The sequence below is a fragment of the Hydrogenophaga palleronii NBRC 102513 genome (assembly GCF_001571225.1).
GTDB classification, from domain to species: domain Bacteria; phylum Pseudomonadota; class Gammaproteobacteria; order Burkholderiales; family Burkholderiaceae_C; genus Hydrogenophaga; species Hydrogenophaga palleronii.
On sequence record NZ_BCTJ01000017.1, the window covers coordinates 1 to 104087 of the forward strand.

105 protein-coding genes, 3 tRNA genes and 1 pseudogene are annotated in these 104087 nt (G+C 68.2%); 70 read left to right on the forward strand and 39 right to left on the reverse strand.

Annotated features, from left to right (window positions below; translation table 11 throughout):
* Window positions 1-81 precede the first annotated feature (81 nt).
* The 5 genes from HPA01S_RS13105 to holA all read left to right on the forward strand — a co-directional run bounded on the left by HPA01S_RS13105 (window position 82) and on the right by holA (window position 5693).
* Window positions 82-765 (forward strand): MotA/TolQ/ExbB proton channel family protein, encoded by a 684-nt coding sequence (locus HPA01S_RS13105; RefSeq protein ID WP_066270667.1) that lies wholly within the window; start codon window positions 82-84, stop codon window positions 763-765.
* A gap of 46 nt (window positions 766-811) precedes the next feature.
* Complete coding sequence (locus tag HPA01S_RS13110) at window positions 812-1258, forward strand: ExbD/TolR family protein (protein ID WP_066270669.1); 447 nt, start codon at window positions 812-814, stop codon at window positions 1256-1258.
* Window positions 1259-1374: 116 nt separating this feature from the next.
* Entirely contained in the window at window positions 1375-4059 is a 2685-nt protein-coding gene (gene leuS / locus HPA01S_RS13115) for a leucine--tRNA ligase (protein WP_066270671.1), read from the forward strand.
* Between the two features lie 10 nt (window positions 4060-4069).
* Complete coding sequence (locus HPA01S_RS13120; protein WP_084360670.1) at window positions 4070-4624, forward strand: LPS-assembly lipoprotein LptE; 555 nt, start codon at window positions 4070-4072, stop codon at window positions 4622-4624.
* A gap of 16 nt (window positions 4625-4640) precedes the next feature.
* Window positions 4641-5693: a DNA polymerase III subunit delta gene (gene holA, locus HPA01S_RS13125; RefSeq protein ID WP_066270672.1), complete on the forward strand. Its 1053-nt coding sequence runs from the start codon at window positions 4641-4643 to the stop codon at window positions 5691-5693.
* 73 nt (window positions 5694-5766) lie between these two features.
* Here holA and HPA01S_RS13130 read toward each other — a convergent pair whose 3' ends face one another.
* Window positions 5767-6753, reverse strand: a complete 987-nt coding sequence (locus HPA01S_RS13130) for an AraC-like ligand-binding domain-containing protein (RefSeq protein WP_066270673.1) — start codon at window positions 6751-6753, stop codon at window positions 5767-5769.
* A 167-nt stretch (window positions 6754-6920) separates the two neighbouring features.
* On the opposite strand from HPA01S_RS13130, the gene HPA01S_RS13135 reads away from it, so the two are divergent.
* The 8 genes from HPA01S_RS13135 (at window position 6921) to HPA01S_RS13170 (ending at window position 15240) form a co-directional block, all read left to right on the forward strand.
* Window positions 6921-8117 (forward strand): amino acid ABC transporter substrate-binding protein, encoded by a 1197-nt coding sequence (locus tag HPA01S_RS13135; protein WP_066270676.1) that lies wholly within the window; start codon window positions 6921-6923, stop codon window positions 8115-8117.
* Between the two features lie 97 nt (window positions 8118-8214).
* On the forward strand, window positions 8215-9117 hold the full coding sequence (locus HPA01S_RS13140) for a branched-chain amino acid ABC transporter permease (RefSeq protein ID WP_066270677.1): 903 nt from the start codon (window positions 8215-8217) through the stop codon (window positions 9115-9117).
* 6 nt (window positions 9118-9123) lie between these two features.
* Window positions 9124-10152, forward strand: a complete 1029-nt coding sequence (locus HPA01S_RS13145) for a branched-chain amino acid ABC transporter permease (protein ID WP_066270678.1) — start codon at window positions 9124-9126, stop codon at window positions 10150-10152.
* Between the two features lie 128 nt (window positions 10153-10280).
* A complete protein-coding gene (locus HPA01S_RS13150) occupies window positions 10281-11099 on the forward strand; it encodes an ABC transporter ATP-binding protein (RefSeq protein ID WP_066270682.1) in 819 nt (272 codons plus the stop codon).
* Window positions 11096-11911: an ABC transporter ATP-binding protein gene (locus HPA01S_RS13155; protein ID WP_066270684.1), complete on the forward strand. Its 816-nt coding sequence runs from the start codon at window positions 11096-11098 to the stop codon at window positions 11909-11911. The genes HPA01S_RS13150 and HPA01S_RS13155 overlap by 4 nt, the downstream gene beginning before the upstream one ends.
* A gap of 107 nt (window positions 11912-12018) precedes the next feature.
* Window positions 12019-13473, forward strand: coding sequence for an aldehyde dehydrogenase (locus tag HPA01S_RS13160; protein WP_066270685.1), 1455 nt, complete (start codon window positions 12019-12021; stop codon window positions 13471-13473).
* Between the two features lie 373 nt (window positions 13474-13846).
* Window positions 13847-14518: a hypothetical protein gene (locus HPA01S_RS13165; RefSeq protein WP_157085008.1), complete on the forward strand. Its 672-nt coding sequence runs from the start codon at window positions 13847-13849 to the stop codon at window positions 14516-14518.
* Entirely contained in the window at window positions 14515-15240 is a 726-nt protein-coding gene (locus tag HPA01S_RS13170) for a hypothetical protein (RefSeq protein ID WP_066270687.1), read from the forward strand. The genes HPA01S_RS13165 and HPA01S_RS13170 overlap by 4 nt, the downstream gene beginning before the upstream one ends.
* Window positions 15241-15391: 151 nt before the next feature.
* On the opposite strand, the gene HPA01S_RS13175 is transcribed toward HPA01S_RS13170, so the two are convergent.
* From HPA01S_RS13175 to aac(6'), 4 genes are all read right to left on the reverse strand, one after another.
* Window positions 15392-15862, reverse strand: coding sequence for a DUF1810 domain-containing protein (locus HPA01S_RS13175; protein ID WP_066270689.1), 471 nt, complete (start codon window positions 15860-15862; stop codon window positions 15392-15394).
* Window positions 15863-16034: 172 nt separating this feature from the next.
* Window positions 16035-17048 carry a TraB/GumN family protein gene (locus HPA01S_RS13180; protein WP_157085009.1) on the reverse strand — a complete coding sequence of 338 codons (1014 nt, stop codon included), beginning with the start codon at window positions 17046-17048 and terminating at the stop codon, window positions 16035-16037.
* Between the two features lie 71 nt (window positions 17049-17119).
* The gene (locus tag HPA01S_RS13185; protein WP_157085010.1) at window positions 17120-17353 is read right to left on the reverse strand and encodes a hypothetical protein; all 234 of its coding nucleotides are present in this window, start codon (window positions 17351-17353) and stop codon (window positions 17120-17122) included.
* Between the two features lie 43 nt (window positions 17354-17396).
* On the reverse strand, window positions 17397-17924 hold the full coding sequence (gene aac(6'), locus HPA01S_RS13190; RefSeq protein WP_157085011.1) for an aminoglycoside 6'-N-acetyltransferase: 528 nt from the start codon (window positions 17922-17924) through the stop codon (window positions 17397-17399).
* 106 nt (window positions 17925-18030) lie between these two features.
* Between aac(6') and HPA01S_RS13195 the strand changes: the two genes are divergently transcribed.
* The 6 genes from HPA01S_RS13195 to HPA01S_RS13220 all read left to right on the forward strand — a co-directional run bounded on the left by HPA01S_RS13195 (window position 18031) and on the right by HPA01S_RS13220 (window position 21474).
* Complete coding sequence (locus HPA01S_RS13195) at window positions 18031-18501, forward strand: CreA family protein (protein ID WP_066270697.1); 471 nt, start codon at window positions 18031-18033, stop codon at window positions 18499-18501.
* Window positions 18502-18554: 53 nt separating this feature from the next.
* Entirely contained in the window at window positions 18555-19040 is a 486-nt protein-coding gene (locus HPA01S_RS13200) for a hypothetical protein (protein WP_066270698.1), read from the forward strand.
* Window positions 19037-19372, forward strand: coding sequence for a single stranded DNA-binding domain-containing protein (locus HPA01S_RS13205; RefSeq protein ID WP_066270699.1), 336 nt, complete (start codon window positions 19037-19039; stop codon window positions 19370-19372). Before HPA01S_RS13200 ends, HPA01S_RS13205 begins: the two co-directional genes overlap by 4 nt.
* A 68-nt stretch (window positions 19373-19440) precedes the next feature.
* On the forward strand, window positions 19441-20721 hold the full coding sequence (locus tag HPA01S_RS13210; protein WP_066270701.1) for a glutamate-5-semialdehyde dehydrogenase: 1281 nt from the start codon (window positions 19441-19443) through the stop codon (window positions 20719-20721).
* A 63-nt stretch (window positions 20722-20784) separates the two neighbouring features.
* Window positions 20785-21147, forward strand: a complete 363-nt coding sequence (locus tag HPA01S_RS13215) for a low molecular weight protein tyrosine phosphatase family protein (RefSeq protein ID WP_066270898.1) — start codon at window positions 20785-20787, stop codon at window positions 21145-21147.
* A 51-nt stretch (window positions 21148-21198) separates the two neighbouring features.
* A complete protein-coding gene (locus HPA01S_RS13220; protein ID WP_066270703.1) occupies window positions 21199-21474 on the forward strand; it encodes a DUF2277 domain-containing protein in 276 nt (91 codons plus the stop codon).
* Window positions 21475-21485: 11 nt separating this feature from the next.
* On the opposite strand, the gene HPA01S_RS13225 is transcribed toward HPA01S_RS13220, so the two are convergent.
* Window positions 21486-21773 carry a hypothetical protein gene (locus HPA01S_RS13225; protein ID WP_066270704.1) on the reverse strand — a complete coding sequence of 96 codons (288 nt, stop codon included), beginning with the start codon at window positions 21771-21773 and terminating at the stop codon, window positions 21486-21488.
* A 128-nt stretch (window positions 21774-21901) separates the two neighbouring features.
* Between HPA01S_RS13225 and gshA the strand changes: the two genes are divergently transcribed.
* On the forward strand, window positions 21902-23194 hold the full coding sequence (gene gshA, locus HPA01S_RS13230; protein ID WP_066270706.1) for a glutamate--cysteine ligase: 1293 nt from the start codon (window positions 21902-21904) through the stop codon (window positions 23192-23194).
* A 134-nt stretch (window positions 23195-23328) separates the two neighbouring features.
* On the forward strand, window positions 23329-25197 hold the full coding sequence (locus tag HPA01S_RS13235; RefSeq protein ID WP_066270708.1) for a potassium transporter Kup: 1869 nt from the start codon (window positions 23329-23331) through the stop codon (window positions 25195-25197).
* Window positions 25198-25225: 28 nt separating this feature from the next.
* Here HPA01S_RS13235 and HPA01S_RS23580 read toward each other — a convergent pair whose 3' ends face one another.
* Together HPA01S_RS23580 and HPA01S_RS23835 are read right to left on the reverse strand one after the other, a co-directional pair.
* Window positions 25226-25564, reverse strand: coding sequence for a hypothetical protein (locus HPA01S_RS23580; protein WP_245638649.1), 339 nt, complete (start codon window positions 25562-25564; stop codon window positions 25226-25228).
* Between the two features lie 138 nt (window positions 25565-25702).
* A pseudogene (locus HPA01S_RS23835) lies at window positions 25703-25852 on the reverse strand (zinc-ribbon domain-containing protein); the annotation flags it as partial.
* 96 nt (window positions 25853-25948) lie between these two features.
* Between HPA01S_RS23835 and HPA01S_RS13245 the strand changes: the two are divergent.
* Genes HPA01S_RS13245 through HPA01S_RS13255 form a run of 3 tightly spaced genes read left to right on the forward strand, consistent with a single transcriptional unit; the run spans window position 25949 to window position 28389 of the window.
* A complete protein-coding gene (locus tag HPA01S_RS13245) occupies window positions 25949-27136 on the forward strand; it encodes a benzoate/H(+) symporter BenE family transporter (protein WP_066270716.1) in 1188 nt (395 codons plus the stop codon).
* Between the two features lie 12 nt (window positions 27137-27148).
* Window positions 27149-28096: a glutathione synthase gene (gene gshB / locus HPA01S_RS13250; RefSeq protein WP_066270718.1), complete on the forward strand. Its 948-nt coding sequence runs from the start codon at window positions 27149-27151 to the stop codon at window positions 28094-28096.
* Window positions 28093-28389, forward strand: coding sequence for a VF530 family protein (locus HPA01S_RS13255; protein WP_066270721.1), 297 nt, complete (start codon window positions 28093-28095; stop codon window positions 28387-28389). Before gshB ends, HPA01S_RS13255 begins: the two co-directional genes overlap by 4 nt.
* Before the next feature lie 13 nt (window positions 28390-28402).
* On the opposite strand, the gene HPA01S_RS13260 is transcribed toward HPA01S_RS13255, so the two are convergent.
* Window positions 28403-29245, reverse strand: a complete 843-nt coding sequence (locus HPA01S_RS13260; protein WP_066270723.1) for a phosphodiesterase — start codon at window positions 29243-29245, stop codon at window positions 28403-28405.
* 165 nt (window positions 29246-29410) lie between these two features.
* Between HPA01S_RS13260 and HPA01S_RS13265 the strand changes: the two genes are divergently transcribed.
* The 6 genes from HPA01S_RS13265 (at window position 29411) to HPA01S_RS13290 (ending at window position 34716) form a co-directional block, all read left to right on the forward strand.
* The gene (locus HPA01S_RS13265) at window positions 29411-30076 is read left to right on the forward strand and encodes a GntR family transcriptional regulator (protein ID WP_169801534.1); all 666 of its coding nucleotides are present in this window, start codon (window positions 29411-29413) and stop codon (window positions 30074-30076) included.
* A 96-nt stretch (window positions 30077-30172) separates the two neighbouring features.
* The gene (locus HPA01S_RS13270) at window positions 30173-31132 is read left to right on the forward strand and encodes a tripartite tricarboxylate transporter substrate binding protein (RefSeq protein ID WP_066270731.1); all 960 of its coding nucleotides are present in this window, start codon (window positions 30173-30175) and stop codon (window positions 31130-31132) included.
* An 8-nt stretch (window positions 31133-31140) separates the two neighbouring features.
* Window positions 31141-32541, forward strand: a complete 1401-nt coding sequence (locus HPA01S_RS13275) for an FAD-dependent oxidoreductase (protein ID WP_066270734.1) — start codon at window positions 31141-31143, stop codon at window positions 32539-32541.
* Window positions 32538-33137, forward strand: coding sequence for a 2-hydroxychromene-2-carboxylate isomerase (locus HPA01S_RS13280; RefSeq protein ID WP_066270740.1), 600 nt, complete (start codon window positions 32538-32540; stop codon window positions 33135-33137). Before HPA01S_RS13275 ends, HPA01S_RS13280 begins: the two co-directional genes overlap by 4 nt.
* 191 nt (window positions 33138-33328) lie before the next feature.
* Window positions 33329-34033, forward strand: coding sequence for an aquaporin Z (gene aqpZ, locus HPA01S_RS13285; RefSeq protein ID WP_066270742.1), 705 nt, complete (start codon window positions 33329-33331; stop codon window positions 34031-34033).
* Window positions 34034-34266: 233 nt separating this feature from the next.
* Window positions 34267-34716 carry a hypothetical protein gene (locus HPA01S_RS13290; RefSeq protein WP_084360673.1) on the forward strand — a complete coding sequence of 150 codons (450 nt, stop codon included), beginning with the start codon at window positions 34267-34269 and terminating at the stop codon, window positions 34714-34716.
* 77 nt (window positions 34717-34793) lie between these two features.
* Here the strand turns inward: HPA01S_RS13290 and HPA01S_RS13295 are convergent, their stop codons facing one another.
* The 5 genes from HPA01S_RS13295 to HPA01S_RS13315 form a co-directional block, all read right to left on the reverse strand.
* Entirely contained in the window at window positions 34794-35621 is an 828-nt protein-coding gene (locus HPA01S_RS13295; protein ID WP_066270750.1) for an ABC transporter permease, read from the reverse strand.
* 3 nt (window positions 35622-35624) lie between these two features.
* Window positions 35625-36437 (reverse strand): ABC transporter ATP-binding protein, encoded by an 813-nt coding sequence (locus tag HPA01S_RS13300; RefSeq protein WP_066270752.1) that lies wholly within the window; start codon window positions 36435-36437, stop codon window positions 35625-35627.
* Between the two features lie 109 nt (window positions 36438-36546).
* The gene (locus HPA01S_RS13305) at window positions 36547-37566 is read right to left on the reverse strand and encodes an ABC transporter substrate-binding protein (protein WP_066270755.1); all 1020 of its coding nucleotides are present in this window, start codon (window positions 37564-37566) and stop codon (window positions 36547-36549) included.
* A 118-nt stretch (window positions 37567-37684) separates the two neighbouring features.
* Complete coding sequence (locus HPA01S_RS13310; RefSeq protein ID WP_066270759.1) at window positions 37685-38449, reverse strand: class II glutamine amidotransferase; 765 nt, start codon at window positions 38447-38449, stop codon at window positions 37685-37687.
* Window positions 38450-38453: 4 nt separating this feature from the next.
* Window positions 38454-39962: an MFS transporter gene (locus HPA01S_RS13315; protein ID WP_066270760.1), complete on the reverse strand. Its 1509-nt coding sequence runs from the start codon at window positions 39960-39962 to the stop codon at window positions 38454-38456.
* A gap of 116 nt (window positions 39963-40078) precedes the next feature.
* Here HPA01S_RS13315 and HPA01S_RS13320 point away from each other — a divergent pair, with 116 nt between their 5' ends.
* Window positions 40079-41212 (forward strand): AI-2E family transporter, encoded by a 1134-nt coding sequence (locus HPA01S_RS13320; RefSeq protein WP_084360674.1) that lies wholly within the window; start codon window positions 40079-40081, stop codon window positions 41210-41212.
* Here the strand turns inward: HPA01S_RS13320 and HPA01S_RS13325 are convergent.
* Window positions 41209-41460 carry a cysteine-rich CWC family protein gene (locus HPA01S_RS13325; RefSeq protein WP_066270763.1) on the reverse strand — a complete coding sequence of 84 codons (252 nt, stop codon included), beginning with the start codon at window positions 41458-41460 and terminating at the stop codon, window positions 41209-41211. The two genes, HPA01S_RS13320 and HPA01S_RS13325, sit on opposite strands and share 4 nt — an antisense overlap.
* A 60-nt stretch (window positions 41461-41520) precedes the next feature.
* On the opposite strand from HPA01S_RS13325, the gene HPA01S_RS13330 reads away from it, so the two are divergent.
* Window positions 41521-42360, forward strand: a complete 840-nt coding sequence (locus HPA01S_RS13330) for a crotonase/enoyl-CoA hydratase family protein (protein ID WP_066270766.1) — start codon at window positions 41521-41523, stop codon at window positions 42358-42360.
* Here the strand turns inward: HPA01S_RS13330 and HPA01S_RS13335 are convergent.
* The 4 genes from HPA01S_RS13335 to HPA01S_RS13350 all read right to left on the reverse strand — a co-directional run bounded on the left by HPA01S_RS13335 (window position 42347) and on the right by HPA01S_RS13350 (window position 47826).
* A complete protein-coding gene (locus HPA01S_RS13335; RefSeq protein ID WP_066270768.1) occupies window positions 42347-43438 on the reverse strand; it encodes an acyltransferase family protein in 1092 nt (363 codons plus the stop codon). The genes HPA01S_RS13330 and HPA01S_RS13335 overlap by 14 nt on opposite strands.
* Window positions 43435-45021 (reverse strand): gamma-glutamyltransferase family protein, encoded by a 1587-nt coding sequence (locus HPA01S_RS13340; protein WP_066270770.1) that lies wholly within the window; start codon window positions 45019-45021, stop codon window positions 43435-43437. Before HPA01S_RS13340 ends, HPA01S_RS13335 begins: the two co-directional genes overlap by 4 nt.
* Before the next feature lie 172 nt (window positions 45022-45193).
* Window positions 45194-45496 carry a hypothetical protein gene (locus HPA01S_RS13345; protein WP_066270772.1) on the reverse strand — a complete coding sequence of 101 codons (303 nt, stop codon included), beginning with the start codon at window positions 45494-45496 and terminating at the stop codon, window positions 45194-45196.
* A gap of 104 nt (window positions 45497-45600) precedes the next feature.
* The gene (locus tag HPA01S_RS13350; RefSeq protein ID WP_066270775.1) at window positions 45601-47826 is read right to left on the reverse strand and encodes a malate synthase G; all 2226 of its coding nucleotides are present in this window, start codon (window positions 47824-47826) and stop codon (window positions 45601-45603) included.
* Between the two features lie 325 nt (window positions 47827-48151).
* On the opposite strand from HPA01S_RS13350, the gene HPA01S_RS13355 reads away from it, so the two are divergent.
* Entirely contained in the window at window positions 48152-48649 is a 498-nt protein-coding gene (locus HPA01S_RS13355; protein ID WP_370670993.1) for a DUF6622 family protein, read from the forward strand.
* Window positions 48650-48679: 30 nt separating this feature from the next.
* Here the strand turns inward: HPA01S_RS13355 and HPA01S_RS13360 are convergent, their stop codons facing one another.
* The 5 genes from HPA01S_RS13360 to HPA01S_RS13380 all read right to left on the reverse strand — a co-directional run bounded on the left by HPA01S_RS13360 (window position 48680) and on the right by HPA01S_RS13380 (window position 53856).
* Complete coding sequence (locus HPA01S_RS13360) at window positions 48680-49471, reverse strand: DeoR/GlpR family DNA-binding transcription regulator (RefSeq protein ID WP_066270780.1); 792 nt, start codon at window positions 49469-49471, stop codon at window positions 48680-48682.
* Between the two features lie 4 nt (window positions 49472-49475).
* Window positions 49476-50546, reverse strand: a complete 1071-nt coding sequence (locus tag HPA01S_RS13365; protein WP_066270784.1) for an ABC transporter ATP-binding protein — start codon at window positions 50544-50546, stop codon at window positions 49476-49478.
* 198 nt (window positions 50547-50744) lie between these two features.
* Entirely contained in the window at window positions 50745-51575 is an 831-nt protein-coding gene (locus HPA01S_RS13370) for a carbohydrate ABC transporter permease (protein WP_066270787.1), read from the reverse strand.
* A gap of 1 nt (window position 51576) precedes the next feature.
* A complete protein-coding gene (locus HPA01S_RS13375; RefSeq protein WP_066270789.1) occupies window positions 51577-52512 on the reverse strand; it encodes a carbohydrate ABC transporter permease in 936 nt (311 codons plus the stop codon).
* 15 nt (window positions 52513-52527) lie between these two features.
* Window positions 52528-53856 carry an ABC transporter substrate-binding protein gene (locus tag HPA01S_RS13380; RefSeq protein WP_066270792.1) on the reverse strand — a complete coding sequence of 443 codons (1329 nt, stop codon included), beginning with the start codon at window positions 53854-53856 and terminating at the stop codon, window positions 52528-52530.
* Window positions 53857-54040: 184 nt separating this feature from the next.
* Here HPA01S_RS13380 and HPA01S_RS13385 point away from each other — a divergent pair, with 184 nt between their 5' ends.
* Together HPA01S_RS13385 and HPA01S_RS13390 are read left to right on the forward strand one after the other, a co-directional pair.
* Window positions 54041-54856 (forward strand): phosphodiesterase, encoded by an 816-nt coding sequence (locus HPA01S_RS13385; protein ID WP_084360676.1) that lies wholly within the window; start codon window positions 54041-54043, stop codon window positions 54854-54856.
* 118 nt (window positions 54857-54974) lie between these two features.
* Window positions 54975-55652 carry an HAD family hydrolase gene (locus tag HPA01S_RS13390; protein WP_066270798.1) on the forward strand — a complete coding sequence of 226 codons (678 nt, stop codon included), beginning with the start codon at window positions 54975-54977 and terminating at the stop codon, window positions 55650-55652.
* An 18-nt stretch (window positions 55653-55670) separates the two neighbouring features.
* On the opposite strand, the gene HPA01S_RS13395 is transcribed toward HPA01S_RS13390, so the two are convergent.
* Window positions 55671-56417 carry an IclR family transcriptional regulator gene (locus HPA01S_RS13395; RefSeq protein WP_066270800.1) on the reverse strand — a complete coding sequence of 249 codons (747 nt, stop codon included), beginning with the start codon at window positions 56415-56417 and terminating at the stop codon, window positions 55671-55673.
* 116 nt (window positions 56418-56533) lie between these two features.
* Between HPA01S_RS13395 and HPA01S_RS13400 the strand changes: the two genes are divergently transcribed.
* The 4 genes from HPA01S_RS13400 (at window position 56534) to HPA01S_RS13415 (ending at window position 60382) form a co-directional block, all read left to right on the forward strand.
* Window positions 56534-57466 carry a hydroxymethylglutaryl-CoA lyase gene (locus tag HPA01S_RS13400; RefSeq protein WP_066270802.1) on the forward strand — a complete coding sequence of 311 codons (933 nt, stop codon included), beginning with the start codon at window positions 56534-56536 and terminating at the stop codon, window positions 57464-57466.
* 17 nt (window positions 57467-57483) lie between these two features.
* Window positions 57484-58716 (forward strand): CaiB/BaiF CoA transferase family protein, encoded by a 1233-nt coding sequence (locus HPA01S_RS13405; RefSeq protein WP_066270806.1) that lies wholly within the window; start codon window positions 57484-57486, stop codon window positions 58714-58716.
* Window positions 58717-58780: 64 nt separating this feature from the next.
* On the forward strand, window positions 58781-59719 hold the full coding sequence (locus HPA01S_RS13410) for a LysR family transcriptional regulator (RefSeq protein ID WP_066270807.1): 939 nt from the start codon (window positions 58781-58783) through the stop codon (window positions 59717-59719).
* Window positions 59720-59818: 99 nt separating this feature from the next.
* A complete protein-coding gene (locus HPA01S_RS13415; RefSeq protein ID WP_066270808.1) occupies window positions 59819-60382 on the forward strand; it encodes an NADPH-dependent FMN reductase in 564 nt (187 codons plus the stop codon).
* Window positions 60383-60389: 7 nt separating this feature from the next.
* Here the strand turns inward: HPA01S_RS13415 and HPA01S_RS13420 are convergent, their stop codons facing one another.
* The 3 genes from HPA01S_RS13420 to HPA01S_RS13430 all read right to left on the reverse strand — a co-directional run bounded on the left by HPA01S_RS13420 (window position 60390) and on the right by HPA01S_RS13430 (window position 63603).
* Window positions 60390-61193 carry a carbon-nitrogen hydrolase family protein gene (locus HPA01S_RS13420; protein WP_066270809.1) on the reverse strand — a complete coding sequence of 268 codons (804 nt, stop codon included), beginning with the start codon at window positions 61191-61193 and terminating at the stop codon, window positions 60390-60392.
* Between the two features lie 8 nt (window positions 61194-61201).
* On the reverse strand, window positions 61202-62893 hold the full coding sequence (locus tag HPA01S_RS13425; protein ID WP_066270900.1) for a flavin monoamine oxidase family protein: 1692 nt from the start codon (window positions 62891-62893) through the stop codon (window positions 61202-61204).
* An 80-nt stretch (window positions 62894-62973) separates the two neighbouring features.
* Entirely contained in the window at window positions 62974-63603 is a 630-nt protein-coding gene (locus HPA01S_RS13430; RefSeq protein ID WP_066270811.1) for a LysE/ArgO family amino acid transporter, read from the reverse strand.
* Between the two features lie 113 nt (window positions 63604-63716).
* Here HPA01S_RS13430 and HPA01S_RS13435 point away from each other — a divergent pair, with 113 nt between their 5' ends.
* From HPA01S_RS13435 to HPA01S_RS13480, 10 genes are all read left to right on the forward strand, one after another.
* A complete protein-coding gene (locus tag HPA01S_RS13435; protein ID WP_066270812.1) occupies window positions 63717-64640 on the forward strand; it encodes an HTH-type transcriptional regulator ArgP in 924 nt (307 codons plus the stop codon).
* 12 nt (window positions 64641-64652) lie between these two features.
* A complete protein-coding gene (argS, locus tag HPA01S_RS13440; protein WP_066270813.1) occupies window positions 64653-66326 on the forward strand; it encodes an arginine--tRNA ligase in 1674 nt (557 codons plus the stop codon).
* A 13-nt stretch (window positions 66327-66339) separates the two neighbouring features.
* Window positions 66340-67038, forward strand: a complete 699-nt coding sequence (locus HPA01S_RS13445; protein WP_066270814.1) for an SPOR domain-containing protein — start codon at window positions 66340-66342, stop codon at window positions 67036-67038.
* 90 nt (window positions 67039-67128) lie between these two features.
* Window positions 67129-67779 carry a thiol:disulfide interchange protein DsbA/DsbL gene (locus HPA01S_RS13450; protein WP_066270816.1) on the forward strand — a complete coding sequence of 217 codons (651 nt, stop codon included), beginning with the start codon at window positions 67129-67131 and terminating at the stop codon, window positions 67777-67779.
* Between the two features lie 179 nt (window positions 67780-67958).
* The gene (lptA, locus tag HPA01S_RS13455; RefSeq protein WP_066270818.1) at window positions 67959-68588 is read left to right on the forward strand and encodes a lipopolysaccharide transport periplasmic protein LptA; all 630 of its coding nucleotides are present in this window, start codon (window positions 67959-67961) and stop codon (window positions 68586-68588) included.
* Window positions 68585-69397 carry an LPS export ABC transporter ATP-binding protein gene (gene lptB / locus HPA01S_RS13460; RefSeq protein ID WP_066270819.1) on the forward strand — a complete coding sequence of 271 codons (813 nt, stop codon included), beginning with the start codon at window positions 68585-68587 and terminating at the stop codon, window positions 69395-69397. The genes lptA and lptB overlap by 4 nt, the downstream gene beginning before the upstream one ends.
* Before the next feature lie 139 nt (window positions 69398-69536).
* Window positions 69537-71180: an RNA polymerase factor sigma-54 gene (gene rpoN / locus HPA01S_RS13465; protein WP_066270820.1), complete on the forward strand. Its 1644-nt coding sequence runs from the start codon at window positions 69537-69539 to the stop codon at window positions 71178-71180.
* A 61-nt stretch (window positions 71181-71241) separates the two neighbouring features.
* On the forward strand, window positions 71242-72579 hold the full coding sequence (locus HPA01S_RS13470) for a THUMP domain-containing class I SAM-dependent RNA methyltransferase (RefSeq protein WP_066270822.1): 1338 nt from the start codon (window positions 71242-71244) through the stop codon (window positions 72577-72579).
* Window positions 72580-72581: 2 nt separating this feature from the next.
* Entirely contained in the window at window positions 72582-73028 is a 447-nt protein-coding gene (locus HPA01S_RS13475) for a putative toxin-antitoxin system toxin component, PIN family (RefSeq protein ID WP_306307124.1), read from the forward strand.
* A 64-nt stretch (window positions 73029-73092) separates the two neighbouring features.
* Window positions 73093-73503: an anthrone oxygenase family protein gene (locus HPA01S_RS13480; protein ID WP_066270826.1), complete on the forward strand. Its 411-nt coding sequence runs from the start codon at window positions 73093-73095 to the stop codon at window positions 73501-73503.
* Window positions 73504-73516: 13 nt separating this feature from the next.
* Here HPA01S_RS13480 and HPA01S_RS13485 read toward each other — a convergent pair whose 3' ends face one another.
* On the reverse strand, window positions 73517-75142 hold the full coding sequence (locus HPA01S_RS13485) for an FMN-binding glutamate synthase family protein (RefSeq protein ID WP_066270830.1): 1626 nt from the start codon (window positions 75140-75142) through the stop codon (window positions 73517-73519).
* A 71-nt stretch (window positions 75143-75213) separates the two neighbouring features.
* Here HPA01S_RS13485 and HPA01S_RS13490 point away from each other — a divergent pair, with 71 nt between their 5' ends.
* From HPA01S_RS13490 to HPA01S_RS13515, 6 genes are all read left to right on the forward strand, one after another.
* Window positions 75214-76038, forward strand: coding sequence for a YecA/YgfB family protein (locus HPA01S_RS13490; protein ID WP_066270832.1), 825 nt, complete (start codon window positions 75214-75216; stop codon window positions 76036-76038).
* A 156-nt stretch (window positions 76039-76194) separates the two neighbouring features.
* Window positions 76195-77034, forward strand: a complete 840-nt coding sequence (locus HPA01S_RS13495; protein WP_066270835.1) for a DUF2971 domain-containing protein — start codon at window positions 76195-76197, stop codon at window positions 77032-77034.
* Between the two features lie 322 nt (window positions 77035-77356).
* Entirely contained in the window at window positions 77357-77929 is a 573-nt protein-coding gene (locus HPA01S_RS13500; protein ID WP_066270839.1) for a TetR/AcrR family transcriptional regulator, read from the forward strand.
* Window positions 77930-78130: 201 nt separating this feature from the next.
* Entirely contained in the window at window positions 78131-78592 is a 462-nt protein-coding gene (locus tag HPA01S_RS13505; protein WP_066270842.1) for a (2Fe-2S)-binding protein, read from the forward strand.
* A gap of 13 nt (window positions 78593-78605) precedes the next feature.
* The gene (locus HPA01S_RS13510) at window positions 78606-80894 is read left to right on the forward strand and encodes a xanthine dehydrogenase family protein molybdopterin-binding subunit (RefSeq protein ID WP_066270845.1); all 2289 of its coding nucleotides are present in this window, start codon (window positions 78606-78608) and stop codon (window positions 80892-80894) included.
* 296 nt (window positions 80895-81190) lie between these two features.
* On the forward strand, window positions 81191-81934 hold the full coding sequence (locus HPA01S_RS13515) for a hypothetical protein (RefSeq protein WP_157085013.1): 744 nt from the start codon (window positions 81191-81193) through the stop codon (window positions 81932-81934).
* A 31-nt stretch (window positions 81935-81965) separates the two neighbouring features.
* Here the strand turns inward: HPA01S_RS13515 and HPA01S_RS13520 are convergent, their stop codons facing one another.
* The gene (locus HPA01S_RS13520) at window positions 81966-82637 is read right to left on the reverse strand and encodes a glutathione S-transferase family protein (protein ID WP_066270854.1); all 672 of its coding nucleotides are present in this window, start codon (window positions 82635-82637) and stop codon (window positions 81966-81968) included.
* Between the two features lie 57 nt (window positions 82638-82694).
* The gene (locus HPA01S_RS13525; RefSeq protein ID WP_066270856.1) at window positions 82695-83585 is read right to left on the reverse strand and encodes a LysR family transcriptional regulator; all 891 of its coding nucleotides are present in this window, start codon (window positions 83583-83585) and stop codon (window positions 82695-82697) included.
* 103 nt (window positions 83586-83688) lie between these two features.
* On the opposite strand from HPA01S_RS13525, the gene HPA01S_RS13530 reads away from it, so the two are divergent.
* Window positions 83689-84759 carry an NAD-dependent epimerase/dehydratase family protein gene (locus HPA01S_RS13530; RefSeq protein WP_066270902.1) on the forward strand — a complete coding sequence of 357 codons (1071 nt, stop codon included), beginning with the start codon at window positions 83689-83691 and terminating at the stop codon, window positions 84757-84759.
* Window positions 84760-84779: 20 nt separating this feature from the next.
* Window positions 84780-85937, forward strand: coding sequence for an Acg family FMN-binding oxidoreductase (locus HPA01S_RS13535; protein ID WP_066270858.1), 1158 nt, complete (start codon window positions 84780-84782; stop codon window positions 85935-85937).
* Here the strand turns inward: HPA01S_RS13535 and HPA01S_RS13540 are convergent.
* The 3 genes from HPA01S_RS13540 to HPA01S_RS13550 all read right to left on the reverse strand — a co-directional run bounded on the left by HPA01S_RS13540 (window position 85924) and on the right by HPA01S_RS13550 (window position 88162).
* Entirely contained in the window at window positions 85924-87078 is a 1155-nt protein-coding gene (locus HPA01S_RS13540; protein WP_066270860.1) for a DNA alkylation repair protein, read from the reverse strand. The two genes, HPA01S_RS13535 and HPA01S_RS13540, sit on opposite strands and share 14 nt — an antisense overlap.
* Before the next feature lie 4 nt (window positions 87079-87082).
* Complete coding sequence (locus tag HPA01S_RS13545) at window positions 87083-87565, reverse strand: CinA family protein (protein ID WP_066270903.1); 483 nt, start codon at window positions 87563-87565, stop codon at window positions 87083-87085.
* 72 nt (window positions 87566-87637) lie between these two features.
* The gene (locus HPA01S_RS13550) at window positions 87638-88162 is read right to left on the reverse strand and encodes a phosphatidylglycerophosphatase A family protein (RefSeq protein ID WP_066270861.1); all 525 of its coding nucleotides are present in this window, start codon (window positions 88160-88162) and stop codon (window positions 87638-87640) included.
* A gap of 99 nt (window positions 88163-88261) precedes the next feature.
* Between HPA01S_RS13550 and HPA01S_RS13555 the strand changes: the two genes are divergently transcribed.
* Window positions 88262-89839, forward strand: coding sequence for a hypothetical protein (locus HPA01S_RS13555; protein WP_157085014.1), 1578 nt, complete (start codon window positions 88262-88264; stop codon window positions 89837-89839).
* On the opposite strand, the gene thiL is transcribed toward HPA01S_RS13555, so the two are convergent.
* From thiL to apaG, 3 genes are read right to left on the reverse strand one after another with little or no spacing between them, the layout of a single operon-like run.
* Window positions 89827-90822 carry a thiamine-phosphate kinase gene (gene thiL, locus HPA01S_RS13560; protein WP_066270866.1) on the reverse strand — a complete coding sequence of 332 codons (996 nt, stop codon included), beginning with the start codon at window positions 90820-90822 and terminating at the stop codon, window positions 89827-89829. The two genes, HPA01S_RS13555 and thiL, sit on opposite strands and share 13 nt — an antisense overlap.
* Complete coding sequence (gene tlpB, locus HPA01S_RS13565) at window positions 90815-92899, reverse strand: transporter-like protein TlpB (protein WP_066270867.1); 2085 nt, start codon at window positions 92897-92899, stop codon at window positions 90815-90817. Before tlpB ends, thiL begins: the two co-directional genes overlap by 8 nt.
* 50 nt (window positions 92900-92949) lie before the next feature.
* A complete protein-coding gene (gene apaG, locus HPA01S_RS13570; RefSeq protein ID WP_066270905.1) occupies window positions 92950-93345 on the reverse strand; it encodes a Co2+/Mg2+ efflux facilitator ApaG/CorD in 396 nt (131 codons plus the stop codon).
* Between the two features lie 103 nt (window positions 93346-93448).
* On the opposite strand from apaG, the gene rpe reads away from it, so the two are divergent.
* Both rpe and gph read left to right on the forward strand, forming a co-directional pair.
* A complete protein-coding gene (gene rpe, locus HPA01S_RS13575; RefSeq protein ID WP_066270870.1) occupies window positions 93449-94138 on the forward strand; it encodes a ribulose-phosphate 3-epimerase in 690 nt (229 codons plus the stop codon).
* Window positions 94138-94794 carry a phosphoglycolate phosphatase gene (gene gph, locus HPA01S_RS13580; protein ID WP_066270872.1) on the forward strand — a complete coding sequence of 219 codons (657 nt, stop codon included), beginning with the start codon at window positions 94138-94140 and terminating at the stop codon, window positions 94792-94794. The genes rpe and gph overlap by 1 nt, the downstream gene beginning before the upstream one ends.
* Before the next feature lie 39 nt (window positions 94795-94833).
* Here the strand turns inward: gph and HPA01S_RS13585 are convergent, their stop codons facing one another.
* Together HPA01S_RS13585 and HPA01S_RS13590 are read right to left on the reverse strand one after the other, a co-directional pair.
* A complete protein-coding gene (locus HPA01S_RS13585; RefSeq protein ID WP_066270873.1) occupies window positions 94834-95970 on the reverse strand; it encodes an ABC transporter substrate-binding protein in 1137 nt (378 codons plus the stop codon).
* An 87-nt stretch (window positions 95971-96057) separates the two neighbouring features.
* Window positions 96058-96669: a chalcone isomerase family protein gene (locus tag HPA01S_RS13590; RefSeq protein ID WP_157085015.1), complete on the reverse strand. Its 612-nt coding sequence runs from the start codon at window positions 96667-96669 to the stop codon at window positions 96058-96060.
* A 416-nt stretch (window positions 96670-97085) separates the two neighbouring features.
* Here HPA01S_RS13590 and trpE point away from each other — a divergent pair, with 416 nt between their 5' ends.
* The 10 genes from trpE (at window position 97086) to HPA01S_RS13640 (ending at window position 104040) form a co-directional block, all read left to right on the forward strand.
* Window positions 97086-98585: an anthranilate synthase component I gene (gene trpE / locus HPA01S_RS13595; RefSeq protein ID WP_066270876.1), complete on the forward strand. Its 1500-nt coding sequence runs from the start codon at window positions 97086-97088 to the stop codon at window positions 98583-98585.
* Window positions 98582-99175: an anthranilate synthase component II gene (locus HPA01S_RS13600; protein WP_066270879.1), complete on the forward strand. Its 594-nt coding sequence runs from the start codon at window positions 98582-98584 to the stop codon at window positions 99173-99175. The genes trpE and HPA01S_RS13600 overlap by 4 nt, the downstream gene beginning before the upstream one ends.
* 51 nt (window positions 99176-99226) lie before the next feature.
* The gene (gene ltaE, locus HPA01S_RS13605; protein WP_066270883.1) at window positions 99227-100291 is read left to right on the forward strand and encodes a low-specificity L-threonine aldolase; all 1065 of its coding nucleotides are present in this window, start codon (window positions 99227-99229) and stop codon (window positions 100289-100291) included.
* 10 nt (window positions 100292-100301) lie between these two features.
* Window positions 100302-100940 carry a LysE family translocator gene (locus HPA01S_RS13610; protein ID WP_066270910.1) on the forward strand — a complete coding sequence of 213 codons (639 nt, stop codon included), beginning with the start codon at window positions 100302-100304 and terminating at the stop codon, window positions 100938-100940.
* Window positions 100941-100961: 21 nt separating this feature from the next.
* Entirely contained in the window at window positions 100962-102011 is a 1050-nt protein-coding gene (gene trpD / locus HPA01S_RS13615; RefSeq protein WP_066270890.1) for an anthranilate phosphoribosyltransferase, read from the forward strand.
* 17 nt (window positions 102012-102028) lie between these two features.
* On the forward strand, window positions 102029-102829 hold the full coding sequence (gene trpC / locus HPA01S_RS13620; protein WP_066270892.1) for an indole-3-glycerol phosphate synthase TrpC: 801 nt from the start codon (window positions 102029-102031) through the stop codon (window positions 102827-102829).
* 10 nt (window positions 102830-102839) lie between these two features.
* Window positions 102840-103571, forward strand: coding sequence for a uracil-DNA glycosylase (locus tag HPA01S_RS13625; protein ID WP_066270895.1), 732 nt, complete (start codon window positions 102840-102842; stop codon window positions 103569-103571).
* 78 nt (window positions 103572-103649) lie between these two features.
* Window positions 103650-103735 (forward strand) — tRNA-Tyr (locus HPA01S_RS13630).
* Window positions 103736-103809: 74 nt separating this feature from the next.
* Window positions 103810-103883, forward strand: a tRNA-Gly gene (locus tag HPA01S_RS13635).
* Window positions 103884-103965: 82 nt separating this feature from the next.
* Window positions 103966-104040 (forward strand) — tRNA-Thr (locus HPA01S_RS13640).
* Window positions 104041-104087: the final 47 nt, after the last annotated feature.

Below are 104087 nucleotides of genomic sequence, written 5' to 3' on the forward strand. Positions count from 1 at the left end.
GGCGCAGCCGGACCCTTGTTGCCTCTGGATGGGGCTGCGGCATGCGGTGCGCCCCGCGCTCCGGCGCCACAGGCCACTGAGATGGACGGCGCGGCGGGCCAGGGCCTTCTGCAAACGCTGGCGCAGGCCGATGGCCTGGGCCGTGCTGTCGCCCTGCTGCTGCTGGCCATGTCGGTATCGAGCTGGGTGGTGATTCTCTGGAAGGGCTGGCTGCTGCGCCGCGCGGCCGCCGATCTGCGATTGAGCACCGCCGCCTTCTGGCAGGCCGGCGGTCTGGACGACGCCCAGGCCCGCCTGCAACGCCTGGACCCGCGCCAGATCGTCTTGCCGCTGCTGCAGGCCGCGCGCAGCCTGGAGGGCGCCGCACCGCACACCCTGGCCGCCGCCGGCGATCGCTCGCAACAACTCACCCGCGTGCTGCGCGACGCCCTGCACGGCGTGCTGCACCGCCTGCAGTTCGGCCAGGTGCTGCTGGCCACCGTGGGCTCCACCGCGCCCTTCGTCGGCCTGCTGGGCACCGTCTGGGGCATCTACCACGCGCTCACCGGCATCGGCCTGGACGGCGCGGCCTTCCGCATCGAACAGGTGTCGGGCCCGGTGGGCGAGGCGCTGGTGATGACCGCCGCGGGCCTGGCGGTGGCGATTCCGGCCGTGCTCGCCTACAACGTGCTGGGCCGCCAGATCGCGCGCATCGAGGCCGATCTGGAAGGGTTTGCGCGCGACCTGCGCGAGCTGCTCGCCCATCCACAGGGCCAGGAGAAATGAGACCCGCCGCCAACCCGCGTGAGCAGTGGGGCGTGAGGGCCATCCCATGAGCTTCGGCCGGCTGGAGCGTCCCACGGGCGACCGGCCCATGAGCGACATCAACGTCACGCCGCTGGTGGACGTGATGCTGGTGCTGCTGGTCATCTTCATCATCGCCGCGCCGGTCATGGCCGGGCGGCTGGCGCTGGAGTTGCCGCGCGCCGAACTGCCCGCGGCCGCACCGGCGGCGAGCGAGGCCTTTGTCTCGATCAACCTCGACGCCGCGGGCCAGCTGCACTGGAACGACGAGCCGCTGGCCGAAGAGACGCTGCGCCAGCGCCTGCAGGACACCGCGCGGCGCAACCCCGCAACCGAACTGCAGTTGCGTGCCGACGCCAGCGTGCCCTACGGTCGCGTGGTGCAGCTGATCGCGCTCGCACAGGGTGCCGGCCTCTCGCGCATCGGCTTCGTCGCCGACGCCGCGCCGCCCCCGACCGCCCCGCTGGCGCGCTGAATGGCCGGCACGGCGGGCGTGGCCCGGGCCAAGGCCTAAAATCCGGCATCTCCCGCGCGCCCAGCCGCGCGTTGTTTCTCCCCTCACCGTCGCCGGCCAGTCCGGATCCCTGGTTCATGCAAGACAAATACGCCCACAAGGAAGTCGAGCGCGCCGCGCACGCCCACTGGAACGCCACCGACGCCTACCGCGTGACCGAGGACGCGGGCAAGACCAAGTTCTACGCCTGCTCCATGCTGCCCTACCCCAGCGGCAAGCTGCACATGGGCCATGTGCGCAACTACACCATCAACGACATGCTGGCGCGCCAGTTGCGCATGAAGGGCATGAACGTGCTCATGCCCATGGGCTGGGACGCCTTCGGCCTGCCGGCCGAAAACGCGGCGCTCAAGAACGGCGTGCCGCCGGCGAAGTGGACCTACGAAAACATCGCCTACATGAAGCAGCAGATGCAGGCCATGGGCCTGGCCATCGACTGGTCGCGCGAAGTCGCCACCTGCGACCCGAGCTACTACAAGTGGAACCAGTGGCTGTTCCTGAAGATGCTGGAAAAGGGCATCGCCTACCGCAAGACCCAGGTGGTGAACTGGGACCCGGTGGACCAGACCGTGCTGGCCAACGAACAGGTGATCGACGGCAAGGGCTGGCGCACCGGCGCGGTGGTCGAGAAGCGCGAGATCCCGGGCTATTACCTCAACATCACCGCCTACGCCGACGAGCTGCTCGACCACGTGCAGGTCGGCAACCCCAAGGCCACGCTCAACGGCTGGCCCGACAAGGTGCGGCTGATGCAGGAGAACTGGATCGGCAAGAGCGAAGGCGTGCGCTTCGCTTTCCCGCACACCATCCAGGACAGCGCCGGTGAGCCCATCGGCGGTGGCCGCATGTACGTGTTCACCACGCGCCCCGACACCATCATGGGCGTGACCTTCTGCGCCGTCGCGCCCGAGCACCCGCTGGCCATGCACGCCGCGGCCGGCAACCCGGCGCTGGCCGCGTTCATCGAAGAATGCAAGACCGGCGGCACCACCGAAGCCGAACTCGCCACGCAGGAAAAGAAGGGCATGCCCACCGGCCTGTCCGTCACGCACCCGCTCACCGGCGAAGAGGTGGACGTGTGGGTCGGCAACTACGTGCTGATGAGCTACGGCGACGGTGCCGTGATGGGCGTGCCCGCGCACGACGAGCGCGACTTCGCGTTCGCCAACAAGTACGGCCTGAAGATCCGGCAGGTGGTCGCGGTCGAGGGCGAAACCTTCAGCACCGAGACCTGGGCCGACTGGTACGGTGACAAACAACGCGGCGTGTGCGTGAACTCCGGCGCGCTCGATGGCCTCACGTACAAGGAAGCGGTGGACAAGGTCGCTGCGCTGCTGTCCGCCAAGGACATGGGCGAGAAGAAGACCACCTTCCGCCTGCGCGACTGGGGCGTGAGCCGTCAGCGTTACTGGGGCACCCCGATCCCCATCATCCATTGCGCCGAACACGGCGCCGTGCCGGTGCCCGAGGCCGACCTGCCGGTGGTGCTGCCGCAAGACTGCATTCCCGACGGCTCGGGCAACCCGCTGCACAAGCACGAAGGCTTCCATGCCGGCGTGGTCTGCCCGGTGTGCGGCCAGCCCGCGCGCCGCGAGACCGACACCATGGACACCTTCGTGGACTCGTCCTGGTATTTCATGCGCTACTGCGATCCGCAGAACAGCGAGCAAATGGTGGCCGGCGGTGCCGACTACTGGATGCCGATGGACCAGTACATCGGCGGCATCGAACACGCCATCCTGCACCTGCTGTACGCGCGTTTCTGGACCAAGGTGATGCGCGACATGGGCCTGGTGAAGGTCGACGAGCCCTTCACCCACCTGCTCACGCAGGGCATGGTGCTCAACCACATCTACAGCCGCCGCACCGCCAAGGGCGGCAAAGACTATTTCTGGCCGCACGACGTGGAGCACGTGCTCGACGACACCGGCAAGGTGGTGGGCGCCAAGCTGAAGAACCCGGCCACCAGCGGCGACGGCATGCTGCCGGTGGGCACGCCGATCGACTACGAGGGCGTGGGCACCATGTCCAAGTCGAAGAACAACGGCGTTGATCCGCAGGACCTGATCGAGAAGTACGGTGCCGACACCGCGCGCCTGTACACCATGTTCACCTCGCCGCCCGAAGCCACGTTGGAGTGGAACGACGCCGCGGTGGAAGGCAGCTACCGGTTCCTGCGCCGCGTCTGGGCCTTCGGCCACAAGCTCTCCAGCATCGGCTCCGGCTGGGGTGCGCTCGCCGCTGGCGTGGGCAAACAGTCGCTGTCCAAGGCCGCCAAGGCCCTGCGGCTCGAAGTGCACACCGTGCTCAAGCAGGTGGACTACGACTACCAGCGCATGCAATACAACACCGTGGTCTCGGGCGCGATGAAGATGCTCAACGCGCTGGAAGACTTCAAGTCCGACGGCTCGGCGGGCGACAACGCCGCGCAGGCCGAGGGCTTCGGCATCCTGCTGCGCTGCATCTACCCGGCCACGCCGCACATCGCCCACACCCAATGGAGCCAGCTGGGCTACGCCGGTGAACTGCTCGACGCGCCCTGGCCGCAGGCCGAAGGGGCCGCCCTGCAGCGCGACGAGCTGGAGCTGATGCTGCAGATCAACGGCAAGCTGCGCGGCAGCGTCACCGTGCCGGCTTCGGCCGACAAGGCCGCCATCGAAGCCGCGGCCCTGGCACACGAGGCCTTCGTCAAGCAGGCCGCCGGTGCGGCACCGAAAAAGGTGGTGGTCGTGCCCGGCCGCCTGGTCAACGTCGTCATCTGAGGCAATCCCCATGCAAGACAGCCGCCGTCGCTCCCTCTCCACCCCGGCCACCACCCGGCGCCGCGCCCTGCTGCAACTGGGCGCGGGCAGCGTGGCCCTGCTGGGCCTGAGCGGCTGCGGCTTCGCGCTGCGCAAGGCGCCCACGTTTGCGTTCAAGTCGATCCGCATTGCGGGCAGCACCGGCACCTACGTGGCGCGTGAGCTGCGTGCGGCCCTGATCGCCAACGGCCTCACGGTCTACACCGCAGATGTGCCGGCCGGCACCGCGCCCGCCGAGGTGGTGCTCACGGTGCTGAACGACCAGCGCGAACGCATCGCGGTGGGCCAGACCGCCGCCGGCCAGGTGCGAGAGCTGCAACTGCGCACGCGCTTCCGCTTCCGTTTGCGCACCGCGAACGAGAAGGACCTGATCGACGACGTGGAGCTGCTGGTCGAGCGCGACCTGAGCTTCAGCGAAACCGCCGTGCTCTCGAAAGACGCGGAAGAGCAGCTGCTGTACCGCGACACGGTGTCGGACGCGGTCGAGCAGGTGATGCGCCGCCTGGCCGCCGTCAAGTCGCTCTGAGGCACGGCACACGCCCATGCAGATTGCCGCCCCGCAACTCGCCGCCCAGCTGCAGCGTGGTCTGAAGAGCCTGTACACCCTGCACGGCGACGAGCCGCTGCTGGTGCAGGAGGCCGCCGACGCCATCCGCGCCGCCGCCCGCGAACAGGGTTTCACCGAGCGCACAGTGCACACCGTGGCCGGCGCGCACTTTGACTGGGGCGAGGTGCTGGCCAGCGGCGGCTCCATGAGCCTGTTCGCCGACAAGCAACTGATCGAGGTGCGCATCCCCTCGGGCAAGCCGGGCAAGGACGGCTCGCTGGCCTTGCAGCAGATTGCCGAAGCCGCGCAGGGCAACGACAGCACGCTCACGCTGGTGATCCTGCCGCGGCTCGACATGGCGACGCAAAAGGGCGCCTGGTTCGGTGCGCTGGAGAGTTTTGGCGCCACCATCAAGCTCGACCCGGTGGACCGCAAGGCCCTGCCGCAGTGGATCGCGTTGCGCCTGCAGCAGCAGGGCCAGCGCGTGGTGGCGGGCGAAGAAGGCCAGCGCACGCTGCAGTTTTTTGCCGACCGCGTGGAAGGCAACCTGCTCGCCGCGCACCAGGAAATCCAGAAGCTCGCGCTGCTGCACCCGGCCGGCGAGCTGTCGTTCGAGCAGGTGGAGGCCGCCGTGCTCAACGTGGCGCGTTACGACGCCTTCAAGCTCGCCGAGGCCGTGCTGGGTGGCCAGGTGCAGCGCGTGCAGCGCATGCTCGACGGCTTGCAGGCCGAAGGCGAGGCGCCGGTGCTGGTGCACTGGGCGCTGGCCGAAGACATCCGCACCCTGCACCGCATCCGCACCGCGATGGACGCCGGCCGCCCGCTGCCCATGGCGCTGCGCGAGAACCGCGTGTGGGGCGTGAAAGAGAAGCTGATGGAGCGCGCGCTGCCGCTGCTCAACATCGCCACGCTCTCGCGCTGGCTCGACGATGCCCACACCGTGGACGGCATCGTCAAGGGCCTGAAGGTGCCGAACTGGCCAGCCGATCCCTGGCAGGCCTTGCAGCAGATGGCGATGAAGGTGTCGCTGGCCTGCGCGCTGCGCTGAGCCTGGGTTGGGTACCGCCGGGCATGTGAAGCCGGCCAGGGCCGACACACGACTGACGACCGACGACGGGAACCTAAACCACCGAACCGGAAGCGCGTTGCGCCGATTCGCGGAAATCGCTCGGCGACTGCCCGGTGTGCTCGCGGAACACGCGGCTGAAATGCGCGCCGTTGTTGAAGCCCCAAGAGAACGCGATCTCGGTGATGGTGCGTGGCGGCTGCGCGCCCCGCGCCGGTTGCGCGAGTTCGCGCATGCAGGCCTGGATGCGCTGGCGCTGGATGTAGTGCGCCAGCGTGTCGTCTTCCGCGCTGAAGGCTTTGTGCAGGTGCCGCTTGCTGCAGTTGAGCGCCTGCGCAATGTGGTCCAGCGTGAGCGAAGGGTCTCGCAGGTGCTGGCCGATGTGCTCGCGGATGCGGTCACGAAACGCCTCCAGCTGCGTGGTGCCGTTCTCGCGCCCCGCGAGCTCCTGCAGCGACAGCCGCACCAGCTCCACGATGAGTTCACCCGCACCACGCGCGGCGCTCTCGCTCATGCCGGGCAGCTCCTGGTAGGTGGTGCGCATGGTTTCCAGCGCCACGCGCGCGATGCCGTTCATGCCGCCCACGTGCCGCGCCATCAGCGGCTCCAGGCGCAGGCCGCGCTCAAGCAGTTGCTCCTTGGGCAGCATCACGATCAGGTGTTCCACCCGGTCGGGGTTGGCAATCTCGTAGCTGCCGGTGGTGTCGTAGATCGCCCAGCCACCGGGCCGCACCCAGGCTTCGCGGTGGTGTTGCTGCACGCCCGCGCTGCCGCGCCAGGGCGCGACGATCTTCAGGTAGGCGCGCTCGCTGCCACGCGCCAGCTGCGTGCTGCGCAGCACGCGGTGGCGGTTCGCTTCCAGTTTGGTCAGCACCACGTCGCCCGCGTTCGAGGCTTGCATGTGGCCGTCGAAGCCGGTGTCGCCGTACAGGTCTGACTCCAGCCCGCCGAAGTGCGTCCACACCCAGTCGCGCCAGATCGCCGCGCGCTCGCCGGGCGCGACGATGTCGGTGCTCATGGTGGAGGAGGTGGTGGCACCCATGGTTGAAATTATGGGGGCCGACCTCGCCGCGTGTGGCGCGCATTGTCCAGGGTTAACCCGAAGCGGTGTGCGCGTTTGGACAAGCAGCGAGTGCACCGACAGCACAGCGCCACGCGCCGGTTCTTCCTAGGATGCGAGCTGACATCACAACTCCAGGAGACATTGCCATGGCCCATCCCAATCGACGACTGGTCATCCGAAGCGCCGCCGCCACGGTGGGCGCCATGTCCTTCGCGCCGCAGTTGCTCGCGCAGCCGGCACCTGTGCGCATCGGTTATTCCATGTCGCGCACCGGCCCCTGGACGGGCGGCGCGCAAGTGAGCCAGGAGCCCAACTACCTGCTGTGGGCCGAGCAGCAGAACGCCGCGGGTGGCCTGGACGTGAAGGGTGTGCGCCGCAAGATCGAACTCATCAGCAGCGACGACCGCAGCGACATGGAAACCGTGGTGCGTACCTACGAGAAGCTGATGGGCAGCGACAAGATGGACCTGGTGCTGCCGCCCTGGGGCAGCAACGCCAACTTCGCCGTGGCCCCGCTGGCGAACCGCATGGGCTACCCCTTCCTCGCGCCCACCGCACTCTCGCGCCGCCTGGCCGAGATGAAGCTGCCCTACTTCTTCCTGTTGCTGCAGCAACCCAAGCCGATGTGCGACGCGCTGGTGGACATGCTCAAGGCCAACGGCGTGAAGACCGTGGCCGTCGTCTATGTGGACGACCTCTTCGGGCTGGAGAACTACTCGGCGCTCAAGGTGGCGCTGCAAGGCACCGGCATCAGCCTGGTGCAGGAAACCAGCTACCCCGGTGGCGTGAAAGACCTGGGCCCCACGCTGCGCAGCATCAAGGACAAGAACCCCGACGCCTTCGTCGGCTTCACCTACCCGCCCGACACCATCCTGGCCAGCCGCCAGGCGAAGGAAATCGGCTTCAACCCCAAGTTCTTCTACGCCTCGGTCGGCACCGCCTTCCCGCTCTACAAGAACGTGATGACGCCCGCCGGCGCCGAAGGCGTGCTGGGCATGGGCTCGTGGAACGGCAAGACCAGCCCGGGCGCCAAGGCCTACTTCGACGCCCACGTGGCGAGCCAGAAGAAGGAACCCGACCGCTGGGCCAGCGGCGCCACCTGGGCCGGGCTGGAGATCCTCACCAACGCGGTGAAGGCGCAGGGCCTGGACCGCAAGGCGATCCGCGACTACGTGGCCAACAACACGCACAAGACCATCATTGGAGACATCCGCTTCAACGGCAGCGAGAACGTGGGCACGCCGGGCACCGTGGGCCAGTGGCAGAACGGCGAGTTCGAGGTGGTGTGGCCGCAGCAGGTGGCCACCGCCAAGCTGAACCCCGCGAAGCCGGCATGGAAGTAGAGCTCCCCCCGCGCCGCGCACCCCTCAAGGGGCAACGTCTGCGGCCCGGCAAAGCCGGTTCCGCGACGTTCTGGATCACGTTTCTTCTCTCCGCCGTATGTCCTTCTCTGCCTGGCTAGAACTCATCGCCTCCGGTCTCATCACCGGGGGCATCTACGCGCTCGTCGCGCTCGGGCTGAACCTGCAGTACGGGCTGATGCGCATCCTCAACATCGCGCATGGTGAGTTCCTGATGGTGGGGGCTTTCCTCACCTGGATGGTGCAGACCTCGTTCGGCCTCTCGCCGCTGTGGATGGTGCCGGTGTCGTTCGGCCTGCTGTTCGCGCTGGGCGTGGCGGTGCACTGGCTGTGTTTCCGCCGCCTCACCGCCACCTCGCCCAACCTCGACGTGTTCGAGGCGCGTGGCCTCATGGTCGCCTTCGGCCTCATGTTCCTGGTGCAGAACTTCATCTCCTACGTGTGGGGCGGTGACCTGCGCGGCTACGACTACCTCACGCAGCCGCTGTCGATTCCGCTGCCGGGTGGCAGTGCGCAGTTCGCCGTCAACAAGCTGGTGGTGTTTGCGCTGGCGCTGCTGTTCTCGGGCGCGCTCATCGTGCTGCTGCGCACCACGTTGCTCGGCAAGGGTGTGCGCGCGCTGATGCAGTCGCCCACCGGCGCGCAGCTCATGGGCATCAACACCAAGCGCCTGCACCCGCTCATGTTCGGCATCGGCCTGGGCCTCTCGGGTGTGGCGGGTTGCCTGCTGTCGATGGCGTACACCATCAGCCCTTCGATGGGCGAGCCCTACACCGTCACCGCGCTCATCGTCATCACGCTCGGCGGCTTCGGCAGCATGGGCGGCGCGCTCGCGGGTGGCCTGCTGCTCGGCGTGATCGAGGCGCTGGGCATGCACTTCACCAACCCCTCGCTCAAGGCCCTGCTGAGCTACGTGGTGTTCATCGGCGTGCTGCTGCTGAGGCCCGAAGGCCTGTTCGCACGCAAGACGCGCAAGGCCTGATCTCCCATGACTTCCCGCCAATTCCTCATCCGCGACCTGCTGGTCCTCTTCGCGCTCACCGGCTGGGCCGTGGCCCTGCCCGGCTTCGCCAGCGAGTTCATCGTGTCGATGGCGCTCACCTGCCTCATGTACATCGCGCTCGCGTCGAGCTGGGCGATGTTCTGCGGCACCACGCGTTACCTCTCGCTCGCCACCTCGGCCTTCTTCGGCATCGGCGCCTACGCCGGCGCGATCCTGCTGGAGAAGGTGAGCTGGGCGCAGGCCATAGGCCTGGGTGCGCTCATTGCTGCGGCGGTGGCCGTCGTCATGGGTGCGGCCGTGCTGCACCTGCGCGGCACCTACTTCGCGGTGCTCACCTTCGGCATGACGGAGCTCATCCGCCACGCCATCAGCTACTTCGAGAAGTCCGTCACCGGTACCGTGGGCCGCGTGCTGATGGTGGTGCCAGAGCGCGACACCATCTACTTCACCGTGCTGCTGCTGGCGGTGGGCACGGTGGCGCTGTCCATCGGCATCCGCCGCACGCGCTTCGGCCTGGCCATGCTCGGCATCGGCGCGGACGAGCAGCGCGCGCAGACCCTGGGCGTGAACACCCGCTGGGTGAAAACCGCCGGCTTCGCGCTCACCGCCGCGGTGGCCGGCGCGGTGGGCGCGGCCATGTCGGTGCGCTGGACCTATATCGACCCGCACACCGTGTTCAACCCCTTCATCGGTTTCCAGACCGTGCTGATCGCGCTCATCGGCGGTGCCGCCACGCTGTGGGGCCCGCTGATTGCCGCCATCGTCTTCAGCGTGCTGGCCGAAACGCTGCGCCTGCAGGTGCCGCAGATCTACATGATGTCGCTCGGCCTGCTGCTCATTCTCTCGGTGCTGTACCTGCCGGGTGGCCTGGCCTCGGTGCGCACCGACACCTTCCGCGGTTGGCGCGATGGCGCGCGGCAGTGGTGGACCGAACTGCGCGAAGACCTGAGCGGAGAAACCAAGCGCCGCAAGCAGCGCGAGAAAGAACTGCGGGAGCGTCGCCATGAATTTTGAGAGACACCCCCGCCGCGCTGCGCGCGACCCCCTCCCGGGGGCGGTGCCTGCGGCCCGGCAAAGCCGGTTCCGCGGCACCTCTGGTCTGGCGATTTCTGGCGTGGCAGTGTGGCTGAAAGGGGCACTGGATGAGCGCTGAACCAAGCCCTTTGCTCGACGCCCGCGAGGTCACCGTGCGCTTCGGCGGCCTCACGGCGGTGGACGCCGTCAACGCCCGCTTCATGCCCGGTGAACTGGTCGGCATCATCGGCCCCAACGGCGCCGGCAAGACGACCTTCTTCAACGCCATCTCCGGCGTCACCAAACCCACCAGCGGCGCGCTCTCGGTGCAGGGCCGCGAGCTGGCGGGCAAGGGGCCGCACCGCTTTGCCGCGCACGGCCTGGCGCGCACCTTCCAGACGCCGCGCACCTTTGGCGACATGCTGGTGCGCGACAACATCGCCTTCGGCCTCAAGTTCGCCGGTCGGCGCCGGCGCGAATACCTGTTCTGGGGCGACGAGGTTGGCGTGCCCTGGGTGCTGCGCACGCCCGAGAGCATCCTGGGCCTCATCGGCCTGAGCGAGCAGGCCGATCTGCCCGCCGCCGCCATCACGCCCTCACAACAGCGCCTGCTCGAAATCGGCATGGCGCTGGCCACGCGCCCGCGCATGTTGCTGCTCGACGAAGTGGCCGCCGGCCTCACCGAGAACGAGGTGGAGGAAATGGCCCGCCTCATCCGCCGCCTGCGCGACGAGCTGGACCTCACCGTGGTCTGGATCGAACACGCCGTCACCACGCTGCTGCGCCACGTGGAGCGCGTGATCGTGCTGCACCAGGGCCGCAAGATTGCCGACGGCACACCCGCCGAAGTGGTGCGCAATGCCGAGGTGATCGAGGCCTACCTGGGCGACGAGATGGGCGAAGCAGAAGCAGACACAGACACCACGCAAGAGGAGGCCGCCGCATGATGTGGTACCGCCCGCAACCCTTTGAACTCGGCGGCGGCGCCAAGGCGCGCCTGAAGATCAGCGGCCTGTCTGCCGGTTATGGCGCCTTCCTCGTGCTGCGTGACCTCAAGCTCGACATCCAGCCCGGCCTCACCGTCGTGCTCGGTCCCAACGGCGCGGGCAAGACCACGCTGCTCAAGGCGCTCAACGGCCTCATTCCGCGCATGGGCACGGTGCTGCTCGACGGCCAGGAACTCGCCGAGAAAACCCACGAGATCGTGCAGGCCGGTGTGGCCCTGGTGCCCGAAGGCCGGCAGCTGTTTCCGCAGATGACCGTGACGGAAAACCTCGAACTCGGCGGCTGGCTCGTGCCGAAAACCGAGCGCGCCAGAAGGCTGGAACAGGCCTTTGCCGATTTTCCCAAACTCAAGGAACGCGCCACGCAACTCGCCGGCACCATGAGCGGCGGTGAACAGCAGATGGTGGCCGTGGCCCGCGCCATGATGTGCGCGCCGCGCCTGCTCATGCTCGACGAACCCTCGCTCGGCCTGGCGCCGCGCATGGTGGACGAACTGCTCACCATCGCCCGCCGCATTGCCGACGCCGGCACCACCGTGCTGATGGTGGAGCAGAACGTGAAGAAGGCGCTGGCCGTGGCCGACCGCGGCTACGTGCTCGAACGCGGCAGCATCGTCGCCAGCGGCCCGGCGAAATTGCTCGCGCGCTCCACCGTCATCCGCGAGGCCTACCTCGGCGCCGACAAAGACCCCGCCACCGGCACCACCAGCGCGGCCGATGCGGTGCAACGCAGAAGGGCGGTAGCAGCAGTCTGAAAAAAGAACACACCGTTCGCCGGAACCCGAACGGTGTTGTCCCGATCATCCTGAACGTGTCGCAAACGCACGCTCAGGTTTTTGAATTTGTACCCCAAGGAGAACCCATGTCCGATCTGTCCATGCTCATCAACGGCCTCAAGGTCACCGCCGAAAAAGGCGCCACCTTCGAGCGCCGCAACCCGCTCGACGGCAGCGTGGCCACCCGCGCGCCCGCCGCCAGCCCGGCCGACGCCGTGATGGCCGTGGAAGCCGCCGCCGAAGCCTTCAAGACCTGGAGCGAAACCGGCCCCAACGAACGCCGCGCCCTGCTGCTCAAGGCCGCCGACGCGCTCGAAGCCAAGCTGCCCCAGTTCATCGAAGCCGTGGCCGGCGAAACCGGCGCCACCGGCATGTGGGCCGGCTTCAACACCATGCTCGCCGCCAGCATGATCCGCGAGGCCGCCTCGCTCACCACGCAGATCGCGGGCGAGGTGATCCCGTCCGACGTGCCCGGCTCGCTCGCCATGGGCGTGCGCCAGCCCGCCGGTGTGGTGCTCGGCATCGCGCCGTGGAACGCGCCCATCATCCTCGGCGTGCGCGCCATCTGCGTGCCGCTGGCCTGCGGCAACACCGTGGTGTTCAAAGGCAGCGAGAACTGCCCGCGCACCCACCAGCTCATCGTGGAAGCCTTCCAGGACGCGGGCTTTCCGCCCGGCGTGGTGAACTACATCACCAACGCCCCGGCCGACGCCGGCGCCGTGGTGGAAGCCATGGTGGCGCACCCGGCGGTGCGGCGCGTGAACTTCACCGGCTCCACCAAGGTGGGCAAGATCATCGCCATGACCTGCGCCAAGTACCTCAAGCCCGTGGTGCTCGAACTCGGCGGCAAGGCCCCCATGGTGATCCTGGACGACGCCAACATCGAAGACGCGGTGAATGGCGCCGCGTTTGGCTGCTTCGCCAACAGCGGCCAGATCTGCATGAGCACCGAGCGCCTCATCGTCGACCAGAAGATTGCCGACGAGTTCGTGAAGAAGTTCAGCGACAAGGCCAAGGCCCTGCCCCTGGGCGACCCGCGCAAGCCCGAGCCCGTGGTGCTCGGCTCCGTCATCGGCCAGGGCACGGTGGACCACTGCAACGCCCTCATTGACGACGCACTCGCCAAGGGCGCCAAGCTGCTCTGCGGCGGCAAGGCCGACAGCACCCTGATGCCCGCCACCGTGCTCGACCACGTGACGCCCGCCATGCGCATCTACCACGAAGAAACCTTCGGCCCGGTGAAATGCGTGGTGCGCGTGAGCAGCGTGGAAGAAGCCATTGCCTGCGCCAACGACAACGAGTACGGCCTGTCCTCCGCCGTGTTCGGCAGCGACGTGGCCCGCGCCTTCAACGTCGCCCGCAAGATCGACAGCGGCATCTGCCACGTGAACGGCCCCACGGTGCACGATGAAGCGCAGATGCCTTTTGGCGGTGTGAAGGGCTCGGGGATCGGGCGCTTTGGTGGCAAGGCGGGGATTGCGGAGTTCACGGAACTGCGCTGGATCACGATGCAGACGACGCCGCGGCATTACCCGTTCTGAGTGGGGTTCTGCGGGAAGAGAGGTTGGCCCTGGGAGCGTGAGGTTCTGGGGTTCTTCTCTTCTATTGGCGGTTGAGGTCGAAGTGAATTTTGAGCGGCTGCATCAGACTGATTGCGGCCGCTCAGCCCGGCCTCAAGGAAGGTCAGCTAGTGCAACTACAGCGGGCGTAGGCGCTTCCGTGCATGGCAAACAGTCCCACTACCACGAAGGGAAGCTTGAGCCAGGATGTGCTGCGCATGTTTGCCCTTTTCGACCTAGTCATCGCGCCGGCATGGTTGTCAATGGCCTAGTGATTCATAAAGACCTAGTCTCATTGACAATCGGGACCTAGTCTTTTAAATTCGCCGCTATGTCAAATTAGAAGGGGCCCATAGTGAGCGGCGTAAAGGCAACTCTGAAGGTAGTTCTTCAGGCAAACGACACAATCGTGGCCGAGAGCGAAGATGCGACGCTCTGGCAACGCGTCCTGATCGCTATCAACTCAGGCGACGCAAAGGCTTTTGACCCACCGACGAAACAAACTGATCGCGCCGGGACCGATCACGGCGGCGGTGACTCGGCCGACAAGCGCCTCGGAGGGGATGGCGAGAGTGGCGACGGAGTAGATGAGGCCGTTGTTAAGTTTGCGAAGCTCGTTGGCGTGAGTCCCGAGCAGGCCATCGGTGCTTGTTATCCATCTAAGACCGCTCCTTTCCTGTCTCTTGACATGCACTGCTGGAACGCTTTGAAGGACCAGACGCCGGCAAGCGGACGGGGCTCGCTCAGCCCCATGGCCGTTGCGGCCACGCTGTTGAGTCTGTGGAAGCAAGCTGCTAAGTTGGGCAACGCGACTCAGGCGGAAGCCCAAAAGGTGCTCGAGACCATCAATTTGACTGACAAGAATCCCACTCGGTCCGTGGCTGGTGCCGAATGGCTCAAGGCCCTGGGTGGTGGAACCGTCGTGATGAATCCAGCTCGCATTAAGCGAGCTGTCGCCATTGCGCGCGCGTTCTGCCAGCAGGACTGGAAGAGCGACATGACGTGGAAAGGCGGCGCCGCTGAATGACGCAATCGGAGTTTCTGGTTGCGCTGCACGAGCAGAGCGTGCCCATTTACGAACAAGCCATCGGACTACTGTGGTGGACGGGTCGAGATGATCCTGCCGCAGGCTTGTCAGCACGCGCCATCTGCGACTTGCTCGAGGCCACTGGCCTGCCAAAACAGAACGCCTCGCGGCTGAATGGAAAGCTGCTGGACGATCGCCGTACGAGCAAATTGGGGTCTGGCGGCGAGCGGCGACTGCATCCACGCGCACGTTCGGAGCTCAACAACACCTTCAAGGAGTTCCTCGCACCCAAGCCAGTTCGAGACACATCGAGCGTACTTCCGACCGCCTTAGTCGCTGCGCGCGGCTATTTGGTGAAGGTCGTAACCCAGCTAAACGCAGCCTACGATGCGCAGCTCTATGACTGCTGCGCTGTTATGTGTCGTCGCACACTGGAAACGTTAGTCATCGAGGTGTACGAACACGTCGGCCGCGCGGACGAGATCAAGGGCACTGACGGACACTTTCTGATGTTCAGTGGGCTTCTAGGCGTTGTCGAGCACGACAAGAAGCTCAGTGTGGGGCGCAACGCGATGCAAGGTCTTCGGGACTTCAAGAAGTTGGGAGACTTGTCGGCTCATAACCGCCGATTCAACGCTAGACAGGACGACATTGACCGTGTGCGCGACGGCCTGCGCGTAGCCGTCGAAGAGCTTGCTCATCTAGCCGGTTTCAAGCCTTAGCCAAAGCCCTTGCGGAAACTAGGGCCGACTGCAAGAAGGGTCCGCGGCTGAGCTGGGAAAGGGCTGCCAATCGCAGCAAAGCTGCCGCTGCGAAACCTCTGCCAAAGACATGCATTCAAGCGTCTAGGCTGCGGCCCTAGCCGCCTCCGTTTTAGTCCGACTCATCCAGCAGCCTCAGCGTCTCCCGATCCGGCGCGTTCCCGAAGAACACCCGCAGCGCCTCCGCAAAACACGCCTCCTGCGGCGCCACCGCCGCAAACAGACTGACGCAGGAGCGCAATTTCATCGCATCCGTTTCGCCCAGCATCTCGACCGCACTGCGCCGCCCTGCGTGTTGCAACAACGCCTCCACGCACTCGACGAGCCGCGGGCCCAGCACCGGGTGCGTGGCGTAGGCCATGGCTTCCTGCCGGTTGGCGATGCCGTATTCGCGCGCCATGGTGCTGCGGCCCAGGCCGCGCAGTTGCGGCAGGACGTACCAGATCCAGTGCGTGCGCTTCTGGCCGGCGCGCAATTCGGCGAGGGCTGTTGCGTAGTCGCGCTCTTGCGCGCGCACGAACCGTTCGAGGTCGTCATTCGGCCGTGCCGAGGTGGCGGCGGGATCGTTGGTGGGGCGGCTCATGGCCGCAGCGTAACGACGGCCTGCGGGATGGTGCAAGCCCGCTCGGCAGCAGGGAGCGCCGGGCATGGTGATGGCGCTCGGCGTTGCCGGCCGACACCGTGGCCGGCGGGTTGCCGTTGCCGCCCGTGTGCCAGCCTCGCGTGCCGGTGCTGCGTGTCTGCGGCCGCGCTGGCTACTGCGGTGGTTGCGGTTGCGCTTGCAGCGCGATGCGCTCCACCTTGAAGCCGCGCTCGGCCAGCAGCTTCGGCAGGGCTTGCGGGCCGGTCATGTGCAGCAGGCCGACGGCGGCAAACAGGCGTTGGCCGTCGCCGTGCAGCGCGGTAATGCGGTTGGCCATGCCCGGGTTGCGTTCGTCGTTGAGGCGCCGCAGCGCGGCCCGGTCGGCTTCGTCGGTCACGCATTCGCACCAGGCTTCGTAGTTGGCCACGGTGTCCAGATCGCCATCGGCCCAGGCCTGGCCCAGGCGCGCCATCACGCGGCGCGAGAGGCCGGATTCGAGTTGGGCGAGGCTGGTTTCCAGCGCGTGTTCGGCCTCTTCGGGCTGTGTCGGCACCAGGGCCTGCAGTTGCATGGCCGCGGTTTCCAGTGCGATCAAGGGCAGCTTGCGCGCTTTGGCAAAACCGCCCAGCACGTGTTCGATGCCATAGGCCGGATCAAGCCCGATCCAGCGCGCGTCCAGGCCGCTCAGGGTCAGCACCTGCAGCAGCGGCGGAAAACCCGCCAGCGCGTCCACCGGCACGCAGGCGGCAACGGCCTGCTTCGCCAGCCGCGCCTGCAGGGCCGCGGGCACGGCGGGCGGGGTGGTCGCTTTCATTTGCGTCGCCAGGCCCGGGTCGCTCACGTCCACCTCCAGCGCCACCGCGTCCACCGCCAGCAGGGCGCGGGTGACTTGCGGGCCGGGCACGGCCCATTCGAGTTTGCCCAGGTGCAGCGTGCCGTACAGCCAGGACACACGGCCGTCGCGCTCAAGGCGCCACAGCGCGCCGCGGTCACGCGCCTGCGCGCGTGCGGCCTGCAGTTGTTGCGGTGTGGGTGTGGTGGCCTGGGGCGGGCAGGCCGCAGCCGGTGCCTCGGCGGGCGCGGCCGGTGCGGGGGATGTGGGTGTCTTGGCCCACAGCGGGTTCAGGGCGGAGAGCAGTGCGAGTGCCGCGAGTGCGCGGCGCAGGGTGATCGGGTGATGGCGCATGCCGGCATTGTGCAGGTGGCCTGCAGGCTCGTAACTGGTTGAGGCGAGCGCGGCGCTGCCGCTTTGGCGGATCAACGTGGATCGCTGGCCGCGCCCCTTCTGTTGCGGTGCCAACGGTCCGCCAGGTACCCACCCAACGCCGCAAATGGAACCCACAACAACAGGAACACGCCGGCCGCGGTGTTGATGTCCGCGTCGCTGCGGGCGAGGTGATCGGAATACCACCCGGTCAACCCGCTCCCGAGCGCAAAGCCGAGCAGCGCGAAAAGCAATGTACCCGCCACGGTGTGCAGTATCCGTTTCATGGAGCCTCCCGGAAGAGAAAGAAGGGTGTTGCGGCGCACGGTGTCATGGCCGCTCGCACAACATGTACAGCGCCGGCCCGTCGGGTGTCTCGACGACGCGTACGGCACGAAAGCCGGCTTTTTCGTAGCAGCGGATCGCGCGGCCGTTGTCGGGTGAGGGGTCGGTCTGGATGCGTGTGACGGCGGGGTCTGCAAACAGCTGCGCCACCAGCGTCCGCACCAGCCGCGTGCCCAGGCCCTGGCCGAGCAGCGCGGGGTCGGCCAATGACTGGTCGATGCCGCGCACGCCGGGGTCGGTTTCGTCTTCCCACCAGCCACCGCCCGAGCCGAGCGCCACGTAGCTCTGCGCATAGCCGATGGGTGTGTTGCCGAGCAGGGCGATGTAGGGCGTCACCCGGTCTTGTGCGAGTGCGGCGGGCGCGTACTCGGCCAGCACCTGCGCCAGGCTGGGCCGCGCGGCCTCGCCGCCCCACCATTGAACGAGGTGTGGCCGGTTCAGCCAGTCGTGCAGCATGGGCAGGTCGGCTTCGCGCAAGGGGCGCAGTGTCAGGGCCTGGTGCAGGTCGGTCACGGGCAACATTCCTGGGACGGAGGTGGCATGGTAGCCGGGCGTGCGCGGCCCGGGCCAACCTGCTACCGTGTGCGCGTTCATCCAGACTCTCACAGGGAAACCCACCATGCGCCGCTTTGCCCTTCCGCTGTTCCTCCCCTTGCTGCTGGCCTGCAGCGCCAACGCCGAAGAAATCGGTTCGGTCGACACGGTGTTCAAGTTCATCGGGCCGGATCACAAGATCGTCGTCGAGGCCTATGACGACCCGGGCGTGAGCGGCGTCACCTGCTACGTTTCGCGCGCCAAGACGGGTGGCCTCAAAGGCGCCTTCGGCCTGGCGGAAGACCGCTCCGAAGCGTCCATTGCCTGCCGCCAGGTGGGGCCGATTGCCATTGCCAAACCGGTGAAGGCGCAGGAGGAAATCTTCAGCGAGCGCACCAGCCTGATCTTCAAGCGCCTGCGCATCGTGCGCATGGTGGATGCCAAGCGCAACTCGCTGGTGTACCTCACCTACTCCGACCGCGTCATCGAAGGCTCGCCGCAGAACTCGGTGGCGGTGGTGTCGGTGGACCGCGCGATGCCGATCCCGGTGAAGTGACTTGGGGTGAGTTGAGGACGGGTGAGATGGGTGAGGGGGGGTATCCTCGGTCCATGACCGAAGAAGACACCCAAGACCAGATTCAAGAACCGCGCCTCTGGAGCGATGGCCAATGGACCGCGCGCGTGATCAAGAACGATGACGACGACGGCTGGGCGGTGGCCATGTACCTGGACAACGGGCCCGAGCCGGCCCTGGTCGGCCCTTGGACCATGGGCCGCGACAAGAAGAACCCCAAGCCGCTGGACACGGCGGCCTTCCACACCCTGGTGAAAACGGCGAAGGAAGTGATCCGCCGCTCCGAGCAGCAGCTGCACGCGCAGCTGAACAAGAACGTGAGCGTGACCACGGAAGACGGGCAGCGCGTGCGCGTGGCCCTGGCCATCGTGCCCGACGAAGAAGGTGCCACCGCCACGCTGCGTGCGCTGGACGAGTTCGACGCCGAGCTGGCCTGCGTGTCCGTGCCGCCAACCTTCAAGCTGAACGTGGACAGCGCGCAGGCCTGGATCGCGTCCGGTTTCGAGAAGCCCGCGCGATGATCGATGGCCTGATCGCCGGCCGCCTGATGGGCGAAGCCTCGCGCCGTGTGGACAAGGCGGGGCGCACCTTCATCGTGGCGCGCGTGCTGGCACGCAACAAGGCGGACGAGGAATTCATCGTCAACGTGATCGCCTTCGACGACGCCCCCTGTGCCGACCTGCTGGCGCTGCGCGACGGCGAATCGCTCACCCTGGTCGGCGCGCTCACGCCCAAGGTCTGGACCGACAAGCAGGGCAACCACCGTCCCAGCCTCGACCTGGTGGCCAGCCAGGTGCTGAGCCTGCGCCATGCGGGTGGCGGGTCTGGCGCGGCTGGCCCGGACGGCGCCTGAAGCCTCCGGCGCCGGGTGCCCTTGCCCCCGCGCGCGCCAAACCGGCGCGCCTCTGAGAAAATGCCCGCATGAACGCGACCAACACCACCGAACTCATGAACACCCTGGGGCTGCAGGCCAAGGCGGCCTCGGCGCTGATGGCCAAGGCCAGCGCGGCCACCAAGCTGTCGGCCCTGCGCGGCCTGGCTGCGCTGCTGCGCGCCAATGTGGACGCCCTGCAGGTGGACAACGCCAAAGACCTGGAGCGCGCCCGCGCCAACGGCCTGAGCGAACCGATGGTGGACCGCCTCAAGCTCACCCCCAAGGTGATCGAGACCTGCGCCCAGGGCTGCGAGCAGCTGGCCGCCATGCCCGACATCATTGGCGACATCAGCGGCATGCGGCAGATGCCCAGCGGCATCCGCGTCGGCCAGATGCGCGTGCCCATCGGCGTGTTCGGCATGGTCTACGAGAGCCGGCCCAACGTCACCATCGAGGCGGCGTCGCTGTCCATCAAGAGCGGCAACGCCGCCATCTTGCGTGGCGGCTCCGAAGCCATCGAATCCAACCGCGCCCTGGCCGCCCTGGTGCAGCGCGCGCTGACGGATGCCGGCCTGCCGGCCGACGCGGTGCAGCTGGTGCCAACGACGGACCGCGCCGCCGTGGGCCAGCTCATCACCATGCCGCAGTACGTGGACGTGATCATCCCGCGCGGTGGCAAGGGCCTGATCGAGCGCATCAGCGCCGAGGCCAAGGTGCCCGTCATCAAGCACCTGGACGGCAACTGCCACACCTACGTGGACGACCCCTGCGACATCGCCCTGGCGGTGAAGGTGACCGACAACGCCAAGACGCAGAAGTACAGCCCCTGCAACGCCACCGAAAGCCTGCTGGTGGCGCGGGGCGTGGCGGCCGAGTTCCTGCCGAAGATCGGTGCCGTGTTCGCCGCCAAGGGCGTGGAGATGCGCGCCTGCGCCGAGAGCCGGGCCCTCCTGGCGGGCGTGCCGGGCGCGAACCTGAAGGACGCCACCGACACCGACTGGTCGGAGGAATACCTGGCCGCGGTCATCAGCGTGAAGCTGGTGGACGGTGTGGACGAGGCCATCGCCCACATCAACCGCTACAGCAGCCACCACACCGACGCCATCATCACCACGAACCACGTGCACGCCCAGCGCTTCCTGCGCGAGGTGGACTCGGCCAGTGTGATGGTGAATGCGAGTACCCGCTTCGCCGATGGTTTCGAGTTCGGCCTGGGGGCTGAAATCGGCATCTCCACCGACAAGTTCCACGCCCGCGGCCCGGTGGGCGTGGAAGGCCTGACCTCGCTCAAGTACGTGGTGCTGGGCGAAGGCGAAGTGCGGGGCTGAGGCGCAGCGGTGGTTGAGCCCAAGGCGTCGGTCGTTTTGCTGGGCGATGCCGGGCGGGTTCTGATGCCGCGGCTTCTTTTCGTCTGCGGCAAGAACCGGTGGCGCAGCCCCACGGCCGAAAACATCTTCTCCCAGGACCGGGGGGTCGAGTGCGCCTCGGCGGGTGTCGGCCGCGATGCGGAGACACCCTTGTCGGCTGAGCTGATCGAGTGGGCGGACCTCATTCTTGTCATGGAGCGTGGGCACAAGACCAAGCTCGCCGCCCGTTTCAGGTCACACCTGGCCGGCAGGCGTGTCGTCTGCCTGAACATTCCGGACCAGTACACCTTCATGGACCCGGCGCTGGTCAGCCTGCTGGAGGCCAAGGTCGCGCGCTACCTGCCGCAGCGGCAGCAACGCGAACAGCCCGCCTCACGCCAGGATTGAGCGAACGAAGGTGGGACGCCACACACTTTTGTGCCACCAGCGAGGTGAACCATGTGCCGCAACATCAAGACCCTGTTCAACTTCGAGCCACCCGCCACCGAGCTGGAGATCCGCGACGCCTCGCTGCAGTTCGTGCGCAAGCTCAGCGGTTTCAACGTGCCGTCGCAGGCCAACACCGAGGCCTTTGATCGAGCGGTGGGGCAGGTGGCCACCAGTGCGCGCGAGCTCATCGCCTCGTTGCGCACCACGGCAGAACCACGCAACCGCGAGGTGGAGGCGGAAAAAGCCAGGACGCGTTCGCTGGCGCGCTTTGGCGCGTCGGGCTGAGCGGGCCCGCTTCAGCGCCGCCCCGGCCAGTCTGTCCCGCCTTCTCCCTCGAACACCGCCCGCAGCAGGTTGCCGGCCTGAGAGGCGAGCGTGAGCAGGCCCCAGATCAGCGGCCAGGGGCTGGCGCGGGTTGGGCGCATGCCGCTGTCCCACCACCAGGCGAAGCCGCCGGCCAGGGTGAACAGGGTGCCGAGCAACAGGAACAGCACCATCAGCAGCACGCGCAGGGCCTTGCTTTCGGGTGGGCGCAGCACGCTGGCCCAGGCGGCGAGTGCGGTGATGAAGGCGAAAAAGCCCATGGTGCATGTCCTCCAGTGGCGCATTGTGGTGCTGCGGCGCGCCGCAACACCTTGAAATGACTGCCATGCGCCCCCATTACACTGGTTGCCTCTTCCCCCCCCCCCGCCGCCTCCTTACCCGTTTCCCTATGGTCCCGCACCTCGTCACCGCCCTCACGGGCCCCATCAACGAGCTTGAGCAGCGCATTCTCGAATCCACCCCGGTGATCGAGCGCTGGTTCCGGCTGGAGTGGATGGAGCACACGCCGCCGTTCTACACCTCGGTGGACGTGCGCAATGCCGGCTTCAAGCTGGCGCCGGTGGACACCAACCTGTACCCGGGCGGCTGGAACCACCTCACGCCCGAGATGCTGCCGCTGGCGGTGCAGGCGGCCATGGCGGCCATCGAGAAGATCTGCCCCGAGGCCAAGAACCTGCTGCTGGTGCCCGAGAGCACCACCGACATCTTCTACCTGAGCAACCTGGCGCAGCTGCAGCGCATCTTCTACATGGCCGGGCTCAATGTGCGCCTGGGCTCTCTGTCCAACGACATCAAGGCGCCGACCACCATCGAGCTGCCCGGCGGTGAGAAGGTGGTGCTGGAGCCCTTGATCCGCAGCAAGCGGCGCCTGGGCCTGAAGAACTTCGACCCCTGCACCATCCTGCTCAACAACGACCTGAGCGCGGGCGTGCCAGGCATCCTGGAAGACTTGCACGAGCAGTACCTGCTGCCGCCGCTGCACGGTGGCTGGGGCACGCGGCGCAAGAGCCACCACTTCAAGGCCTATGAAGAAGTGTCCAAGCGCTTCGGCAAGCTGCTGGGCATGGACCACTGGCTGATCAACCCGATGTTCAACCAGTGCGGCCAGGTGGACTTCGACGCCGACGACGGCCTGGAATGCCTGCGCAGCAACGCCGATGCGCTGCTCGGCAAGATTCGGCGCAAGTACAAGGAATACGGCATCAACGAAAAGCCGTTTGTGGTCATCAAGGCCGACAACGGCACGGGCGGCATGGGCATCCTGACGGTGCGCGATGCCAAGGAGATCGACAAGCTCTCGCCCAAGACCCGCGCGCACATGGCGGTGACCCAGGGCGGCCAGGCAGTGCACGAGGTGATCATCCAGGAAGGCGTGTTGACCAACGAGCGCGTCAACAGCGCCGTGGCCGAGCCGGTGGTCTACATGATGGACCGCTACGTGGTGGGCGGCTTCTACCGCGTGCACGCCACCCGCGGCGTGGACGAGAACCTGAACGCGCCCGGTTCCAGCTACGTGCCGCTGGCGTTCGACCAGAGCGCGCAATTGCCGCAGCCCGGCGTGAAGCCCGGCGCGAGCGTGCCCAACCGCTTCTACATGTACGGCGTGATCGGCCGCCTGGCGATGCTGGCGGCCAGCTACGAGCTGGAAGCCACCGACCCCGACGCCGAAGTCTACGAGTGAGTTGCTGCGGCGCAACATTTTGCGCAAAGCCCCTTTTTTAGAGGGCTGAGCCGACAGACAAGCCCCGGGGCGCAGGCGCACAATCGCGTTCCCTCGACAACTGAACCCCGTGCCAACAAGGCCGGGGTTGTTTTGTGTCAGCTTCCAAATCGTCACTGGCTGCGCTCACCCTGGGCGCCATCGGCGTGGTGTATGGCGATATCGGCACCAGCGTGCTGTACGCCGTCAAGGAGGTCTTTGGGTCCGGCCACGTGCCGTTCACCCATGCCAACGTCTACGGCATCCTGTCCATCCTGTTCTGGACGCTGACCGTCATCGTCTCCCTCAAGTACGTGGTGCTGGTGCTGCGCGCCGACAACAACGGCGAGGGTGGCCTGATCGCCATGCTGGCGCTGGCGTCCACCGCGGTGAAAGACCGGCCCGCGCTGCGCCAGACGCTGCTGGCCATCGGCATCTTCGGCACCTCGCTGTTTTATGGCGACGGCGTCATCACGCCGGCGATCTCGGTGCTGTCGGCGGTGGAAGGGCTGGAAGTGGTGTCGCCGCATTTCCGGCACTACGTGGTGCCGATCACACTGGCCGTTCTGTTTGCGCTGTTCGCAGTGCAGAAGCGCGGCACCAGCGGCATCGGCCGCTTCTTCGGCCCGATCACGCTCACCTGGTTCCTCACCATCGCCGCGCTGGGTGTGTCGCAGATCGTCGGCCACCCCGAGATCCTGGGCGCGCTCAACCCCTGGCATGCGCTGCGTTTCCTGTGGAACCAGCCCGGCACCAGCTTCATCATCCTGGGCGCGGTGGTGCTGTGCGTCACCGGCGCGGAAGCCTTGTACGCCGACCTCGGCCACTTCGGCAAACGGCCGATCCGCCTGGCCTGGTTCCTGGTGGTCATGCCCTGCCTGACGCTGAACTACTTCGGCCAGGGCGCGCTGCTGCTGGCCGACCCGGAGGCGGTGAAGAACCCGTTCTTCAACATGGCGCCCGAGTGGCTGCGCATTCCGCTGGTGGTGCTGGCCACCATGGCCGCGGTGATCGCCTCGCAGGCCCTGATCACCGGCGCCTTCAGCGTCACCAAACAGGCGATCCAGCTGGGTTATCTGCCGCGCCTGAAGGTCCAGCACACCAGCGTGCGCCACACCGGCCAGATCTACATGCCGTTCGTGAACTGGAGCCTGTTCGTGGCCATCGTGCTGGCGGTGGTGATGTTCAAGTCGTCCACCAACCTGGCAGCGGCCTACGGCATCGCGGTCACGCTGGACATGCTGATCACCACCGTGCTCACCTTCTACGTGGTGCGCTACAGCTGGAAGTACCCGCTGTGGGTCTGCGTGCTGTCCACCGGCTTTTTCTTCCTGGTCGATCTGGCCTTCTTCAGCTCCAACCTGCTCAAGCTGTTTGCCGGCGGCTGGTTCCCGCTGCTGATCGGCGGTGCGGTGTTCACGCTGATGATGACCTGGAAACGCGGGCGCATGCTGATGGCGGAGAAGCAGCACGCCGACGCCATTGAGCTGGAGAGTTTTCTGGATGCGCTGTTCATTGGGCCCCCGGCGCGCGTGGAGGGCACGGCGGTGTTCCTCACCGCCGACAGCGGCACCGTGCCCAACGCCTTGCTGCACAACCTCAAGCACAACAAGGTGCTGCACGAGCAGAACCTGTTCGTCACCGCGCGCAGCCACGAGGTGCCCTGGATCGGCATGGACAAGCGGCTGCAGATCGAGGCGCTGGGCCACGACTGCTGGCAGGTGGTGGTGAACTACGGCTTCAAGAACGACCTGGATCTGCCCGAAGCACTGTCGACCTTGCGCCAGCGCGGCTGCGACGTCGGCCCCATGACCACCAGCTACTTCCTCTCGCGCGACGTGGTGGTGCCCACCATCGGCAGCGGCATGGCACCCTGGCGCGAGAAGCTGTTCGCCCAGATGCACCACAACGCCAGCGCGGCGGCCGAGTTCCTGAACCTGCCGAGCAATGCGGTGATCGAGCTAGGCTCGAAGGTTGAGATCTGAGTGGTGCGATAAGGCCTTGCGCGTGCCATTACTCATGCCAGAGTTCCAGTTTGCATTTGGAGCAATCGGCCAGGGTGGTATTGGTCTTGTACGGAGTGTGTCTGTAGATGCCTCGGTTTCCACACGCCAGGCACTGGTGGCCACGTTCTCCGACGGCGCCAGGCAGGTTTTCGTATTCCTGTTCTGATAGCCGCTCGCTCGTGAAAGTGAACAGGCCATAGATGAGCAGGCCGACAGCAGCCAGACAGAGGAGCAGACCGAGGAGCGGGATTTCTTGGCTCAACAGTGCCCAGCCCAGCGCACCGACCACGGCAGCGCCCACGAACATCAGAATGCCTTTGGCGCGCCGACTGACCTTGTGGGCCACGAGCGATCGGTATGCGGCCAGACCTGCAGGATGGCCTTCTTCGCGTGGCCGCGGTTGTGGCGTTCGTTGCCGAGTCTGACGCGTTGAGGTTGCGGTGTTGCCGGAGGCTGGCTTCACTTCGCCTTCTCGACGCTCTCCGCAGCTCGAACAGAATACGGCGTCGGGGCTGAGTTCATGACCGCAACGGTGGCAGAAAGGCATCGCTTCAATTCCTCTGGATTCTTCGGTGTGGTGGGGGCGGTATGGGCTCACGTGGTTTCTGTCGTATCGGCACTCCAGGGGAAACATGAAGGCCTGTATACGGGATGGCCGAGATGCCGGCGCGCGCGCCGGGGCATTGCAGTCCCGCCGGTGCACGGGCCTTGCTCCCGGCACAATCGCCCGATGTCCTTTTTCCGCGATGTCAACCTCTCGGCGGCCACGGCCGGCTTTGTGGCCGTGCTGGTGGGCTTCACCAGCTCGGTGGCCATCGTCTTCCAGGCGGCGCAGGCCTTTGGCGCCACGCCGGCGCAGATCACGTCGTGGATGTGGGCGCTGGGCCTCGGCATGGGCCTGTGCTCGGCCATTCCCTCGCTGGTGCTGCGCCAGCCCGTCATGGTGGCCTGGAGCACGCCGGGGGCGGCGGTGCTGGCCACGGCGGGCCTCGCCGGTGGCTTCACCATGGCCGATGCGGTGGGTGCCTTCCTCATCAGCGCCGCGCTCATCGTGCTGGTGGGCGCCACCGGCTGGTTCGAGCGGGTGATGAACAAGATTCCGATGGCGATTGCTTCGGCCCTGCTGGCCGGTGTGCTGGCGCGTTTCGGCCTGCAGGCCTTTGCCGCCGCGCAGACCGCGCTGCCGCTGGTGGTGCTGATGCTGCTGGCCTACCTGCTCGGGCGGCGCCTGCTGCCGCGTTATGCGGTGCCGCTCACGCTGGCGGTGGCGATTGCCTATGTGGTGGCGCGCGGCCAGTTCAACGGCGGTGCGGTGAGCTTCGAGCTCGCCATGCCGGTGTTCACCATGCCAGCGTTCAGCCTGGCCGGTTTCACCAGCCTGGCGTTGCCGCTGTTCGTCGTCACCATGGCTTCGCAGAACCTGCCCGGTGTGGCGGCCATCCGCGCGGCCGGTTACGACATGCCCATCTCGAAGATCATCACGCTCACCGGCGCGGCCACCCTGGTGCTGGCGCCGTTCGGCGCCTTTGCGCTCAACCTCAGCGCTATCACCGCGGCCATCTGCATGGGCCCCGAGGCGCATGCCGACCCGAAGAAGCGCTACACCGCCGCGGTGGTGTGTGGTGGCATCTACGTGCTGATCGGCCTGTTCGGCGCCGCCATCACCGGCCTGCTGATCGCCTTCCCGCGTGAACTCGTGCTGGCCATCGCCGGCATCGCCTTGCTGGGCAGCATCGGCGGTGGCCTGCACGCCGCGCTCAAGGACGAGACGCACCGCGAGGCCGCGCTCATCACCTTCCTCGTCACGCTCAGCGGCGTGGTCATCGGCGGCATTGGCTCGGCCTTCTGGGGCGTGGTCGCCGGCGCCATTGCGCTGCTTGTGCAACAGTACGGCCTCAGCTCGAAAAAGACATCCTGAACGAACAACGCCATGAAAAAAATCCTCGTCGTCGCCGATCCGCTTGAAGCCTTCAAGATCTCCAAGGACACCACCTTCGCCATGATGCGCGAGCTGCAGCGCCGCGGCCACACGCTGGCGGCCTGCGAGCCCGAGCACCTGCAGTGGCAGAGCGGCCAGCCGGTGACGGCACAGGTGCGGCACGTGCGCTTCACGGGCGATGCAGAAGCCTGGTTTGAGGTCACCCACGAAGCGCGCGAGCCGGTGCACAGCTTTGATGCCGTGCTGATGCGCAAGGACCCGCCGTTCGACAGCGAGTTCTTCTACGCCACCCACCTGCTGGAGCAGGCCGAGCGCGAAGGCGCACGCGTGTTCAACAGCCCGAAAGCGCTGCGCGACCACCCCGAAAAACTCGCGCTGATGGAGTTCGCGCAATTCGCACCGGCCACGCTGGTGACGCGCCGGCCCGAGGCCATCCGTGCCTTTCACGCCGAGCACAAGGACATCATCCTCAAGCCGCTCGACGGCATGGGCGGCATGGGCATCTTCCGCGTCGGGCCCGACGGCATGAACCTGGGCTCCATCATCGAGACGCTGAACCAGGGCGGCGCCACCAGCGTGATGGTGCAGCGTTACCTGCCCGAGATCGTGCTGGGCGACAAGCGCCTGCTGCTCATCGGCGGCAAAGTGGCGCCCTTCGTGCTGGCGCGCATTCCGCAAGGCAGCGAGGTGCGTGGCAACCTGGCCGCCGGAGGCAAGGGCGTGGCGCAGCCGCTGAGCGACGTGGACCGCGCGGTGGCCGAAGCCATCGCGCCCACGCTGGCCGCGCGTGGCCTGCTGCTGGTGGGGCTGGACATGATCGGCGACAAGGTGACCGAGATCAACGTCACCAGCCCGACCTGCTTCCAGGAGATCCAGCAGCAGACCGGTTTCGACGTGCCGGCGATGTTCGTGGATGCGCTGGAGGCGGCGCTCGCATGAGCGACTCCAACTCCGACACCAACCCCGACGGCGACCACGGCGCACCTCCGGCGCCGCCCGCGCAGCCGCGCAACCCGCTGCACGGCCTGACGCTGGAAACCATCGTGACCCGGCTGGCCGATTACTACGGCTGGGAAGGACTGGGCGAACGCATCCCGGTGCGCTGCTTCAACGTCGACCCGAGCGTCGGCTCCAGCCTGCGCTTCCTGCGCAAGACACCCTGGGCGCGCGAGAAGGTGGAGAGCCTCTACCTGTTCATGCTGCGCGAAGAACGGCGCGCGGGCGGGCGCTGATCGGGTAGGCCTCTCACCCGGGGCGAAACGGGTAGGGGCCTTCGAAGCGCGAGTTGAACGTCAGGTGCGTGACCAGGGGCTGGTCGGGCGCCCAGGCATGCACCAGGAACCCGGGTGGCTCCATGCCGAAACCGTTGGCGCCTCCTGGCGAAAAATCCAGCCAGACTTGATGGGCTGTCGACGGTGCGGTTTGCACCACCGTGCCCGCCCAGTGGGTTTGAACGCTGCGGTGCAGGTGGCCGCACACGACGCGGCACACCTGCGGATGTTGCGACACCACTTCTGCCAAGGCGTCGCCGCCCTCCCGCAGCCCGATGCCATCCATGTAGTCCAGGAACGCCCGAAACGGCGGGTGGTGCAGCGCGACGATGGTGGGCGTGTCCGGCGCTTCGGCCAAGCGTTCTGCCAGCCAGCCGATGCGGTTGGCGCACAGACTGCCGTGTGAGGCATGCGGCACCACCGTGTCGAGCGTGAGCAAGCGCAGGCCGGGGAATGCGATGTCGTACTGGATGAAGGCATCCGCATCGGTGGTGCTGTTGGACTGCAGGTAGGCGTGGTCCGGAAAGGCACGGCGCAAGGCGGCCCGGTCATCGTGGTTGCCGGGCATCAGGTAGACCGGACACGGCAAGGGGGCGAGAAGCTCGCGCAGGTGACGGTAGGCCTGGTCGTCGCCGTGGTTGGCCAGGTCGCCCGTCACCAGCACGGCCAGCGGTGCATGGGAGAGCCTGTCGACCGCGGCCACGGCCTGCTTGAGGTGGGCGGCGGTGTCCACGCGGCCGTAGGCGAGCGTGCCGGGTGGGGAGATGTGCGTGTCGCTGAACTGCACCAGCAGGTGGGGAGGAACGGAAGGGAGCATCGGACCTGTTCGGACGGGGAAATCGGGCGTTTCAGTGTGCCTGAGCGAGCAGCCCAGCCGTTCCGGGCTGGGGCAATGACCTCCTCAGGGTTAACCCGGTTGACCGGTTTTTTGTCGGAAAAGCATACTGCGTACGTTGTGTATACACAGAGTACACGGATAAACATGATTCGAGCCCTTCCCCTCTCCACCCGCGCGTATGAGCAGTTGCGCGATGCCATCCTGGGCGGCGAGCTTCGCCCCGGTGAGCCGCTGTTCGAGATCCATCTGGCGAAGTCGCTGGGCATGAGCCGCACCCCCGTGCGCGAGGCTTTGCAAAGCCTGGCGAGCGAGGGCTACCTGGATGAACTGCCCGACCGCGGCTACGTGATCCCCCGGCGCTCGCTGGACGACCTGCGCGAGTTCTTCGAGCTGCGCGAGGTGCTGGAGGCGGCCGCGTCGCGTTACGCCGCCATGAGGGCCCGGCCCGAAGAGATCGCGGAACTGCAGGTGGTGTGCGATCAGTACGAAGGCGAGCAAGACCTGGCGCGCTGGCAACAGCTGGGCGCCCAGTTCCACGCCCTGATCACCCGGGCCTCCCGCAACGACAGGTTGGCCAGCCTGATGGCTTCCCTGACCACGCAGATCGACCTGTCCCGGCGGTCGGTGATCTATGGCGGACCGGCCTGGCGGGAGACCGCCGTGCAGGATCACCGCGCCATTTGCGCCGCCATCACGGCGCGCGACGAGGCTGCAGCCCATGCGGCCGCGGCGGACCATGTTCGCCATTCCTACCAGGCCACGCTGAGGGGTTATCAGCCGGAGGCCTTTGCGTCGCAGAAAACCGCCTGAGCGACACGGCCAGTACCTTCTGCCGGCATTCCGCGCTGGCAGGCGCAACTGCACCCGCTCGCCTGGGCGGGGCTTACTACAAAGGAGACAAACGACATGAAGACAATCTTGCTGGCGATGGCCGCGACATTGGGAGTGGCCACCACCGCCATGGCCGACGACTACCCGAACCGGCCCATCCGGGTGATCGTGCCCTTCCCGGCGGGCCAGGCCTCCGACACCATCGTGCGGCTGGTGGGCGATCAACTGGGCCGCCGTCTGGGGCAGCCGATCGTCGTCGAGAACAAGCCCGGTGCCGGTGGCAACCTCGGCACCGAACAGGGTGCCCGCGCGGCCGCAGATGGCTACACGCTCACCATTGCGACCGCGGCGCTGCCCATCAGCAAGCTGGTGTACCGCAAGCTGGCCTATGACCCGGTGAAGGACTTCGATCCCGTCACGCTGATGACCGTCACCCCGCTGGTCCTCGTGACCCGGCCGGACTTGCCGGTGAACAGCGTGAAGGAGCTGGTCGAACTGGCTCGCAAGACCCCGGGCAAGTTGACGTTCGCCTCCTCCGGCCTGGGCACCTCGCACCAGCTCAGCAGCGAGCTGCTGAAGGCCCTTGCCGATGTGGACATCCTGCATGTGCCCTACAGAGGCAGCGCGCCGGCCCACCTGGACCTGATGTCCGGTCGCGTCGACATGATGTTCGACAACATCGTGCCGGTGACGCCGCACATTCAGAGCGGCAAGCTCAAGGCGCTGGCCGTGACCACCAAAGAGCGCGCGCCGGCCATGCCCGGTGTGGCGACGATGGCCGAGTCGGGGTATGCGAGCTTCGAAGCGGTGGCATGGTTCGGCGTGCTGGCACCCGCCGGCACACCGGCACCCATCGTGGACAAGCTCAGCCGTGAGATCAACGCGGTGCTCAAGATGCCCGAGGTGAACGCCAAGCTGGTGTCCATGGGGGCTAACGTGACAGGCACATCGCCTGCCGAGTTCCGGGGCTTCATGGCCGCGGAGATCAACAAATGGGTGCCCGTCGTACAGCGGGCCAAGATCGTCATCGACTGAAAGACCGAATGTCCTCTACTTACATCACTGAACCCGCCCGCCAAATCCCCCTGCTGCTGGACACCGACGTGATCGTCGTCGGCGGTGGCACCACCGGGCCGCTGGCCGCCATTGCCGCGGCGCGCCAGGGTCGGCGGGTTGTCATGATCGAGCGCTTCGGCTCGCTCGGCGGCAACCTCACGCTCGGCCTGAACACCAAACCGTCGGGTGCGCTGGTCGGTGGCCTGCCGCTCGAGATCTGGAACCTGGCGCGCAGCATGGGCGGCGCGGGCGACGACTACATGGCGGTCGTGAAGACCGGCGGCGTGAAAATCGCCTCGCCGTGCGACCCCGAGATCATGAAGATGCTGCTCACGCGGCTTTGCGCCGAAGCGGGCGTGCAGATCCTGTTTGAAACCGTGGTCTCCGCTCCCCTGATGGACAACGGCGTGGTCACCGGCGTGGTCATCGAGAGCAAGAGCGGGCGCCAGTTCATCTCCGGCAAGGTGGTGATCGACTGCTCGGCCGATGCCGACGTAGCGGCCCGTGCGGGCGCCTCTTCCGTGATGGGCGACGGCGACGTCGAGAAGGTGATGCAGCCGGTGTCGATGTACTTCACCATGGACCGGGTGGACCTCGTTCGCCTGGCCGACTGGGCCCGCATCACCGACGACGTGCCGGCGCGCGCCATTCCCGACACCGTCGAAGGACTGGCCTATGGCCTGTGGCTCACGGGCTTCAACAGTTCGCTGAAGAAGTTCCAGCGCGACACCGGCATCCAGCTGCAGCGGGACAACATCACCCTGAAGACGGCGGGTGGTCGCATGTATGTGAACGCCACGCGCGTGATGGGCGTCGATGTGTTCTCTCCGCTGGAATTCACCAACGCCGTGCTGGAGTGCTACCGGCAAATCGAAGGCGTGGCGCGTTACCTGCGTGAATGCATCCCCGGTTTCGAAAATGCGCGCATCGAGCAGATCGCACCCGTGCTGGGCGTGCGGGAAACCCGCCACGTGGTGGGCGACTACACGCTGACCGGTGACGACGCGCTCAACGGCCACCATTTCGAGGACAGCATTGCAGCCGATGCTTCGGCGCTCGACATCCACGACCCCAAGGGCGCGGACGTCGACTTCCAGGGCCTGCGCCCGTACGAAATCCCTTACCGCTGCCTGCTGCCGCAAGGGGTGGAGCAGTTGCTGGTGGCCGGTCGCTGCATTTCTGCCGACCACGCCGCACATGCCCGCTCACGCAACATGCCCGCCTGCATGGCCACCGGCCAGGCGGCCGGCGTGGCGGCAGCGGTGGCGGTGGAAAGCGGCACCACGGTGCGCCAGGTGTCGGTGGCCGAGGTGCAGAAGCGGCTGCGCGCGCTGGGAATGCCACTGTTCAGTGAAGAGGTGAAAGACGCCGTGCACGAGCCCGCATGACGGTGCGTGTCGAGTACTGGCTCAGCGTAGCCAGTCCCTGGACCTGGCTGGGCAGTGCGCGCTTCATGGACCTGCTGGCACGCACCGGTGCGCAGGTGGAGTTGCTGCCGATGGATCTGTCGGAAGTCTTCGCCGCCACCGGCGGCACGCCGTTTCCCCAGCGTTCACCCGCGCGCCAGAGCTATCGGCAACTGGAGTTGGCGCGCTGGTCCCGCAAGTTGGGGGTGCCCCTCACCCTGACCCCGCGGTACTACCCGGTGGACCGCGTGCCCGCCAGTTGCCTGCTGATCGCGGCGGGCGAAGCCGGCCTGGACACGCTGACGCTGTCGCACGCCGTGCTGCGCGCCATCTGGTGTGAAGACCGCGACATCGCGGATTGGGCCACCCTGGTGCAATTGGTTGAGGGCTTCGGCCACGACGGCGAGGCCTTGGTGAAGCAGGCGCAGCACCCGAACACGGTGCGGCAGCTCGGGGCGAATACGCAGCGGGCCGTGCAGTCGGGTGTTTTCGGCGCGCCGACCTTCATCGTCGATGGTGAGCGGTTCTGGGGGCAGGACCGGCTGGACGTTCTGGAAGAGCGCCTGAGCCGCGCATAGGCGCCAACGCACCTCGGCCCACGCCGGGGTGCTTGTCGTCCCCAGGGCCGGTGCCCGAAACCACGCGAACGCGCCGCAATGGATGCCCGCCGCGCCGCACATTGTCGAATCATTGTTAAACCGCTTGCGCGACCCGCGCCGGTTTGGCTATCGTCCCGCGCTTGTGTTTTCAACCGCGAGGAAGCAACCAAATGGGTCCCAGCAATCTTCAAAAATGGTCTGCCGAACTGCTCGGCACGTTCTGGCTCACTTTTGGGGGGTGCGGCAGTGCAGTGCTGGCGGCGGCCTTCCCGGAGCTGGGCATCGGCTTTGCCGGCGTGTCGCTCGCCTTCGGCCTCACGGTGCTCACCGGCGCCTACGCCTTCGGCCCCATTTCCGGCGGCCACTTCAACCCCGCGGTGTCCGTGGGTCTGGCGCTCGGTGGCCGCTTTCGCGCGGCCGAACTGCCGGGCTACGTGATCGCCCAGGTGCTGGGCGCGGTGGCTGCGGCCGGCGTGCTCTACCTCATCGTCACAGGCAAGCCCGGCGCGGAGGTGGGCGGCTTTGCCACCAACGGCTACGGTGAACATTCGCCGGGCGGCTACGGCCTGTGGGCCGCGCTGCTGATCGAAGTGGTGCTGACCGCGGTGTTCCTGCTCGTCATCCTGGGTGCCACCGCCAAGCGCGCTGCCGCCGGCTTCGGTGGCCTGGCCATCGGCCTGTGCCTGACGCTGATCCACCTGGTCTCCATCCCGGTGACCAACACCTCGGTCAACCCCGCACGCAGCACCGGCCCGGCGCTGTTCGGCCCGTCCATCGCGCTCGACCAGCTCTGGCTGTTCTGGGTGGCGCCCATTGTGGGTGCGGCGATTGGTGCGCTGATCTGGCGCACGCTGCTGGCCGATTACGACGACTGAGTAACCGCCCCGGCCCACCCCGGTGGGGCGGGCGAACGCAGACGACAACAGACGGAGCTTCAGGCTCCGTCTGCGTTTCCGGCGTCCGCAGGTGGCCCGTTGATCGTTCGTTCGGGCCAATGAAGACCAGGAACTGAAATTGTTTTGCTTCACAATCCGCAGCGCGATGAGGTGGGGCATGGGGCCGGCACCGGGATCGCATGGCTTCATCTCCTGCAGATTGGATATCTCTCATGGCTCACCTCCACACGTTCGCCCTGGTTTGCGCAGTGACGCTGCTTGGCGCATGTGCTTCCCAGAACGCACCGTCCTCATCGGCGACGCCTGCACCAGCGGCCAGCAAGGCCAAGAGCGACAGCACGGTCGCCAAGTCCAGGGACGGTTCGTACGAGGGGGAGATCAAGGGCAAGGCACGGCCGGGCAGCAAGCTGGGCAAGCTGCAGATCGGCATGTCCATGGAGGAAGTGCAGACCGCGATGGGCAGCGCGCCCGACCGCCTGCACAGCTACGAGTCCGGCAAGCGCTGGATCCCGTTCTACTTCGGCAACGACGCGCGCCGCATGCAGGTGCTCTACAAGGGCGAGGGCTGCCTGATGTTCACCGGTGGCAACGTCTGGGGCAGCTCGGGCGGTGACCTGATCGGCATCCACCACGACGCCTCGGGCGCCTGCTACCAGCCTTGAACGGGCCGTGACCGCGCCCGCCTTTTGCCGGATCCGGCAACGGGCGCCAGCGCGGTCGGCACCCTGCTGCTGCGGCCCTAGAGCTTCTCCGTTTCCCCCACCTTCGGCTGCCACTTCATCAGCCGCTTCTCGATCCTGCCCACCACCGCGTCCAGCACCAGCGCAAATGCGGTGAGCACCACGATGCCGGCCATCACGGTGTTGATGTCGAAGCTGCCTTCGGCCTGCAGGATGAGATAGCCCACGCCCTGGCTGGAGCCCAGGTACTCGCCCACCACCGCGCCCACGAAGGCCAGGCCGACCGAGGTGTGCAGCGAGCTGAACACCCAGCTGGTGGCGCTGGGCAGGTAGACGTGGCGCAGCAACTGCTTCTGGCTCGCGCCCAGCATGCGCGCGTTGGCCAGGATGACCGGGCTCACTTCCTTCACGCCCTGGTAGACGTTGAAGAACACGATGAAGAACACCAGCGTCACGCCCAGCGCCACCTTGCTGGCGATGCCCAGGCCGAACCACACCGCGAAGATCGGCGCGAGGATGATGCGCGGCATCGAGTTCATGGCCTTGATGTAGGGCTCCAGGATGGCCGAGGCCATGGGCGAGAGCGCCAGCCACAGACCACCCAGCAGGCCGCCGATGGCGCCGATGGCAAAGGCCAGAACGGTTTCGGTGAGCGTCACGCCCAGGTGCTGGTAGATGTCGGCGTCGGTGACGAACCAGCTCCAGATGCGGCCGGCCACGCGCAGCGGCTCGCCAAAAAAGAACGCGGCCTGGCGGTCGTTGTCGAACATGAACGGCGGCACCAGACCGGGCGTGGTCATCAGGTACCAGAAGGCGATGAGCGCGGCCAGCAGCGCGATCTGCCACACGCGCAGCGTGGCCGGTTGCGGTTTGATGTGCTTCCACATGGTTCAGGCGGCCTTCAGTTGTTGCTGGTAGCCCTTGAGCACCTCCTCGCGCATCACGGCCCAGATGGCGGCGTGCAGTTCGATGAAGCGCTGGGTGGTCTTGATCTCGGCCACGTCGCGGGGGCGCGGGATGTCGATGTGGAACTCGCCGATCGGGTGGCTGGCCGGGCCGGCGCTGAGCACCACCACGCGGTCGCTCATGGCGATGGCTTCGTCCAGGTCGTGCGTGATGAACAGGACCGCCTTCTTTTTCGCCGCCCACAGGTCGAGCACTTCGTTCTCCATCAGCTGGCGCGTCTGGATGTCGAGCGCGGAGAAGGGTTCGTCCATCAGGATGATGTCGGGGTCGAGCACCAGCGTTTGCGCCAGACTGGCGCGCTTGCGCATGCCGCCGCTCATCTGGTGCGGGTAACGGTCGCCAAAGCCGCCCAGGCCGACGCGGCGCAACCAGTCTTCGGCCTGTTTCGTCGCCTCGGCGTCGGACACGCCGCGAAACGACAGGCCGGCCATGACATTGCCGAGCGCGGTGCGCCAGGGCATCAGGCTCTCGGTCTGGAACATGTAGCCGGCGCGCGTGTTGATGGCCGTGAGCGGTTCACCAAACACCTTCACCGAGCCGGTGCTGGGCGCCAGCAGGCCGGCCGCCACGTTGAGCAAGGTGCTCTTGCCGCAGCCGGTGGGTCCGACCACGCTCACGAACTCGCTCGCGCCGACGGTCAGGTTCACGTCGCGCACGGCGGTGTAGCGCTGGCCGGGGTCGTCCTTGCTGATGAAGGTGCAGGACACGCCCTGCAGGTCGATGGCGGGTGGGTTCATGGATTCCGAAACCTTGGCGATCAGAAGCGCAATCGAGTGACACCGAGGAGCCGGCTTCGCCGGGCCTCAGGTGTCGCCCCCGGGGGTGACGCCGCAGGCGGCGCCGGGGCTAGCGGAATTTTGCGTTCGCCTTTTGCACGAAGCTGTTGGTGTAGACCGCGCTCAGATCGATCTTGGCCTTGGCCAGTTCGGCGTCCACGCTGGCCAGTGCGCGCAAGGCGGTTTCCGCGCCTTTGGCGGGAATGGTGCCGTCGGGCGACAGCGCGCCCTTGGCGGCCATGAACGCGTCGATGTACACCGCGCGGTCACCCAGCAGGAAGCTCTCGGGCACGGCCTTGATGATGTCGCCGGGGCCGGCGGCCTGGATCCACTTGTCGGCGCGCACGATGGCGTTGGTGAGTGCCTGTGTCGTGTTCGGGTTCTTGTCGATGAAGGGCTGCGGTGCGTACAGGCAGGCCGCCGGCATCGGGCCGCCGAACACCTTTTCGGACTCGGCCACGATGCGCGTGTCGGAGACGATCTTCAGGTCGCCCGAGCGCGCCAGCAGCGTGATCACCGGGTCCAGGTTGCTGATGGCGTCGATCTGGCCCGCACGCATCGCGGCCACCGCGCCATTGCCCGCGCCCACGCCGACGATGCTCACGTCGCTCGGCTTCAGGCCGGCCTTGGCCAGCACGAAGTTGACCATCACGTTGGTCGAGCTGCCCGGTGCGGTGACGCCGATCTTCTTGCCCTTGAGGTCGGCGATGGTCTTGAAGTTCGCCATCGTCTTGGGGTTCACGCCCAGCACGATCTGCGGCGCCAGGCCCTGCAGCACGAAGGCGCGCATCGGCTGGCCCTTGAACTGCATGTTGATGGTGTGCTCGAAGGCGCCGGAGACCACATCGGCACTGCCACCCACCACCGCCGCCAGCGCGCGCGAGCCGCCGGCAAAGTCGACGATGGTCAGGTCCAGCCCCTCGTCCTTGAAGTAGCCGAGCTGTTCGGCCACGGTCAGCGGCAGGTAATACAGCAGGTTCTTGCCACCGACGGCGATGGTGAGCTTGGGCTTTTCCAGGGCCTGGGCCCATCCGAACGTGGGCAGGGCTGCGGCGGCGAGGCCGCCGACCATGAGGTGTCGTCTTTGCATGCGCTTGTCTCCTTCGTTGAAGTCGATGCCCCGGGGCCGCGCGAGGGCGTCCGCCGGAGGCTTGTGGCGCATGGTAGACCGGGGACGTGCCCCCGACCATTCGGGAAAGCCCGCCGGGTCAGGCCACCGGCAGGCCGTCCACGAACACCTTGAGTTCGTTCGGCTCGAACGCGGTCCACTGCTCGTTGCTGGTGAGTGGTGTGGTCACCACCACCGCGGCGCGGTCGCCCGGGTGGTTGAGTTCGGCGAAGTTCACCGTCCAGTCCTGGTCCATCAGCGTGGCCTGGGCGAACGGGTGCTGGCGCACCAGCCAGTGCAGCTTGGTGCTGCAGTGCGCCCACAGCGCTTCGCCGTTGGACAGCAGGAAGTTGAAGGTGCCGAAGCGCCGCACCTGCGGCACCAGCTCGTTGAGCGTGAGGGTGAGTTCGTGCACGTCGGGCAGGCCGGCGTGCGATTTGGCCAGCTCCTGCATCAACCAGCAGAAGGCGCGCTCGCTGTCGGTCGTGCCCACCGGGTGGAAGTGGCTGTGCAGGTGCGGTGCGTAGTCTTTCAGGTCGCCGTTGTGGGCGAACACCCATTGCCGGCCCCAGAGCTCGCGCACGAAGGGGTGCGCGTTCTCCAGCGCCACCGCACCCACCGTGGCCTTGCGCACGTGGGCAATGATGTTGCGGCTCTTGAGCGGGTAGCTCTGCAGGAAGGTCGCCATGGGCGACTGCGCGGCGCTCTGGTGGTCGATGAACAGGCGCAGCCCCTTGCCCTCGAAGAAGGCGATGCCCCAGCCATCGGCGTGGTGGTCGGTGTTGCCCCCACGCTGGCAGAAGCCGGTGAAGCTGAAGTTCGCGTCGGTGGGGGTGGCGCAGTTGAGTCCGAGCAGTTGGCACATGGGCTTATTGTGCGGCCTGCGGCGCGGGTGCGGCCTTGAGTTTCAGCGCCGCCAGCAGGGCGAGCGCGCAGATCGCCGCCAGCATCAGGAAGGTTTCTTCGAACGCGGCCACACGCTGTGGCGTGGCCGGGCCGCCGATGGCGACGTGTGCGCCGTGCGCGGCCAGGCGCCACTCCAGCACGATGCCGCACAGGCTCACGCCGGCGGCACCGCCGAGCATGCGCAGGAAGTTGATCACGCTCGCGCCCTGCGCGATGTTCACGCTGTCCAGCCCGCGCATGGCGCCGATGTTCAGCGAAGGCAGGATGAAGCCCAGGCCGATGCGGCCGAGGATGGCCCAGGTCACCAGCAGCGGAATCACCTGCGCCGGGCGCTCCGGGTCGATGGTGACCATGAGCGCGAAGGACGCGCTCAGCAGCACCAGGCCGATGCTCACCAGCCAGTGGGTGGGCTGGCGGTCGGCGAGCCGGCCGACCAGCGCAATCGCCACCGCCAGCACCAGGCCGGCCGGCAGCAGGATGGCGCCGACGTGCGAGGCCGACAGGCCCAGGCCGCTCTGCATGTAGACCGGCAGCAGGTAGGTGGAGCCGAACAGGGCGATGCCGTAGATGAAGGCGACGATGCTGCCCATGGCGAAGCGCCGGTCCTGGAACAGCGAGAGGTTCATCAGCGGGTCCACGCCGCGCTCGGGGTCGCGTCGCCGCGCCTTCAGGGTGTGGCGCTGCAGCGCCACGAAGGCCAGCAGCATCGCGGCCGCACCGCCCAGCAGCAGCGCCGCGGTGGTCGGCGTGCCGCCGTGCAGTTCCACCAGGCCATTGAGCAGGCACAGCGTGCCCACGGCGGCCAGCACCAGGCCGCGCCAGTCGAGGCCCGCACCCTGCGGGTTGGCAGCACCGCCGCCCGGCGAGGTGGTGGGCACGAAGCGGTAGGCCAGCCACAGGGAAGCGAGGCAGAACGGCACCACCATGAAGAAGATCGAGCGCCAGCCGAAGGCGTCGACCAGCAGGCCGCCGATGCTGGGCCCGAGGGCCGGTGCCAGCACCACGCCCATGCCGAAGATGCCGCTGGCGCGGCCCTGTTCGTGGGGCAGGAAGGCGCGCAGGATGATGATGGCCGCAATCGGCTGCACCACGCCCGCGGCCAGGCCCTCGGCCACGCGCGCGGCCAGCACCAGCGGGTAGTCGTTGGCAAAACCGCCGGCCACGCCACCCAGCATCAGCAGGCACATGCAGCCCACGTAGGTCAGGCGGTAACCGTAGCGTGCCAGCAGCCAGGGCGTGGTCAGCATGGACACCGTCATCGCCGCCATGAAGCCCGAGGTGACCCACTGCGCGCGTTCCTGGCCGAGCGTGAAGTGGTGGCTCATGTCGGGAATCGCCACGTTGATGACGGTCGACGACATGATGGCCGCCATCGTGCCCACCATCACCGAGAGCAACAGCAGCCAGCGGTAACGCTCGCCGTAACGCGCCCGCAGTGCGGGCAGGGAGTGGTCGGCGGGTGGGGTTGTCATGAGGGGCGAGGTTAGCGGATCGCGCGCACGGGATTCGGGCGCGCGCGCAGCAAGACCGCAAAAGTGGTCGGTTATATTGATCCGCACCCTCTGTCCGGCTCGTCCACGCTTTATTCATGCCACCTGTTCCGAACGCATCCCTGATCATTCGCGGTCTGCTGTTGCTGATCGTGGCCGCCGGTGTTTACTTCTTCCGCGGTTTTCTGGTGCCGGTGCTGGCCGCGCTCATCATCGGTTTTGCCAGCTGGCCGCTGTACCGGCGCGGTGTGCGCGCCTGCGGTGGCAACACCGCGCTGGCCGCCAGCCTGGCGCTGCTGATCGTCATCGTGGTGCTGGTGGTGCCGCTCACGCTGGCGCTGCACTACGCGCTGAAGGAAGCGGGCAGCCTGGTGGGCTGGTTGCTGGACGTCAACCGCAATGGCGCACCGCCGCCGGTGTGGATCCAGTCGCTGCCCTGGGTGGGCGAGACGCTGGCCGCGTACTGGCGCACGCACCTGGGTGAGCCGCATGCGCTGGGCGACTGGATCCAGCTGCTCAGCGGCCAGCACATCGGCAACATCTACCGCATGGTGCTCAGCGCCACGGGCGACTTGGTCAACCTGGCGCTGACCGTGCTGTTCATGCTGATCACGCTGTTCTTCATCTACAAGGACGGCACGCACATTGCCGGCCAGCTCGACACCATTGGCGAACGCGTGTTGCCGCTGCAGTGGCTGCGCTTCTCGCGCGTGGTGCCGGCCACCGTCAGCGCCACCGTCACCGGCCTGGGCCTGATCGCCATCGGCGAAGGCGTGGTGCTGGGCCTGGCCTACTGGATCGCGGGCGTGCCCTCGCCGGTGCTGCTGGGTGTGGCCACCGGCTTCATGGCCATGATCCCGGGCGGCGCGCCGCTGTCGTTCACCCTGGTCTCGCTCTACCTGGTGGGCTCGGGCGAACTCTGGACCGGCGCCGCGCTGTTTGCCTGGGGCTCGATTGAGCTCTTCATCGTCGACAAGACGCTGCGCCCGCGCCTGGTGGGTGGCCCGGTCAAGCTGCCGTTCCTGCCGACCTTCTTCGGTCTGGTGGGTGGGGTGAAGACCATGGGCATCGTCGGCCTGTTTGTCGGGCCGGTGCTGATGGCGCTGCTGGTGGCGATCTGGCGCGAGTGGCTGCGCAGCATGAGCGAGACGCCGCCTGTGGTGTCGCTGGTGTTGCCGCCCACACTGGACAACGGCGAAGCACCACCGCCATCGCCGACGGACCGGCCCTAGTCGGTCGCCGCTGCGGCGGCGCGCAGGGCCTCGCGCACGCAGTTGCCGCAGATGCAGGCTTGGCCACGCGCCGCGTCGGGAATGCGCTTGAAGAGGTCGGGGCTGAAGGTCGCGCCCACACACCAGCACGGTGGCTGGGCTTCACCGGTTTCGCGTTGCACCTCCATCGCACAGCGGTTGTCACCGCCGCACAGCGGGCAGCGCGCCGGGTCGGGCGCGGGGGCAGCAACATCGGTGGGGCGGTCCATCGGCGCAGTGTATGACGCCTCAGCGACAAGCGCAGCGCCATGCCTCACTACCATGGACGCATGAGCAGCAGCACCACGCCCACCACCCCCAGCACCCTTGACGCTTCGCCCGGCGAAGGCCGCATCCGCACCGAGGTGCAGGGCCCGTTGCTGCTGATCGGCATCGACCGCGCGGCCAAACGCAACGGCTTCACGCCCGCGATGATGCAGGCGCTGGCTGAGGCCTACACGCGGCTGGATGACGATCCGGATCTGCGCGTGGGCGTGCTGCACGCCATCGGCGAGCACTTCACCGCCGGGCTGGACCTGCCGAGCTTCGCGCCGCTGATGCAGCGTGGCGAACGCGCCATGGCCGACGGCCTGGTCGACCCGCTGAACCTCGGTCGGCCCGGCTACCGCCGCCGCACCAAGCCGATGGTGGTGGCGGTGAAGGGCATCACCTACACGCTGGGCATCGAACTGATGCTGGCGGCCGACATCGTGGTCGCGGCCGACGACTGCCGCTTCTCGCAACTGGAGGTGCAGCGCGGCATCATGGCCACCGGCGGCGCCACGCTGCGCATGGCCGAACGCGCGGGCCTGGGCAACGCGCTGCTGCACCTGCTCACCGCCGACGTGTTCGACAGCGCCGAAGCGCTGCGCCTGCATTTCGTGCAGCGCGTGGTGCCGGCCGGCAGCGAGCTCGACGAGGCCTTGCGCATCGCACAGGCCATTGCGCAGCAGGCGCCGCTGGCGGTGGTGGCAACGCGGCTCAACGCACTCCAGGCGGTGGAGCAAGGCCCGATGGCCGCGGCGGATGAATTCGAGAGCACGCAGCAGCGCCTTGCCAACAGCGCGGACGCGGCCGAGGGCGTGCTGTCGTTCCAGCAGAAACGCGCGGCGCGCTTCAGCGGACGCTGAACGAGCCCAGCGCCGGATCGCGCCGGCGGCCCAGGCGCGTGAGCGGTTGTTCCACCGCGTGGTGGAACAGCGCCCCCGCCACGTTGCAGGCCAGCCAGGCCAGCAGCACACCGCCGGTCTGCAGCTCCGCGTCCGGCCCGCCGTAACGCGTGAACCAGGCGTTGACCACGAGTGCGATGGGGAAGTTGAGCAGGAACACCGCGTAGGAGATGCGGCTCAGGTAGGCCACCACGCTGCTGCGCGGCCAGCGCCACAACCAGCCCTGCCGCACCGAGCTGGCCAGCGCGAGGCAGACCAGCAATGCCAGCGCGATGCGCTCGCGGAAGTCGATCACCAGCGCCACCAGCGTCATCGCCACCAGCGCCGCCAGCAGCCAGCGGCCGTGGCGCCAGGCGGCGTCGTTGTGGGTGGTCCAGTAGGTCAGCGCGCCCAGGCCGTAGGCGCCGAAGAAGTACAGCGCCCAGCTGTCCCAGTCGTCCTCGCGGTTGAAATGGAACAACGAGGCCGCCACCACAAGCGCCACCAGCGCCTGCAGCCAGACGCCGGGCACGCGCTCGCGCCGCGTCAGCCACAGCAGCACCAGCAGCAGGGCGTAGAGCTGGAAGTCGATGGCCACGTACCAGACGCCGGCCGAGAGCGATTCCACCCCCAGCAGCGTGTGCAGCAACAAGGCGTGCGAGACGAACTGCCACAGGCCGGGCGGCGCCGACAGCGAGCTGTGCGCCATCCAGCGGCGCGCGAGTTCGGTGCACAGGATGGCCACCACCAGGGCGGCGATGTAGGGCAGCGCCACCCGCACATAACGCTGGCCCAGCTGGGCCATGAAGGGCGCCTGGCGCGGCTGGCCGCCGGGGGCGAGGCTGCGCGCGGCGAGGAAACCCGCCACCACCAGGAACACCTGCACCGCCATGCGCGCGTCCTGGCTGAACCAGGTGACGAGGTCGGGCACCAGGCGCTGCGTCCAGTCCGACATCGGCCCGTAGAAGGCCAGGTGGTGCAGCACGATCAGCTGCGAGCCCACGGCCTTGAGCAGGTCGATGAACATCAGGCGCTCGCCGGCGCCCGAGCCGGCTTTCATAGCGCCGCCACGCTGCCGTCGCTGCGCGGGTCGGCCGCGCCCTCGATCACGCCGCTGGGGTGGCGCACCAGCGCGCCCGCATGGCCCATGGTGTCGCTGAAGGCCTCGGGCAAGAGCTCGACCACATGGCCGGCGTCTTGCAGGGCCGTCACCAGCGCCGGGTCAAAGCGGCTCTCCAGTTTCAGCGAGGTGCTCACGTCGCCCCAGGTGCGGCCGAGCAGCCAGCGCGGTGCGCTCACTGCCTGCTGCAGGGGCTGGCCGAAGCGCGCGTAACGCGTGAACACCGCAGCCTGGGTTTGTGGCTGGCCTTCGCCGCCCATGGTGCCGTAGGGCATGACGCGGCCGTCGTCGAACAGCGCCAGTGAGGGGTTGAGCGTGTGGAAGGGTTTGCGTCCGGGTGCCAGGGGGTTGAGCGCCTTCGGGTCGAGCGAGAAGCTGGTGCCGCGGTTCTGCCAGCAGATGCCGGTGTCCTGCAGCACGGTGCCCGAGCCGAACTCCCAGTACACGCTCTGGATGAAGCTGACCGCACGGCCCTGCGCGTCAATCGCGCCCATCCAGATGGTGTCGCCGGGCGCGGCCGGGTCGGGCCAGGGCAAGGCGCGCTGCATGTCGATCTGCGCGGCCAGCTCGGCCAGGGCCTCGGGTGCCAGAAAGCCGTGTGGATCGGCGGGCAGGTGGCCGGGGTCGGTCACCACGCGATCGCGCACGCGGAAGGCGCGCTTGGTCGCTTCCACCAGGCCGTGCACGTGCTCGAAGCCTTCGCCGTCGCGCACGCCCAGGCGGTCGAACAGGCCGATGATCATCAGCGCCGCCAGGCCCTGCGTGGGGGGCGGCAGGTTGTAGACCGTGCTGTCTTGCAGGCGCACCGCCAGCGGTTGCACCAACTGCGCGCTGTAGGCCGCGAGGTCGCTTGTGCGCAGCGGGCTGCCCACGCGCTCCAGCTCGGCGCCGATGCGTTGCGCCAGCTCGCCGCGGTAAAAGTCGTCCAGGCCACGGTCGGCCAGCGTGGCCAGGGTGCGGGCCAGCGCCGGCTGCTTGAGCAGGTGGCCGGCCTCGGGCGGCTGGCCGTTGACGAGGTAGGTGTCGGCAAAGCCGGGCGCGTCTTTCAGGCCGGCGAGCTTGTCGCGCGTGAGCGCGGCCTGGCTGGTGGAGACCACCACACCGTCGCGCGCGTGGCGGATGCCGTCGGCCAGCAGGCGCGAGAGCGGCAGGGCCGGGCCCCAGGGCGCGGCCACTTCCAGTGCCTTGGCCCAGCCGCCGATGGTGCCGGCGACCGTGAGCGCCGCGGTGGGGCCGCGTGAGGGAATGCTGTCGTGGCCGGCGTAGAACGCGCGCGTGGCCAGGGCCGCGGCGGGGCCGCAGGCGTCGATGGCGCGCACCGGCTGGCCGGGTTCGTGGATCAACCAGAAGCCGTCGCCGCCGATGGCGTTCATGTGCGGGTACACCACGGCAATGGCGGCGGCCGCCGCCACCATGGCTTCAACCGCGTTGCCCCCGTCGCGCAGCACGTCGCGCCCGGCCTGTGCCGCGAGATGGTGAGGGGCAACCTGCATGCCACCCAGGGCCTTGAGGGTGTGGATCATTGAAAACGTTCTCCTGCGCGTGGGAAATGAATGGGTGTGGAAGGCCGCTGGTGTGGCCCGCGGGTTCGCCCAACCGCGTATTGTCGTGCGGCCGGGTCGGGAGGGAAGAGGCAAGCAACTGGCGTACCAGCGCACAGGCTGGCTTGCGCCGGTGTGCCGGTGTTCGTGCCGATCAGTCCGCGGGGGCGAAGTGCGCCAGCAAGGCCTCGCCCCAGGCCCAGGGGCCGGTGAGCGTGAGCGTCACCGTGGTCCAGTCGCCATCGGCCTGCACCTGTTCGTCGGCGTCCCAGGCACCACCCTCGTCGAGCGGCCCGCGCGGGCCGGGCGCATGGGCCTCGGCCCAGTGCAGCACCGCGCTCACCTCGGCCAGCACGGCGGGCAGCTGTGCTGCGCGCACGCTCGCCATGGCGTCCCAGGTGCCGGTGCCTTCGCCGTCGTCGCTGGTGTCAAACGTCAGGTACTGAAGCGGGGTCATGCTGAGGTCGGTTGAGGGTCGATGGAATGGAAACGGCGCCCGAAGGCGCCGTCTGGCGGTGCGGCGTGGTGCGCGCCCCGGAGGGCGGCACCGGCGGCATCACATCACTTCTGCTGGTCGGCCTTCACCTTCAGGCGCCAGGCGTGCAGCAGCGGCTCGGTGTAGCCGCTAGGCTGTTCCTTGCCCTTGAACACCAGGTCCAGTGCGGCCAGGTAGGCCTTGCTGGTCTTGAAGTTGCCGGCCATCTTCTGGTACAGCTTGTCGCCCGCGTTCTGGCCATCGACCACGGCGGCCATGCGCTCGAAGGTCTTGGTCACTTGCGCTTCGGTCACGATGCCGTGGTGCAGCCAGTTGGCGATGTGCTGGCTGGAGATGCGCAGCGTGGCGCGGTCTTCCATCAGGCCCACGTTGTGGATGTCGGGCACCTTGGAGCAGCCCACGCCCTGGTCGACCCAGCGCACCACGTAACCCAGGATGCCCTGCACGTTGTTGTCCAGCTCCTGCTGCTTCTCGGCCTCGCTCCAGTTCGGGTTGCTGCTCACGGGAATCGTCAGCAGGCCGGTGAGCAGGTTGTCGCGCTCGGTGTTGGCGTCGATCTTCTCCAGCTCCTTCTGCACGTCGGACACCAGCACCTGGTGGTAGTGCAGCGCGTGCAGCGTGGCGCCGGTGGGGCTGGGCACCCAGGCGGTGTTGGCACCTGCCTTGGGGTGGCCGATCTTCTGCTTGAGCATCTCGGCCATCAGGTCGGGCATGGCCCACATGCCCTTGCCGATCTGCGCCTTGCCGCGCAAGCCGCACGAGAGGCCGACGATCACGTTGTTCTTCTCGTAGCTCTGGATCCAGGCGCTGGCCTTCATGTCGCCCTTGCGCACCATCGGGCCGGCCAGCATGGCGCTGTGCATCTCGTCGCCGGTGCGGTCCAGGAAGCCGGTGTTGATGAAGGCCACGCGGCTGGCGGCTGCGGCAATGCAGGCCTTGAGGTTGACGGAGGTGCGGCGCTCCTCGTCCATGATGCCGAGCTTGACGGTGCTGTCCTTCAGGCCCAGCAGCTGCTCCACGCGGCCGAACAGCTCGGCGGCAAACGCCACCTCGCGCGGGCCGTGCATCTTGGGCTTGACGATGTAGACCGAACCCTTGCGCGAGTTGCGGATGCCGTCCTTCTTCGTGCGCTTGAGGTCGTGCAGGGCGATGGTGGTGGTGACCACCGCGTCCATGATGCCCTCGGGAATTTCCTTGCCTTCGGCACCCCAGAGGATGGCCGGGTTGCTCATCAGGTGGCCCACGTTGCGCAGGAACATGAGCGAGCGGCCATGCAGGCGCACCGCGTTGGCCTTGCCGGCGGGCGAGGTGTAGACGCGGTCGGTGTTGAGGCCGCGCGTGAAGGTGGTACCACCCTTGCTGACCGACTCGGTCAGCGTGCCTTGCAGGATGCCGAGCCAGTTGCTGTAGGCCAGCACCTTGTCTTCGGCGTCCACCGCGGCGATGGAGTCTTCCAGGTCGAGGATGGTGGACAGCGCGGCTTCCACCACCAGGTCGCTCACGCCGGCGGGGTCGTTCTTGCCGATGGGCGTGTTGCGGTTGATCTGGATGTCCAGGTGCAGGCCGTTGTGCGTCAGCAGCACGGCGCTGGGTGCCTTGGCCTCGCCCTGGTAACCCACCAGCTGCGACTTGTCGGCCAGCTTGCTGGTGCCGCCTTCGGCCAGGCCCACCACCAGTTCACCGTCCTTGTTGATCTTGTAGCCGGTCGAGCCGACGTGCGAGCCCTTCTTCAGCGGCACGGTGCGGTCCAGCACGTGGCGCGCGTATTCGATGACCTTGGCGCCGCGCTTGGGGTTGTAGCTGCTGCCCCTGGGGCCGGCCTTGCCGCAGCCCTTGTCTTCGGAGATCACGTCGGTGCCGTACAGCGCGTCGTACAGCGAACCCCAGCGCGCGTTGGCCGCGTTGAGCGCATAACGCGCGTTCAGGATCGGCACCACCAGCTGCGGGCCGGCCTGCACGGCGAGCTCGTCGTCCACGTTCTTCGTGGTCGCCTTCACGCTCTTGGGCTGCGGCACCAGGTAGCCGATGGTTTCGAGGAACTTGCGGTAACCCGCCATGTCGCGGATCGGGCCGGGGTTGGCCGAGTGCCAGGTGTCCAGCTCGGCCTGCAGGCGGTCGCGCTCGGCCAGCAGGGCCGCGTTCTTCGGCGCGAGGTCGGCCACGATGCCGTCAAAGCCCTTCCAGAACGCCGCTTCGCTCACACCGGTGCCCGGCAGCACGCGCTGGTTGATGAACTCGAACAGTTCGTTGGCGACCTTCAGGCCGTGAATCTGGGTGCGTGCTGTCGTCATGGGAAGAAGCTCCGTCAAGGCAATGGCAAGTGAGAAAGATGTGCCCGCTGCAGTCGCGCGCGGGCGTGGTGAGAGCCTGAACTGTATTCCATCCCTGAGGCGGCATTAAGTCGGGTTTTTGTGATTTATCTGTGACTTTCATGCGTGGAATCGGCGCAGCACGCGCTGTGCTCGCGCCCGTTTGCAAGGGCATGGCGCGCTCCACCTCACACCGCAACGCCGTCGCTTCGCGCCATGCAACGGCGCCTGGTCGCATCGGCGTGGCAAGGCTTCGATGCCACTGCCACAGTGCGCGGCATCCACCGCTTCACCAAAGGCCTTCACCATGCTCTCCCACATTCCATCCTGGGTTTTCGCCGTCTTGCTGTTGCTTGTGGCGCTCGGTTACCGGCAGTCGCGTGACCGGTTCGTCACGCCGCGCACCCTGGCGCTGATCGCGCTGGCCATGCTGGGTTTTTCGCTCTACGGCGTGCTGGCGGCGTTTGGCGCGGGCCTGTTGCCGCTGCTGGGCTGGGCGCTGGGGTTTGTGCTGGTGCTGGGGCCGGGCCGTTCGCTGGTGGGGCCGCGTGACATGCAGGCCGTGCCCGGCGCGGCCGCGGTGCGGGTGCCGGGCAGCTGGTTGCCGTTCTTTTTGATGATGGGCATCTTCGCCGTCAAGTTCGTGCTCGGCTACGGCCGTGCGATGCACCTGCCGCTGGTCCAGCAGGCGGCTTTCGTGGCGGGCGCCAGCGCGGTGCTCGGGGTCTGCAGCGGTGCGTTTGCGGCGCGGGCGCTCACGGTGTTTCTGTTTGCCCACCGCCGCCCGGGCCTGACGCTGGCCTGAAGGGCGTACGCCACCGTAAGGTGGCCGGAGTCAGCCTGTTGTTTCCTGGCCGTCCTGCGCCAGCACGGTGCGCACACCGGCGGTGGCGCGCCCCAGCTCGGGGGGCAGCGGCTGGTCGGTCACGAGCAGCTGCACGTTGCTCCAGGGCAGGCTGGTGATCAGGCCCGGGGCTTCGAACTTGCTGGCGTCGGCCACCACGATGACCGTGCCCGCATGCGGGTGCACGGCCTGTTTGAACTCGACCTCGAAAGGGTCGAAGTCCAGGCAGCCGCCGCGCGCGCTGAGCGAGGCCACGGAGACGATCAGGTAGTCCGGATGCAGCTGGGTGGCGAAGCGCAAGGCGTTGGCGCCGGCCAGCGTCATGTCGCTGCTGCGCAGGGTGCCGCCCGGCAGCATCACGGTGTGGCGGTCGCCGCTCTGGGCCAGCGCCCGCGCCACTTCCAGCGAGGGAGTGGCCACGGTCAGTCCGCGCCGTTCGGTGAGCGCCTCGGCGATGAAGCAGGCGGTGCTGCTGTTGTCGAGCACGATGCTGGCGCCGTCGGGCAGCAGGGCCGACACCTGCCGCGCCAGCCGGCGCTTGGCGGCCACGTTGCTGCGCAGGCGCAGTTGAAAGGGCGACTCCTGCACATCGCGGTGCAGGCTGACGCCGCCGTGGAATTTCTGCACGATGCCGTCGTCGGCCATGGTCTGCAGGTCGCGCCGCACGGTCTCGCCCGAAACGGCGAGGCGCTGCGCGAGTTCCACGGTGGTGATGGAGGGCGTGGCGCGCAGGATCTCGATGATGCGCTCCTGGCGCGCGCTCAACACTGGGGTCATGCTCATGCGCTCATCTCTGTGTGGCAAGCAGCGCGCCGGACTGGCCGTCAAACACCCGCAGCCGCGAGAGCGCCGGGGTGAGCACGATGGGTTGGTGGGTTTCCAGCGCGGCGTCGGCCTCGGTGCGCACCAGCACATCGGCGTTGCCCACGCGGATCTGCGCATAGGCTTCCGCGCCCAGGCGTTCCACGCGCTGCACCACGCCAGACCAGCTCAGCGCAGACGCACCGGCCATGCCGGACAACGTCAACTCCTCGGGCCGCAGACCCAGCACGGTGCCGGGCTGCAGCGCGGCGTTGCCGTAGTGGTCGTTGAGCCACGCCCGGCCGCTGGCCATGCTGTCGGGCACCGGCAGGAAGTTCATCTCGGGCGAGCCGATGAAGGAGGCGACGAAGCGGTTCGCGGGCTGCCGGTACACCTCCATCGGTGCGCCCACCTGGCGCAGGTGGCCCCTGTCCATCACGGCGATGCGCGTGCCCAGGGTCATGGCCTCCACCTGGTCGTGCGTGACGTAGACGATGGTGATGCCCAGCTCGGCGTGCAGGCGTTCGAGCTCGCCGCGCATGTGGGTGCGCAGCTTGGCGTCGAGGTTGGAGAGCGGTTCGTCGAACAGGAAGACCTTGGGTTTGCGCACCAGGGCGCGGCCAATCGCCACGCGCTGGCGCTGCCCGCCGGAGAGTTCGTTCGGGCGGCGGTGCAGCAGCTCGGTGATCTGCAGCCGCTTCGCAGCCTCCTGCACGCGCTGGTCCACTTCATCGCGCGAGAGCTTGCTGGTGCGCAGCAGCCCGAACGCCATGTTCATGTAGACCGTCATGTGCGGGTACAGCGCGTAGGACTGGAAGACCATGGCAATGTCGCGCTCGTGCGGTTCGGCGTGCGTGACATCGCGGCCACCGATCAGCAGCCGGCCTTCGCTGATGTCTTCCAGCCCGGCGATCATGCGCAGGGTGGTGGACTTGCCGCAGCCGGAGGGACCGACCAGCACCATGAACTCGCCCGCCTGCACGTCGAGGTCGAGCCGGTCCACGGCGACGTGGTCGGGGTAGCGCTTGGTGATGCCTTGGAGGGAGATGGCAGACATGGGTTGGGATGGTAAGGGTGAGAGGGAGGGCGTGATTTCAGTGAGGCACCGCGCCGAAGCGCAATCCGCAACGAGTGCAGCAACGCGATCCAGAGGCGCCGAGGGTCCGGCTCCGCCGGCCCAAGGCGCCGTCCCCCCTCGAAGCGCCGAAGGCGCGCCACAGAGGGGGGAAGCCGCGCAGCGGCGCAGGGGGGTGTCTCACTTCAACCCAGCGTGCATGAAGCTGTCGACGAAGCGGCGCTGGAAGATCAGGAACAGCAGCATCAGCGGGGCGATCACCACCATGGTGGCGGCCATCAGGCGTGGCCAGTCGGCACCGCTGTCGGCCTTGGCCAGCAGGCCCAGGCCGATGGGCAGGGTGCGCACCGTTTCGCTGTTGGTGACGAGCAGCGGCCACATGTAGTCGTTCCAGTGCGTCACCACGGAGATCATGCCGAACGCGATCAGCGTGGGCTTCACCAGCGGCAGGTAGACATGCCACAGCGTGGCCCAGTGGCCGCAGCCATCGAGGCGCGCGGCGTCGGCCAGGTCGTTCGGCACCTGGCGGAAGGCCTGGCGCAGCATGAAGGTGCCGTAGCCGCTGGCAATGAACGGCACCATCAGCGCCCACAGGCTGTTGAGCAGGCCGAGCTCGCGCACGGTGATGAAGTTGGTCAGGAAGGTGGCGTAGATCGGGAACATCACCTGCAGCAGGAACAGGCCGAACAGCACGTCGCGCCCCGGGAAGCGCAGCCGCGCGAAGGCATAGGCCGCCAGGGTGATGGTGGTCAGCTGCGCCAGCAGAATGCCGCCCGTGACGAGCAGCGAGTTGATGAGGTACATGCCGAACGGCGCGACGGACAACGCGGCCGGGTAGTTGCTCCACTGCAGCACCTGCGGCAGCAGGCCGGCCGCGGGGTCGAAGATCTCGGCGCGGGTCTTGAACGAGGTCAGGGCCATCCACGCCAGCGGGCTGAGCCACAGCAGCATGGCCGGCACCAGCAGCCAGTGCATCCAGCGCGAGCGGGCAAAGAGGGTTCGGGTCAGCATGTCATCGGCCCATGTAGTGAACGCGCCGGCCGAGCGTGACGGCCACGATGCCGATCAGGCCCATGACCACCAGCAGCAGGATGTTGGCGATGGCCGAGGCGGTGCCGATGTCCTGGAACTGGAAGGCGTTCTGGTAGATGTAGAACGTGAGCACGTTGGTGGCATCGGCGGGGCCGCCCTGTGTCATCACGAACACGTAGTCGAAGATCTGGTACGAGTGCAGCACGCCGATGATGACCACGAAGTAGAGCGTGGGCGAGATCAGCGGCACGGTGATGTGCACCAGCTGCCGGAAGCCGGACACACCATCGAGCCGGGCCGCTTCGTACAGGTCGCGCGGCACCAGTTGCAGGGCCGCAAGCAGGATCAGCATGAAGTAGCCGGCGTACTTCCAGATGCTCATGAAGATGATGGCCGGCAGCGCCCACTGCCGGTCGTACAGCCACTCCAGCTTGGGCAGGCCCAACAGCTCCATCAGGCCGTTGATGGGGCCGTAGCCCGGCGCGTACAGAAACACCCACACCATGCCGGCGGCCACCGAGGGCACCATCACCGGGTAGAAGAAGATCGAGCGGTACAGCGCGGTGCCGCGCAGCTTGCGGTCCAGCGCCACCGCCAGCAGCAGCGCCAGGCCGATGGAGGTGGGCACCGTGATCACCATGTAGACCACGGTGTTGCGCAGCGACTGCCAGAACAACGCGTCGTGCCACAACCGCTGGTAGTTCTCCCAGCCGACGAAGAAGATCTCGGCCGATCCGAGCTGCACGTCGAAGAAGCCGTACATCAGCGAGCGCACGATCGGCCAGTAGGTGAACGCCGCCAGGAACACCAGCGACGGCGCGAGCATCACCACCGCGGTGATGAGCTCGCGACGCCGCGCGCGGCTCCGGACGACGGGCACGGCTTCCACAGGGTCGGCCAGGGTCAGGGTGGTCATGGCGTCGTCAGTCCATCAGCCGCGGCGGCGGGCCAGGCGCTGGATTTCGAGGTTGGACTTGGCGGTGGCTTCGCGCAGCGCCACGTCGGGCTTCACCTCGCCGGCCAGCGTGCGGTCGATCGCGCTCTGCAGGTGCGCGCGCACCTTGTGGTAACCCGGCACCTGCAGGAAGGCGCCGGCCACCTCGGCGGTGACGAAGGCCGAGCGCGACTCGGGCACCTTGGCCACGTGGGCCTTGAGCGCCGGCGTTTCCCACGAAGACTTGCGCGCCGCCAGGTAGCCCGTGTCGATGCACCACTGGGCCTGGTTGGCGGTGTTGGTCATCCAGCGCGCAAACGTCCAGGCTGCGCGCTTGTGCGCGTCGGGCTGCTTCCTGGCGATCAGGATCGGGCCGCCGCCCATGGTCGAGCCGATCTGTTTGCCCTTGGGCATGGGCGCCACGCCGACCGGGAACGAAGACGACTTGAGGATGTTGGTCATCGAGCCGGTGGAGTGGTACAGCATGGCGGTGCGTCCGGCCATGAAGTCGTTGGCCGAGCTCTCCCAGGTGGAGGCCGCGGGCATCAGCTTCGCCTGCGCCATGCGTTGCCAGAACTCCAGCGCGTGCACGCTTTGTGGCGCGTCGAAGGCCACCTTGTCCTTGCTCCAGAACACCAGGCCGTTCTGGCGCACGAAGCTCTCGAAGATCCAGTCGTGCCAGCCGCCGCCGATGGTCAGGCCCCATTGCGACACGGTGTCGCCCTGGCGCACCGCGAGGGCCTTGGCCATGGTTTCCAGTTCGGTCCAGTCCTTGGGCGCGGCCTTGATGCCGGCTTTTTCAAAGGCGTTCTTGTTGTAGTACAGCACCGGCGTGCTGCACTGGAACGGCAGGCCGTAGAGCTTGTTGTCGGACATGCAGGTGCCGAGAAAGCCTGGCAAGAAATCCTGGAACACGTCGTCGGCCTTGGCCAGCGCGGTCACGTCTTCCAGCGCGTCCATGTCGAGGAAGGTGCGCAGCATGGAGTTGATCGGCAGCCAGCTGGCCGGCGGGTCGCCCACGCCCAGTGCGGTCATCACCTTCTGTTCGGTGTTGTCGTAGCTGCCGGCATAGATCGCCTCAACCTGGATGTCGCTGTGCGCGGCATTGAAGCTGCTGATCATGTTCGACACCAGGCGGTTGATGTCGCCCGACACGCCCACCGGGTACATGAAGGCCAGCTTGACTTGCTGCTGGCCGCTGGCGAACAGGGGCATGCCGCCGAACATGGCGGCGGCCGACACGCCGGCGCCCGCCTTCAGCAACTGGCGGCGTTGGGTGGAAACGCCCGGGGCGGGCTGGGCGGGGGCGGCGGTGAAACGGGACATGGCACGGCTCCTTCAAGGCAAGGTGATGGACAAAGTGGGTCGAACAGACCACGGAAAGACAACTGGAAAAAACAGCCCGTATGCTCCCGTCGCCACGTGACAAACATATGAAATCCACACAAACAAGATCAGTTCCACATCAATTCATGGAATTGTGTTGAAGGCCGTCTTAGACTCCGGCGCCATGCCCTCCCCTTTGTTGATTGCCCAACTCTCCGACCCCCACATCGGCACCGGCCCGGCGTTTCTGGGCGGGCGCATGGACACCGAGGCCGCGCTGCGCCGCGCCGTGGCCCATGTGGCGGCGCTGCAGCCGGCGCCCGATCTCGTGCTGCTCACCGGCGACCTCACCGACCGTGGCACGGCCGCCGAATACGCGGTGGTGGCCGATGCGCTGGCCCCGTTGGGCATGCCGGTGTACGCGGTGCCGGGCAACCACGACGACCCGACGGTGGCGCGCAATGCCCTGCGCCGCTGCATGCCGGTGGCGCCCGATGCGCCGGCCGGTGCCTGCTGCTACACGCTGCGGGTAGGCGGCCTGCACCTGATCGCGCTCGACACCGTCGTGCCACGCCAATCACACGGCGCGCTGCAGCCGGACCAGCTGGCCTGGCTGGCTCGCGCGCTCGATGCCCGCCGGGGCGAGCCGGTGCTGCTCTTCATGCACCACCCGCCCTTGCCCACCGGCATCGAAGCCATGGACGCCTGCAGCCTCATGGAGGGGGCTGATGCACTGGCGGCGCTGGTGCGCGGCCATGGCCAGGTGCAGGGCCTGCTGTGCGGCCACCTGCACCGCGCGGTGCAGATGCAGTTCGGCGGCGCGCCGCTGCACGTGGCGCCCTCGGTGGCGCACCAGATTGCGCTCGACCTGCGGCCCGGTGCGCCGCTGCACGCGCGGCTGGAGCCGCCCAAGATCTCGCTGCACCGCTGGTCCCCCCTGCACGGCCTGTGCACGCACCTGAGTTACGTCGAGCCCTTCGGCCCGATGATCCCGCTGTGATGCCGCCGGCCAGGGCCGGCTTCGAGCGCCACCACCTTGCCGACCTGCGCCGCCGGTGTGGCCCTGAAAGACCACCGCGCCACCGCGCCGATCCCGCCATCAAACCCCCTCGCAACCCATGACCACACTGGCCTTGTTTGACCTGGACCACACCTTGCTCGACGGCGACGGCGATGACCTGTGGTGCCGATTCGTGCTGCGGCATGGCCTCGTCGATGCCGGCTTGCAGGCCCGCAATCGGCAGATGGGGGCCGACTACCGCGCCGGTCTGGTGGGGGCCGAAGCCTTCAGCGATTTCTACGCCAGTTTGCTGGCAGGGCACACGCCCGCGTTCTGGGCGCCGTGGCAAGACCGCTTCCTGGCCGAAGAGATCCGGCCGCGCCTGCCGGACGCGGCACGCGCGTTGCTGGCCTCGCACCGCGCGGCCGGCCACACGCTGGTGCTCACCACCGCCAGCAACAGCGTGATCGCCGCGCGCACAGCGGCCGAGCTCGGCTTCACCTGCTGGCTTGCCACCGAACTCGCGCTGGCCGATGGCGTGTTCACCGGCCGGGTGGACGGTGTGCCCAACATGCGCGAAGGCAAGTTGCAGCGCATGAAAGCCTGGATGGCCGGGCAGGCACTGCCGGCCCATGCACTGGACCAGGCCTGGTTCTACAGCGACTCCATCAACGACCTGCCGCTGCTCAGCAGCGTGGGACACCCCGTGGCGGTGAACCCGGACGCCACGCTGCACAAGCACGCCACCGCGCACGGCTGGCGCGTGATCGACGTGCTCGGCAAGGCCCTGGCCTGAGCCCGCGGCGGCGGGCGTTCAGCCCACCCGCCCGCTCAACTGCCGCGCCGCCGCCAGCACCCGCGCCACGTGGCGCGGGTCGAAGCGGTGTGCCGGCATGGTGAGGGTGAGCGCGGCGGCCACCGTATCGTCGGCCTGGAACACGGGCGCCGAGATGCCGGCCACCTCGGCCAGGCGGTCGCCCACCGCGGTCATGAAGCCGTCGGCGCGGATGCGCGCATACACGCGCTTGTCGGCTGGTGTGGGTTTGCGGCCGTCGTCGCCGGCACCGAAGGCCGAGAGCACACGCCCGCCGGTGCCCCGGTGCAACGGCAGCACCTCGCCGGCGCGGATGTGGTCGCGCACCGGCTGCGGTGAGTCCACGCGGTAGAGGCACAGGCGGGTCTGGTTCGGCGCCTGGCCCTGGCGCACGTGGTAGGCCGCACTTTCGCCGGTGGCCGCTACCAACTGGCGCAGCACCGGCATGACGATGCGGTCGAGCGAGAACGACGCCGCGTACACGCCGTGCAGGCGCGCCACCTCACCGCCCAGCGCGTAGCGCCCGTCGTCCAGCCGCTGCAGCAGGTGCGCGTGTTCCAGCGAGGCGAGCAGGCGCAGCGCGGTGCTCTTGTGCAGTTGCGTGCGCTCGGCCAGTTCGGCCAGCGAGAGCGTGGCATCCCCGGCGCGGAAGGCGCCGAGCAGGGAGAGCGCGCGGTCCACCGCAGCGGTGCCACCGCTGGCAGCGTTGCCATCGGCCAGCGAAGGGGTGGCGGTTTTGCGGGGCATGGTGGGCGCGGGGCAGCTGGTATGTACCGGGTTGACAGTGGCATGGGCATCTGCCATTCTTTTGGCAGTAAGAATACTGTTCTATCTAGCGAAACGCAAGACGACGCGCCGTTTTCATGTCCAGAACGCCCAAGCTGCCCGAAGTGCTCATCAGCGAAGTTGGTCCACGCGACGGCCTGCAGTCGGTGCAGGCCACCATGCCGACGCTGCACAAGCTGCGCTGGATCGACGCGCTGGTGGCTGCCGGCCTGCGCGAGATCGAGGTCGGCTCCTTCGTGCCGGCCCGGCTGCTGCCGCAGATGGCCGACGTGGTGGATGTGGTGCAGCACGCGCTGCGCCACTCCGGCCTGACCGTGATGGCCTTGGTGCCCAACCGTCGCGGCGCCGAGGCCGCGCTCGCCGCAGGCGTGCACAAGATCACCCTGCCGGTGTCGGCCAGCGAGGCGCACTCGCTGGCCAACGTGCGCAAGACGCGTGAGCAGATGCTGGACGAGCTGCGCGCGGTGCACGCGCTGCGCCGCGACAGCGCGCCCGGCGTGGCGATGGAAGTGGGCCTGTCCACCGCCTTCGGTTGCACGCTGCAGGGCGTGGTGGCCGAGGACGACGTGATCCGCCTGGCCGTGGCCTGCGTGGAGGCGGGGGTGGACGAGGTCGGCCTGTCCGACACCACCGGCATGGCCAACCCGGCGCAGGTGCGCCGCCTGTTCACCCGCCTGCGCGCGGAACTGGGCGCACGCGCCGGTGCCGCCCACATGCACAACACGCGCGGCTTGGGCCTGGCCAATTGCCTGGCGGCTTATGACGTGGGCGTGCGCACCTTCGACGCCTCGCTCGGTGGCCTGGGCGGTTGCCCGTATGCGCCCGGTGCGTCGGGCAACGTGGTCACCGAAGACCTGGTCTTCATGTTCGAGGCCATGGGCGTGCGCACCGGCGTGAACCTTCCACAACTGATCGCCGCACGCGCGCCGCTCCAGGCCGGCCTGCCGAGTGAGCCGGTGTACGGCATGACACCCGAAGCCGGCCTGCCCAAGGGCTGGGCCACGGCCTGATCTTCATCCCGCCCCCCATGACCCACACTTCCGCTGACGCCACCACCCACACCACCGCTGCCCGCCCGCTGCCCTTCGAGGGCATCCGCGTCGTTGAATTCACCCACATGGTGATGGGCCCCACCTGCGGCATGGTGCTGGCCGATCTGGGCGCCGAGGTCATCAAGGTCGAGCCGCCCACGGGCGACAACACGCGCCGCCTGCTCGGCTCGGGCGCCGGTTTCTACCCGCTGTTCAACCGTAACAAGAAAAGCCTGGTGCTGGACCTGCAGACGCCCGAAGGCCGCGAGGCGGTGCTGCGCCTGATCGCCACCGCCGACGTGGTGAGCGAGAACTTCAAACCCGGCACCATGCAGAAGCTGGGGCTGGACTACGCCAGCCTGAAGAAGCTCAACCCGCGTCTCATCTACGTCAGCCACAAAGGCTTTCTGCCCGGGCCTTACGACCACCGCACCGCGCTCGACGAGGTGGTGCAGATGATGGGCGGCCTGGCCTACATGACAGGGCGACCGGGCGACCCGCTGCGCGCCGGTTCGTCGGTGAACGACATCATGGGCGGCCTGTTCGGCGCCATCGGCGTGATGGCCGCGCTCAGCGCGCGCGAACGCACCGGCGAAGGTGTGGAGGTGCAAAGCGCGCTGTTCGAGAACAACGTGTTCCTGGTCGCGCAGCACATGATGCAGTTCGCCGTCACCGGCCTGCCCGCCGCGCCCATGCCCGAGCGCATCTCGTCCTGGGGCATCTACGACGTGTTCCAGGTGAAGGGCGGCGAGCAGATCTTTCTCGCGGTGGTGAGCGACACCCAGTGGGCGATCTTCTGCGACGCCTTCGGGTATGCCGACCTGCGGGACGACGCGCGCCTGCAGGGCAACAACAACCGCGTGCGTTGCCGCGACTGGTTGATTCCGCTGCTGCGCGAGCGCCTGGCGCTGCAGAGCGCGAGCGAACTGGCCGCCGTGTTCGAGCGCCACGGCCTGCCCTTTGCGCCCATCACCAAACCGCACGAGCTGTTGGCCGATCCGCACCTGTGCGCCACCGGCGGCCTGGCGCCCATCACCCTGCCCGATGGCGAGCGCGCCGGCGAAACCGCACAGACCGTGCTGCTGCCGCTGGCGCTGGACGGCGAGCGCCTGGGCGTGCGCCGCAGCCCGCCGCGCCTGGGCGAACACAGCGACGCCCTGCTGACCGAGCTGGGTTATGCGCCAGACGACGTGGCGCGGTTGAGCCGAACGGTGGAAAAGCCTGCGTGAATGTCATCAATCAACGCCCGGGTTTCATCCATCCTTCACCTCCAGTGAGGTAATCTTTGGCCCCGTGGCCAAACTCAAGCAACTCGAAACCTTTGCGGCCGTGGCGACCCGCGGCAGCCTGACGGCGGCGGCCAAAGCCGAGGGCGTGGCCCCGGCCATCATCGGGCGCCGGCTCGACGCCCTGGAAACCCGGCTGGGCGTGAAACTGATGGTGCGCACCACGCGGCGCATCACGCTCACCCACGAAGGCAGCGCCTTCCTGGAAGACTGCCAGCGCCTGCTGGTGGACCTGGCCAACGCCGAAGCCAGCGTGAGCGCCGGCGGCGTCAAGGCCAGCGGGCATCTGCGCATCACCGCGCCGGCCGGCTTCGGCCGCCGCCACGTGGCGCCGCTGGTGCCGCGTTTCCACGAACTGCACCCTGAAGTCACCATCTCGCTCAACCTGAGCGACCGCGTGGTGGACGTGGCCGGCGAGGCCTACGACTGCGCGGTGCGCGTGGGCGACCTGCCCGACTCCTCGCTGGTGAGCGTGCGCCTGGCCGACAACCGCCGCCGCTGCGTGGCCGCGCCGCGTTACCTGCAGCAGCACGGCCGCCCGCAGGTGCCGGCCGACCTGGCGCGCTTTGACTGCCTCACGTTGTCCAGCGACGCTTCGCAGACGCGCGGCTGGGCGTTTTCGGTGCCGTCAGTGGGCGACAAGCACGCCGCCAACGCCGAGCGCGAGATCGTGCACCTGCGCCCGGTCGGCCCGCTGGACTGCACCGACGGCCAGGTGTTGCGCGAATGGTGCCTGGCCGGTTACGGCATCGCCTGGCGCAGCACCTGGGAGATCGAGGCCGACATCGCCGCCGGGCGGCTGGAGAGCGTGCTCGACGATTTCGCCGCGCCGCCCAACGGCATCTTCGTGCTGTTCCCGCAGCGCAAGCACATGGCCTTGCGGGTGCGCCTGTGGATCGACTTCCTCAAGCAGGAGTACGCGCGGCCCGATTTCTGGGCTTCCTGAGATCCTGTCTCCCGAATCCGAATCCGAATCCGAATCCGAATCCGAATCCGAATCCTTCTCCCGACTTCTTCAACCCCCACACCCGGAACACACAACACCATGGTTTCCTTGCTCGGCATCTCCGGCAGCCTGCGCGCATCGTCTTTCAACACCGCCTTGCTGCGCGCGGCCCAGCCGCTGGCGGGCGACAGCGCGCGGCTGGACGCCGCCACGCTGCACGGCATTCCGCTCTACGACGGTGACCTGGAGCAGCGTGAAGGCACGCCGGCGGCGGTGCGCACGCTGAAAGAACAGATCCTCGCCAGCGACGGCCTGCTGCTGGTCTCGCCCGAATACAACAACGGCGTGCCCGGTGTGTTCAAGAACGCGGTGGACTGGCTCTCGCGCCCCACGCCCGGCCTGCCCGACGTGTTCCGCGAGCGCCCGGTGGCGGTCATCGGCGCCTCCCCTGGTGGCTTCGGCACCATCCTGTCGCAGGCGCACTGGCTGCCGGTGCTGCGCACCCTGGGCACCCACACCTGGCAGGGTGGCCGGCTGATGGTGTCGCGCGCGTCTTCGGTGTTCGGTGAAGACGGCACGCTGCAGGACGACAAGGTGCGCCAGCAGCTCGGCGAATTCGTGCAGGGCTTCGCGGCCTTCGTGGCGGGCACGAAGCGGGGCTGAGCCGGCTTCAGCGGGCCAGCGGTCCGTACAGATCGGGCCGCCGGTCCTTCAGCTGCGAACCGGCGCGGTCGGCCAGCAAGGCGCTGCGCGACAGCGTGACGATCTCCAGCGCTTCGGTGCGCGCGGCCTGCGCGAGCAACCGGCCCATGGCGTCGCACACCGTGCTCAGGCCACCGTAGGTGGTGCCGCCTTCGCTGCCGCAGGCGTTGGCGTAGGCGACGAACACGCGGTTCTCCAGCGCGCGCGCCGGCAGCAGCAGCTGCGGCACCTCGTCGTACTCGACCATGTTGGCGGTCGGTACCAGGATCGCATCGGCGCCTTGCAGTGCGAGGCCACGCGCGGGTTCGGGGAACTCGATGTCGTAACAGACCAGCAGGCCGAGTTGCCAGCCGCGCCAGGTGAACACGGCAGGGGCTTGCGGGCCGGGGCTGAACTGCGCGCGGTCGGTGTCGCCGAACAGCTGGGTCTTGCGGTAGTTCGCCAGGCGCTGGCCATGTTCGTCCACGAACTGCGCCGCGTTGTACGGCTTGCCGTCAGGCCGCTGTTCGGGGTAGCCGTAGGCGATGGCGATGCCGTGTTGCCTTGCGATGCCGGCCACCGCCTGCGCCAGCGCGCCATCGGCCGGCTCGGCCACGGCGGCCACGGCATCGACGCCGATCTGGTAACCGGTGAGCGACATCTCCGGGCAGACCAGCAGGTCGGCGCCCTGGGCACGCGCCTGTGCCGCGGTGGCGTCGAGCAGCAGCAGGGCTTCGGTGCTGTGCGCGGCGTAGGGGCACTGCCAGATGGCGAGGTGGAGGTCTGGTGCCATGGTGGTGCTCAGTCGGGAAGTGCCATCGGGCCGAGCGTGGCGAACAGGTCGCCCGGTCCGGGGTTGTCGGCGTGCGTGCGCCCGCCCAGGTGTTTGACGATGCCCCACACCGCGTTGAGCGAGGTCTGCACCGCGCCCTCGACCCAGGCCGGGGTGAAGGACACGTCGTCACCGGCCAGGAAGATGCCGCGTTCGGCGGCGGCGAAACCGTCCTGCATGAAGTGGCTGTACATGCGGTGGTTGTAGCGGTAGTGGCCGGGCAGCGCGCCCTTGAAGGCGCCGAGGAAATGCGGGTCGGCCTCCCAAGACACGCTGATCGGGTCGCCGATGATGTGGCTGGCAATGCCCACGTCGGGGTAGATCTTCTGCAGCGCCTGCAGCGCGAGCTGCACGCGCCTGTGGGTGTCGTGCGGCAGCATCTTCAGCGCGTCGCCCATCCAGGCGTAGCTCAGGCAGATCACGCCGGGCTGCTCGGGGCCGTTGTCGAACAGGTAGGTGCCGCGCGTGAGGCGGTCGGTGAGCGTCATGCCCATCTGCGGCCAGCCCTTTTGCGCACCCCGTTCGCGCAGTTCGTTCCAGAACGGGCGGTCCACCATCACGAAGGTTTTGGACGACTGCATGTAGCGCGTGCGGTCCAGCGCCATCCAGTGTTTCTGCGAGAACAGCGTTTCTTCCACCGCGATCTGCGTCGTCAGCAGCCAGCTCTGGCAGGTGGTGAGCACGGCCGGATAACGGTGGGTGTTGCCCCAGGTGTCGGTGACGGCCAGCTCGTTGCTGGCCGCGCGTGCGATGGCCGTGACACCGGGGCGCGGCGCACCGTGGTGCAGGCTGGCCAGCGTGGTGCCGGCGGGCCAGTGGCGCAGCTCGTGCGCGGCCGGCGCGTGTTGCCACAGGCCGAGTGGCACCTGCTGCACACCACCCACGATGAGGTACTGGTTCTCGTCGCAGCCGGTGAGCACCACGCGCAGGATTTCCAGCATCGAGTTGGGAAAGTCCGAGTCCCAGCCGCCGGTGCCGAAGCCGACCTGGCCGAACACCTCGCGGTGCTGGAACGACAACCGCGCAAAGGCCTCGGAGGTGGCGACAAAGTCGTAGAAGGTGCGGTCGTCCCAGAGCGGCACCAGCCGGTCCCACAGCGCCTTGAGTTTCACCGCGTCGCGCTCGCGCAGCGCCTGCTGCAGGCCGCTGAAACCGGCACCGGCTTCCAGCGCCTGGTCCCAGGCCTGCGCCACCTCGGCAAACAGCGGCGGCAGGTCGGCCAGGCTGCGCGCCCAATGCGTCTGGCCTTCCAGATCCACCACGGTGCAGTTGGCCGCCGGCGTGAGCGGGTTGGGGAAAGGGCGGGTCTGCAGGCCGAGCCGGTTGACGTAATGGAAGAACGCGGTGCTCGACGCCGGGAAGCGCATGCCGCCGAGTTCGGCCACCACGCCCTGGCCGCCCTCGAACGCCTGCGAGCGCAGCCGCCCGCCCATGCGCGAGGCTTCGTACAGCACGGGCTTGAGGCCCAGCTTCATCAACTCGTAGGCCGCCACCATGCCGGCCATGCCGGCGCCGACGATGGCCACCTCCTGCCCGAGCCGCTCGGCCGGCAGCTCACCCAGGCCTTGCGGGTGCTGGATCCAGTCGTCGAAGGCGAACGGGAAGTCCGGGCCGAACAGGGTCAGGGGTGCGTTGGCGTCGCGTGGGGCGGGCATGGGCATGGTGCGGTCGGGGAAAGAGGAGCCCACTGTGGCAGCTGCGGCGGCGGCGCGCAATGCCGGCGCTGCCTGGGCGGTCGGGGTCAGAACAGGCTGACAAGCAACCAGAACGCCGTGCCCCACATCATCAGCGCCACCAGGCCGTCCAGCGCACGCCAGACGCGCAGCGAGTTGAGCCGGCGGCCGAGCCAGAACGCGGCCGCGCCCAGGCTGACGAACCACACCAGCGAGCCGGTGGCCGCGCCCAGGCCGAAGGTCGTGCTGCCCTGGCCGTAAGCCAGCGAGGCGGTGCCGATCAGCACCGCGGTGTCGAGCCAGGCATGCGGGTTGAGGAAGGAAAAGGCCAGGGCCGACAGCACCGCCTGGCGGCGCGAGACGGGCGGGGCTGCCACGCCGCCCTGGGCGTCGAGCACGAAGGCACGCGGGCGCAGAAAACGCTGGAATGCCTGCCAGCCGTAGACCGCGAGGAACAACATGCCGGCGCCGATCAGCGCGCCCATCAGCTTGTCGGACAGGCCGCCGAGCTGCGCCAGGCCCAGCACGCCCAGGCCGATCAGCACCACGTCGGCCAGCGCGCAGGTGAGCACCGTGAGCCACAGGTGCTGGCGTTGCAGGCCCATGCGCAGCACATGGGCGTTCTGCGGGCCGATCGCCATGATCAGCGACATGCTCAGCACCATGCCGGCGGTGAAGGTGGGAAAGGCGAGGGTCATGGGGAAGTCCGGGAAGCGAATGCGTGGAATGGCCGCGAGTGTGCGCCCGGTTGGCTCGGTTTTAAATCAAGTTAACTTAAACTCGGATCGCTTGAAAATAACTTGAGTTGCATATGCTCGACGCCCGCCAGCTGGAGGCTCTCAACGCCGTCATCGAACACGGTGGCTTCGGCCCTGCCGCGCAGGCGCTGTCGATCACGCTGGCGGCGGTGTCCCTGCGCATCAAGTCGCTCGAAGACACGCTGGGCCAGCGTTTGCTGGTGCGCGGCAAGCAGGTGCGCGCCACGCCCGCCGGCCAGGCGCTGCTGGCGCATGTGAAACAGGTGCGCATGATGGAAGCCGACCTGCTCGACGGCCTGCAGGGCGGCGCGGCCCGGGGCGGCGCGCGCTGGCAGAGCCTGTCGGTGGCGATCAACGCCGACTCGGTGGCCGGCTGGTTCCTGCCCGGCGTGGCGGCGCTGCTGCAGCGCCACCGGCTGCTGCTGGACATCATGATCGACGACCAGGACCACACACACAGCGCGCTCAAGAGCGGCGACGTGATGGGCTGCGTCACCACGCTGGCCACGGCGATGCGCGGCTGCGTGGCCGAGCCGCTGGGCGTGATGCGTTACCACTGCGTCGCCGCGCCCGCCGTGGCGCAGCGCTGCCGCACACCGCGCGGCGCCGTCTCGCTGCACAAGCTGCTGGCGCAGCCGGCCATCATCTTCAACCGCAAGGACGCGCTGCAGGACGCCTACCTGGAACAGCACTTCGGCCTGCGCCAGCCGCACTACCCGCGCCACTTCGCGCCGGCGGTGGAGGCGTTCGAGACGGCGATCGAACTCGGCCTGGGCTGGGGCATGGTGCCCGAGCAGCACCTGTCGCAGCGGCCGGGGCTGGAGGAGCTGCAGCCCGGCGCCACGGTGGACGTGCAGCTGTACTGGCACCACTGGACGCACGAATCGCCCTCCGCGCAGCGGCTGACCGAGGCGGTGAAGGCGGCGGCGCGCGAGCGGCTGCGGCCGGTGCCGGCCGGGGCCGCGCCCGCCGCCTAAAATCTCCCCCCTATGCTCAAGATCAAACAGGAACTGCTGGCCGGCCTGGCCAGCGCGCTCGACAGCCTGTCGCCCGGCGCGGGTGCCAAGGCGGGGTTCGAATCGCCCAAGGTGGCGGCCCATGGCGATTTCGCCAGCACCGCGGCCATGCAGCTGGCCAAGCCGCTCAAACTCAACCCGCGCCAGCTCGGCGAGAACCTGCGCGGGCTGCTGCTGGCGCAGCCGGTCTACCAGCGCTGGGTGTCCGACATCGACCTGGCCGGTCCGGGTTTCCTCAACATCCGCCTCAAGCCCGAGGCCAAGCAGCAGATCGTGCGCGAGGTGCTGCAGGCCGGTGAGGCGTTCGGCATGCAGCCGTCCAACGGGCAGAAGCTGATGGTGGAGTTCGTCTCCGCCAACCCCACCGGCCCGCTGCACGTGGGTCACGGCCGCCAGGCCGCGCTGGGCGATGCGATCTGCAGCCTGTACAGCACCCAGGGCTGGGCCGTGCACCGCGAGTTCTATTACAACGACGCCGGTGTGCAGATCGGCACCCTGGCCACCTCCACCCACCTGCGCACCCAGGGCGTGAAGCCGGGCGACGCGGGCTGGCCGGAAGCGGCCTACAACGGCGACTACATCCAGGACATCGCCGACGACTTCCTGGCGAAGAAAACCGTGAAGGCCGACGACCGCGAGTTCACCGCCAGCGGCGACGTGAGCGACCTCGAAGGCATCCGCCAGTTCGCCGTCGCCTACCTGCGCCACGAGCAGGACCTGGACCTGCAGGCTTTCGCGGTGAAGTTCGACCACTACTACCTGGAGTCCAGCCTGTACACCAGCGGCCGCGTGGCGGCCACGGTGCAGCGCCTGATCGACGCCGGCAAGACCTACGAACAGGACGGCGCGCTCTGGCTGCGCACCACCGAGTACGGCGACGACAAGGACCGCGTGATGCGCAAGTCCGACGGCTCGTTCACCTACTTCGTGCCCGACGTGGCGTACCACATCGCCAAGTGGGAGCGCGGTTTCAGCAAGGTCATCAACATCCAGGGCACCGACCACCACGGCACCATCGCACGCGTGCGCGCCGGCCTGCAGGCCGCCGACGTCGGCATTCCGCAGGGCTACCCCGACTACGTGCTGCACACCATGGTGCGCGTGGTGCGTGGCGGTGAAGAGGTGAAGATCAGCAAGCGCGCCGGCAGCTACGTGACGCTGCGCGACCTGATCGAATGGACCAGCAAGGACGCGGTGCGCTTCTTCCTGCTCAGCCGCAAGCCCGACACCGAATACACCTTCGACGTCGATCTGGCCGTGCAGAAGAACAACGACAACCCGGTGTACTACGTGCAGTACGCGCACGCCCGCATCTGCTCGGTGCTGACCTCCTGGGGCGGCGACGTGGCGAGTCTGGCCGACGCCGACCTCGCGGCGCTCGACAGCGCGCCGGCCCAGGCCCTGATGCTGCTGCTGGCCAAGTACCCCGCCATGCTGAGCGACGCTGCGCGCGACTTCGCGCCGCACGACGTCACCTTCTACCTGCGCGAGCTGGCAGCCAGTTACCACAGTTACTACGACGCCGAGCGCATCCTGGTGGATGATGAAGCGGTGAAACGGGCGCGCCTGGCGCTGGTCAAGGCCACCGCCCAGGTATTGCACAATGGTCTGGCAGTGCTGGGTGTCAGTGCCCCGCAGAAGATGTGATGGTGAACCCGCAATGAAAAAGAAAACCTCTGCGACCCGCAGCTCCTTCGGCGGCACCCTGATCGGCCTGGTCGTGGGCCTGCTCATCGGCCTGGGCCTGGCGCTGGCGGTGGCCGTTTATGTGACGCGCGTGCCAATCCCTTTCGTGGACCGCAACGTCTCGCGCAATGCCGACCAGGACGCGCGCGAAGCCGAACGCAACAAGGGCTGGAACCCCAACGGCGCCCTGGGTGGCGGCGCCAACGTGCCCGCCCCGCCGGCGCCGGCCGTGCCGGCGGCACAGACCCCGGGTGCCATCGTGGTGCCACCGGCCGACGGCCAGGCACTGCCGCCGCCCCCTGCCGCAGCCACCACCACGCCGCGTTCGAGCGGTGACCCGCTGGGTGACCTGGCGCAATCGCGTTTGGGTGGCCAGACCGCACCGCCGCCGAGCGCTGCCGCACCACCGGTCGCCACCGTGCCCCCGGGCGCCGACCCGTTCACCTACTTCGTGCAGGCCGGTGCCTTCCGCACGCCGGAAGACGCTGAGTCGCAGCGCGCCAAACTCGCCATGTTGGGGCTGGACGCCGCCATCAGCGAGCGCGAGCAGAACGGCCGCACCGTGTTCCGTGTGCGCATCGGCCCCTTCAACCAGAAGGCACTGGCCGACCTGACGCTGGAGCAGTTGCAGGTCAACAACGTCGAAGCGGCGCTGGTGCGCGTGCAGCGCTGAGCTTCGGCCTCTCGGCGCGCCCGGTGCGGCGCGGGAACTTTTGCCCGCGCCGGCCGCCCCAATGTGGCCCTTCTCATGGAGCCTGATTCGATGCAACGTCGCGATTTTTCCCGGTCCCTGCTGGCGGCCGGCACCACGGCGGTTGGCGCTGCCGCCGGCCTGACGCTCACCCCCGCACTGGCCCAGCGCGCCGCCCTGCAGGAGGGCAACCACTATGTGCGCCTGCCTGCGCCCGCGCCCGTGCAGGCCCCGGCGGGACAGATCGAGGTGGTGGAGTTCTTCGCCTACACCTGCGGCTTCTGCTACCAGTTCGAGCCCATGCTGCACGCCTGGGAACAGAAGAAACCGGCCGACGTGAAGCTGCGGCGCGTGCCGGTCGGCTTCAGCCGCGAGTTCGTGCCGCTGCAGCAGCTGTTCTTCACGCTGGAAGCCATGGGCCAGATCGACGCCCTGCATCCAAAAATCTTCCAGGCCATTCATGGCGACCGCGAGCCGCTCATCACCCCGCCGGTGATCCTGGAGTGGGTGGTCAAGCAGGGCGTGGACCGCGCGCGCTATTCCGAGATCGCCACCAGCGAAGCCATCGGCCGCAAGATCGCCGACGCCATCCGCCTGCACGACGCCTACGGTGTGGAGGGCACGCCCTCGCTGGGCGTGGCCGGCAAGTACTGCGTCAAGGGCCAGGGCGCACAGACCCTGGTGATTGCCGACGCCCTGATCGCCGAAGTGCGCAAGGCCTGAGCGCGCCTGCCGGGGCACCCCGCCATGACCGGCCAGGCCCGCTTCGCGCGGGCCTGCTGCTTTTCAGGCCATGGCTGCTGCGGGAAACCGGGAATACCGCTCGGACTTGGTGCTCGGGTGGGCCGGTGGCAGGCCCATCGGCCGCTACAATGAATGCAAGTTTCGTGCCCTCACATCCCATGCCCGCATCCACCACTCCACGCCGCGCCATCCCCTGGCTGCTCTGCTTGAGCGCCGCTTTGTGGTGCGCCAGCGCCGCCCAGGCGGAAAAAGCCGATCGCAACATGCCGCTGAACGCCGAGGCCGATGCGCTGCGCCACGACGATGCGCGCCAGACCAGCGTCTTCACCGGCAACGTGGTCATCACCAAGGGCACCATCATCATCCGGGGTGACCAGGTCGAGGTGCGCCAGGACCCGCAGGGCAACCAGTTCGGCATCGTGCACGGCAAGCCCGGCTTCTTCCGCCAGAAGCGCGATCTGGTGGACGAGTTCATCGAAGGCACCGGCACCCGCATCGACTACGACGGCAAGAACGACACCGTGCGCTTCACCGGCAACGCGGTGCTCAAGCGCTTCAAGGGCACCCAGCTCAACGACGAGACCACCGGCAACGTGATCGTCTACAACAACACCACCGACGTCTTCACCGTCGATGGCGGCCCGGCCAACCGCACGGCGGCCAACCCCACCGGCCGCGTGCGCGCCATGCTCACGCCGGTGCCCAAGGAAGGCGCCGCGCCGCCCGCCGTGCCGGCCGCGCCCGCCACCCTCAAGCCCAGCCCGCAGCTGGAAGAGACGCGCCCGTGACGGATGTGACCGACAAGGCGCCCGCTGCGGCGGCGCCATCCCGGCCCCGGCCGGCCGCCGCCCCGGTGGTCAGCCGGCTCGAAGCGCGTGGCCTGCAGAAGTCCTATGGCAGCCGCAAGGTGGTCAAGGACGTGTCGCTCGCGGTGTTCAAGGGTGAAGTGGTCGGCCTGCTCGGCCCCAACGGCGCCGGCAAGACCACCTCGTTCTACATGCTGGTCGGCCTGCTGCGCAGCGACGCCGGCCAGATCCTGCTCGACGGCCAGGCCATCGAAGACCTGCCGATCCACCGCCGTGCGCGCCTGGGCCTGGGTTACCTGCCGCAGGAGGCCTCGATCTTCCGCAAGCTCAGTGTCGCCGAGAACGTGCGTGCCGTGCTCGAACTGCAGCAGGACAAGGACGGCAAGGCCCTGGGCAAGGAAGCGATTGAAAGCCGCCTCGGCGAGCTGCTGCGCGACCTGCACGTGGACCACCTGCGCGATTCGCCCGCGCCCGCGCTCTCGGGCGGTGAGCGCCGCCGCGTGGAGATCGCGCGTGCGCTGGCCACCGATCCGCGCTTCATCCTGCTCGACGAGCCCTTCGCCGGCATCGACCCGATCGCAGTGATCGAGATCCAGCGCATCATCGGCTTCCTGAAATCGCGTGGCATCGGCGTGCTGATCACCGACCACAACGTGCGCGAGACGCTGGGCATCTGCGACCGCGCCTACATCATCAACGACGGCCACGTGCTCACCAGCGGCACGCCGGCCGAGATCGTGGAAAACGCCGACGTCCGCCGGGTCTATCTCGGCGAACACTTCCGCATGTGATGGCCCACATGTTGTGCGACCCACGCTGGCCGGCGGAGGTTTCTCCGTCCAGGGCACCCGAGGAACCGGCTTTGCCAGGCCTCAGGGTACGCCCCCCTGCTGGGGGGGCGCGCGCAGCGCGGCGGGGGGTGCTCCCTCCATGAAACAAGGCCTGTCCCTTCGCGTCTCGCAGCACCTGGCGCTCACGCCCCAGCTGCAGCAGTCGATCCGCCTGCTGCAACTCTCCACGCTGGAGATGGCGCAGGAAGTCGAGCAGATGCTCGACGAAAACCCCTTCCTCGAACGCACGGAAGACATGGCCGAGCGCGAAGCCTTCGGCCTGGAGCAGACCGATGTGCCGGTGAGCGCGGGCGAGCAGATCGCCGACGCCGCCGTGCCCGAGGCGAGTGGTCCCCTGCTCTCGGCCAGCGACAGCAGCGCGGCCACCACCAGCAGCAGCAACGACACCGAGGGCGACGGCCTGGAAGGCAAGCTCGACGGCGCCACCCCGGTGGAAGAAAGCTGGGAGGGTGACGGCACGGTGGAGATGGCGCCCGACGACAGCGAGTGGGGCGGCGACGCGCCCGCGCGCAACAGCGGTTCGGGCGATGGCGACGAAACCGCCACCGCCGCCGACCTGGCGCGCGCGCCGGTCAGCCTGCAGGATTTCCTGCACGAACAGGCGCGCTGCCTGCGCCTGAGCGACGAAGACCGCGCCGCGCTGTACTTCCTCATCGAGTCGCTCAACGACGACGGTTACCTGGACGAGAGCCTGTCCGAGCTGGCGCTCGCCTGGCTGCAACTCTCCGGCGTGCCGACGCGCGCCGGTGGCCCCGATGACGAACTGGAAGTGCGCGAGGCGGTCGAGCAGCGCCTGTCGGTCGCACTGCAGCTGCTGCAGCACATGGAGCCCTCGGGCGTGGGCGCGCGCGACCTCGGCGAATGCCTGCGCCTGCAGATCCTGGAACTGCGCAACACACCCGAGGCGCGTGCCGCACTCGCGATCTGCGGCCAGCCGCTGGAGCTGATGGCCAAGCGCGACATCAAGCGCCTGTGCAACCTGTGCGGCATCGACGACGAAACCGCGCGCGCCGCGCTCGGCCTCATCGCACGGCTGGAGCCCAAGCCCGGGCGCCGCTTCATCGACGTGGAGCGCAACGTGGTCGTGCCCGACGTCATCGTCACGCGCGCCGGCCGGGGCTTCAAGGTCACCCTCAACGCCGACGTGATGCCGCGCCTGCGCGTGCACGACGTGTACGCCAACGCCATGCGGCAGAACCGCGGCGGGCGCGACGGCGGTGCCGGCGGCGAAGCCGGCCACGCCGCCATGCAGCAGCGCCTGCAGGAAGCGCGCTGGTTCATCAAGAACATCCAGCAGCGCTTCGACACCATCCTGCGTGTCTCCAGCGCCATCGTCGAACGCCAGCGCAACTTCTTCATGCACGGTGAACTCGCCATGCGCCCGCTGGTGCTGCGCGAGATCGCCGACGAACTCGGCCTGCACGAGTCCACCATCAGCCGCGTGACCACCGCCAAATACATGGCCACGCCGTTCGGCACCTACGAACTCAAGTACTTCTTCGGCTCCTCGCTCGGCACCGAAACCGGCGGCAACGCGTCCAGCACCGCGGTGCGTGCGCTGCTCAAGCAGTTCATTGCCTCCGAGGCGCCGAGCAAGCCGCTGTCCGACAACCAGCTCTCCGACCTGCTGCGCGAGCAAGGCATCGAGTGCGCGCGCCGCACCGTCGCCAAGTACCGCGAGGCGCTGCGCATCGCGCCTGCCAACCTGCGCAAATCACTTTGAACACGGCCCCCACGCTCCACCGCTTCCGCCTTGGGGCGGCCCGGTGGCGAAACGTCTTTTTATGAATCAACTCCAGGTTTTTCTGCCCTGCGCCGCCGGCGTGGAAGACATGCTCGCCACCGAGGTCCAGGCCATCACCGGCGAGGCCTCGCCCTACAAGGGGCGCGGCGGCGTGGCGCTCAACGCGTCGTGGCGCGACGCCATGCGGCTGAACCTGCACAGCCGCCTCACCCAGCGTGTGCTGGTGCAGCTCTGGCACGGCGGCTACCGCAGCGAGCAAGACCTGTACGCCGCCGCCAGCGAGGTGGCCTGGGAGATCTGGTTCACGCCGAAGGAGACCATCAAGGTCGAGATCACTGCGCAGCACAGCCCGCTGACCTCGCTCAACTTCGCCGCTCTCAAGGTGAAGGACGCCATCTGCGACCGCTTCCGCGCCAAACGCGGCGAGCGGCCCAGCGTCAACACCACCTGGCCCGACGTGCGCATCTACGTGCACCTGACCACCGACACGGTGAGCCTGTACATCGACACCTCGGGCGAGCCACTGTTCAAACGCGGCTGGCGTGAAGACAAGGGCGATGCGCCGCTGAAGGAAACCCTGGCCGCCGCCATGATCGCGGCCACCGGCTGGCAGGCCGGGCCCGACACGCCGCTGAACGAGATCGCGCCGCTGTACGACCCCTGCTGCGGCAGCGGCACGGTGGTGATCGAGGCGGCGCAGATCGCGCTCAACATCGCGCCCGGCCAGCTGCGCCGCTTTGCGTTCGAGAAACTGCTGCCGTTCCAGCCGCACGTGTGGCAGGCAATCAAGGCCGACGCGCAGCGGCAACAACGCGAATGGCCCGAGGGCCAGCCGCCCATCGTGTTCGGCAGCGACGTGTCCTTCCGCATGGTCGACTTCGCGCAGCGCAACGCCGAACGTGCTGGCGTGGCGCACGCGGTGGAACTGCGCGGCGGCGATGCCCTGCAACGCACACCGCCGAGCGACAAACCCGGCGTGCTGCTGCTCAACCCGCCTTACGGCGAGCGCATTGCTGCCGCCGGTGTGGCCGGTCAGAATTCGGAAGACCGCGCCAGCGCACGCGCCCAGCGCATGGCGCCGCGCGCGCCCCGCACCTTCACCGTGGGTGCACCCCCGCCACCCACCCCAGGCCAGGGCCGCGAGAGCGCGCAGATGGCCGATGGCGGCGACGGCAGCGACTTCTTCAACCAGCTCGCCGCGCACTGGAAGACCCACTACGCGGGCTGGAGCGCCTGGCTGCTCACGCCCGACCTCAAGCTGCCCGGCAAGATGCGCTTCAAGGAATCGCGCCGCGTGCCGCTGTGGAACGGCCCGATCGAATGCCGGCTGTTCCGCTTCGATCTCACCGCCCGAAAACCCCGCACCACCGAGACTTGAGCGTGTTGTCCATCGAGCCGATGACCACCGACGCGCTGGTGCTCGACACCAACATCGCGCTCGACCTCTTCGTTTTCCAGGACCCGTCCACCGCGCCACTGCGCGACGCCCTCGCCCGCACGCCCGGTACCTGGCTGGCCACTGCCGCCATGCGCGAAGAACTGGTGCGTGTGCTGGCCTACCCGCAGATCGTGCGCAGCCTGGCGGCGCAGGCGCGCCCGGCGCAGGAGGTGCTCGACGCCTTCGACCGCGGCACCCGCCTGGTGGACGTGGCGCCCAGGGCGGCCTACGCCTGCAAGGACGCCGACGACCAGAAGTTCATCGACCTCGCCGCCGCCCACCGCGCCACCCTGGTCAGCAAGGACGACGCCGTGCTCTGCATGGCCAAGCGACTGGCCCGCGTGGGCGTGCACGTCTGCCGCCAATGGAGCCCGGCTCTTTCGGAATGACGCACCCCGCCGTGCCCTCGTTCTGGCTGCGCTGCTGCTGCTCACGGCCCTGGGCGCGGCCACCATGGGTGGCACCTTCTTCGCCTTCTCCAGCTTCGTCATGAAGGCGCTGGCGCAGTTGCCCGCCGCACAGGGCGTGGCCGCCATGCAGCGCATCAACCCGGGGTTCATGGGGGTGTTCATGGGCACGCTGCTGCTGTCGCTGGTCTGCCTGGTGCTGGCCTTCCTGCCCGCCGGCAGCGCCCACCAGGCCGGGCTGATCGCCACCGGCCTGCTCTGCGCCGTCGGCACCTTCGGCGTCACCATGGCCTTCAACGTGCCGCGCAACGACCGGCTCGCGAAGCTGGATGCCGCATCAGCCGAAGCCGCGGCGTACGGGCCGGTCTACGTGCGCGAGTGGACGCGCTGGAACACCGTGCGCACGGTGGCGGGGCTGGCCGCAGCGGTGGTGGCGGTGTGGGCGTGCCTGGGCTGATCGACCGGGGCCGTCAAGCCAGCCCGAACCGCTCCGCACTCGCCCGTTCCCAGTAGGTGGTGAACACCGTGTGCTGTGCCGCCAGATCGGTCAGCAGTGCGCCCGGTGGTGTGGACGGCAGGAGCTTGGCGAGCAGGCTCACCTCGTTCTCGCTCACGCGGCGCACCAGGTGGTGCGAGGTGATCTGGCGCGGGTGCTGCAGGCCGGCTGCCTGCACCAGTTCGCGCAGCGCTTCCAGCGTGCTCTGGTGGAAGTGGAACACGCGCTCGGCCTTGTCGGGCACCACCAGAGCCTGCTGGCGCACCGGGTCTTGTGTGGCGACGCCGGTGGGGCAGCGGCCGGTGTGGCAGCTCTGGGCCTGCAGGCAGCCGAGGGCGAACATGAAGCCGCGTCCGCTGTTGCACCAGTCGGCGCCGATGGCCATGGCGCGCACGATGTCGAAGGCGCTCACTACCTTGCCGGCGCAGCCTATTCTGATGTGCTCGCGCAGGTTCACGCCCACCAGCGTGTTGTGCACCAGGCGCAGGCCCTCCTGCAGCGGCGCGCCCACGTGGTCGGTGAACTCCAGCGGCGCCGCGCCCGTGCCACCCTCGGCACCGTCGACCACGATGAAGTCGGGCCGCACGCCGGTCTGCAGCATGGCCTTGACGATGGCGAACCATTCCCACGGGTGGCCGATGCAGAGCTTGAAGCCGACCGGCTTGCCGCCCGAGAGCTCGCGCAGCCGGCTGATGAAGTGCATCAGCTCCAGTGGCGTGGAGAAGGCGCTGTGCGACGAGGGCGAGATGCAGTCCACGCCCACCGGCACGCCGCGCGCGGCCGCAATCTCCGGCGTGACCTTGGGGCCCGGCAGCACGCCGCCATGGCCCGGCTTGGCGCCCTGGCTGAGCTTGATCTCGATCATCTTCACCTGCGGGTCGATCGCACTGGCCTGGAAGCGCTCGGGGCTGAAGCGGCCGTGTTCGTCGCGGCAGCCGAAGTAACCCGAGCCGAGCTCCCAGATCAGGTCGCCGCCGTTGAGGCGGTGCCAGGCCGAGATCGAGCCTTCACCGGTGTCGTGCGCGAAGCGGCCGCGCTTCGCACCGGCGTTGAGCGCCTGGATCGCGTTGGCCGACAGTGCGCCAAAGCTCATGGCCGAAATGTTGAACACGCTGGCGTCGTAAGGCTGCGTGCAGGCATCGCCACCGATCAGCAGCCGGAAATCGTGCGAGGGCAGCGTGCTGGGTTGCATCGAGTGGTTGAGCCACTCGAAGCCGTCGCAGGCCATGTCGAGCTGTGAGCCGAACGGGCGCTGGTCCGGCTCGCCCTTGGCGCGTGCATAGGCCAGGCTGCGCTGGCTGCGCGAGAACGGCGTGGCGTCGTTGTCTGCCTCCAGGAAGTACTGCCGGATCTCGGGCCGGATCTTCTCGAACATGAAACGCAGGTGGCCGATCACCGGGTAGTTGCGCAGCACCGAGCTTTTGGTTTGCTGCATGTCCCAGACGCCGACGATGGACAGCGCCCCGAACACCAGGAACAGCAGCAGCGCCAGGCCGCCGCCGGACACCACCATCGCGAACAGGCTCAGCAGGGCGATCAACACGCACAGGCCGAAGGCGGTGTAGCGCGTGGGGTAGATGGCGTTGAGACGGTCGAGCATCGTGGCTTTCTGCGTGTGGGGCGGGGCTGGCTACACTGGCGGCCATCATAGAACCCCGACATTGGCGCACGATGACCACCACGAACGACACCACCCCCGATACCTCCCCCGACGCCCAGACCCCGCTGGACCACGAAGACTACGACGCGCTCGACGCCATCCTGGACGACCTGCGCACGCGCGATGAAGAAGTGCCGCAATGGGAGTTCTGCGAAGGCGCCATGGCCGCGCTGCTGAGCACGCGCCGCCCCATCGAGGCCGCCGAGTGGCTGCCCGTGCTGCTGGGCACCGGCCCGCTGCCCACCGCCCCGCAGGAAGAAGGCACCCACTTCGCCAACACCGCGCAGTACGAACAGTTCATGGCCCTGTGGTCGCGCCGCCAGGCCGAGGTGGCGGCCTCGCTGGCCGCGCCGGTGGAGACGCTGGAAGACGAACGCAGCTACCACCCCGAGCTGATGGACGTGCGCGGCGCCGTCGCCTCGCTGCCCGAAGAAGAGCGCGCCGAGTTCAAGGGCCAGGACCTGCCGGCCTACGCGCAGGTGTGGGCGCTGGGTTTCATGTTCGTGGTGGAGAACTGGAGCGAAGACTGGGAGCCGCCACGCGACAAGGAAACCGCCGCCTGGATCGACGAAGCGCTGGACAAGGTGGTGGCCCTGACCGAAGACGACACCGGCGAACCCACCGTCAACATGCACGCCGAAGACGGCCCGCCGAGCGTGAGCGACGACCGCCTGAACGATTTCGGCGCCGCCATCTGGGCCGTCTACGACCTGGCGCAGATCGGCCGCAGCCTGGGCCCGCGCATCGAGCCGGTGCGCAAGGAAGCCACCCCGGGCCGCAACGACCCTTGCCCTTGTGGGAGTGGGAAGAAGTACAAGAAGTGCCACGGGGCTTGAGCCGGCCCTGCCGAGGGCAGTTAGAACAGTTGCGACTGTCCGTTGTCGCCTCTCGTGCTTGTGTGAATTGGCCGCCACGATTTGCAAAGCGGTCTAGCAGTGCACAAGTGCCAGTGCATTTCGCGAGCTTGAGGCTCCAAACTCGACGCTCTTGATATGTCGCTCTACAAGTACTTTCACCCTGACCGTACCGACGTCTTGTTGAATCGGTCGATCCGCTTTTCCTCCCCTGCAGTCCTGAACGATCCCTTCGAGCTCAAGCCTCATCTTGCAGTGCTAGCGTCGCCCGATTGCGTCGCAGCTGCGCTGCGACAAGCGATGCCAAGTCTGCTTGAGGACGAGTTTTCAAAGCTTCCGATCGAGCAAAGACGATTGCTCTCCCCCGAGGTGTTACAGACGCTGATGGTGAGCCAGTTTTCGCAAACGCAGAAGGCGGTTGAGGACATGGCAGCACACTTGATTCCGGGCCTTCAGGGCGTCATGGCACGGAAGCTTGAGGAGCAGGTAGGGATACTTTGCTTAACGGAGTCAGCCGACAACCTTCTTATGTGGGCGCACTACGCCGACTCTCACAGAGGGTTTGTGTTGGAGTTCGACGATTGCTCGCCATTCTTCGACTGTCGCGTCAACTTGAAGGATGAGCTTCGGCATCTGCGCAAGGTCACATACAGCATCAAGCGACCGTCACTTACGCTTTCGGAGGTCGATGACTTCTCGGCGTTCATGACGAAGGGGTTGGAGTGGCAGTATGAAGCTGAGTGGCGAATGATCCAGCCACTTAGCTCCGCGTCGCGAATCATCGGTGATGGCCCAGAGGCAATACATCTGTTCGAGTTCCCTGCAGAAGCTATCCGTGGCGTCATCTTGGGGGCTCGAATGCCTGAAGCAAAGAAGGTAGAGATTCGGGGGCTTCTTTCTCAATCACCACGGTATAGCCACGTACGCTGCGTCGACGCAAGAGTCGACGATGAACACTATCGAGTCAGGGTATCGTGAGCTGTCGCCTTAACCCCGCCATCGCAGGTGTTCGCAAAGGCGCTTTGCATTCGACAGATACCTCCGCTTCGCTCGCCTTGATGAGCCCATGGAGGCCAAACGTTGAGCAACTTTAAGCTTGGTCACATCTGGCGGGCTGGCGGTATCGCGACCAACGCAAGACCATTTTTGAAACGACGTTTTTCAACTCCGTGCGAACACGAACCCAGGTAGCGGAGCCTTGCAACCTCTCGGCTGCTGTCTGACTGGCGTCGGCCGCGTTGCGAGTCCTTCCCCGCCTCGGTTGACGGATGAACATTCATTCGCTTAAGATCGCGCCTCCATGAAACCCAAGGACGACGACAAGCAACAAGCCATCGCCAGCGCCACGCTCGCGCTGGTGGAGCGCGTCGGCCTGAGCGGCTTGACCATGGCCGGCATTGCGCGCGAGGCGGGCATTGCCACCGGCACGCTGTACGTCTACCACCGCTCCAAGGAAGAGCTGCTCAATGCCCTGTACGAGCAGGTCAAGGGCGCGTTGGTGGCGTTGATCGATGGCGGCATCGAGCCCAATGCGCCGTTTCGCCGCCGCATCCAGCAGAACTGGACGCGCCTGCTGCGCCACCGCCTGGCGCATTACCCCGAGGCGGTGTTCATGGACCAGTACTACAACTCGCCCTGGTTCAGCGAGGCTTCGCGCCAGTTCTCGGCCCGTTTTGCCAGCGGCTGCCTGGGCTTCTTTGACGAAGCGCGGGCGCAGCAGATCGTGAAGGACGTGCCCACCATGCTGCTGGCCGCCAACTTCTTCGGCTCGGTGCGCGACACCGCCAACCTGCTGCGCAGCGGCGATCTGCCCGACACCGAGGCGGCGCTGGCGCAAGCCTTCGGCATCTGCTGGGACGGCCTGAAGGCCTAGCATGAAGCACTCCCCCGCGTCGCTTCGCGCCACCCCCTCCAGGGGGCAACACCAGCGGCCCGGCAAAGCCGGTTCCGCGGTGTTTCTGGACTAGACACGTCTCTGATTCAGCAGTAAAAAAACGCCTTAAAACCGAATGAACATTCATTCATAAAACTCGATTCCCCGCCCCACCATCCCCCACGAACGGAGAACACCACGATGCCCACCACGCTCAACATCAATGGCAAGGACGTTCGCGTCGATGCCGACGCCTCCACCCCCATCCTCTGGGCCCTGCGCGACACGCTGGGCATGACCGGCACCAAGTTCGGTTGCGGCGCGGCCCTCTGCGGCGCCTGCACCGTGCACATGAACGGCGCGGCCATCCGCTCCTGCGTCACGCCCATCAGCGCGGCAGAAGGCCAGAAGATCACCACCATCGAAGCGCTGGAAACCGACCGCGTCGGCAAGGCGGTGCACACCGCCTGGGTCAAGGCCGATGTGGCGCAGTGCGGCTACTGCCAGAGCGGCCAGATCATGAGCGCCACCGCGCTGCTCAAGGCCAACGCCAAGCCCACCGACGAAGAGATCGACGGCGCCATGGCCGGCAACATCTGCCGCTGCGGCACTTATGCGCGTGTGCGCATTGCCATCAAGGACGCAGCGCGTACGCTGGCCTGAAAGGACATTCACCATGCACCTGCACACCCACACCGCCAAACAGATCCGCGCCCACCTGCCGCCTGCGATCGCGCACCGGCTGGAGGCTCATGAAGCCGATGACGGCGCCGCCGACGGCATCGCGCGCCGCAGCTTCCTGAAGATCGCCACCGCCTCGGGCTTTGCACTCGGCGCCTTTCCGCTGCTGGCGGCCGAACCGCAGGGCGCGCCCGCCGCGGCGGCTGCTGCGCCTGCCGGCCTCAAGGCCGACCAGCAACCCGCAGCCTTCGTGAAGATCGCGCGCGACGGCAGCGTCACCGTCACCGTCAACCGGCTGGAGTTCGGCCAGGGCACGCACACCGGCCTGGCCATGGTGCTGGCCGAAGAGCTGGACGCCGACTGGAGCCGCGTGAGCGCGGTGCACGGCAACGCCGACCCGGCCTACAACGACCCCGCCTTCGGCATGCAGATCACCGGCGGCTCGACGGCGATCAAGAACTCCTACACGCAGTACCGCGAACTCGGTGCGCGCACCCGCGCCATGCTGCTCTCCGCCGCAGCGAAGCAGTGGAACGTGCCCGTCGACTCACTGGCCGCCGAACGCGGCGTGGTGATCGGCCCCGGCGGCAAGAAGCTCACCTACGGCGCGCTGGCCGACGCCGCGATGCAGCAGCCCGTGCCCGCACAGGTGGTGCTGAAAGACCCGTCGCGCTTCAAGATCATCGGCCAGCCCACCACGCGGATCGATGCGAAAGCCAAGTCCAGCGGCAAACAGAACTTCGGCATCGACGTGCGCCTGCCCGGCATGCTCACGGCCGTGCTCGCGCACCCGCCGGTGTTCGGCAGCAAGGTCGCCAAGGTGGACGATGCCGCTGCGCGCGCCGTGCCCGGCGTGAAGGCCGTGCTGCGTGTGCCGCTGCACGACGGCGGTGAAGGCGTGGCCGTGGTGGCCGACGGTTACTGGGCCGCCAAGCAGGGCCGCGAAGCGCTCAAGATCGACTGGGACGACAGCGGCCGCGAGAAGGTGGACAGCGTGAAGCAGCTCGCCGCCTACCGCGCGCTGGCCGCCACCACCGGGAACATCAAGCACGACGCCGACATGGCGCCGCTGGCCGGTGCGCCGCAGAAGATCAGCGCCGAGTTCGTCTTCCCCTACCTGGCGCATGCGCCGATGGAGCCGCTGAACTGCACCGTGCAGCTGACCGGCACCGGCGCGGCCACAAAGGCCACGCTGTGGACCGGCACCCAGATGCCGGGGCTGGAGGTGGCGGCCGCCGCGCGCACGCTGGGCATCAAGCCTGAACAGGTGGCGGTGAACGTGCAGATGGCCGGTGGTGGTTTCGGCCGCCGCGGCCTGCTCACCAGCGACTTCGTGGTGGAAGCCTGCATCATCGCCAAGGCCGCGCAGGCTGCCGGCATCACGGCACCGGTGCGCACGCTCTGGAGCCGCGAGGACGACGTGCGCGGCGGCTACTACCGCCCGATGCACGTGCACCGCGCCGAGATCGGCTTCGATGCCGAAGGCAAGGTACTGGCCTGGGACCACGTGATCGTCGGCCAGTCCATCATGGCCGGCACTTTCTTCGAACCCATGATGCTGAAGAACGGCGTGGACGAGACCGCGGTGGAAGGCATGCGCGCGCCGTACACGGTGCCGATGCGCCTGTCGGCCCACCACCCCAAGCTCAACGTGCCGGTGCTCTGGTGGCGCAGCGTGGGCTCCACCCACACGGGTTACGTGATGGAGACGCTGATCGACGACATCGCCCGCGCCACCAAGCAGGACCCGGTGGCCTACCGCATGAAGCTGATGGACGCCAAGGCCGTGCGCCACCGCGCCGCGCTGCAGCTCGCGGTGGACAAGAGCGGTTACGGCAAGAAGACCCTGGCACCCGGCCGCGCCTGGGGCGTGGCGGTGCACGAGTCGTTCTCGTCCATCGTGGCCTATGTGGTCGAGGCCTCGGTGGTCGACGGCACGCCCAAGCTGCACCAGGTGACGGCGGGCGTGCACTGCAACCTGGCGGTGAACCCGAAGAGCGTGGAAGCGCAAATCCAGGGTGGCGCGCTGATGGGTCTGTCCATGTGCCTGCCGGGTGCGGCCATCACGCTGAAAGACGGTGTGGTCGAGCAGAGCAACTTCGGTGACTTCGCCGTGCCGCGCATCACCGACATGCCGGCCATTGCGGTGCACATCGTGCCCAGCGCCGACGCGCCCACCGGCATGGGCGAGCCCGGCGTGCCGCCACTGGCACCGGCCTTTGCCAACGCCATCGCCAGCCTCACCGGCAAGCCGCTGCGCGAGCTGCCGTTCAAGCTGGCCTGACGGCTTGTCTCGCCCCGCCCCTCTCGCTTCGGGAGGGGCGGGGGTGAGGGCACACGTGGTGGCGGCCAGGCCAGGCCGACCCCGCTCCGATCTCTTCCGTTTGGGGGAGGTCTCGTGGCGCTGGATTCGCTACGCTGCGCGAATCGTTTTTCCTTTTCATGGCGCAACGCCTTCGGGCGGGCACCGGGGCGTTCCGTGTCGGCGGGCATGGCGATGCCGCTTGACCGTACCGAACACGATGCCAGGCTTGTCTAGCCGGGGACGTGCCGTGCCTCACTGTTGAGAAGGCCACCTCCATGAGTCGACGCCGCACTTACCGCTTGCTGATCCAGGCGACAGCCAGCGCCTTGCTGATCATCGCCGCCCTGCCCATGGCCCGGGCGCTGACGTTCGCCGAACTCACGTTTGCCGAGCGCAAGGATGTGGAGCGCATGGTCCATGAGGCACGGGTCGAGATCGACAGGCGCACCGCCGACTTGCGGCGCTCCGAAGGCCAGCCGGTTCATGACGTCTTCCTGCCGATGCATTACCAGTGGCTGCTGCTGGGTGCGCAAATGAGTTTCAACGGGATCCAGCCCAATGCCGAGCGCGTGCGCGCCGCGAGCGAGGCGCTGGCCAGGGATGACAAGTCGGCGTCGGAGCAACTGGAGAAAGACCTGCACTGGGCCCGCGTCGATCTGATCACGCAGAACCAGATTCTGGATCTGTACATCGAGCAGCTGCGGCGTTTTGCCAAAAGCCATCCGGCGCTCGCGGAGAAGCATCGAATGGTGCCCTCCAGGTCGAAGCCGTTTGTCTTCAAACAGGCCACCCAGGTGGGGCGCAGATTTTCGTTGCCCGGGCGCCAGATCACGATACCCACGGCACCGCCTGTGACGGTGGTGGACGCCAACCTGCCGGCCTACCGGCTCTGGCGCGATTGCCTGTACGCACGCACCGGTGGCCCGAATGCGGAACAACGTGACCGCGTCCATTGCCAGGACCTGGATCCCAAGGGCCGCCGGGAGTTCGATCCCGATCTGGCGGTCTTTGGCCGATGACCGAATCCCGCTTGCCTGTGCCGACCCGGCGTCAGAACGTGGCGAGGTCGAACGGTCCGCCCTGTTCCAGCGCCCGCTGGTAGGCGGGCCGCTCGTGGATGCGGCGCAGCCAGTCGGCGAGCTTGGGGCGCTTCTTCAACAGGCCACGCGCATCCGCCGCTTCGATGCCGAAGCTCATCTGCACGTCGGCGGCGCTGAACGAACGCCCGACGAACCAGGGGCCGTGTTCGGTGAGCTCGTTCTCCAGGTAGTCGAAGTGGCGCTTCAGGTTGGGCGTGACCAGCAGGCCCTTGACCTTGGCCGAGATGCCCTTGGCCACCGGGCGCACGATCAGCGGGCTCTTGCGCTCGATCTGGTCGAACACCAGTTGCAGCAACAGCGGCGTGCCCAGCGAGCCTTCGGCGTAGTGCATCCAGTAGCGGTAACGCAGGTAAGACGGCGTGCCGCGCTCGGGTGCGAACTTGCCGTCGCCACAGGTCTCCACCAGGTACTCCAGGATTGCGCCCGACTCGGCCAGCGTGGTCTTGCCATCGGTCACCACCGGCGACTTGCCCAGCGGGTGCACTTTGATGAGCGAGGGTGGCGCCAGCATGGTCTTGGGGTCGCGTTCGTAGCGCTGTATCTGGTACGGCACGCCGATCTCTTCGAGCAGCCAGAGCACACGCTGCGAGCGCGAGTTGTTGAGGTGGTGAACGGTCAGCATGGGGCAATGCCTTTCAGGGGGTTGGACGGCGGGCGCGCCGTGCAGGATGCGTGCGTTTCATGACAGCGCCGGTGGCAGTGCCTGGGCCAGGAAGTCCCACACCTGGCGGATGCGCGGGTTGCTGCGGATCTCGCGGTGCACGGCGAGCCACATCGGCAGGGACGGGATCGACAGCGCCGGCAGCACCGGCACGAGATCGGTGTTGCGCCGCGCCGCGTAACGCGCGAGAAAACCCACGCCCAGCCCGGCCTCCACCGCGGCCTGGTAGGCGCTGAGGTCGTCGGTGCGCAGCGCAAAGTGCTCGCGTTGCAGGTGGTGCCCCATCGCCGCGAAACCCCGCAGGATGAGGGTGTTGCGGTCGTCGCCCACCAGGTCGTGCGCGAGCAGGCCTTCCGGCGTGCGTGGCGTGCCGCGGCGGCGCAGGTAGTCGCGGTGGGCATAGGCGCCCAGCGCCACCTGCCCGACCTTGCGGCACAGCAGGGTGCTCTGGTCGGGCCGCGCCATGCGCAGCGCAATGTCGGCCTCGCGCTGCAGCAGGTTGCTCAGCGCATTGCTCGCCACCAGCTCGATCTGGATGTCGGGAAAAGCCTGGCGCAACTGCAGCAGCACGGGTGGCAGCAGCACGCAGGCCACCGGCTGGCTGGCGCTGATGCGCACCGAGCCACGCGCGCTCTTCTGCGCGCCCGAGGCCTGGCGCGCAAGCTGGTCGGCCGCGTTCGCCATCGCGCGCGCCGCTTCGGCCAGGCGGTGCGCGTGCGCCGTCGGCACCAGGCCACGGCCGGTGCGCTCGAACAGCAGCACGCCGAGCTGGGTTTCGAGTTCACCGATGTGGCGGCCCACGGTGGGTTGCGTGGTGGCCAGTGCCCGTGCCGCGGCCATCAGGCTGCCGCGGTCAAGCGCGGCGAGGAACGACCGGATCAGCGTCCAGTTGAAATCTCCGGTATTCATTTGTGCATGTCTGATGTTTGATTTCAGTCAATTGTGAATGTGCGGGAAGTTTTCCACAATCGCTGTCATGGCACCGGCGGTCGGTGCTTCCAAGGAGTTCTTCATGCCTGCCACGTCCCCCTCTTCGTCTCCTGCCGGCACCGTGCTGGTGCTCGGTGGACGGGGCCGCTTCGGCCTGGCCGCGGTGCAGGCGTTTGCGCGCGACGGCTGGCGCGTGCTGGCGCAGATGCGCCCCGGTGCACAGGCGCCGGCCGCCGTGCGGGGAGTGTCGGATGTGCAATGGCTGGCGCAGGCGATGGACACACCGCAGGCCATTGCCGCGCTGGTGGCCCGGGTGCGCGAGGCGGGTGGTGCCGCCGTGGTGGTGCACGCGCTCAACCCCAATCGCTACACGCGCCCGGCCTGGGAGCGTGAGGCCCGGCCCTTGTTGCAAGGCGGCATGGCGGTGGCGCAGGCGCTGGGCGCCACGCTGATGCTGCCGGGCAACGTCTACAACTTCGGCCAGCAGATGCCGGCGGTGCTGGTCGAGGGCGCGCCCCAGCACCCGACCGTGGCCATGGGCCGCATCCGAAACGAGATGGAGGCGTTGCTGGAGGCCGCCACGCAGCGCGGCGAACTGCGCGCGGTGATCGTGCGCGCCGGCAACTTCTATGGCCAGGGCCAGGGCACCTGGCTCGATCTCTCCATGCTCAAAGAAATCCGCCGCGGCCAGTTGGTGTTCCCCGGCCCGCTGGACGTGGCCACGCCCTGGGCTTACCTGCCCGATCTGGCGCAGACCTTCGCCGCCGTGGCGCGCGTGCGCGATGCCCTGCCGGCGTTCGAGACGCTGCATTTCCGCGGCCACACGCTCAGCGGCCACGACTGGGTGAACGCCCTGCAGCCCCTGGCGCGCGAGCAGGGCTGGCTGCGCGAAGGTGCCGCGCTGCGCGTGAAGAGCCTGCCCTGGCCGCTGATCCGCGCCATGGGCCTGGTCATGCCGTCTTTCGAGGCGCTGGCCGCCTTGCGGTACCTGTGGAACCAGCCGCACCGGCTGGACAACCGCCGCCTGCTCGCGCTGATCGGCAGCGAGCCGCACACTGCGTGGCCGGTGGCGCTGCGGCACAGCTTGCAGGAGATGGCGCTGCTGTCACCAGCACCCACCGAGGCCGTTGCCCCATCGTCCGCGCGCGCCTGACCCAACCCAAGGAGATCACCATGGACCGCCGCGTTTTCATCCGTGTCCTGGGCGGTGGCGCGATCGCCGCCGCCAGCGCCACCACCCTGAGCGGCTGCAGCAGCGCGTTGCCGCCCGAGGCCATTGCCGCCTGGCAAGGCCCGGGCGAGCAGGCCGATGTGCGCCGCTGGCTGCTGGGGCATGCGCTGCTGGCACCGCATTCGCACAACCTGCAGTCCTGGCTGGTGGACCTGGGCGTTGCCGACGAGATCACCTTGTTCGTTGACCGCAGCCGCCTGTTGCCCGAGACCGATCCGTTCGCGCGGCAGATCCTGATGAGCCAGGGCACCTTCATCGAACTGCTCGACCTGGCCGCGCGGCAGAAGGGCCTGCGCGCGCAGGTGGAGTTGTTCCCGCAGGGCGCGTTCGGGCCCAACGCGGTCGATGCCCGGCCGACCGCACGCATCCGTCTGGCGCCAGACGCCTCGGTGCAACCCGATCCCCTGTTCGCACAGATCCTGCGCCGCCGCACGAACCGCGAGGCTTACGAAGCGCGTGAACCCGACGCCGCGGCGCTGCAGGCGATCACCGCCAGCGTGTCGCCGTACCCGGTGCGCATCGGCTTCGTGGGTGCCGCGTTGCCCGAGGCGATGGCGCAGCACCGCCGCATTGCCAAGGAGGCCTGGCGCATCGAGCTGGTGACGCCGCGCACGGTGGAGGAATCGCTGCGGGTGCTGCGCGTCGGGCCGAAGGAGATCACGCTGCACCGCGATGGCCTTTCGATCAACGACCCGATGGTGCGCGCGCTCGCCGCCGTGGGCCTGTTCAGCCGCACGCAGGCGCCCGGCCCCGACAGCATGGCCACCACCTCGCAGATCCGCGACTTCAACCACAAGATCGACAGCACCCCCGCTTTCTTCTGGCTGGTGAGCGAAGGCAATGACCGCGTCACCCAGGTCAACGCGGGCCGCGCCTATGTGCGTGCCCAGCTCGCGGCCACCGCCGCGGGCCTGTCGATGCAGCCGCTGTCACAGGCGCTGCAGGAGTACCCCGAGCAGGCCGTGCCCTACGCCGAGATCCACCAGCTGCTGGCGGCGCCCGCGCCGCGCTTCACGGTGCAGATGTGGGCGCGGCTGGGTTATGCGCCGGCCATCGAGCCTGCGCCACGGCGCGGGCTCGATGCGCTCATGTCGGGCTGAGCTCGAACGCCGCCTCGGCCACCACCACGCCATTGACCCGCAGGTCTACCACGTGGGTGCCCGGGTACAGGGTGCGCGTGGTCACCGGCTTGAGGCTGTGGCGTTTGTCCAGCGTGCGGGTTTCGCCCGCCGCCAGCGTGAGCTTCCAGCCTTTGAACACCTTGGGCGAGGCGCTGCCGTTGGCGCGCACGTGGTGCACCGCGTAGTCCACCACCAGCAGCTGCGGCTTTCGCGCGCGGGATTGCAGCACCGCCTGCAGGCCGATCTCGCCCCCCACGGCCGCGCGTTTGGCCGACAGCGACAACGAGGCATCACCCTGCAGCCCGTTGGCCAGGCCCCAGGCTGCCAGCGTGGGCGCGTGGCCGGCCTTGATGAGGCCGCGGCTGGAGTGGCGCAACAGCGCGTCGCGCGAGGCAGGGGCGTCGATGCGGTGGTCTCGTACCCAGCCGGCCACCAGGTCGGGGTGGTCCTTGGCGATGTCGTTGAGGTGGTTGGCCACGCTGCGGCGCACGTAGCTGCTCGGGTCGTCCTGCAGCGCGCGCAGCAGCGGCAGCGTGGGCGAGGGGTCGAGCACCAGCGCCTGCAGCCGCAGGCCCCAGGGCAGGCGCGGGCGGCTGCCTTCGCTCACCAGCCGGCGCACGTGCGTGCTGGGGTCGTTCACCCACTGGCCGAGCGTGTCAAACGCGAGCGCGGGGTGGCGCTGGATCAGGGAACGGATCGCAAACTCGGCGGTGAAGCGCTGCGTCACCGCGTGCAGGCAGGCCAGGCCGCGTTGCGCGGCGGCCTCGCTGGCCACCCCGCGCCGCGCCACGAATTCGCCCACGGCCCACAGGGCCCAGCCGGCGATGCCGCTCTCGGCCTGTGCCTCGCCGAGCTTGAGCGGTTCGCCCTGGGCGTCGAGTGCCAGCGGCGGCGCCAGGCTGGCTTCGAGCGCATCGCAGGCGGCGTTGAAGTCGTCCGGCAGCGTGGCCTCCAGCGCATCGGCCAGCTGCATCGCACGCGCCTTGAACTCCAGCGCCTCCAGGCCGGTGGCGGCCTGCGCCTCGAAGCGTTTGTGGTCGAAGCGCGGCCAGGCGCGCCGCAGGTGCCGGCTGGCGGTGGCGACGGTGTCGCGGTTGATCAGGTTTTTGAAGGGCTCCACGGATTCAGGTGTTTGGCAGGCGTTGAAGGAGTCCGGCCAGCGCGTGTTGCACGGTGGCCTGGCGCACGGCGCTGCGGTCGCCGTCGAAGCGCCGGTGTTCGCTGAACACGCCGGCGGGTGTGGCCCAGCCGAACCAGACCGTGCCCACCGGTTTCTCTGCGCTGCCACCGGTGGGGCCGGCGACACCGGTCACGGCCACGCTGCACTGCGCGTGGGCATGGGCCACCGCACCGGCCGCCATGGCACGCGCCACCGGCTCGCTCACCGCGCCGTGTTGTTCGATCAGCGCCTCGGGCACACCGAGCAGCTCGTGCTTGGCGGCGTTGGAGTAGCTCACGAAGCCGCGCTCGAACCACTCGCTGGAGCCCGAAACCTCGGTGCAGGCGCCGGCGATCAGGCCGCCGGTGCAGCTCTCGGCGGTGGCCATCATCAGGCCGCGTGCCTTGAGTTCGCGTGCGAGTTGTTCAACCAGGGCGGAAGTGGACATGTTGTTCATGGTGTCACCTTGACGGAATGTGCCCATCTCGCATCAGGCGCGGCTTTTCCCGGGGCTGGGGCTTCAAGCCACCCTCCAGAGTGCGATCACGAGCAGGGTGCAGAAGGCTGCGGCGAAGTCGTCCAGCAGGATGCCGAAACCGCCCCGCGGGCCGAAGCCCTTGAAGGTCTGGTCGGCCCAGGCCATGGGGCCGATCTTGACCATGTCGAACAGGCGGAAGATCAGGAAGGCGGCGAGCTGGCCCCAGAAGCCGCTGGGCGAGATCAGCCACAGCACCAGCCAGAAGGCGACCACCTCGTCCCACACGATGTGGCCCGAGTCGGCAACGCGCATGTGGCGCGCGGTGACGGTGCAGGCCCACCAGCCGGCCAGGGTGGCGACCACGATCACCAGCCCCCAGCTGGCGGCGGAGAGAAAACGGTCCAGCACCAGGAAGGCCACCCAGGCCCAGAGCGTGCCCGCCGTGCCCGGTGCGAAGCGGCTCAGGCCGGCACCGGCGCCGAGGGCGATGAAGTGGGCCGGATGGGCCAGCAAAAAGCGCCAGGTCGGGCGGAGCAGGGGCGCGTCTGGTGCGGTGGTGTCGGGCATGCGCCGATTATCGGGGGGCCGTGCTTGTGGCCGCGCGGGCGCGGCGCGATACTGCGCGCTGGCCGGGCCCGTCACGGGCCGCCCGGCAGAAGGGCATGCATGGCAGCCATGGACACCGGTGCGATCCTCGCGGCGCTGATGCTGGGCGTGTTGCTCACAGCTGCGGCATCGTGGGTGGTGGCCGGGCTGTACCGGCGCCGCATGCTGGCCTTGATGCGGCGCGCGCCGGCGCCCGACGGCAGCGCGCTGCCCGAGCCATCCGCCCACCCACACCCGCCGCCCATGGCCGTGCGCCCGCCCACAGCGCCGGACGCCGAGGGCAACCGCCGCGCCGCGTGGCGCCACCTGGTGGTGATGGGCGTGCTGAGCGCGCTCATCGGCCTCACGCAGTCGGTGCTGGCCCTGCTGTTCGTCTACGGCGAAGACCTGCTCAGCCCGGGCCTTGCGCTCACCCTGGGCGCGGTCTACGCCTGGCCGATGGCGCTGGCCTGGGGGCTGTTGTGGCGCTGGCCGTGGTGGCGCACGCTGGGCGCGGTCCTGCTTTACCTGCTGGCCATGCTGGTGCTGGTCACCTGGCGATCGATCCAGCCGCAGCCGCTGTCGGCCTCGCTGAACTGGCTTGGTGGGCTGGTGGTGCTGCCCGTTGCCGTCACGCTGCTGATCGGGGCCAGCGGCCGCATCCGCGCGGTCGCGCCCTACCTGCTGCCCATCGGCCTGCTGATGGCGGGTGCTTCGGTGGGCGTGCTGGCCTTGCTGGCCGGTAGCGCGGTACAACCGCCGGCCTGGGCGCTGGCGTTGGTGGGTGTGCTGGACGTCTGGCCCACCCTGCTGCTGCTCACGCTGGCGCCCTGGCTGCTGCTGGCCTGGCCGGCCTGGGCGCTGGCGCGCTGGCTGGCGGCGGCCTACCGCGACAAATGTTTCTCCGACCTCTGGTACCTGCTCGCCGCCTACTGGATGGTGGTGCTGGTGGCCAATGCCCTGCCGGCGGTGCAGGGTTCTGGGCTGATCGGGCTGACGCTGCTGCTGCCCTGGTTGTGGCTGCCGCTGGCGGGGTGGGCGCTGCGCGGCTGGCTGGCACCGCGCGCCGCGCCGCCCACGCTGCTGGTGCTGCGCGTGTTCCAGGAGGGTGTGGGCGTGCAGGCGCTGTTCGACCGCGTGGTCGAGCGCTGGCGCCTGACCGGCAACACGGTGCTGATCGCCGGCACCGACCTGCTCAGCCGCACGCTCGACCCGGACGACCTGTTCACCTTTCTCAATGGCCGCCTGGCGCAACGCTTCATCGCCAGCGAGGCGCAGGTGGCCGAGCGGCTGCACGAGTTCGATCTCGCGCCCGACCCCGATGGCCGCTACCGCGTCAACGAGTGTTATTGCTTCGACCACACCTGGCAGGCGGCGCTGGCCGCGCTGGTGACGCAGGCCGACGTGGTGTTGATGGACCTGCGTGGTTTCCAGGACCGCAACAGCGGCTGCCGCCACGAACTCGCCGTGCTGGCCGGCGCGCCGAAGCTGCGGCGCGTGGTGCTGGTGGCCGATGGCCGCACCGACCGTGCGGCGGCCCGGGCCGAGATGGTCGGCGCGCCGGTCGGGCGCTTCGTGTGGGTGGATGCACTGCGGCTGGACACGCGCCGCGTGCGCGCCATCAGCGCGGCCCTGCTGGGCGCCGATCAGGCGAAGTGATCGAAGCTGCGCGCGTCGATGGCGCGTGCGCCGCCATCGGCGTCTAGCCAGCGCAGGCCGGTGGCCGCCGTGATGCGCCCGATGCGCGTGACCGGCGTGGCGCTGGCCTCGGCGGCTGCGGCAATCGCCGCGCGTGCGGCCGGCGCGGCGCTGAACAGCAGCTCGTAGTCGTCGCCGCCGGCCAGCAGGCATTCGAGCCGCTGTGCTTCGGGTACGGCCTGCAGCAGCGGCGCCAGCGGCAGCGCCGGCAGGTTCACCTCGGCACCGACGCCGCTGGCCTGCAGGATGTGGCCGAGGTCGCCCACCAGGCCGTCGCTGAGGTCGATGGCGGCGTGCACCCCGTGCGGGCCCACCAGCCCGGCCAGCGCCAGGCCGAGCGCATTGCGCGGTGTCGGGCGTTCCAGCCGTGCACGCGCTTCGGGGTCCACCGTGCCTGCACCGGCGGCCAGCGCCCATTCGACACCACGCAACTGCTCCAGCGCCAGCCGCGCTTCGCCGGTGCGCCCGCTCACATACAGGTCGTCGCCGGCCTGCGCGGCGTCGCGCCGCAGCGCGTGGCCGGGCAGCAGTTCACCGAACACGGTGACGCAGAGGTTGAGCGGGCCGCGTGTGGTGTCGCCGCCCACCAGCGGGCAGGCGTGGCCGTCGGCGAGCGCGAGCAGGCCCGCTGCGAAGGCCGCGATCCAGGCCTCGTCGGCGCTGGGCAGGGCGAGCGCGAGCGTGAAGCCCAGCGGGCGTGCGCCCATGGCGGCGAGGTCGCTGAGGTTGACCGCCAGCGCCTTGTGGCCGAGGGCGGCGGGGTCTACATCGGGGAAGAAGTGCCGGCCTTCGACCAGCATGTCGCTGGAGATCGCGAGCTGGTGGCCGGGGCTGGGCTGCAGCAGCGCGCAGTCGTCGCCGATGCCCAGCACCACCGCGCCGGACGCCGTGCCGCTGGCGGCGCCGCGCTGGAAGTGGCGCCGGATCAGCTCGAACTCACCCATTCGGCGGCAGGCTGTCGGGTGCGCCGGTGGCCGTGCTGGCCGGTGCGGGGTGGGCGGTGGCGTCGTCGTCCGCGTGGCGGGCGTTGCGCGGCGGGATCAGGAAGCTCAGCGGTGCGGCGCGGATGCGGCGCTGGATCGCACCGCGGATCAGGCGGCGGTTCACCTCGCTGATGTTCTGCGCCTGCAGCGCCAGGCGGAAGGCGAGGTAAAAGCTCACGCCCAGGTTGATCGGGCCGATCACCAGCACGCCGGCCACGGCCCACCAGAACTCGGGCTCCTTGAACACGTCCCAGCCCAGTGCCATGGCGGCGGCGCTCACCTGGCCGGCCGACAGCGTCACGTGGCGCACGTCCAGGCCGATGCCGAAGAAGGTCATGAAGGCCGGCACCAGGCCGAGCATGAAGCCGAGCGAGATGTTGGCCGCCAGGCCCGAGATGTTGCGGCGCATGAAGTCGGCCCAGCGCGCGGCGCGCTCGCGCCCGAGCACGCCGGTGAAGCGCGGGTTGTGCTTCATGGCCGAGTCGAGGTTGTGGAACACGTACCAGTTCTCGACCCAGCCGGCGATGATGCTGGAGGCGAACAGCAGCACGCCGGTGAAGGCGGCGAACAGCACCAGCGGGCCGATCAGGCTGACGTCCTTCAGCACCTGGTGCGCCTTGTGTTCGCTCACCATGGCGTCGCCGGTGGCCAGCATCATGCCCAGGCTGATCAGCATGACGACCGGGATCACCACGCCGATGTTGCCGACGATGGAGGCGATCTGCGAGCGGAACAGGTTGGCCACTTCATCAACGAAGCGGCGCACCGCCCCCGGCGCCTTGATGTCGCGCAGCTTGGCCACCATGGCCGGCGCCGTCACCGCCGGCTGCTTGGTGGCCAGCGTGAGGTGCAGCAGCATGATGACCACGAACGAGGTGGCGTAGTTGATGCCGTTGGCGAAGCCGCCCCAGAAGGCGCTGAGCCCCAGGCCGACCATCAGGAACTTGATCCAGACCGTGAAGCCGACGATGGCACCACCGCCGGCGGCCTTGCGCACCATGCCGCGGTACTCGGCGGCGTTGCGGGTGATGTAGTGTTCGCCGCTCTCGGCGCTGCGCTCGGCCACCTTGGCGGCGGTGAGGTGCGAGCTGCTGGCGATCAGCGAGCGCACGCTGCGGTTGTCCAGCCCGACCTGGGCCAGATCGGCCAGCAGGGCGGCGGTGGCGCGCTCGGGCTGCTCGGACTGCAGGCAGTCCAGCAGCTCCTTCACGCGCACGATGCGCTCGCGCAGCTGGCGCAGGCGGAACACGATGCCGACCGACACGCCGTACTCTTCCAGGTGCGAGTACACGGTGTAGGCGGCGTGGCGGCAGGCGTCGAGCTGCAGGCGCAGCGCTTCGGCCGCGGCGATGGCCTCTGGGCTGCGGCCACCGTACTGGTTGACCGCCTGGCGCAGCGCTTCAAAGTCGGCCGGCAGCTCGTGGAACGGCCGCTGGGCCTGGGCCTCGGGCGACATGCGGCTGCGGATCTCGGAGGCGAAGCCGGTGGCGCTGATCTGACTCACGCAGAAGATCAGCGCGTCCATCAGCGCGGCCTGCCAGAAGCCGGCCGGTGAGTCGGCGCCGGCGTCGGCCGCCGCTTCGCCGTCCTGCGGTTCGGGCGTGGCGATCAGCAAGCTGCGCAGGCGCTTGAGCGTCTCGCTGTCCAGCGCCTTGAGCCAGCGCACGTCGAAGCGTGCCGACAGCAGCAGGTCGAACAGCTCGGCCATGTCGGTGGTTTCGGGCGTGCCCGGCAGCACCTTCTTGCGCAGCCGGTTGCCGAACTCGCTCAGGAACGCGGTGCGGGGTGCGAAGCCGTGGTCGGCCAGCAGCGGGGTGAGGTCGACCGTGGTGATGAAACGCCCCCACCAGCGGCGCCAGCGCGCCTGCGACTCGGGGTTGTTCTGCACCTCGTCCAGGAACAGGCGCACGCGCGAGATGCTGGCCTGCACGTCGGCCTCGTCGCCGCGCACCCAGCGCAGGGCGCCGATCAGCCACAGGTGGCGCAAGGCCAGGGGTGCGTCCGGGTCCAGGGTGGCAAGGGGGGTGCTGGTGGGCATGCAGTGGGGTGTGGGGTGGAGGGTTTTGTGGGGCGCCGCGGGCGCCGCCCTCAGTGCAGCACGCGCGCGGGGGCGTCGCCGGCGCCGGTGGCGCGCAGTGCGAATTCGGTCACCGGGGCTTCAAAACGTTCCCCGTCTTCGGCGACGCAGAAAAAACTGCCGCGCATGCTGCCGGTGGGGGTGGCCAGCCGGGTGCCGCTGGTGTACTGGAAGGATTCGCCCGGGCGCAGCAACGGCTGGTGGCCGACCACGCCCAGGCCCTTGACCTGCTCCGTGTTGCCGTGCGCGTCGTCGATGATCCAGTGCCGTGCGATCAGCTGCGCCGCCACCTCACCGCCGTTGGTGATGGTGATGGTGTAGGCGAAGGCGTACTGGTCTTCGTCGGGCGAGGACTGTTCGCTCAGGTACTGGGGTTCCACCTCGCAGGTGAACAGGTATTTCGGCATGAGCGGCATGTTACCGCGCCACCGCGCCGCGGCAGCGGCCCTGCGAGAATGGGGCCATTCGATTTGTGCCGCCCCGTTTCCTCCCCACACACCAGACCCACACATGTCTTCCACCGTGCCCCAGTACCGCATCGCCCCGTCCATCCTGTCTGCCGACTTTGCCCGCCTGGGTGACGAGGTGAAGAACGTCATCGCCGCCGGCGCCGACTGGATCCACTTCGACGTGATGGACAACCACTACGTGCCCAACCTGACCTTCGGGCCGATGATCTGCCAGGCGCTCAAGCCGCACGCGAAGAAGCCCGACGGCACGCCGGTGCCGATCGACGTGCACCTGATGATCCAGCCGGTGGACGCGCTGGCCGGCGCCTTCATCGACGCCGGTGCCGACCTGGTGAGCTTCCACCCCGATGCGAGCACCCACGTGCACCGCAGCGTGCAGGCCATCAAGGCCAAGGGTGCCAAGGCCGGCCTGACCTTCAACCCCGGCGCGTCGCTCGACGTGCTGGACTGGCTGATCGACGACATCGACCTGATCCTGATCATGAGCGTCAACCCCGGCTTCGGGGGCCAGAGCTTCATCGACTCGGCGCTGCGCAAGATCGAGGACGCGCGCCGCCGCATCGAGGCCAGCGGCAAGGACATCCGCCTGGAGGTGGACGGCGGCATCAAGGTCGACAACATCCGCCGCGTGGCCGACGCCGGTGCCGACACCTTCGTTGCCGGCAGCGCGATCTTCGGCAAGCCGGACTACAAGTCGGTGATCGACCAGATGCGGGCAGCCCTCAAGTGATGCAGGGCATCCGCGCCGCCATCGTCGACCTCGACGGCACCATGGTCGACACGCTGGGCGACTTCGACGCCGCCCTGAACGCGATGCTCAAAGACCTGGGCCGGCCCACCGTCTCCCGCGCCGACATCGAGCACATGGTGGGCAAGGGCTCGGCGCACCTGATCCGCTCGGCGTTGCTGCATGGTGGCCTGAGCAGCGACGGCGCTGCGGCGCTGCAGCCCGAGGCCTGGACCCGTTACCAGGCGCACTACCTCGCCATCAACGGCCAGCACAGCGCGGTCTACCCCGGTGTGGTCGAGGGGTTGAGCGCACTGCGTGCGCGTGGCCTGCCGCTGGCCTGCCTGACGAACAAGCCGCTGTCCTTCGCCCGCCCGCTGCTGCAGGCCAAGGGCCTGGACGGTTTTTTTGCCCATGTGTTCGGCGGCGACAGCTTCGAGCGCACCAAGCCCGACCCGCTGCCGCTGCTCAAGACCTGCGATGCCCTGGGCACGGCGCCGGCACAGACGCTGATGGTGGGCGACTCGCAGAACGACGGCCTGGCCGCGCGCGCGGCCGGCTGCCCGGTGGTGCTGGTGACCTATGGCTACAACCACGGCGACCCGATTGCCGAGGCGCCGCACGACCGTCTGATCGGCTCGCTCAGCGAACTGGCCTGAGGGCGTCGGGGGGCGTGGTCCGGGGCGTTGACCCCGGCTTCAGTACATCAGCTTGCCGTCGCTGGTGACCACGCCGATGTCGACCCAGTTGCTGCCCAGGTTGCCCTTGGCGAAGTTGACGCGGAAGCCGCCGAAGTCGATCTCGCCCATGGCGCGCAGGGACTGCGCGATGCCGGTGGGCGTCATGCTGCGTGTGCGCTTCGCGGCCTCGGCGAACACCCGGGCGGTGACGTAACCCTCCATGTGGAAGGTGGTGTAGTTCGTCAGCGTGGGGTGGGTCTTGCGCATGGCGGCGCGGAAGTCGCGCTGCAGGGGGAGCGACACCCCCTGGGGGTTGGGGAAGGTCTGCGACAGGCCGACGCCGCGCGCGCCCGCAGCACCCGCGAACTTCACCAGGGCCGGTGCCGGCAGGTAGGACAGGCTGAAGATCTGTTGCGAGATGCCCGCGGCCCGCAGCGCGGCAATGCCTTCGCCCACGAACTTCGGTGCACCGACCACCAGCGCGGATTGTGGGTTGGCGGTGGCCAGGGTCTTGGCCGCCTGCGCGAGGGCGGCGGCGTCTGGCGCGGCCTGCGCTTCCATGATCTCGATGCCGCCCAGCGCGGCGGCAGCGCTGCGCGCCGAGGCCAGGCCGGAGGAGCCGATCGGGATGTCCTGGTGCAGCACGCCCATGGAGCGGATGTTCAGCGTGCGCGCGTGGGCCACGATCTTCTGGATCTGCTGCTCGTCGCCAGCGCGGATGTGGAACAGCTTGGGGTGGCCCGGCGAGCGCAGCACGCTGGCGCCCGGCACGGCGTTGAGGATCACGATGTCGGTGCTGTCCAGCAGCTTGCTGTCGAGCAGGTTCTTGAGCGTGGCGGAGCCCAGCGGGACCAGCAGCGCAACCGGCTTCCTGGCCATCGCCACGTCCAGCTGCTTGCGAAAGCCGTCGAAGGTGTAGGTGTCGTCCAGCTTGATCAGGGACACCTTGCGGCCCTGGATGCCGCCGCGGCCGTTGATCTCGTCGAGCGCCGCCGTGATGCCCTCGTTGAGTTCCTTGGGGTCGGGCGCGGGCAGCACGGTGAAGGGACCGATCTGGGCCACCACGATGTCGCCGGACGGGGCGGCGTCTTGCGACATGCCAGTGGCGGGAAGCAGCGCTGCCACCAGCGCGGCCAGAAGGGTGCGTCGGATCATGAGGGGTCCCTGGGAGTGAAGAGGTGCATACATTCTGGCTAGGAATGGCTCCCATTCAGGGTGGCATCACGACCGTGCGTCGAAAGATCAGCGTGCCTTGCCCAGCAGTGCGTCTTTCAGCACGTGGTCGGCCGGCTTGGGGCCGAGCCAGATGCGCAGCAGCGCGTCGAAGAACTCCGGCTCCTTGAACGGCTCGCCCTCGATCTTGCCCTTGATGGTCAGCACCGCGCCGGTGCCGGGCACCCAGTCGACCAGGAAGTTGTCGCCCGCCTTCAGCTCCTTGTGGTCGCTGAACACCTGGCTCATGCGCAGCACGCCCGGGATGAGTTTGGAGAAGGAGGAGCGGTCCATGTTGTCCTCCATGCCGCGCGAAAACAGCTTGCCCAGCTCGGCCGAGTCGATGCTGCGCAGCATGGTGATGGAGATGCGTTTGGCGCCCGGCGTGGCCAGCACGGCTTCGGCGGTGTCGGCCTTCTGGCCCAGGTAGAGGCCGGCGGTGTAGACCTTGAACACCGCCTTGTAGCGGATGCCTGCGCCGTTGAGCACCAGCGGGCTGCCGGCGACGCTGGCGCTGTCCTGCAGCTTCACGCCACCGACATCGAGGGTCGCGGCCTGCGCGGCGGGCCCGGCCAGGCACAGCAGTGTGGCCAGGGCCAGGGGAAACAGGGCGCGGCGGGGCAGGAGGGAGGTCGGTGTCATGGTGCGGGCGGGCCGGGGTGTCGGGTGGAGTGGCGTTGAAAAAAAGAACGACCGTTCGATTTTCCGCGATTGTCCGGCCAGGTGAACCCCGGGGCATCAGGGTTTCGCCGTAAAACCAAAGCTTGGGCGCGTGAAGCCTGACACGCCCGGCGGCTTTGCTACACTGCGCCTTCCATGTTCCACCCACGCACATCCTTCTCAGGTGATCTGCCGAGCCGCAATGGCCGGGGAGCCTGGCCCTGGCGCAAGCCAGCGTAAACGTGCACCTTCCCCCGGGGTTTGCACAGTCCGCGCGCGTCTCACGCCGCCTACTGTCACCCCACCCGAACCCGGTGGCCCCGCCTGCCGGATGGCCTGGACCCCCGCCCCACCCGTAGCGTCGATGACCCGGCGTGTGGCCGATGGAAAGAACGAACATGATCACGGAACTCGAATTCAAGAGCCTGGCCCAGCAGGGCTACCACCGCATCCCGCTGATGGCCGAGGCCTTCGCCGATCTGGAAACCCCGCTCTCGCTCTACCTCAAGCTCGCGCATGGGCGCGGCGACGGCAAGTACAGCTTCCTGCTGGAATCGGTGGTGGGCGGTGAGCGCTTCGGCCGCTACAGCTTCATCGGCCTGCCGGCGCGCACCCTGCTGCGCGCCACCGGCTTCGGCGCCGAGGCCAAGACCGAGGTGGTGCGCGACGGTGTGGTGGTGGAAACCGGCCACGGCAACCCGCTGGATTTCATCGCCGCCTACCAGCAGCGCTTCAAGGTGGCACTGCGCCCGGGCCTGCCGCGCTTCTGCGGCGGCCTGGCCGGCTACTTCGGTTACGACGCGGTGCGCCACATCGAGAAGAAGCTGGAGAACAGCTGCCCGCCCGACACGCTGGGTTGCCCCGACATCCTGCTGCTGCAATGCGAAGAGCTGGCGGTGATCGACAACCTCTCGGGCAAGCTCTACCTGATCGTCTACGCCGACCCGGCCCAGCCCGAAGCCTTTGCCAATGCCAAGAAGCGCCTGCGTGAGTTGCGCGAGGCGCTGAAGTATTCGGTGAGCGCGCCGGTGGTCAAGCCCAGCCAGGCTTACCCGGCCGAGCGCGATTTCGCCAAGGCCGACTATCTGAAGGCGGTGGAGCGCGCCAAGGAACTCATCGCCGCCGGTGACTTCATGCAGGTGCAGGTGGGCCAGCGCATCAAGAAGCGCTACACCGAGTCGCCGCTGAGCCTGTACCGCGCGCTGCGCTCGCTCAACCCCTCGCCCTACATGTACTACTACCACTTCGGGGATTTCCACGTGGTGGGGGCGTCGCCCGAGATCCTGGTGCGGCAGGAGAACACGGTCGAGGGCCAGAAGATCACCATCCGCCCACTGGCCGGCACGCGCCCGCGCGGTGCCACGCCCGAGCTGGACAAGGCGACCGAGCAGGAGCTGATCAACGACCCCAAGGAGCGTGCCGAACACGTGATGCTGATCGACCTCGCGCGCAACGACATCGGCCGCATCGCCAGGACCGGCACGGTGAAGGTGACCGAGGCCTTTGCGGTCGAGCGCTACAGCCATGTGATGCACATCGTGAGCAACGTCGAAGGTGTGCTCAATGACGGCATGACCAGCATGGACGTGCTCAAGGCCACCTTCCCGGCCGGCACGCTGACCGGCGCGCCCAAGGTGCACGCCATGGAACTGATCGACCAGCTCGAACCGACCAAGCGCGGCATCTACGGCGGCGCCTGCGGCTACCTGAGCTACGCCGGCGACATGGACGTGGCGATCGCCATCCGCACCGGCATCATCAAGGACCAGACGCTCTACGTGCAGGCCGCGGCCGGCGTGGTGGCCGACTCGGTGCCCGAGATGGAATGGAGAGAAACCGAACACAAGGCGCGCGCGCTGTTGCGCGCCGCCGAACTGGTGGAGGAGGGCCTGGAATGAGCACCGCGATCAAAGTCCTGATGGTGGACAACTACGACTCCTTCACCTTCAACATCGTGCAGTACCTGGGGGAGCTCGGCGCCGAGGTCACCGTGGTGCGCAACGACGAGATCACCGTGGACGAGATTGCGCAACGCCTGGCCGCCGGCCAGGTGGACCGCCTGATGATCTCGCCCGGCCCGTGTTCACCGGCCGAAGCCGGCGTCTCGGTGGCGGCGATCCAGCACTTTGCCGGCCAGTTGCCGATCCTGGGCGTGTGCCTCGGGCACCAGAGCATCGGCGCGGCCTTCGGCGGCCGCATCGTGCGGGCGCAGGAGCTGATGCACGGCAAGACCAGTGTCATCACCACCACGCAGACCGGCGTGTTCGCCAACCTGCCCGAGCAGTTCACCGTGAACCGGTACCACTCGCTCGCCATCGAGCGCGCCAGCTGCCCGGACTGCCTGGAGGTCACGGCCTGGACACCCGACGGCGAGATCATGGGCGTGAAGCACAAGACCCTGGCCATCGAAGGCGTGCAGTTCCACCCCGAGAGCATCCTCACCGAGCACGGCCATGCCATGCTGAAGAACTTTCTGGAACAAAAGTGATGCACCCCCGCGCCGCTGACCTGGCGCCTGGCGTTTCTGAAAGGACTTTTGATGTTGGTTGACCTGAGAAGCGACACCGTCACGCAGCCGACGGCCGCGATGCGCGAGGCCATGATGGCCGCCCCGCTGGGCGACGACGTGTTCGGCGACGACCCTTCCGTGCAGGCGCTGCAGCAGCGCATTGCAGCCATCACCGGCAAGGAAGCGGCGCTGTTCATGCCCAGCGGCACACAGAGCAACCTCTGCGCGATGCTGGCGCACTGCGAACGTGGCGACGAGTACATCGTGGGCCAGAACGCCCACACCTACCGTTACGAAGGCGGCGGTGCCGCGGTGCTCGGCAGCATCCAGCCCCAGCCGCTGGCGCAAGATGCCGCCGGGCAGATGCAGCTGGCTGACATCGCCGCCGCCATCAAACCCGACGATCCGCACTTCGCGCGCACCCGCCTGCTGTGCCTGGAGAACACCTGGAACGGCCATCCCATGCCGGCCAGCTACCTGGATGCCGCGACCGCCCTGGCGCGCGAGCATGGCCTGGCGGTGCACCTGGACGGCGCGCGCGTATTCAACGCGGCGGTGGCGGCGGGTGGAGATCCCTATGAAGCCGTGCGCGGCATCGTGAACCGTTTCGACAGCGTCTCGGTCTGCTTCAGCAAGGGGCTGGGCGCGCCCATCGGCTCGGCGCTGTGCGGCTCGCCCGAGCTGATCCGCCGCGCGCTGCGCTGGCGCAAGATGCTCGGCGGCGGCTTGCGCCAGGCGGGCCTGCTGGCCGCGGCCGCGCACCACGCGCTGGACCACCAGGTGCACCGCCTGGCCGACGACCACGCGCTGGCGCAACGCCTGGCCGAGGGCCTGGGTGGCATCGAAGGCCTCTCCGTGCGCTCGGCGCAGACCAACATCGTGTTCGTCGATGTCGCCCACGGCCGTGGCCCCGCGCTGCTGGCTCACCTGGCGCGCGACGGCGTGCTGGCCACCGGCCTGATCGGCCTGCGCTTCGTCACCCACCTCGGGGTGGACGCGGCGGGCATCGAGCGCGCCATTCAGAGCACCCGGGCCTTCTTCGACCAGGCGGGCGATGCGCCGGCCGCGCAAGCCGGCGGCACCGCCGTTTATTGAAGCGACCGCCATGCCCGACTTGCCGCAACTGCTGCTCTTCATCGCGGCCGGCTGGCTGCTCAACCTCACGCCCGGCCCGGACGTGCTCTGCATCGTCAGCACCTCGCTGCGCGGCGGTGTGCGCGCCGGCGTCGTGGCCGCGCTCGGCATCTTCGTCGGCTGTTTCGTGCACGTGGCAATCGCCACCATCGGCCTGGGCGCGTTGCTGGCGGCCTCGGCCACGGCCTTCACCGTGGTCAAGGTGATCGGTGCGATCTACCTGCTGTGGATCGGCGTGCGCCTGCTGCGCGCGCCGCCCGCCGACTGGTCGCCCGCCACCGCGCCGGCGTCAATGGACATGCGCCGCGTGTTCCGCCGCGGTTTCCTCACCAACGTGCTCAACCCCAAGGTGGCGCTGTTTTTTCTCGCCTTCCTGCCGCAGTTCATCGCGCCCGGCACCGAGCACAAGACCCTGGCCTTCCTGGCGCTGGGCGTGCTGTTCAGCGTCGCGGCCCTGCCGGTGACCATCGGCTATGCCTGGCTCGCCGCCTGGGCTGCACGCCGCGTGCACACGGTGCAGCGCACCATGCGCCAGCTCGACCGCGCCGCCGGCCTGCTCTTCATCGGCTTCGGCCTGAAGCTGGCCTTGACCGACAATCCCGCCCAGTAAAAAGACCCTTCGGAGACCCCCATGTCGCCCACCACCGCCCACAAGATCACGCCGCAGGAGGCCCTGCAGCGCACCATCGAACACCGCGAGATCTTCCACGACGAGATGCTGCACCTGATGCGGCTGATCATGAGCGGCGAGATGTCGCCGGTCATGATGGCGGCCTTCATCACCGGCCTGCGCGTGAAGAAGGAAACCATCGGCGAGATCACCGCCGCCGCGCAGGTGATGCGCGAGTTCTCCACCAAGGTGCACGTGGCCGACAAGACCCACCTGGTCGACATCGTCGGCACCGGCGGTGACGGCTCGCACACCTTCAACATCTCCACCTGCTCCATGTTCGTGGCCGCCGCCGCCGGTGCGCGCGTGAGCAAACACGGTGGGCGCAGCGTTTCCAGCAAGAGCGGCAGTGCCGACGTTCTGGAGAGCCTGGGCGTGAATATCAACCTGTCGCCCGAAGCCATCGCGCGCGCCATCGAACAGGTGGGCGTGGGCTTCATGTTCGCGCCCAACCACCACCCGGCCATGAAGAACGTGGCGCCGGTGCGGCGCGAGCTCGGCATCAAGACCATCTTCAACATCCTGGGCCCGCTGACCAACCCGGCCTCGGCGCCCAACATCCTGATGGGCGTGTTCCACCCCGACCTGGTCGGCATCCAGGTGCGTGCGCTGCAGCGCCTGGGCGCCGAACACGCGGTGGTGGTGTACGGCCGTGACGGCATGGACGAGGTTTCGCTGGGGGCGGCCACGCTGGTGGGTGAGCTCAAGGACGGCGAGATCACCGAATACGAGATCCACCCCGAAGACTTCGGCATGACCATGGCCAGCAGCCGCGCGCTGCGCGTGGAGACCCCGGAGGCCTCGCGCCAGATGCTGATGGGCGTGCTGCAAGGCGGCGACGAGCCGGCCTGCAAGGCCGCCAGCGACATCGTCGCGCTCAACGCCGGCGTGGCGCTGTACGCAGCCAACGTGGTCGCCAACATGGGCGACGGCATCGCGCTGGCGCGGCGCACCCTGGCCTCGGGCGCCGCCCTGGCCAAGCTGGAACAACTCAAGGCCTTCGTGGCCTGACCCAAGGAAACACCGACATGAGCGACATCCTGCAGAAAATCGTGGCCGTCAAGCACGAGGAAATTGCTGCCGCCCAGCGCAAGAAGCCGCTGGACGTGGTGCGCTTCGACGCCGAGAGCCGCGTGCTCACGCGCGATTTCGAAGGCGCGCTGCGCAAGAAGATTGCCGCCGGCCAGGCCGCGGTGATCGCCGAAATCAAGAAGGCCAGCCCGAGCAAGGGCGTGCTGCGCGCGGATTTCATCCCGGCCGACATCGCCCAAAGTTACGCCGAGGGCGATGGCCGGGTCAGCGCGGCCTGCCTGTCGGTGCTGACCGACCAGCAGTTTTTCCAGGGCAGTTCCGACTATCTCAAGCAGGCCCGCGCCAGCTGCGACCTGCCGGTGCTGCGAAAGGACTTCATGGTCGACCCATACCAGGTTTACGAAGCGCGCGCCATGGGCGCCGACGCCATCCTGCTGATCGCCGCCTGCCTGGACGACGCCCGCATGGCCGAGCTCGAAGCCCTGGCCCTCGGCTTGAACATGGCGGTGCTGGTCGAGGTGCACGACCGCGCCGAGCTGGAGCGTGCGCTGAAGCTCAAGACCCGCCTGGTCGGTATCAACAACCGCAACCTGCGCACGTTTGAGGTCAGCCTGCAGTCCACGCTCGACATGCTGCCCGACGTGCCGGCCGACCGTTTGCTGATCACCGAGTCCGGCATCCTGGGCCGGGACGACGTGCAGACCATGCGCGCGGCCGGCGTCAACGCCTTCCTGGTGGGCGAGGCCTTCATGCGCGCGCCCGAACCGGGCCAGGCGCTGGCCGAGCTGTTCGCCTGAAGGCGCGGCGATGCAAGCCGGATTTGACTGGGCTGACGCGCCGGCCGACGCCTGCCTGCGCTCGGCCAACCCGGCCGACTGGCCGGCGCAGCCCGGCTGGGCCGACCTGCTGGCGCACTTCTGGGCGTCGCCCGAGGGGCGGGGCCTGCAGGATTTTCTGAGCGGGCGCCTGCAGCAGGGCGCGGTGGTGTACCCCCCGCAGCCACTGCGCGCGCTCGACCTGACGGCGCCCGACGCGGTGCGCGTGGTCATCCTGGGCCAGGACCCGTACCACGGCCCGGGCCAGGCCGAAGGCCTCGCCTTTTCGGTCGCACCGGGTGTGAAGGTCCCACCCAGCCTGCGCAACATGCTGCAGGAACTGCAGCGCGACCTGGGTGTGCCGGCTCCGACGGACGGTTCGCTGGTGCGCTGGGCACGGCAGGGCGTGCTGTTGCTCAACACCGGCCTGACGGTGGAAGACGGCCAGCCCGCCAGCCACGCCGGCCGTGGCTGGGAGGCGTTGACCGACGCCGTCATCCGCCGCTGCAGCGACACCGGCGGCCCCAAGGTTTTCCTGCTCTGGGGCGCCCACGCGCAGAAAAAGTCGCCGTTGATCGACACCCGGCGCCACCATGTGCTGAGCGCCAACCACCCCTCGCCGCTGTCGGCCCGGCGCGGCCCGGTCCCGTTCATCGGTTGTGGTCATTTCGGCGCCACCAACGCCTGGCTGGCCGGCCAGGGCCTGCCACCGGTGGCCTGGTGAAACGGGGGTGAAAAAAAGACCGTGCAGGGTTTGGAGCCCAGTGCCACAAAACCATGGCATAATCGCGGGCTGCGCTATGGAGGGGTGGCCGAGTGGTTAAAGGCAGCAGACTGTAAATCTGCCCGCTTACGCGTACGCTGGTTCGAATCCAGCCCCCTCCACCAGCGATTGATGTGATGTGTGCGAATGAGAGGTCGCGCTCAAGTGTTCCGGTGTCGTGTGGCGCCGTGATGTTCGGGCGGGAGTAGTTCAATGGTAGAACCCCAGCCTTCCAAGCTGATGACGCGGGTTCGATTCCCGTCTCCCGCTCCACGTTGCGTCGATTGTTGGGCCTGCTTCTGGCGGGTGAGTTGAGTGATTGATTTCTAGGGTGTCCGGCTTGCCGGGTGCCTTGGCCCTTGTGGCTCAGTGGTAGAGCACTCCCTTGGTAAGGGAGAGGTCGCGGGTCCGATTCCCGCCAAGGGCACCAGTTGTTTGTATTTGTTCTGGTGTTTCGGCAATTTTGATTTTGGAGCT

What these genes read in the sequence shown, in the direction of transcription:
- lptA (WP_066270818.1), top strand. Translation starts at nt 67,959, where the DNA reads ATGCCCGCATCCACCACTCCACGCCGCGCCATCCCCTGGCTGCTCTGC.
- HPA01S_RS13525 (WP_066270856.1), bottom strand. Translation starts at nt 83,585, where the DNA reads ATGAATACCGGAGATTTCAACTGGACGCTGATCCGGTCGTTCCTCGCC.
- HPA01S_RS13105 (WP_066270667.1), top strand. Translation starts at nt 82, where the DNA reads ATGGACGGCGCGGCGGGCCAGGGCCTTCTGCAAACGCTGGCGCAGGCC.
- HPA01S_RS13270 (WP_066270731.1), top strand. Translation starts at nt 30,173, where the DNA reads ATGAAGACAATCTTGCTGGCGATGGCCGCGACATTGGGAGTGGCCACC.
- gph (WP_066270872.1), top strand. Translation starts at nt 94,138, where the DNA reads ATGCAGGGCATCCGCGCCGCCATCGTCGACCTCGACGGCACCATGGTC.
- HPA01S_RS13315 (WP_066270760.1), bottom strand. Translation starts at nt 39,962, where the DNA reads ATGACAACCCCACCCGCCGACCACTCCCTGCCCGCACTGCGGGCGCGT.
- HPA01S_RS13380 (WP_066270792.1), bottom strand. Translation starts at nt 53,856, where the DNA reads ATGTCCCGTTTCACCGCCGCCCCCGCCCAGCCCGCCCCGGGCGTTTCC.
- HPA01S_RS13585 (WP_066270873.1), bottom strand. Translation starts at nt 95,970, where the DNA reads ATGATCCGACGCACCCTTCTGGCCGCGCTGGTGGCAGCGCTGCTTCCC.
- HPA01S_RS13225 (WP_066270704.1), bottom strand. Translation starts at nt 21,773, where the DNA reads ATGGGCTTTTTCGCCTTCATCACCGCACTCGCCGCCTGGGCCAGCGTG.
- HPA01S_RS13260 (WP_066270723.1), bottom strand. Translation starts at nt 29,245, where the DNA reads ATGCTCCCTTCCGTTCCTCCCCACCTGCTGGTGCAGTTCAGCGACACG.
- HPA01S_RS13510 (WP_066270845.1), top strand. Translation starts at nt 78,606, where the DNA reads ATGCACCTGCACACCCACACCGCCAAACAGATCCGCGCCCACCTGCCG.
- HPA01S_RS13180 (WP_157085009.1), bottom strand. Translation starts at nt 17,048, where the DNA reads ATGCGCCATCACCCGATCACCCTGCGCCGCGCACTCGCGGCACTCGCA.
- HPA01S_RS13185 (WP_157085010.1), bottom strand. Translation starts at nt 17,353, where the DNA reads ATGAAACGGATACTGCACACCGTGGCGGGTACATTGCTTTTCGCGCTG.
- HPA01S_RS13345 (WP_066270772.1), bottom strand. Translation starts at nt 45,496, where the DNA reads ATGACCCCGCTTCAGTACCTGACGTTTGACACCAGCGACGACGGCGAA.
- HPA01S_RS13490 (WP_066270832.1), top strand. Translation starts at nt 75,214, where the DNA reads ATGACCACCACGAACGACACCACCCCCGATACCTCCCCCGACGCCCAG.
- HPA01S_RS13355 (WP_370670993.1), top strand. Translation starts at nt 48,152, where the DNA reads ATGCTCTCCCACATTCCATCCTGGGTTTTCGCCGTCTTGCTGTTGCTT.
- HPA01S_RS13385 (WP_084360676.1), top strand. Translation starts at nt 54,041, where the DNA reads ATGCCCTCCCCTTTGTTGATTGCCCAACTCTCCGACCCCCACATCGGC.
- HPA01S_RS13310 (WP_066270759.1), bottom strand. Translation starts at nt 38,449, where the DNA reads ATGTGCCAACTGCTCGGACTCAACTGCGCCACCCCCACCGACGCGAAC.
- HPA01S_RS13375 (WP_066270789.1), bottom strand. Translation starts at nt 52,512, where the DNA reads ATGACCACCCTGACCCTGGCCGACCCTGTGGAAGCCGTGCCCGTCGTC.
- HPA01S_RS13110 (WP_066270669.1), top strand. Translation starts at nt 812, where the DNA reads ATGAGCTTCGGCCGGCTGGAGCGTCCCACGGGCGACCGGCCCATGAGC.
- HPA01S_RS13200 (WP_066270698.1), top strand. Translation starts at nt 18,555, where the DNA reads ATGACCGAAGAAGACACCCAAGACCAGATTCAAGAACCGCGCCTCTGG.
- HPA01S_RS13530 (WP_066270902.1), top strand. Translation starts at nt 83,689, where the DNA reads ATGCCTGCCACGTCCCCCTCTTCGTCTCCTGCCGGCACCGTGCTGGTG.
- HPA01S_RS13395 (WP_066270800.1), bottom strand. Translation starts at nt 56,417, where the DNA reads ATGCCCCGCAAAACCGCCACCCCTTCGCTGGCCGATGGCAACGCTGCC.
- HPA01S_RS13255 (WP_066270721.1), top strand. Translation starts at nt 28,093, where the DNA reads ATGAGCGACTCCAACTCCGACACCAACCCCGACGGCGACCACGGCGCA.
- HPA01S_RS13480 (WP_066270826.1), top strand. Translation starts at nt 73,093, where the DNA reads ATGGGTGGCACCTTCTTCGCCTTCTCCAGCTTCGTCATGAAGGCGCTG.
- HPA01S_RS13400 (WP_066270802.1), top strand. Translation starts at nt 56,534, where the DNA reads ATGTCCAGAACGCCCAAGCTGCCCGAAGTGCTCATCAGCGAAGTTGGT.
- HPA01S_RS13160 (WP_066270685.1), top strand. Translation starts at nt 12,019, where the DNA reads ATGTCCGATCTGTCCATGCTCATCAACGGCCTCAAGGTCACCGCCGAA.
- trpC (WP_066270892.1), top strand. Translation starts at nt 102,029, where the DNA reads ATGAGCGACATCCTGCAGAAAATCGTGGCCGTCAAGCACGAGGAAATT.
- aqpZ (WP_066270742.1), top strand. Translation starts at nt 33,329, where the DNA reads ATGGGTCCCAGCAATCTTCAAAAATGGTCTGCCGAACTGCTCGGCACG.
- rpe (WP_066270870.1), top strand. Translation starts at nt 93,449, where the DNA reads ATGTCTTCCACCGTGCCCCAGTACCGCATCGCCCCGTCCATCCTGTCT.
- HPA01S_RS13275 (WP_066270734.1), top strand. Translation starts at nt 31,141, where the DNA reads ATGTCCTCTACTTACATCACTGAACCCGCCCGCCAAATCCCCCTGCTG.
- gshB (WP_066270718.1), top strand. Translation starts at nt 27,149, where the DNA reads ATGAAAAAAATCCTCGTCGTCGCCGATCCGCTTGAAGCCTTCAAGATC.
- HPA01S_RS13325 (WP_066270763.1), bottom strand. Translation starts at nt 41,460, where the DNA reads ATGGACCGCCCCACCGATGTTGCTGCCCCCGCGCCCGACCCGGCGCGC.
- HPA01S_RS13280 (WP_066270740.1), top strand. Translation starts at nt 32,538, where the DNA reads ATGACGGTGCGTGTCGAGTACTGGCTCAGCGTAGCCAGTCCCTGGACC.
- thiL (WP_066270866.1), bottom strand. Translation starts at nt 90,822, where the DNA reads ATGGGTGAGTTCGAGCTGATCCGGCGCCACTTCCAGCGCGGCGCCGCC.
- HPA01S_RS13470 (WP_066270822.1), top strand. Translation starts at nt 71,242, where the DNA reads ATGAATCAACTCCAGGTTTTTCTGCCCTGCGCCGCCGGCGTGGAAGAC.
- HPA01S_RS13500 (WP_066270839.1), top strand. Translation starts at nt 77,357, where the DNA reads ATGAAACCCAAGGACGACGACAAGCAACAAGCCATCGCCAGCGCCACG.
- tlpB (WP_066270867.1), bottom strand. Translation starts at nt 92,899, where the DNA reads ATGCCCACCAGCACCCCCCTTGCCACCCTGGACCCGGACGCACCCCTG.
- HPA01S_RS13145 (WP_066270678.1), top strand. Translation starts at nt 9,124, where the DNA reads ATGACTTCCCGCCAATTCCTCATCCGCGACCTGCTGGTCCTCTTCGCG.
- HPA01S_RS13625 (WP_066270895.1), top strand. Translation starts at nt 102,840, where the DNA reads ATGCAAGCCGGATTTGACTGGGCTGACGCGCCGGCCGACGCCTGCCTG.
- HPA01S_RS13120 (WP_084360670.1), top strand. Translation starts at nt 4,070, where the DNA reads ATGCAAGACAGCCGCCGTCGCTCCCTCTCCACCCCGGCCACCACCCGG.
- HPA01S_RS13360 (WP_066270780.1), bottom strand. Translation starts at nt 49,471, where the DNA reads ATGAGCATGACCCCAGTGTTGAGCGCGCGCCAGGAGCGCATCATCGAG.
- HPA01S_RS13520 (WP_066270854.1), bottom strand. Translation starts at nt 82,637, where the DNA reads ATGCTGACCGTTCACCACCTCAACAACTCGCGCTCGCAGCGTGTGCTC.
- leuS (WP_066270671.1), top strand. Translation starts at nt 1,375, where the DNA reads ATGCAAGACAAATACGCCCACAAGGAAGTCGAGCGCGCCGCGCACGCC.
- HPA01S_RS13415 (WP_066270808.1), top strand. Translation starts at nt 59,819, where the DNA reads ATGGTTTCCTTGCTCGGCATCTCCGGCAGCCTGCGCGCATCGTCTTTC.
- HPA01S_RS13290 (WP_084360673.1), top strand. Translation starts at nt 34,267, where the DNA reads ATGGCTCACCTCCACACGTTCGCCCTGGTTTGCGCAGTGACGCTGCTT.
- gshA (WP_066270706.1), top strand. Translation starts at nt 21,902, where the DNA reads ATGGTCCCGCACCTCGTCACCGCCCTCACGGGCCCCATCAACGAGCTT.
- HPA01S_RS13150 (WP_066270682.1), top strand. Translation starts at nt 10,281, where the DNA reads ATGAGCGCTGAACCAAGCCCTTTGCTCGACGCCCGCGAGGTCACCGTG.
- trpD (WP_066270890.1), top strand. Translation starts at nt 100,962, where the DNA reads ATGTCGCCCACCACCGCCCACAAGATCACGCCGCAGGAGGCCCTGCAG.
- HPA01S_RS13420 (WP_066270809.1), bottom strand. Translation starts at nt 61,193, where the DNA reads ATGGCACCAGACCTCCACCTCGCCATCTGGCAGTGCCCCTACGCCGCG.
- HPA01S_RS13590 (WP_157085015.1), bottom strand. Translation starts at nt 96,669, where the DNA reads ATGACACCGACCTCCCTCCTGCCCCGCCGCGCCCTGTTTCCCCTGGCC.
- HPA01S_RS13155 (WP_066270684.1), top strand. Translation starts at nt 11,096, where the DNA reads ATGATGTGGTACCGCCCGCAACCCTTTGAACTCGGCGGCGGCGCCAAG.
- HPA01S_RS13550 (WP_066270861.1), bottom strand. Translation starts at nt 88,162, where the DNA reads ATGCCCGACACCACCGCACCAGACGCGCCCCTGCTCCGCCCGACCTGG.
- HPA01S_RS13610 (WP_066270910.1), top strand. Translation starts at nt 100,302, where the DNA reads ATGCCCGACTTGCCGCAACTGCTGCTCTTCATCGCGGCCGGCTGGCTG.
- HPA01S_RS13485 (WP_066270830.1), bottom strand. Translation starts at nt 75,142, where the DNA reads ATGCTCGACCGTCTCAACGCCATCTACCCCACGCGCTACACCGCCTTC.
- HPA01S_RS13555 (WP_157085014.1), top strand. Translation starts at nt 88,262, where the DNA reads ATGGCAGCCATGGACACCGGTGCGATCCTCGCGGCGCTGATGCTGGGC.
- HPA01S_RS13245 (WP_066270716.1), top strand. Translation starts at nt 25,949, where the DNA reads ATGTCCTTTTTCCGCGATGTCAACCTCTCGGCGGCCACGGCCGGCTTT.
- HPA01S_RS13130 (WP_066270673.1), bottom strand. Translation starts at nt 6,753, where the DNA reads ATGGGTGCCACCACCTCCTCCACCATGAGCACCGACATCGTCGCGCCC.
- HPA01S_RS13220 (WP_066270703.1), top strand. Translation starts at nt 21,199, where the DNA reads ATGTGCCGCAACATCAAGACCCTGTTCAACTTCGAGCCACCCGCCACC.
- holA (WP_066270672.1), top strand. Translation starts at nt 4,641, where the DNA reads ATGCAGATTGCCGCCCCGCAACTCGCCGCCCAGCTGCAGCGTGGTCTG.
- HPA01S_RS13295 (WP_066270750.1), bottom strand. Translation starts at nt 35,621, where the DNA reads ATGTGGAAGCACATCAAACCGCAACCGGCCACGCTGCGCGTGTGGCAG.
- HPA01S_RS13515 (WP_157085013.1), top strand. Translation starts at nt 81,191, where the DNA reads ATGAGTCGACGCCGCACTTACCGCTTGCTGATCCAGGCGACAGCCAGC.
- HPA01S_RS13265 (WP_169801534.1), top strand. Translation starts at nt 29,411, where the DNA reads ATGATTCGAGCCCTTCCCCTCTCCACCCGCGCGTATGAGCAGTTGCGC.
- HPA01S_RS13300 (WP_066270752.1), bottom strand. Translation starts at nt 36,437, where the DNA reads ATGAACCCACCCGCCATCGACCTGCAGGGCGTGTCCTGCACCTTCATC.
- HPA01S_RS13450 (WP_066270816.1), top strand. Translation starts at nt 67,129, where the DNA reads ATGCAACGTCGCGATTTTTCCCGGTCCCTGCTGGCGGCCGGCACCACG.
- HPA01S_RS13435 (WP_066270812.1), top strand. Translation starts at nt 63,717, where the DNA reads ATGCTCGACGCCCGCCAGCTGGAGGCTCTCAACGCCGTCATCGAACAC.
- HPA01S_RS13205 (WP_066270699.1), top strand. Translation starts at nt 19,037, where the DNA reads ATGATCGATGGCCTGATCGCCGGCCGCCTGATGGGCGAAGCCTCGCGC.
- HPA01S_RS13370 (WP_066270787.1), bottom strand. Translation starts at nt 51,575, where the DNA reads ATGCTGACCCGAACCCTCTTTGCCCGCTCGCGCTGGATGCACTGGCTG.
- trpE (WP_066270876.1), top strand. Translation starts at nt 97,086, where the DNA reads ATGATCACGGAACTCGAATTCAAGAGCCTGGCCCAGCAGGGCTACCAC.
- argS (WP_066270813.1), top strand. Translation starts at nt 64,653, where the DNA reads ATGCTCAAGATCAAACAGGAACTGCTGGCCGGCCTGGCCAGCGCGCTC.
- HPA01S_RS13365 (WP_066270784.1), bottom strand. Translation starts at nt 50,546, where the DNA reads ATGTCTGCCATCTCCCTCCAAGGCATCACCAAGCGCTACCCCGACCAC.
- HPA01S_RS13600 (WP_066270879.1), top strand. Translation starts at nt 98,582, where the DNA reads ATGAGCACCGCGATCAAAGTCCTGATGGTGGACAACTACGACTCCTTC.
- rpoN (WP_066270820.1), top strand. Translation starts at nt 69,537, where the DNA reads ATGAAACAAGGCCTGTCCCTTCGCGTCTCGCAGCACCTGGCGCTCACG.
- HPA01S_RS13495 (WP_066270835.1), top strand. Translation starts at nt 76,195, where the DNA reads ATGTCGCTCTACAAGTACTTTCACCCTGACCGTACCGACGTCTTGTTG.
- HPA01S_RS13535 (WP_066270858.1), top strand. Translation starts at nt 84,780, where the DNA reads ATGGACCGCCGCGTTTTCATCCGTGTCCTGGGCGGTGGCGCGATCGCC.
- apaG (WP_066270905.1), bottom strand. Translation starts at nt 93,345, where the DNA reads ATGCCGAAATACCTGTTCACCTGCGAGGTGGAACCCCAGTACCTGAGC.
- HPA01S_RS13175 (WP_066270689.1), bottom strand. Translation starts at nt 15,862, where the DNA reads ATGAGCCGCCCCACCAACGATCCCGCCGCCACCTCGGCACGGCCGAAT.
- HPA01S_RS13425 (WP_066270900.1), bottom strand. Translation starts at nt 62,893, where the DNA reads ATGCCCATGCCCGCCCCACGCGACGCCAACGCACCCCTGACCCTGTTC.
- HPA01S_RS13210 (WP_066270701.1), top strand. Translation starts at nt 19,441, where the DNA reads ATGAACGCGACCAACACCACCGAACTCATGAACACCCTGGGGCTGCAG.
- HPA01S_RS13405 (WP_066270806.1), top strand. Translation starts at nt 57,484, where the DNA reads ATGACCCACACTTCCGCTGACGCCACCACCCACACCACCGCTGCCCGC.
- HPA01S_RS13430 (WP_066270811.1), bottom strand. Translation starts at nt 63,603, where the DNA reads ATGACCCTCGCCTTTCCCACCTTCACCGCCGGCATGGTGCTGAGCATG.
- HPA01S_RS13445 (WP_066270814.1), top strand. Translation starts at nt 66,340, where the DNA reads ATGAAAAAGAAAACCTCTGCGACCCGCAGCTCCTTCGGCGGCACCCTG.
- HPA01S_RS13350 (WP_066270775.1), bottom strand. Translation starts at nt 47,826, where the DNA reads ATGACGACAGCACGCACCCAGATTCACGGCCTGAAGGTCGCCAACGAA.
- HPA01S_RS13135 (WP_066270676.1), top strand. Translation starts at nt 6,921, where the DNA reads ATGGCCCATCCCAATCGACGACTGGTCATCCGAAGCGCCGCCGCCACG.
- HPA01S_RS13195 (WP_066270697.1), top strand. Translation starts at nt 18,031, where the DNA reads ATGCGCCGCTTTGCCCTTCCGCTGTTCCTCCCCTTGCTGCTGGCCTGC.
- HPA01S_RS13505 (WP_066270842.1), top strand. Translation starts at nt 78,131, where the DNA reads ATGCCCACCACGCTCAACATCAATGGCAAGGACGTTCGCGTCGATGCC.
- HPA01S_RS13390 (WP_066270798.1), top strand. Translation starts at nt 54,975, where the DNA reads ATGACCACACTGGCCTTGTTTGACCTGGACCACACCTTGCTCGACGGC.
- HPA01S_RS13545 (WP_066270903.1), bottom strand. Translation starts at nt 87,565, where the DNA reads ATGTCCACTTCCGCCCTGGTTGAACAACTCGCACGCGAACTCAAGGCA.
- HPA01S_RS13215 (WP_066270898.1), top strand. Translation starts at nt 20,785, where the DNA reads ATGCCGCGGCTTCTTTTCGTCTGCGGCAAGAACCGGTGGCGCAGCCCC.
- HPA01S_RS13335 (WP_066270768.1), bottom strand. Translation starts at nt 43,438, where the DNA reads ATGAAAGCCGGCTCGGGCGCCGGCGAGCGCCTGATGTTCATCGACCTG.
- HPA01S_RS13170 (WP_066270687.1), top strand. Translation starts at nt 14,515, where the DNA reads ATGACGCAATCGGAGTTTCTGGTTGCGCTGCACGAGCAGAGCGTGCCC.
- HPA01S_RS13330 (WP_066270766.1), top strand. Translation starts at nt 41,521, where the DNA reads ATGAGCAGCAGCACCACGCCCACCACCCCCAGCACCCTTGACGCTTCG.
- HPA01S_RS13305 (WP_066270755.1), bottom strand. Translation starts at nt 37,566, where the DNA reads ATGCAAAGACGACACCTCATGGTCGGCGGCCTCGCCGCCGCAGCCCTG.
- HPA01S_RS13140 (WP_066270677.1), top strand. Translation starts at nt 8,215, where the DNA reads ATGTCCTTCTCTGCCTGGCTAGAACTCATCGCCTCCGGTCTCATCACC.
- HPA01S_RS13320 (WP_084360674.1), top strand. Translation starts at nt 40,079, where the DNA reads ATGCCACCTGTTCCGAACGCATCCCTGATCATTCGCGGTCTGCTGTTG.
- HPA01S_RS13340 (WP_066270770.1), bottom strand. Translation starts at nt 45,021, where the DNA reads ATGATCCACACCCTCAAGGCCCTGGGTGGCATGCAGGTTGCCCCTCAC.
- ltaE (WP_066270883.1), top strand. Translation starts at nt 99,227, where the DNA reads ATGTTGGTTGACCTGAGAAGCGACACCGTCACGCAGCCGACGGCCGCG.